A 115,343-nucleotide genomic window follows, 5' to 3' on the forward strand; every position below is an offset into this window, starting at 1 on the left:
CACATAGGTCAGACAAGCCGGAGTGTGGCCGGGCGTATGCAGAACATCACCGCGCAACTGGCCAACATGAAAGCTGTCGCCTTGGCGAAACAGGGCGTCGAACTGGCTGCCGTCGCGTTGAAACTCGGTGCCTTCGTTGAAGATTTTCCCGAAGGTCTCCTGAATGGTGACAATCTGATCACCAATCCCGATCTTGCCGCCCAGCTCTTGCTGCAAATAGGGGGCGGCGGACAGGTGGTCGGCGTGGACATGGCTTTCCAATATCCATTCGACCCGCAGGTTGTTTCTCCGCACATGCTCGACGATTTGATCGGCCGCGCGCGTTCCGGTCCGGCCTGAAGCGTGGTCAAAATCCAAAACGCTGTCGATGATCGCACATGCAAGCCCTTCAGGTTCCTGCGCCAGGTATGAAACCGTAAAAGTTTCGGGGTCGAAAAACGCTTTTACATTCGGTGTCATGTAGCCCTCCGCCGGTGTCTCTAAATCATATATTGATTGCGGAATGTATTACAATCAACACTGTGTGATTTGATGCGCGTCAAAGCAAAGTAGCTGCGTTTCGCGTAAAATATAATCAAATCGCCCCCAGTCGCCAAAACAGCCCGCCGAACAGGCGGTTTTCCGCGCGATTGGATGGCAATCTAAACGGGTCTTAAAACGGTTACATATATCGGACTAAATGAAGGCATTCGGGAGGATGAAAATGTCATCAGTCAATTTATACTCAGAAGCCGAAAAACTTGAAAAAAAGCTAACTGGAGCCTGCCTTGATACACGGCTGGCGTTGCAACCGAGCGTGGCAAAAGTGATTGAGAGGATGCGCCAACAGGGAATGCATGTCCCGTCGCGCCTGCGTCAGCTGGACGCAGCCCTGTGCGAAGATGCAATGGAAGCGCGCTTTGACAACCTGCCCGTTTGAACGCAGCGGTCAGCCGAAGGAAATTCCGACGATCACCACCATCAGGCCGAGCACTGACAAAAACAACGAAGCCAGGTTCCACGGCAGAACACCTTGAACAACGGCGCGCAATTCCTCGTCCGACAGCCCGGACTTGCGCGCCTTCATCACACGCAGGATACACCAGACCAGGCCTACGAGCCCGGCAAGCGACAGGGCGGCGCCGCCCCAGGTGATGAATTCGAACATGGTTCCCCACATTTGCTTGTCAATTCCACCTGCGCTTAGCGGATCGCCACTGGTCATACAAGCCCGGTGGGATTGGGCGCTTGCGGCCCGCGCGGCGGCAATGTATCCGGCGTAGTGCCCGCTACCAAAGCATCAGAAAACCACCTCTGGGAGAGACGTAAATGGATGACATGACCGAAGATCAGGCCACTGCGAACTATCGTGTTACTGCGGGTGAACTGCGCCAGTTCATCGAACGATTCGAACGCCTGGACGCAGAAAAGAAAGACCTAGCGGAACAGCAGAAAGAGGTGATGGCTGAAGCCAAAGCCCGCGGATACGACACCAAGGTCATGCGCAAGGTGATTGCGCTGCGCAAGCGCGACAAAGACGACATCGCCGAAGAAGAAGCCGTGCTTGAGATGTACAAAGAAGCTCTGGGTATGAGCTGAACCGAGGTCGAGCCCGTATGGCCACATTCCAAGCGGGCTCCCAATTGGGTGCACTCAGGGTCTTAAGATACGTACTCCGGAAATTGCGCCAAGGCGTTGAAGATCTTGCTCGTACAATTCGGAAAACGCGTCAACGATATCCGAACTCCAGCCGGGCAGGTCGAGCTCTTCTTCGATTTTATCGGGCTGCGCGTGCTCTTCAAAGATTTGCGCCAGATTTTCATGCCGAACTGTTTTGTCCTGAACTCCAACCCGTTGTGCCAGGGCGTCCACTTTGTTTCGCCCCGTTTCATCCAGTAAGGTTGCCAGCAAGTCATACTCGTCCACCAGGGCGGTATGTTCACCCAGACCTGTCAAAGCTCTCATGATATCCCCCCAGATAAACGGGGTGTCTTCATTGCTCCACAATGTAATCTTTACATTTGGTGCGAGGTCTTGAATGTCTTCGATCATGCCGATCCAGCTAAGGCAGCTCAGGTCGGTGTTTCGAACGATGTCTTCACGTTCGCCTTCCGGCAGCGACATCAAAAGTTTCGGAATAAAGCTGCCTGGGTTTCTGAGCCCCATAAACAGTTCGACCTGATGATCGTCAAAAATCTGCTCTAACAGGGCCATTCTGCGGCCAGCAAACGGATATAACTGCCCTTCACGCAGGGCCGCATTCGCGTCCCCTGCGAACCTTCCGCTGGAAAACACCACCCGCCGGGTGTCTGCTTCGCTAGGAAGAATTCCCTGAATGTTTTGATAGGAGGTTGAATCAAGCGTCTCGATCTCGGCTTGTTCAAAGACAGGTTTGAAGATCCGGTTGTAACGCCGTATGCCAAAAAACTTGACCCCGTTCCCTGTCAGAGTGCCTGAGTTATTCTTCAATGAGTTCAGCACACGACCTTCGTCGGTAAAAGCCGCGCCCGCGTGGATAGCAACCTGCATTTGGGTTCTTTTCCTTGCCTTCAACTCCGTCTGACGGGTTACAGTTTGCGTCTAGAACAGTCAAATCCGCGTCACCTCGCTGCGAGTCATCCAGGCATGACCAGGAAAACAGTCATTCATTATGTAAAGATGAAAAATATGGGCTTGCAGTCCTCAACAAGAGAAAGTAATCGAAGCCAAGTGCCCCTATAGCTCAGCTGGTAGAGCAACTGATTTGTAATCAGTAGGTCCGCGGTTCGAGTCCGTGTGGGGGCACCAGAAAACCCCTTAAAAACAGCGCCTTAACATCCGTCAGGGTGGTTTGACCCAGTACAGTAAGCCCATACTGGGTCGGAATTTGGGACGCTCCCGATTTTGCCTTAGGCTGCGTTTAGCACCTCGCGGGCTTTGTCTGCAGTGGGCAGATTCGCGAACTTGGCATATTTTTGTGTCTGAGTGACCGTCGAGTGACCTAAGAGATGAGACACTTCCTCAAGGCGCATAGCCATCCAACCGACAAGGCCGCGTAGCTCATCGCGCACAGTTGAGATTGGAGCGATGATAGGCAAACATCGCTCAAGTGTAAGTGCGTCGGTTGGATCGGTTATTCGCTTTGTAAGGTAGTCCGCTGCCGCGTATTCCGAGATAATCTTGTGAACTGGCTGATGGGTGTCGAGTGTCTCACCTCTGTTCTTTCAGCGTTTTAGTTTCTTAGTGGTTTTTGTGGAAAGGAAAAGTTGGCGGCCTTCCAAACTGAAGCCAATTTTCTGTCTGTGGGAGTGCAAAGGATAAGGACAGGATTTGCATTCGGTGGGAGAAGTAAATTTCGCCCCCGCTTTTGGCTGAGATCAAAGTTTCCTCTCATTGATCGAAATTTCTGCTCGCAGCTACGAGCCATATGACACTCAGTGCGTGCTGAAGTCGTTGTATGGCGTATCAAGTGCGACTGAACAGTATTTTTCGAGAAGAGCTTGACGCGTGGGATCAATTTCCTCGACGAAGCGATATTCCATTTTACGAACCCGACCCTTTGCTTTTGTGAAAGCGTCGATGAAGACTGGATTCTTCGAAAGACCCGATGGGCAAGCTGGTCGGGACAAGAGCTGACATGCTTCATCTTTTGTGCTGCCAATCACACCGCCCAGGCGTAGTGGGCATTTCGCGCCGTCTAGCGTCGCATCCTTGTCTGAATTCGGTGATCCGCTGGTAATTCTCGAACGTAGAAGTTGCACCCCAAACCTCTGCCCCGCGCTTACTACCCATCCCTTGTGGGCGCGGGATATTTTTGTGACTGCGGCGATCCGGCACGGTGCGGGATACCCATTCGCGCTATCTCTGACTGACTACCACCGACTGAGGCCCGCGCTGCTACTCCAGCACTGTTCCCCTGTCAGCAGCGCGGGTTCTTAATAAGCGATGCCCCACGGGACCACCGAGTTCCGGCTCAATCGGCAGGGCGTGTTCTGGCGGTTCTATTCCGTGTTTGTTCAACCATTCGAAAATCGCCGCCCACTCGTCTTGGACGGACGGCGGACTGCGGTAGGGTCTTATGCGAGCAACGGAGTATCAATTCGCTGCGCCAGCCCCAGCTTTCTGCACATTGCGTCTGCAACAAAAAAGCAAGGACGGAAAGCAGAAGTTCGCCGCAGCCGCGCGCAAGCCAAGTTTTCAGGCGAAAAGCAGACCTTAAATTCGAAATACGATGCTTGCTTCACATTGGAGAGAATGGTCGCATCAGCAAAGGGCAATCTAAACAATACGGCATCAAGAAAATATTCTCGATACTCCAATTTGGTGCTGAAATCTGGCTTGGCGATTCAAAACTCAACGGTGAAAGAAAAGAAGTACTCGTGGAATTTTCTTGCAGAACTAGCAGTACGGTGTTGAGATCGTTTCTGTCATTGGGAGGCTGGTTGGATATTGATCTGGCCAACGCAACAAGATCATCTAGGGACTTTGAGCGACCGCCTCTAACGACGAATTGACGAGTATCGCGCTGGGAATTTCGGCACGACACATAGGGGAGGAAAGAAATTGAAAAATCTGACGACAACGCTGGCGGGATCGCTGATTGCATTTGCGGCTTCGCTTAGTGCGGCACAAGCTGAGAAGCTGACGTTTTATTGCTCGGCACAGGAAGATTGGTGTCAACTCATGGCGCGCAGTTTCGAAGATGCCACCGGCATAGACGTCAATATGACCCGCAAGTCGTCGGGCGAGACGTTTGCACAAATTCGTGCGGAAAGTTCTAACCCTAAAGGCGATGTATGGTGGGGCGGTACCGGTGATCCCCATTTGCAAGCTGCCGAAGAAGGCCTGACGATGGAATACGTGTCGCCGATGCGTGACCAGCTTCACGACTGGGCGATCTCGCAGGCAGAAAGTGCAGGTAACAAAACCATCGGAATTTATTCAGGCGCACTCGGCTACGGTTACAACTCCGACCTTCTGGCCGCGAACAGCTTGCCCGAGCCCGCATGCTGGAAAGACCTGCTGAAGCCCGAATATAAAGGACACGTGCAAATGGCGAACCCGAATTCCTCGGGCACAGCTTATACGACGCTGGCCTCGATGGTTCAGATATTTGGCGAAGACGACGGCTTTAAGTTTATGAAGGGCCTGCACTCGAACATCAACCAATACACCAAGTCGGGTTCAGCCCCAATCAAGGCCGCCGGCCGGGGTGAGAACACCATCGGTATCGTCTTCATGCATGATGCGGTCAAGCAGGCCGTATCAGGTTTTCCAGTCAAGGTCGTGGCCCCATGCGAAGGCACAGGCTATGAGATCGGCTCAATGTCGATCATTGACGGCGCACGAAATGAAGAAGAAGCTAAAAAGTTTTATGACTGGGCGCTCAGCCCCGAGGCCCAGAACCTTGCTCTTGAGGTTAACGCCTTTCAGGTTCCGTCCAACAAAAATGCGGAAACCTCTGAAAGCGCGCCTGACATGAGCCAGATCAAGCTGATTGACTATGACTTCAAAAAGTACGGCTCGTCTGACGAACGCAAGCGACTTTTGCAGAAATGGGACGAAGAGGTCTCTGTGCTGCCTCAATAAGTGACTGACACCACAATAAAGGCGACCCATCCGGTACTGATCTTTTGGATCATTGCCGGGTGGGTCGGTTTCTGCCTGCTGCCATGGTTCATGGTAGAGGATGGCATTTGGTCGTTCGTATGGCTGGTGGACGGATATCCGTTCGACGAAGATCATGCGCCCGCCGCTTTCCTGATCGGACAGGGCGAAAAGCTGTGGCTTGCGCCACTTTTGGTACCGCTTGCCTTACCTTTGTTGATCCTCGGCAAACCGAAGTCTGACCCGCAATATGCGCGCATCCTGATTTTGGCCGGTGCCTTGGGTTTTGGCTGGCTGATTACGCAAGGGTTCTCAATTGGCATTCGCGGGTTCAATTTCGACTGGATGAAGGCGCTGTTCGGAGAACCGAAGATCCGCCAGTTCGGCATGGGATACGGCGCAATGATCTGCGCCACAGCGTTTCTGTTCCTTTTAACTCAGGGTATTGCGGCGCGCGGCTCCATCAACGGCGACGTTTTCGTCGTCAGCGCAATTGGCGGCGTAATCACCATTGTTACAGTTTTCGTCTTCTTTCCAATTGCGAAGATGTTGTTTGCTGCCTTCGTTACCGAAGATGGTGCCTATTCAGTTTCGGTTTTTGCCTCGAAATTCTTTGATGACCGACTTTGGGGCTTGGGTTGTTTTGCCGGTGCCAAATGTGGTGCCGCGTGGAACTCTCTGTTTCTTGCAGTTCTTGTGGGTTTCATCACGACCGTGCTTGGCCTTTGTTTTGCGCTTGTCGTTACACGGTCAGGTTTTCGCTTTAAACGCGGGATGCGCGCGCTGACGGTCTTGCCGATTATCACGCCCCCTTTTGTGATTGGTCTTGCACTGATCCTGTTGTTCGGGCTTTCTGGGTCGGTCACCAGATTTGTTGCCGAGATATTTGGTGTGCAGCCTACGCGCTGGTTATACGGCATGCCCGGGGTGCTGATCGCTCAGACGCTGGCATTTACGCCAATCGCCTTTCTGGTCTTGATCGGGGTGGTCGAAGGGGTGTCGCCTTCGATGGAGGAAGCCGCCCAAACCCTTCGGGCCAATCGTTGGCAAACCTTCAAAACTGTGTCTCTGCCATTGATGCGCCCCGGCCTGGCCAATGCTTTTTTGCTGGGGTTCATCGAATCGATGGCGGATTTTGGCAACCCACTTGTCTTGGGCGGGAATTTTGATGTGCTGTCGACCGAGATATTTTTTGCTATCGTCGGCGCGCAGTACGATCAGGGCCGGGCTGCTGTTCTGGCTATGGTGCTCTTGTTCTTCACACTTTCTGCGTTCTATGCGCAGCGCGCGTGGTTGGGAAAAAAGAGCTATACCACCGTTTCCGGCAAGGGCGACGCGGGTGTACATCCCTTGATGCCAAGGGGCCTTGCCATACCGGTTCTGGGCATTGCAGTTGCCTGGGCGGTTTTCACTGCTGTGGTTTACGGGATGATCATCTACGGAAGTATTGTAGAACTGTGGGGCGTCGATAACTCGCTGACGTTCAAGCACTACGTCACCGCCTTTTCGGTCCGCTTCGAGGAAGAGGGAATTCGCTGGACCGGAGCCGCCTGGGACAGTTTCTGGACCACAATCACCATCGCCGGCATTGCTGCGCCGCTGACGGCCGCCGTGGGGTTGGTCACTGCCTATCTGCTGACACGGCAAAGCTTTGCAGGAAAGAATGCGTTTGAGTTTGGCACGATGCTCTCTTTCGCTATACCCGGCACGGTTATTGGCGTCAGCTATATTCTGGCATTCAACGTGCCCCCGATCGAGATCACTGGCACGGGCGTTATTCTTGTCGTCAGCTTTATCTTCCGCAATATGCCGGTTGGGGTTCGCGCGGGCATTGCGTCTATGTCACAATTAGATAAATCCCTTGACGAGTCTTCGCTGACACTCGGTGCAAACTCCTGGCAGACCTTCAGGCGGGTTATTCTTCCGCTCTTGCGACCGGCTATCCTGGCCGCGTTGGTTTACAGCTTCGTCCGGGCAATGACGGCGATTTCGGCGGTGATATTCCTTGTTTCCGCCGAGTATGACATGGCCACCAGCTACATTATCGGTCGGGTCGAGAACAACGATTACGGTCTTGCAATCGCATACTCCACAACGCTGATCTTCGTGATGCTGGCGGCAGTCGGGATGTTACAAATCCTTGTGGGCCGGGTTCAGATCGGACGGCGCACACAACTCGGGGCTGAGAAAACGACATGACCGAAACGACAATTGCAAGCAAGGCCGCGCCGGTTCGTTTCGAAGGGGTTTCGAAAGTGTTCGGCAAGGATGTGGTGGCCGTCGACAACATCAACCTGCACGTCGAAGCGGGCAAACTGGTGACTCTGTTAGGCCCCTCAGGCTGCGGAAAAACGACGACGTTGCGCATGATCGCAGGCCTGGAAATGGCGACCTCGGGCCGAATTCTTATCGGTGACCGAGACGTGACCAAATTACCTGCCACCGACCGTGACGTGTCGATGGTATTCCAATCCTACGCGCTTTTTCCGCATATGAGCGTGCTAGAAAACGTCATGTATGGGTTGACCTTTTCCGGCTTCGACAAACACGAGTCCCGATCGCGCGCGGTGCATGGGTTAGACTTGGTTGGCCTGAAGGGCTTCGACAACCGTTTGCCAAGCGAACTATCCGGCGGGCAGCAACAGCGCGTAGCCGTCGCTCGTGCATTGGTTTTGGAACCGCAGGTTTTGCTCTTTGACGAGCCTCTCTCGAACCTCGATGCGAAACTGCGTCGCCAGGTGCGCGAAGATATCCGTGCCATTCAGCAAGATCTTGGTCTGACCGTCGTCTATGTGACACACGATCAGGAAGAAGCCCTTGCCGTTTCAGACGAGATTGTCGTCATGCGCAACGCTGCCATCGCTCAGATCGGCTCACCACGCAAACTCTATGATGCGCCGGTTGACCGGTTCGTGGCCGACTTCATTGGTGAGGCAAACCTGATCAATTGCACTATCCTTTCCGTCGAAGGCGGTTTAGCCAAGATCGAGATCGAAGGCTATCAACACTCGCTCCCGTCTCGTGACCTAACGCCTGGACCGGCAACTTTGGCCGTGCGTCCGTCACGGATATTGATTGGAACTGATGCGGGCATCCCGGCCAAAGTTGCCAAGGCCACCTATGTTGGCGTGCGGATGGAGTACACTCTGGCCGGTGCTTTCGGGCAAGTATTTGCTGTGCAGGACGACGTGGATGACCCGCTGGAAATTGGCTCGCAAGTCAAAATGGCTTTTGCTGAACGTGGCCCCGTTCTGTTGCCGGAAGGGTGACGTGGGTAAGCTTTTAGTCGTCTCTCACCCGGAGGTCGTCGTAGAACCTGAGACACCGATCGCCGAATGGGGTTTGAGTGAAATTGGCCGCGCCCGAGCCCACACATTTGCACAAAGTCAGACCATGTCGTGCGTGACAGATATATGGTCCAGCACCGAGCGAAAAGCGTCCGAGACAGCGGCTATCCTTGCAAAGCGTTTGGGGCTGGTCGCGAAATCCGAACCTGGACTGGGAGAGAACGACCGAAGCGCTACCGGGTTCCTTCCTCCCTCGATATTCGAGTCCGCCGCTGACACCTTTTTCGGGGCACCCAATTCCAGCTTTCGTGGCTGGGAAACAGCCCATGCTGCGCAATTGCGCATCGTTCAAACAGTCCTGTCAATCGGCAAAAACCACGACGGAAGAGACCTGGCCATTGTAACCCACGGCGCGGTCGGGACACTGCTTTGGTGCCATCTGGCAGGGAAAGAAATCGACCGGCGTTTTGATCAATCTGGGCAGGGCCACTTCTGGCGCGCGGATATTAAAACTCTTCAACCTGAATTCGGGTGGCGCCCGATTGCCTGAAAGGCGTCATTCGTTCCAAGCGTCGTCGCAGATCATTTTCAAGGTCTCGAACACAGCTGGCGTACCAGCGATCACGCGACCACCGTCCCGGATCATCCGGTCGGCGTCTTGATCCTCGATCTCGCCACCTGCTTCGGCGATCATCAACTGACCGGCAAGGCAATCCCAGGCGTTCATGTGCTCTTCAATGTACCCTAAAAGACGTCCCGCCGCGACATAGGCCAGCGAAAGCGCACCGCTTGCATTGCGATGATAGAGAGCGCCACGTTCGATAAGGGCCGTAATCACCGGAATGACTTTTGATGCTTCGACCCGGTTCGAATAGCCAATCGAGACGGTTCCACTTGCCAGTTCCACGCTTGAGGCAACCTGCATGGCGTGTCCATTCAAAGTGGCGCCTTCGCCTCGTACCGCCACGTAAGTTTCACCAACGTTTGGCTCGAATATCACACCGATCTGCGTCTGATTGTCCGAAACTCCCGCTAAGACAATCGTCCAAGCCGGAATGCCATTGACGAAGTTTGTTGTCCCATCAATCGGATCGATTACCCAATCAAAACCGCTGGAGCCAGCTTTTTCCGCGTGTTCTTCGCCATAAATTCCATCATCGGGAAAAGAGTTCACAATCTTTTGACGAATAAAGGTTTCGACGTTGCGATCCGCCTCGCTGACCCAGTCCTGCGCGCCTTTTTGATCAATGACCAAGGTATCTCTGGTTGCAAAGTACTCTAGTGCAAGCGAGCCCGCCTCTTTGGCTATCGCAACGGCAAAGTTTTTTCGTGCAGTGATGTTATGCATAGGAACGCTCATTTCTGTTAAATGCAACGCCACCTCTAAGGGATTGAATGTCGGAAGACAAAACAGAGTTTGTTAGGCCAAAACCAAATGTCTTCGAGTCCCCTGAGATTCGGCCAAAAGAATATGCCCGTTAAAGCACTCATTCACCTCCGCGCAGTGGAGCCGCACATTGCTCGTGACCAACGTCGACCTTAGGGAGCGCTGCATCGCAGCGATTGAAGTTGTGGCGACGGTCCACTTTGGGCCATCCACAGAGAATCTTGAGGCAAGTGCCGGGAAGATACCGCACCGCGTCTGATGGCGGCTGGAGCCCAGAAGCCGAAATTCGGACCCGGAAAGAATGAGAATGCGGCGTTCGCGAAGACAGTAGGGAATGAGCGCCCCTAAATGTTTGTCCTCACAATATGCATATGCGCCACAAACATTTTGCAGTAATAGTATCGCATGATTTCACCGGTTGGCTTGTATGGCTGAAGAGAGAATTGAGCGTCGACTTGCAGCGGTCTTCGCCGCCGACGTTGTAGGCTATTCTGGATTAATTGAGCGCGACGAAACCGGGACACGCGCGAAACTTAACATGGCATTTGACGAGATTATCGCCCCGGCGCTCGAACGTCATCGAGGGCGCCTCTTCAAGACGATGGGTGATGGGTTTCTTGCCGAGTTCGCCTCGGTAGTCGAGGCCGTCGATTGCGCTGGGGTGATCCAGAAATGCTTTTCGGATGAAAGTGACTTGGTTCTTCGGATCGGGATCAACCTGGGCGATGTGATCGTCGAGGGGGATGATCTGCATGGCGACGGGGTCAATGTCGCCGCGCGGATTGAGGCCTTGGCGGAGCCCGGAGGAATCGCAATCTCGCGCTCGGCCAGAGATCAGATCCGAGACAAGCTGAACGTGACGCTGCACGATCTGGGGGAGGTCGAAGTCAAGAACATCTCTCGCCCGGTTCGTGTGTTCAGTGTGGGCGAACAGGGCAGTGCGCCATCCGCTCAGACACTAACCGCGGCGCGGCGGTTACCGCGATGGCTTCTCGTCGCTGTTGCGGCGTTGGCTCTGCTGTTTGGCGGCGTGCTGGCTTATGATCGCACGCGGCCCGCAGATGTCGAGCCGGCGTCGCTGTCGCGGATGCAGCTGATGCTGCCTAACGAACCCTCGGTCGCGGTTCTGCCTTTCAGATCGCTATCCAGCTCAGAAGACGACGTGCTGCTCACGCGCGCCATGAGCGAAGACCTGACCCGCAGCCTTGCACGCGTCAGGGGCCTATTTGTGATCGCGAGTAGTTCTACCGAACGCTATCGCGATCAGACGACCAGCCCCGCGACAGTCGCTGAGGAGCTTGGCGTGGCGCAGGTCGTGCGTGGCACCTTGCGCCGCGCCGGTGATCGGGTGCGCATTGATGCTGAGTTGATCGACGCCTTGTCCGGGCGCATTGTGTGGAGCGACCGTATCGAACGGGCCTCCGAAGATGTGTTCGATTTGCAGGATGCACTTGTCACGCAGCTTGCCCAGCAATTGTCAGAAGATCTTGAGCGCGTACAAGACCCGCACCGCTTTACAGAAAATCCGGAAGCCTTTTTGCTTTGGGCGCGCGCAGATGAGGCAAGCTGGGTCAACACGCCGGTTTCCTACGAAAGCGCGCGGGCTTTGGCGCAACAGGCTTTGGCCCTGGATCCCGATTTCGTCAGGGCAAAGGCATTGCTCGGCTTTGTTGAAACACAAACCGGGTACTTCCGGCTTGCAGATGATCCGCAAGCCGCGCTGGAGAGGGCACTCGAAATTGGCCGTGAGGTTGTCCGGCTGGCTCCGGATGACTGGTATTCACACCAAGTACTCGCGCAAGCGCTTTTGAACCTGCGCGATTACGAAGGTGCGCTGGTGGAATTCAGGCGTGCGATGGAAATTGAACCGGCCCATCCGCATCTATTGACCCGATCTGCTTTGGCGTTGATTTTTCTTGGCCGCGGTGTGGAAGCAGAAGAGTTGCTGAACCTGTCGGTTCGTTTGAACCCCTATCACAGCTGGCTACCGGACCAGTTGCTAGGTCAGTCCATCTATCTGCAAGGTCGCTATGCAGAGGCGCTGGAACATCTTGAAGTCGCGCGCATCAAGAACCCAAAGTTTATCGGGAACCTGTGGTGGCGTGCTGCGGCTTACGGTCAGCTCGGACAGGACGAAAAGGCGCTTGAAACGGTCAATGCCATTCTGGCGCGCATGCCCGATGCCAGCATCTCGACAAGCTTCATCCAGATCAACGACCCTGTCGGACAGGAACGCTTCCAAAAAGGTCTTCGCGCGGCAGGGCTTCCGGAACAGTAATGCGTTGGTCCAGTCTGAAGTTCGGTTGTGGGGCTCTTCAAATTGGCGGGTCTACGCAGTATCTGCCCTCAGTAGCGTATCCGCCCGGCAGTCGCTGCTATGCCTACATTGCTGCGTCCTGCACGAACCTAAATGAACTCAGGACCCAGAAACTGTTGCCAGATTTGTTGGGTTCTTGCCAAACATGCGCGGGTTCGCTGAGTTTCTTGAGGATGTCGATCTGTTGGGTCAAAACGATCAGTTCCCCAAGGCATCACAAAGCATCTGAATACGCTGAAGCAGGCCGGTTTTGTCGCCACAGCATGGCAAGGGCGAAAAAATTTCACACCCTGGTTGCAGCGCTAATTGCCGATGCGATCAACCCGTGGGTCGAACTATTCTCAAGAGGAGATGCCAGATGAAAATGTACATGAAGAGTATAGCTGTTGACGATCAGTCTAAAGCTCTCGATTTTTACACGAGCAAACTCGGTTTTGTTGTGAAGCACGATATCCCTCTGGGTGAACATCGTTGGCTGACATTGGTTTCGAAGGAAGAATCCGAAGGTGTGGAATTGGGGTTAGAGCCAAACGCACATCCGGCAACACGCGACTATCAGGAAGCACTCAAGGCCGATGGCATTCCGGTTTCAGCATTCAGCGTTGATGATATTGAGGCAGAGGTTGCCAAACTTGAGGCAGCTGGCGTTGAGTTTACTCAACCTCCTGTGAAAGCAGGCGGCGCGACGATGGCCGTCTTTGACGATACCTGCGGAAATCTCATACAGCTCGTCCAATTGCATATTTGATCATCAAAACAGAAATTTTGCCAGATTCGTGAGACCTGACGTCGTCGAGGCTAATAATTGGCCGCTAACTCCGCAAAGCCCTATTGGCAAAGTTAAAGTATTGAATGTCCGGTTCGGACTGATTGCAGACACTTAACGTCGGATTGCTGAGCCGAGACTTCCGCTAGCACCGGTAACAATTGCAACAGGGGGACCATCTGAAGTGATCTCCGCAATTGTGCTCTAGGATTAACTGGAATGGGCGAATGCACTCTTCACCCAAAAAATTCCATTGGCTGTATTCGAAAAGTTAGAGTTTTTCTGGTCCAGCTTTCCGAAGCGACGATGTAAATTTTGCATGGCAATAGACCCTGCTGTTCATAGATGAGGATGCCGGTTCCGAGGCGAATAAGGAATTAGTTTCAAGGCGTGGGCTTTGAAGGCACACAAGTCAAATGGTGAAAAAGGCTGCAAAATAATGCGGAACTGGTATCTATATTCTGTTCGACAATACAGTATCCGTTCTGTGCTCGCAGGGCCGACATCTTTTTAGGAGCGTTCAATGTCCATGACTGCCCGCCGTGCAAACGCTGCTGCGCATTCCATCCAGAAAGTCGAAGCCTTCTTTACAACCTACAATGCAGCAGTGAAGGAAACGCCAGCAGTCGCAGATTTCACGTTTGGCAATCCGCATGAAATGCCTTTGCCCAGTGTAGTCAATGCGCTGAAGACGCACGCCGAACCTCAGAGCGTGGATTGGTTCGCGTATAAGACCAACGAAGCGGACCCGTGTGCGTTTCTGGCAGACGCCTTGTCCAAGGAGTTGGGGCTTCCGTTTGAGGCGGAAGACATCGCGCTGACCAAAGGTGCCTTTGGGGCCATCAAGATGTGTTTCACCATGCTTCTTGAACCCGGAGACGAATGCATCGTGCCGCTGCCGGGCTGGTTCTGCTATGGGCCGATGCTCGCCGCTGCCGACGCCAAAGAGGTGCAGGTGCCTCTGGGTCCAGACAGTTTTGACCTTGATCTGGAGGCTATAGCTAATGCCATTACCCCGCGTACCAAGATCGTGGTTGTTAATACGCCTCACAACCCGACAGGTCGCATTTACTCGCGTTCTGATCTGCAAAAGCTCTCCGATCTGCTCGAGGTTAAGTCAGCTGAGATCGGTCATCGAATTTGGATTTTGTCTGACGAACCCTACCGCCGCATTCGGTTTGACGGTATTGGATTTACGACACCGGCGGCTGTCTATCCACACACACTGATCGACTATTCCTATGGGAAAATTCTTCTCGCACCCGGTCTGCGTCTTGGTTATCTTGCGATCTCTCCAACCTTACCTGCTGCGGAACGAAAAGAGCTTCAAACTCTAAGGTTTGCAGTGCAAATGGCGGATGGTTGGAATGTCCCGGATGCTCCATTGATCTATGCGCTGCCAGATCTTGAAAACGTCTCAATCGACATTGCTGCCCTGGCTAACCGACGTGAACGTATGCTTAGTGCTCTTGGCCAATGGGGATACAGGATGACAAAGCCTGAAGGCACCTTTTATCTGTGGGGAAGAGCTCCGGGCGGTGACAGCGATGCCTTTGCTGAATGTCTTCAAAAGCGCGGCGTCTATGTGATGCCAGGAACAGTTTTCGACCGGCCAACGGATTTTCGTATTTGCCTTACTGCTACTGACGAAATGATAGAAAACGCAATGCCTGCATTTCAGGCTGCCGCGAACCTAATGCTGGAATGAGAGCTGACGTCCGAGCGAGTGATAGGCATATCGAAAAAATTACAGCTTAGTTCGTGATGTGTGAGTTCGCGCGACGCTAGATCATGCTAGCGCAGCGAATACCTCGTTTCGACGGGTCGCGACGCAGCATTTTGACTCAGCTGCGGAAGGCAGCTTTGGATCAGATTTTCCGTGATTGGAACAAGCCAAATGGCGACAAATTTGCGCATCACTTATTGAAATGACCTGACTTCTATTACGGCCGGAAATCTTTGGGCTCCTGACAAAAGCGGGTTCCGACGCAATCCTTTTTGTTGGCGGCGCCAACGAAAGTGGTGATTAGGTGAACGGCCCGCGACTTTGCTCTTGCAGGGAATAGCCGCAATGTAGGCTGCGACGCCGGAAATACGACGCTGTTCGAGCGGTCGCTTTGGGCCGAATATTTGCGCCAAATCACTATTCTTTGGATAATCCGCAGATATCTTCCAACAGGCTTATTGATAGGTGCCTGGGTGCTCAATTTCTCTTAGAAGGCTTGCGGAAAGGTCTAGCTTCTCCGCCTTTGCCGTTTTTGTTTTTTGAACGCGGCGCGTTTGAGGCTTTGTTGTTGGTCTTTTGAAGCGCCTTTCGTGCTCTCAGAGGTTTGGATGGGTCAGAAGCGTTCTTGTCTCGTTTTTGCTGCTTCTCATCCGCCGTGGCGGGTTGTGGTTTTGCCTTTGCCAGCTCGCTTGTCGGCTGTGCCTGCAGAGCCTTACCCTGTTTGGACTTGTCTTTGCTTGCTCGTTTTTTCGATGTGCTTTCAGCGGGTTTCCCTTTGCCCTTTGGGCGAGCGAATGCATTCTGGGTATCTTGGTCGGAATGTTCGGAGCCGCGCGCAGCTTTTGGCGGCTTGCCTGAACGAGGTCCTCGGTATTTGGCTGCGTCGCCTGACGAATAAGGTGCCGCCGGCGGCCCTTTAGGAGAGGCATCGAAATCTGGTGTGCCGGCCAGCTCAGTCAGTGTTGCACCTTGTTCTATGGTTAGTTCAGCCCCCAATTCCTGTTTCATCGCAGGCACAGCATCATTGGCAATCTCGACAAAGGTTTCTTGGTATTGAACGCGGATTGCGCCGATGGCGTCTTTGGATAAACCCGTGTTGCGGCACAGCATTGGCAACAACCAACGCGGCTCTGCACGTTGTTTGCGCCCCAAAGAAAGTGAGAACCACGTGCTTGGCCCAAATGCTGCGCGCCTATCAGTGTTGCGTTTTTCGGACTCTGGCATCGTGCTTAGGATTTCAGGTGCCGAGTGGCGCTCGCGGTAAAGGCGCAAATAGGCTGCGGCGACCTGCTCTGGAGTTCTTCCCTTGAGCAGCCGTTCAGCAAACGCTGTTTCCTCGGCACTTGGCAGCTCATCCAAGGCGGGATTGGAAATAATGCGTTCTTCTTCCCGTGCAAACACCTCATCCGCAGAGGGCGGGACGCCCCATACGGCCTCTAACTTGGCTGTCTTCAGCAAGCGCTGCGCCTTTGAGCGTTGCCGACCTGGCACGATCAAGATGGACGTTCCCTTGCGCCCGGCGCGGCCTGTGCGTCCAGAGCGATGCAGCAATGTTTCCGAATTTGAAGGAAGATCAGCATGGATCACCAACTCTAACCCAGGAAGATCAATGCCGCGGGCGGCTACGTCCGTCGCAACGCAGACCTGCGCGCGCCTGTCACGCAGGGCTTGCATCGCATTGGAGCGCTCTGCCTGGCTTAGCTCTCCCGACAGTGAGACGACAGAAAATCCCCGATTAGAGAATTTCGCGGTCAGACGCGCAACCATGGATCGGGTATTGGCGAACACAATTGCGGTCTGAACGTCGTGATAACACAGCAGATTGATGATCGCTTTTTCGACATCTGACGGGGCCACGTTCAGGGCACTATAGGTAATGTCCGAATGCTGCGCTTCTGCGCTTCCGACCTTGATCCGCTGCGCATCTTCTTTCTGGTAAGTCTGGGCGAGCTTGGCAATGCCTCGCGGAACAGTGGCCGAGAACATCAAGGTGCGCCGGTTCTTGGGTGTTTGATCAAGGATGTATTCAAGGTCTTCAGCGAACCCCATGTCCAACATTTCGTCGGCCTCGTCGAGGACAACTGTCCGCAAATCGCTAAGGTCGATCACCCCACGTGAGATGTGATCGCGCAGCCGCCCAGGCGTGCCGATAACGACATGTGCACCGCGCTCAAGCGTCCTGCGCTCAGTGCGCATATCCATACCACCTACTGCCGACGCAGTGACTATCCCGGCCTCAGCAAACAGCCAGTCGAACTCTCGCCGAACTTGCAAGGCCAGTTCGCGCGTGGGTGCGATGACCACAGCCAATGGCGCCGCTGGTCGGCCAAATCGACCGTCCTTATCAAGAAGTTCTTCCGCCATTGCCAGCCCGAAGCCCACGGTTTTGCCGGAACCGGTTTGCGCAGAGACAAGCAGATCTTTTCCTGCCAACGCTTCTTCTGACACAGCCTCTTGCACTGGCGTCAAGCCGCTATAGCCTTTTTGGGACAGCGCTGCGGCTAGGGTTTTCGGGAGGGCAGAGAAATCTTGCATAGGTCACCAAATGCGGGGAAAGACTAGCCGATAGTGGTATTTGGTTCAGATGTATAGCCCGTAATGTGCGCCCGAAAGAGATTGTATCAACTTAAGGAAACCAACTTTCGCACCGGCGCAGTCAATGGCCGCTGCGATTCCACCGTCAATGCGTGTCGTGATTTGCTGTATTGATCGCCAGCCCACAAAAGACCAGACCCGTGAAATATTGGTCAGCCCTTCTGGTTGTCGGAATCTGAGAAATTGTTTTTTTTGATTTTGCTATGACGACAATCACCCCACCGTAGATCAACAATGCCGAAAGGAGCAAAATCATTGCGAGTACCATGATTTGAAGCACCCCCGAGCCTTGGTGAGGGTCCGGAAGCTGAGGGAATAGGACCAATTAGAATAACGCGGCCTTTGGGTTTTGAAAAACCGTGAGCAGGCCCTGACGAAACATCAGCTAAGCGCTGATTCTGGAACCATCCTGAATTTGATCTTGACCTGCCGCTATCGCAGTGAAGGACTGCCGCACCCAAAATAGAAGGTAAATCACGACTACGATCATGACCGCATCATAGGCCATCGAAATAGCGAGGAAAATCTGTGACAACCCCAGAGCCAAGGCGGCAAGAAGATACCCCCAGTCAAATTCGCCGGGAGATGGGGTTTGTACAGTCAAGTGAAATGGATAGTTCGGTCGAAGAGCTCTTTTTGATTAACCGGCCTGGTTCAGGTCCCTTTGAATCAAGCGAGTTTCACCTGATGATCGTCTAGCTGAATTCGATGGAATTTCCGAACAAGTAGATGCTGGAAGGTTTCGTAATACCTTGAACGAATTCGACCCAATCGGGTCCGTAAATACGCTCGAAAGAGTCCGGATAGGCCCAAATTGCGTTGTGGTAAGTAAATGTTGTCAGCAAAACACCCAGCGTACAGGCGCTGGCGAATTCCTTTTGTTTGCCTTTGAAAAACATTGAAACAAATAAGCCCGCCATACTTGCCAGTACAATTCCGACGGCGTCTTACATGCCGGGTTGCCCAGTTCCGGGTACGTTGACCAGCTGCGACTGAAAATAGCGTGTCAAAAAAACCGCCAATACACCCAGAATGAATGCAACAATGAAAGAGCCGGGGTAGGACAACCGTTTCCAGATGCTATCGGTTCTTGGCGGAGTGGCTTTGCTGGCGGCGACTTCTGCGCGATGATTGATGCTTGTGATGCGGTCTTGAAATGACTTCTGCTCTTTGTGCATGGGGAAACCCGGAGAACTCAATATTTCGCCTTAATCAGATAAACCCGGAGTAGCCAAGCACTTCGATGCATGCAACCCTTGCGCGCGAATTCTGATTCTGCGGAGCAACCGCACAGCGTTTGGCAATCAGATGAACGCGCGACCAGAAGGTTGATCGTCAAAAATCGTTTGCGCGTTCATTTCATGGCCCACATGTGCAAACTAGGTTTAACCGGAATGTTGTCGGTTCTCTTGATGAGGCCAACTTAGCGGCTTTTCAATCTGTTTGGTTGGCAGTAAGAGTTTCAGACGTCACCCGCATTAAAGCTTAGGTGGCATGCGGATGTGGCGAAACTGGTAAACGCAAGGGACTTAAAATCCCTCGCCCTAGGGCTTGCGGGTTCGATCCCCGCCATCCGCACCAAACTTTCCCAATATGAATCCAAGTCTGGCCCCGTCTTCACCGGAAGGGCGCCAAAACAGATGAAAAACTATTCCAGTTTGATCGCTAGGGCATTTGATATTGGAAGGATGACGGGCGGTCAGACAGGAAAACCAAGTTGAGTGATCAGGCGCCAGATATCACGGTTTGCCGCCGACAATTGCGAAACGATATTCTCAATTTCCTGAATGGCCTGTTCATCAACGGTGTCTTCGCGCCCCAGTTTAATATCGGTCTTTCGATCAGCTATGCGCATCAGAATGGTCTTGGGGTTACCGCTGTCAGCATCGAACGAATAAATACAATGGTTGAACTTGTTCCGAATAGAAGACAGTTTGGTCAGCCGATGCGTATGCGCCAGGATCGGATCTCGGATCTCAGCAGGGCGGCCTTCCATCTTGGCAAGACGCTCAACCAGGTCGATCCGGGCACGTGTTGTGTTGAGCGTCAGGAAAATGATGACCGCCACATCCTTCTGCGTACCGCTTAGGCCCGCGATCATGTGGATCAACAGGCTTTCGGTGTTGGTCCACATGTAGTTCAGTTTTCCGACCAGCAGAATCAGACGGTCAAAACGGTTTTCCAGTGTTTCACTCAACGGTCTGGCCGTGCGCTTCATCATGGGCCACTTCAAAATAAAATTGAGCGGCCGCTGTTCTGTTACTAACACCGATCTTTCCCGCAACATTGTGCATGTGCAGTTTCACCGTGTGTTCGGTAATGCCCAGATTCAAGGCAATAATCTTGTTGCTCTGTCCTTTGGACACAAGATGCAGAACCTGTTTTTCCCGCCGTGTCAGTCGCGAATAAATCGGATTCAGTTTCTGTTTCGGCTCTGCAGGTTTTTCATGTACCACGCGAGGTTTGTTCCGGGGTCGCGAATTGGATACGCAATCGGCCAGAAAGCTGGGCAAATAGAGCTCTTCATGCATCAGCAGACGCAGAATCGAGCGCCATACATCCGGGGCGACATTCATGGGCAAATACCCTATATCCCCGAACTGTCCGCGGTCCCAGTTTTCAAACAAAGAGCGCGCGGTGTCTTCTTTGCGGTATGCAAAGGCAAGACAACCCGAGCCGTTCGCTTCGGTATAGACATCCGGGCGCGCCAGCAAATCGTCCAGCATGATCTGGTCGACGACAACGACGTTACTTGTGGCTGAATTTGAAAAATTGGCTGATTTCAGGTGGGCGATGTCATCGTACCTGTGCGCGGCCACACCGAATTCGGACTGAACACTCCGTAAAGTCTGGTTTGAGAAAAAGAGTTCCTTGCCGATGAAATTAATCGAGAAGTCTTCGGTGCAAACATCTATTTGGGCAACACTATCCTGTAACGGATTGCTCATTATTTCCCCCTATGAACCCTCGCCACAAAATCGGTGGCGAAATCGTAAACAACAATCGAAACACAAATTAACGGCAAATTAACCGAAAATCTCAAGAAACTATATAACTATACCTGAAAGACTAATTTTCTTCAATGATCCGTATTGTCCTGCCAATTAGGTCTAGAACTTTTGGTTAGGTTCACCAAGTGACCTCTCTTAAAAATAGTGGAAAATTATGGATTTAACCGATCGGTCGAATTTCCGCCTCATTTTTGTGGTTTTGCCTGTTAATTTTGGGTTAACTTAAAAATAACGCAAATAAATCAAATGGATAAGATAACTAATGCTTTAGGGCAGCTTTTCAGACAGTCCTCCTGCTGCGACCATGACTCTGCTTCAATTTGGGAAGCTTGGTTCCTGACGTGTCTGCGATTCGCGAATTTACGCGAATCTTGAATATCGCGGACAGCGCATCGGCTTAGCCGGGAAAGGGAGGTGGCAGAAGAACTCATATCTATAAGCCCGCTTCATGCGCGTTTAGCGCTTGAATGCTTCAAATTTGTTTTAACCGCGCTGTTTACCGTTTTGTAGATGAATGACGGTTGGGCGCTTAAAAAGTGGAATTTTGAAATGAGTAGACGCAACCATCAACAACCCGTAAATGATATCACTGCCATCGGCGAAGTAGAGGTCGAAGAGGCCTATGTTCATATCGATGCAGACGTGAATGTCGAAGATGCAGAAATTGATGCGAACCTGAATGAGCAAGAACAAAATGCTGATCAGGACCAGACCCAGGATCAGGACCAGACCCAAGATCAGGACCAGACCCAGGATCAGGAGCAAACTGCGGATCAGGACCAGACCCAGGATCAGGATCAGACCCAGGATCAGGACCAGCACCAGTACAATGGTGACAACGACAACAGCAATGACAACTCGAACTCTGTAAGCATCGACTTTGGCGAGGATGGTCTCCGTCCTGATGACACCGATCATGTCGATGTTGACGTGTACGATGGTGGCTCGGTCGAAGACGTTATCACGGTTGGAAACGACTTTGACTATGATCCGGGTGATGACATGAACCTGGATATCTCGTTAGATGGCGAAGGCAACGACATGCTGGCCATCAACAACCAGATTGCCGAACTGAATGATGATGACCATCTGGGCAATGCTAGTGTGTCGAACGTTGGCAACTTCGAACAGAATGGTGATGCTTGGGGTGGTGAAGCCAATGCTGCTGAAGGTATCGCATCGCACGCGGACGGTGGTGACTCCGGTGACGGCGGCACAACCTATGGCGGCGACGCCTCATCGCAAACCGAAGGTGCCCATGCCTATGCCAGTGGTGGCACCGCTGGTGACGCTAACGCTGACGCAGACGCTGGTGACGGCGGCGACACAGGTGACGCAGCGAACTTGGGCTTGAACGTCGGTAAAGGCTACGCGGACTCTGATGGCTCCGGTGACGGTGGCGACAGTGGCAGTGCGGATGCCGACTCGAGTGCCGACAATGACGGTTCTTCGGACGCGTCGGATTCTGACAGTGACGGTGGTGACGGTGGCAACGCCGGATCAATCGGTCTGGGCCTGGGTGTTGGTCTTTCGGGCGCTGGCAATGACGGTGATTCAACCGGCGGAAGCAACGACTCCGACGCTGATGCTGATCAGGACAGCGATGCCGACAATGACTCTTCGACCGGAAACGCAGACGGCGGCGACAGCGGCGCTGGCAACTTGGGTCTGGGTCTTGCAGGTAGCCTTGCAGGCGGCCTTGCTGGTAGCGATGCCAGCGGTGACGGCGGTAACGGTGATGGCGGCAATGCCAATGGCGGCGACGCTGACAACAACGACGCAACTGGCGGTGCTGGTAGCGGTGGAGCCGGTGGAGACGGTGGTCCTGAGTTCTTTGAAGGACCGCAAGGCGGCGGCGGCGACGGCGGCGCTGGCCCAGGCGGAAACGCTATGAATGACACCAGTACTGGTGGTGGAACCGGCGGCGAAGGTACCGGTGGTTCGGGTGACGGCGGTGACGCGGATGCGGATGCGGATGCGGACGCGGATGCTCAGGGTTTTGGCGATCAAACCGCAGACTCGGCAGCCGGAGCCGGTGGGACCAACGATACCGATGGTTCGGCTGATGCTGACGGATCTGCAGACGCTATGGCCGACGGTTTTGGCGGCGGCGGTGGCGCACTTGATCTGGATGCGACGTCGGATGGCAGTGGTACCGGTTCTGTCGATGCGGACAATGACGCTGGTGACGGCGCAGATTCCAACATCTTCGCGACCGCGGATACTGATGGTTCTGCTGACAGCCTTGCCGATGCAATCTCGGGCTATGGCGGTGCCGGAAGCTCGGACAATGATTCAACGGCTACCGGATATGGTACATCGGACGGTATGGCCAAGTCCGGCTTTGGTGGCGGCGGCGGTGCTGCACAAGCCACTGGTGGCGAAGGCGGCGATTCCAAAGTCAACCTCGATATCGGTGCCACTAAAGGCGGCACGCAAGAGGGTGGCGACGCATCAGGCGCGTATTCGGGTAACGGTGGCGCTGGCGGTAATGCCGGTGACTGGGGTTCGAACAATGGTGGCGATGGCATCGTGAACGGTGAATCCTATGCATCGGCTGCTGCGGTCGTCGATACATCGGCCTTCAACCAGTCGATCGTCATGGGTGCCAACGTTCTGGGCAACTCGGTCGATACGACCATGGTCGGCGGTAACATGTCGTCGAGCTATTCCAGCGACGACACCGACGTTTGATCATCAAAGGCAGAGCCCGCTCGGGTGGGCTCTGATCCCTTAAGAAAATCGCCGGGGGCGCAATTTGCGGCCTCGGCCCAACTTAACCTAAGCCGGAAATTTTATGCCGGTGCGGGGAAAGGAAACCAATATGGCACTCGACAGTATTACGGAACAAATTGCACATTTTGTTGGTACTTTTGAGCTTACGACCGAACAGGCCCGTTGGCGTGAATTTTATGAAGAATTTGTGGCTCAGCGCCGGAAGGCAGAGCTTGAGGAACTGGAAGATCCAACCCGCGTTAACATTAAAGCGCAGCTTGAGTTGGACCCGGGCGAATTTGGTCCAGCCCCATACACTTTTGTGTCTGCGCAGGCTGATACGCCCCTACCAACCACAGTATCCAACTTGAATGATGATACAGGTCAGGCACCCAGCACGTCGTTCGGTCCTGATTTCAGCCTGCCTGAAGATGCGCCAGGCTTTAGCTCTTTTACGCAGATCGTCATAAATAATGAAATTATCGTTCAGGAACCTGAATATATCAGTGATCTGATTGGATCGGCGGTCACCTACACGGTGCAGAAGATCCAGTTGAACGACAATGATGTCATAGGCGAGAGCGAATTCCGCGAAATCGAAACGCTGACGGAGCACGCCGAAGCATTGCAAGACATAGCAATGTCCCTGCATGCCGTATCGGCCCCGTCGATCCATATCGAGGATTACCAGTCCGGCGAGGCTGTTGAGCAACTCATTGAACAGATGCAGTCGCCCATAAATGTCGAAATCGAAGGTGCCACGATACATCAGTTTCATGGCGAGGACGCGACAGGCATGATCGTGAATGGCGAACATGTCGACGAACTGCCGGATTTTCTGGATCTCATACCAGAGCACCACAAAGAGGATCTGGTAGCGGAAGACACAGACGATGATGAAGTCGCCGAGGACGACTATGCCGAGGCATTGCCAGCCGAATGGAACCAATCCGAGGACCCTGAATTTGTGGATGGTCATACGGTAGTTGCTGGCGGCAACTTAGCCGTCAACGAAGTTGCAGTAACCGTCGGCTGGGTCGATGCGCCCAATATCGTGGTCGGTGGACAGGCCGTTAATCTGACCGTCGTCAGCCAGGTCGCTGTCGTCAGCGACGTCGACGAAGGTGCGGATGGTGTGCAAAGTGAAACGAATGTGGTCCAGTCTTCGCATATCACGACCGAAGCCAATGAAGCATCGTGGGTGGCAAACAATGTTGCCGAAGACCCCGGACAAGAACCGATTGTCGCCATCGACTGGATCTCCGGCGACCTACTGGTAACCAATTTCATTGAACAGACGATCGACGCGACGGATATCGACCACATCTCAACCGAGATCACCGCATCGTCTACGGCCTATACGTTGGGTGACAACACCATGACCAACGTGGCCAACGTTGTTGAGTTAGGCAGCTACTATGATGTGATCATTATCGGTGGCGACATGGTCTCGGTCGACGTTGTGACACAAACTATTGTTCTATTGGACAATGACGTGGTCCATGGTGCCAATCCGACCGAAGCAGAAGACAATCTGGTGATGAATCAGGTTTCGTTGACGACAGAAGGGGAAGATACCCACGAAGAGCTCAGCGAAAACCTGGCCAGCACGGTATCTCTGCAAGAGGTCGATACTGATGCGCTGGAGGACGCGCTACTGAACGATCCGTTGTTTGCCGGGACGGAACTGGTACGGGTTCTGAAGATCGAGGGCGACCTGCTGCAGGTCAACATCATTGATCAGGTCACCATGCTGCAGGATAGCGACGATATCTATGTCGAAAACCCTGGTGGGCAAGAAGTGTCCGGGTTGGGTGCCGGTAATGCGCTTTTGAACTCGGCCAATGTGACGAAAGTAGGTGTCGATTCCGTGGTGATGGCGCAAGAAGAAGCGTACTCGGATGTCATGTTGCATCAGGCAAGTCTGATCGACAGTCCGGAAGAGGAAAATGCCGAACTCGTCAATGAAGCGATCGCACTTCTGATGGAAGATGTCGATGGACCGGGCAACTCTGAAAATGCTCCGGGTCACAACAATCTTACGTCCTCTGAAGCGGCCACCATCGACGACGGCCTGCAATCTATGCTAGCGTAGTAACCCTGTTTGTTTGTTACGAGTGACTTGAAAGTTTTGACATGTCGATTGTATTTCCGTCGCGCCCGAGACGATACGCCAGTCCGTTGGATCGTAACGGTGGCGCCGTTTCCAAGCCGCCAAGTGCGAGCACATCTGATTTGAAACGGAAAAAAACCCCCGGATTGCGGCTAAGCGACGATTTTCGCGTTAGCAATTCGCAAAACGGTGAACGGGAGGCGGTCGTCAAAAGCGATGCGAGTGCCGACAAAACCGTGAAATCAGATTCTGAATATTACGAAGAAAAAGACGAACCGAACCTGCGTGCCGGACCTTCTGTTCGGCATAAGCAGCCGCAGCCTGCCGAAGACAGTGACCAACAGGGCAGCGGTGATGGGGTGGCCGACGTCGAGGGCCCCGATCCTGAAACCGTCAACAAGACGAGCGACCGTATACCCCCCGCGTCGCGCTCGGATGGCGGTGATCGCATGGGCACCACTATCGAGGCCAAAGCGAACGAGCCAATGCTGCGCAGCAATTCTGGTGGCGGCGATGGCAAAGGGCCACCCCAAACATTTCACAAGCGGACCCCGCCAGAGGATTTCCAAGAGACGCTGCGCACCTCGTTGCGGGCGATCTATCGCAATCTGGCCTTTGTATTGGTTCTGACGTGCGCGACGAACGTTCTGATCCTGGCGATCCCGATCTATCTGTTTCAGATCAGCGACCGCGTCCTGACCAGCCGGTCACTGGATACGCTGATCATGCTGACAGCCATTGTGGCCGGGGCAGTGATATTCCAGTCCGCCTTTGATGCGGTGCGGCGTTTCATGTTGATGCGCACCGCGGTTGAGGTGGCGGCCCGCCTGGGTGCCCCGGTTCTCAGTGCGGCGGCGCATGCTTCGTTGCATGGAACCGGGCGAGAGTATCAGACGCTGGGCGATTTGCAGCAGGTGCGGGGCTTTCTGGTTTCGGGCACGTTGATTTCCTTTCTGGATGTGCCATTCGCACCATTGTTCATCCTGATGATCTTCTTGGTTCACCCGCAACTTGGGATGATCGTGATGGTCACGGCGGTGTTGCTGATGACAATCGCATTCATCAACCAGCGGATGACGGCCAAACCCTTTGCTGAAGCAAACAAGGCGCAATCCATGGCCAACATGCATCTGGATTCGATGTCGCGAAACAGTCAGATCATCAATGCTATGGCCATGATCCCCGAAGCCGTACGCATTTGGGGCCGCGACACTGCGCAATCCCTAACATGGCAGGTTCGCGCACAGGACCGGAACGTGATCTTCGCTGCCATTTCGCGGGCAGTACGTTTGCTGACGCAGATTGGCATTCTGGGCTGGGGCGCATTTCTGGCGCTGCAGGGCGAGATTACCGGCGGTATGGTTATCGCGGCCTCGATCATCGCCGGTCGCGCATTTGCTCCGATAGAAGGGTCGATCGAGGGCTGGAACGGTTTCCTTCTGACCCGCGGGGCTTATGGCCGGATCAATCAATTGCTTTCTAACTCCGCCCTGCAATTCGAAAAACTGCGCCTGCCGCGCCCCGAAGGACGTCTGGACGTAGAACGCCTTCTTTATGTGCCGGGCGGAACCAAACGCGTTGTGCTGAACGGCATCAGTTTCTCGCTCAACCCGGGTGAGACACTGGCCATCATCGGCAACTCGGGCGCGGGTAAGACCACGCTGGGCAAAACGCTGGTTGGGTCAATCCTGCCCACATCCGGTAGTGTCCGGCTGGATTTGATGGATATCCGCAATTGGGACCCGCGCCAGTTTGGCGAAAGTATCGGGTATCTGCCGCAAGACGTGCAGCTGTTCCCCGGTACGATCAAGGACAATATCGGCCGGATGCGGGATGATGCGACTGATGAACAGATCCACGATGCCGCTGTACTGGCCGACGTCCACAACATGATCGCCACATTGCCGCAAGGCTATGAAACCGTGGTGGCTGCGGATGGCTCGCCCTTGTCCGGCGGGCAGAAACAGCGCATCGCGCTGGCGCGGGCGTTCTTTGGCAATCCGCGTATGGTGGTTTTGGATGAGCCGAACTCGAACCTGGACGTCGCCGGTGACCAGGCGCTGGCACGGGCTATCGCACAGGCCAGAGATAGCAAGATTACCGTGGTGGTAATCACGCAGAAGCCAACGCTGCTGAACGTGGTTGATAAGATTATGCTGCTTACAGATGGCCGTGTGGCTCTGTTCGGTCAGCGCGAACAAGTTCTGCAACAACTAAATGGGTCGCGCAGTAGTCAGCCCGGCATTCAAAAGAAGTAAGGGGGTGCGATATGAATGAACTGGTACCCGTGAACAATGATCCCAAAGACCCGGCCGTTTGGTATGCTGAGGTTCCGCGCTCGATCAATCGTTTGGTCGTCATTGGGCTGTTTTTGCTGATTGTCTGCTTTGGCGGTTTTGGCGTCTGGTCGTTCAGCGCGCCACTGGCCGCTGCTGTAATCGCGCAGGGCAGTTTTGTCGCTACCGGCCGCAACAAGATCGTGCAGCACCTGGAAGGAGGGATCATTCAAGAAATCCAGGTTGTCGAAGGTCAGGCCATCAAAGCCGGACAAGTTATGATGACGCTGGACCAGACTTCGGCCCAGGCCAATGATCGTGAGTTGTTCGTCCGAAAAATCCGCCTGCAGGCCATGTCCGAGCGCCTGAATGCTGAATACAATGAACTGCAGCGGTTGGAGTTTTCCCCTGAATTGACGGCCAGCGCGGACAATACAGAAGTACTGACCATTCTTGACGGGCAAAAGATCAGTTTTGATCTGTCCCGCAAGACGCTGTTGAACGACATCGCTCTGCTCGAACGCAACATGGAAGCCCTTAGAATTCGCTCCAGCGGGTTCAATGCACAGCTAGACAGCATGGTGCGGCGATCCGAAATCCTGCAGGAAGAACTCGAAACCAAGCAGGCGTTATTCGAAAAAGGTCTTGTGCGCAAAGGTGAGTTGAACACGATACGCCGGGTTCAGGCCGAGGCGGAAGGTCAACAGGCGCGTCTGCAGGCCGAAGCGGCCGAAATCAACCAGATGTTGCTGAAGTATGATGAACAGATTGATCGTACCCGTGCCGCGTATCGCGAGGCTGCGTTGGACGAGCTAGGCGTGATCGAAGCCGATCTGGAAAGTGTCCGTGAAAAAGCCCGTCAGGCCCGCAGCGTTCTGGACCGTGCAGTTGTGCGGGCTCCGGTGTCCGGGACGGTGGTGCGGCTGCACTATCATACTCCTGGTGGTGTGATTGAAACCGGTGAACCCATCGCCGAGATTCTGCCCGCAGACGCCCCACTGATCATCGAAGCACAAATTCCACGTACTGAGATCGACAGCGTTGTGACTGGGCAGTACGCGACTGTGCGCCTGGTGGGACTGAACCAGCGGACAACGCCGGTGCTGCAAGGTGAAGTGTTCTACCTGTCGGCGGACTCGGTGATCGAAGACGGCGCCGGTGCGCCGCAAGAGGTTTATCTGGCCCGCATCTCGCTTGAACCCGAAGAGATCGAGAGAGTGCGAGGCTTTATTCCAACCCCGGGTATGCCAGCCGAGATCATGATCCAGACCGAAGAGCGGACGTTTGCGGCCTATATCGCGAAACCTGTGACAGACAGCATGTCGCGCGCCTTTCGCGAACAATAAAGGGGCTGGCCTGACGGGTGGTCTACACCTTCCATTTTTTGCATGTTAACCTCTGGTAACTTTCACCGGAGGATTGCCGATGCCCTTGACCGTAAAAGACATGATGGAGGCTGCGAATGCGGTCGTCGAACGTGTGGATACCGCTTTTGCCCAGCAGATCTTGGGGCAGGGCGGATTGCTACTGGATGTACGTGATGCCGTTGAATTGCAGCAAAGCGGCCGGGCCAATGGCGCCCATCACGTCCCGCGCGGCATGTTGGAATTTCGCGCGGATGATACCTTGCAATCCCACGACCCCGAGCTTCGCAAAGATCGTCCGATCGTCCTTTATTGTGCTGCCGGTGGTCGCGCCGCGTTAGCTGGTAAGCTGCTGAAAGATATGGGGTATGAGCGAGTTTATAACCTTGGCGGATTGCCCGATTGGATTAATGGCGGAGGTGACGTCTCGGCCTAGCGGGTCACGCGTTCAGAAACGCCCGAACGGCGGCCTCGAATTCACGCGGTTTTTCGGCATGCAGCCAGTGGCCCGCGCCGGGGATTTTGGCAAATTTGGCCGCCGGGAACAAGGTGCGGATCAGCTCGCGATGTTCCGGTAGGACATAGTCGGAATCGCCACCTGACAGGAACAGGGTCGGACCATCCCAGCTAGCGTCCAGCTGTGGAAATCCCATGATCTTGGGCATCTCGGTCGCTAGAACATCCAGGTTCAGCAACCAACGTTGCCCTTGGACATCCAGCGACTGCGTGAAAAAGCTCTGCAGCGCTTTTTCGACACCCAGTTCGGCTAGTTGCTCTGACGCGTCCGAGCGCCGCTCGACCTTCGTCAGGTCGACAGCACGCATCGCCTCGATGAATTGAATCTGGCTGTGAGAGTAGGTGACAGGCGCAATATCAGCGACCACCAATTTGCGCAGCAGATCGCCGTGCTGCAACGCCAGCACCATCGCCGCCTTGCCGCCCATTGAATGGCCCACCACGTCGGCTTTACCGCCAAAACGTGCGATCACTTCGGCCAGATCATTGGCAAGGTCGCTATACTTGTGTTGATCGGTCCACATGCTATAAGCGTGGTTTCGCATATCGACGGCCACAACCTGCCGCTCATCAGCCAGGCGCCGGGCAATAACGCCCCAGTTCCGGGCCGAGCCATACAGCCCATGCGCAATAAGCAATGGGGGTTTTGCGGTCGGTTCACCATGTATGATCGTATTCAGCATAAAGGTGTGATACCCGCCGTAAATAGAAACGACCAGCCCCATTGTCGCCTTCGCAAGAGGCGGTTAAATTGCCGGGTTTGGAGGCCTCGTTATGTCGGACAACTCAGATATCCAAAGCCAGATTACCCAGACAGTTCAGTTGCTGCGTAAAAAGTTGGGTGTTCAGGACAAAACGCTGACGGCCTCGATCCGCAAGGCCAAGCGGCAGTTGCCTCGTCGGATTTACAAACAGGCGTTGCTGCTGGCCAATGCCGAACCGATGGCAGCCCATCCCAAGCTGCGGCAGGTGTTGGATACCCCGAAACTCGTGCGTGCATCAGAAGAGGTTCAGGCGCATCTCAGTGGCATCAACCTAGCTGATCGGCGTTTGGGTTGGTTTTTGGGAATGCTGGGCGGGCTAGCGTTCAACCTGATTGTCTTGTCGGTTCTATTGCTTATTTTCCTGTGGTGGCAGGGTTTTATTTAATCTATCGACACAAAAAAACGGCGCCCAAAGACGCCGTTTAGGCCTATGCTGCTCAACCTGATTACATGTTCGGGTAGAGAGGGAATTTGGCGCAGAGGTCAGCGACCTCGGCCTTGACTTTGGCTTCGGCGGCGCTGTTGCCGTCTTCGCCATTGGCGGCGAGACCGTCGACCACTTCGATGATCCAGTCGGCGATCTGGCGGAATTCGACCTCGCCAAAGCCACGGGTGGTGCCCGCGGGTGAGCCCAGACGGATGCCGCTGGTGATGGTCGGTTTTTCCGGATCAAACGGCACGCCGTTCTTGTTGCAGGTGATATGCGCGCGACCCAGAGCCTTCTCAGTCGCATTGCCCTTGACGCCTTTGGGGCGCAGGTCGACCAGCACCACGTGGGTGTCGGTGCCGTGGGTCACAGTGTCCAGACCACCCTTGATCAGCTGATCCGACAGCGCCTGTGAATTGACCACAACCTGCTTGATATAGTCCTTGAAGGTCGGCTGCAGCGCCTCGCCAAAGGCCACGGCCTTGGCCGCGATCACGTGCATCAGCGGGCCGCCCTGAATGCCGGGGAAGATCGCCGAATTCACTTTCTTAGCGATATCTTCATCATTGGTCAGGATCATGCCGCCACGTGGTCCGCGCAGGGTCTTGTGCGTGGTGGTGGTCGCCACATGCGCATGCGGGAAGGGGCTGGGGTGCTCACCTGCCGCCACCAGACCGGCGAAATGTGCCATGTCCACGTGCAGGTAGGCGCCGACCATGTCGGCGATCTCGCGCATGCGAGCAAAGTCGATTACGCGCGGGATGGCCGAGCCGCCGGCGATGATCAGCTTGGGCTGGTGTTCCTTCGCCAACGCCTCGACCTGATCATAGTCCAGCATGTTGTCTTCTTTGCGGACGCCGTATTGCACCGCGTGAAACCACTTGCCCGACTGGTTGGGGCGCGCGCCGTGGGTCAGGTGGCCGCCCGCATCCAGGCTCATGCCCAGAATGGTGTCGCCGGGTTGGATCAGCGCCTGGAACACGCCCTGGTTGGCCTGGCTGCCCGAGTTCGGCTGCACGTTGGCGAACTCGCAACCAAACAGCTCTTTGGCGCGGTCGATGGCGAGGTTTTCAGCGATATCAACGAATTGGCAACCGCCATAGTAGCGCCGTCCGGGGTAGCCTTCGGCGTATTTGTTGGTCATCACCGAGCCCTGCGCCTCCATCACGGCGGCAGAGACGATGTTCTCGGACGCGATCAACTCGATCTCATCGCGCTGGCGGCCCAGCTCAGATGTGATCGAGCCAAACAGCTCAGGGTCACGGTCGGATAGGGATTGGGTGAAAAAACCGGTATCACGAAGATTAGCGTTCATGGGGGCTCCACAGGGCTGGGTAAGAATCTTGCGGATTTCCTATCGGAAACGATTCATATGCAAAAGCTGTAAAGCGACGATTTGGCCCGCTGTGGCGTCAAGTCTGGCCTATTGGGGAAAGGTATGTTTGTTTCGGAACCAAATGCGTAACACCGGAAACCGGAAAAGATGACTAAGAGAATCGCCTTTCTTGCCAGCGACGTTAAAGTGGCACAAACCGCGCGGGAAAGCCTTGTGAAGCGGTATGGAAATGCAGCACCCCGGGATGCGGATGTGGTGGTCGCTTTGGGGGGGGACGGGTTCATGTTGCACACGCTGCACAATATGCAGCATCTGGATACCCCGGTTTATGGGATGAATCGCGGTACCATCGGCTTTTTGATGAATGAATTCCACGAAATCGACCTGTTAGAGCGTCTGGCCGCGGCTGAGGAAGAGGTAATCAATCCCTTGGCCATGCAGGCCATGGATCAGTCCGGCAAGTTGCGCGAGGCGCTGGCCATTAACGAAGTGTCGCTGCTGCGGGCCGGTCCGCAGGCTGCGCGATTGAAGATCAGTGTTGACGGCCGGGTGCGGATGGCCGAGTTGGTTTGCGATGGAGCCTTGCTGTCAACGCCTGCCGGATCGACTGCTTACAACTACTCGGCGCATGGGCCGATTCTACCGATCGGAGCGGATGTTCTGGCCCTGACGGCAATTGCTGCGTTCCGCCCGCGCCGGTGGCGCGGGGCGCTTTTGCCCAAGATCGCAAAAGTTCGTTTCGATGTGCTGGATGCGGATAAACGCCCGGTCATGGCCGACGCAGATTCTGTGTCTTTTCCGGATATCGACTGGGTTGAAATTCGTTCGGAACCGGCGATCCAGCACCGTATCCTCTTCGACCCTGGGCATGGATTGGAAGAGCGGCTGATCTCGGAGCAGTTCACCTGATGTCTCAAACGTGAACCTTTTTTCGACTTATGTGATCCAGTTCACAGGAGTTTGATTCATCGTTTGTTAATCTAGTCTTGCCCGGAGAACACGCCAAGGTGGGAGTGAGTGGCCACCAGACGGCGTTTTCGAATGATTGCGCAGTTTTCGCGCCGGCGAGGGTAGGTGGTGCTACGCTCGTTGTCAGATCTCCAGGTTTATTTAATCAAGCGGACCCCGGGCACAAAAACCCGGGGTCAATTTTTTGTAGTTACCCTGTTCAGGCGGATGTTCCCATTTTCTGCCAAAGCGGCTCGCACATCTGTCCCACACGCGATTCGATTGCGGCAGCGGCGTCGACGGCCATATCCTCGCGCCACTGCCGGGCGGCGATCTGAATGTTGATCGGTTGCGACCCCTGCGGAAGTTCGGCCAGACGTGCAGGTACACAGGCGGCGGGAAGTCCAAGAAAGTTCATCGCATAAGAATAAACGGCACAGCCCAGAACCTCGTGCACGCCTTCGGCCCCTTCGGTATCTCTGTCGGGTTTGAAGAAGGGCTGCGGCAGGAACGGTGACAGGACGAGTGGGTAATCCTGCATGAATAGCGACCATTCCCGGGCATAGTGGCTGCGCTTGGCCATCATCTGCAGCAATTCGGTGCCGGTAATGGGTGGGAACTCCTGAAAATAGACATCGAAAATACTGCGTATGGTTTGAGAACCTGCAGCCTCGATATCGTTTTTCAACAGGGTTAGGACCTCACCCATCAGTGCGCGGTATCCGGTGCGACCACATTCGAACACGTCGGGGGGCGAGACCTCTTGCACCTGATAGCCCGCGTCGATCAGCGTATCGCGTGCAGTGTCCAGCGCCTTATCGACTTCAGGGTGCAGCGCATAGCCAAAGGTGTCTTTGGTGAAGGCAACTTTGATCGGGCCATCACAGGGTGCACCATGCCAGGGCATCGGGACGTGAAACGGGTCGCGTGGGTCAGCTGCGATCAGGCTGGGCATCGACAGGTGAAGATCGGCAGCTGAGCGGGTGATTAAACCCTGCACCGACATGGATTGCGCCAGAAGTCCGCGCTCGACTTTTTGGCTTGGGTTCCAGGCCGGCACACGGCCAAGGCCGGGTTTTACGGTGACCGCGCCGTTGGCGGCGGCTGGAAACCGCAGGCTGCCGCCAATGTCATTGCCATGCGCAAGTGCTCCGATCCCTGCCATTACAGCAGACCCTGCACCACCCGAGGACCCTCCGGGCGAGATATGGCGTCCCCACGGATTGTGAGTGCGGCCGTGCAGCGGGTTGTCGGTATCGGCGCGGAACGAGAACTCGGGCGTATTGGTACGCCCGATCACTACGGCCCCCGCGTTTTGCAGATTACGGACGATCGGTGCGTCATCAGGTGCAATCACGTCTTTCAAAGCCACAACTCCGTTGGAAGTAGCGTGGCCTTTTAGATCGACGTTGATTTTGATTGTGACCGGTACTCCGTGCAGCGGACCAGTCGACGCGCCCTGAGCACGCGCCTTATCGAGGGCGCGCGCGCGCTCAAGCGCTTCGGAGCTCAGATCCTCGACCACTGCGTTCAGGTTGGGGTTGGCCTGATGCATCCTTTCTATGGAACTTTGCACCGCGTCCTCGGCGCTCAGTTTGCCACTGCGGGTCAGGGCGGTCAGGTCGGTGGCGGTCAGACGCCAGATGTCTGTGTGTGTCATGGGGCCTCACTGTCTTGAGCAGACAGTAGGGGCGTTGTGTCCGGTTGCAAGGGAAAGCCGAATGGCGGGCGACCAATGGCCGCCCGAAGCCTGACTATTGCGCGAACCCGATGGATTTCAGCGCCACAGTGATTTCGTCCAGAATGGCCGGATCATCAATGGTTGCTGGCATTTTGTAGTCTTTGCTGTCGGCTATCGACACCATTGTCCCGCGCAGGATTTTACCCGACCGGGTCTTGGGCAGGCGATCCACCACAACGGCCTGTTTGAACGCTGCCACCGGGCCGATCTTTTCGCGCACCAGCTTGACCACATCCTGCACGACCTCACCGTGGTCACGGTCGCAACCCGCGTTCAGGCACAGGAAGCCCACTGGCATTTGACCCTTGAGCTGATCCGACACGCCGATCACGGCGCATTCGGCAACGTCGGGGTGGGCGGCCAGAACTTCTTCCATCCCGCCAGTGGATAGACGGTGACCAGCCACGTTGATCACGTCATCGGTGCGCGCCATGATGTAGAGGTATCCGTCCTCATCAATCATGCCCGCATCGCCCGTCTCGTAGTAGCCGGGGAACTGATTGAGGTACGAGCTTTTGAACCGCTCTTCCGCATTCCACAGGGTCGGCAGCGTACCCGGAGGCAGCGGTAGCTTCACCGCAATTGCCCCCAGTTCGCCGGGCTTCATCGGATGGCCGCCTTCGTCCAGAATCTGCACGTCATAGCCCGGCATCGGCTTGGCAGGAGACCCTAGCTTGACCGGCAATTCCTCGATCCCCAGCGGGTTGCCTGCAATGGTCCAGCCGGTTTCAGTTTGCCACCAATGGTCGATCACCGGTACTTTCAGTGCGTCCTGCGCCCACACGATTGTATCAGGGTCGGCGCGTTCACCGGCCAAAAACAGGGCGCGCAGGTTTGACAGGTCGTATTTCGCCATCAACTCGCCCGAGGGATCCTCGCGTTTGACGGCGCGGATGGCGGTAGGGGCGGTGAAGAAACTTTTGACCTTATGTTCGGAAATTACTCGCCAGAACGTGCCTGCATCGGGGGTGCCAACTGGCTTGCCTTCGAACACAATCGTGGTGTTGCCGTGGATCAGCGGTGCATAGCAGATGTAGGAATGCCCCACGACCCAACCCACATCCGACGCCGCCCAGAAGACGTCACCGGGGTCGACATCATAGATGTTCTTCATTGTCCAGTTCAGCGCCACCAAATGACCGGCGGTGGGGCGTACCACGCCCTTGGGTGCACCGGTGGTACCGGAAGTATAGAGGATATAGGCCGGATCGTTGCCATCAACCGGCACACATTCCGCCGGTTCGACCCCGTATTGGAACCCATGCCAGTTAAAGTCGCGACCTTCGATAAGTTGGGCGACTTCCTGTTCGCGCTGGAAGATCACACAGAACTCGGGCTTGTGGCTGGCTAGGTCAATTGCACCGTCCAGCAAGGGTTTGTAGTGGACCACGCGGCCCGGCTCCATTCCACAGGACGCGGCGATGATTGCCTTGGGTTTGGCATCGTCGATCCGCACTGCCAGTTCGTTGCTGGCGAAGCCGCCGAATACCACGGAATGGACGGCCCCCAAACGGGCGCAGGCCAGCATAGCCTCAAGAGCTTCGGGAATCATCGGCATGTAGATGATGACCCGGTCACCCTTTTCGATACCCTTCGCCCGCAATGCCCCGGCCAAGGTGGCCACACGGTTGCGCAGCTCAACATAGGAAATCTCGCGCTTGGTGTGGGTGATCGGACTGTCATAGATAATGGCCGTTTGTTCTCCGCGGCCGTTTTCAACATGTCGGTCCACCGCATTCCAGCAGGTGTTGACCTTGGCGTCGCAGAACCATTCATAAAGCGGCGCGTTGTCGTCAAACAGAGCCTTGGTCGGAGCCTCTATCCAATCGATCCCCTTAGCGGCCTCCATCCAGAACCCTTCGGGATCGGTCTTCCAGCTTTCATACACATCCTGATAGGCCATGGCGTCCACTCCTCCATCACAGCTTTTGGAATGTGTTAGGCATCCCCAGCAAACCGGGCAAGCCATGCGGTTGACAGCGCGTCAGTTTATCGCAAAAAATTTGCAGAATTAGCTGAGATGAGCTGCAAATTTTTGCAAAGTAATTTCCTTGTATAAATTTACTGCCTTTCAGAGCACGGGTTTGCAAATCTGCAAATCCTGGCGTGCAAAGAATCATCAGAGACCGAAGCGACTCAGGCACCCTTGCGGGCGCCTGAGTTTCTTTCGGTTAGCCGTAATGGGCCACAGGTGTACCAGCAATGGCGGCCATGTTCAGCAATCCGCGGGCCGTAATGGACGGTGTTACGATATGCGCCTTGTTGCCCATCCCCATCAGGATCGGTCCAACCTCCAGCCCGTCAGCTTTCATCTTCAGAATATTGCGCACGCCGCTGGCCGCATCTGCATGGGCAAAGACCAAAACATTTGCCGGACCCTCCAGACGCGAATTCGGGAAAATCCGCGACCGCAGTTCCGGATCCAATGCCAAGTCGAGGTTCATCTCACCCTCATAGGTAAAGTCTCGCGGCTCGGCATCCAGGATTTCCATCGCGGCCCGCAAGCGTTTGCCTGAACCTTCGGCCTGATTGCCGAACTGCGATTGCGAACAGAATGCGATTTTGGGTTCGATCCCGAACCGGCGCACGTGGCGCGCGGCTCCGAGGGTGGATTCCGCCAACTCTTCGGGCGTTGGCAATTGCCGCACATGGGTATCGGTGATGAACAGGGGGCCGTCTTCAAGGATCATCAGTGATAGCGCGCCATGGGGGCGCAGATCACCATCAGCCAGAACCTGTTGCACATAGTTCAGATGCCAGCGGTACTCACCGAAGGTGCCGCAGATCATGCTTTCCGCCTCACCTCTGTGTACCATGATGGCGGCGATTGCGCTGTTGTTCGTGCGCATGATTGCCTTTGCCAGATCGGGCGTCACTCCGCGGCGTTGCATTATCTCATGATACGAATTCCAGTAGTCATAGTAACGAGGGTCGTCATGCGGGTTGACGATCTGGAAATCCTGACCCGGACGCACCGTCAGTCCCAGCCGTTCACAGCGCGTTTCGATCACTTCTGGGCGGCCGATCAGGATCGGAGTTTCGGTGGTCTCTTCCAAAATTGCCTGCGCGGCCCGTAGGACCCGCTCATCCTCACCCTCGGCAAAGACGATCCGGCGAGAGGCGACCGAGGCGGCCTCGAAAACCGGACGCATCAACAGGGCGGATTTGAACACGGTTTGGTTCAGGCGCTCTTTATACGCTTCCATGTCGGCGATCGGGCGTTTGGCCACGCCACTTTCCATCGCAGCTTTAGCAACGGCCGATGACACCACTCCCACTAGGCGGGGGTCAAATGGTTTTGGGATCAGGTAATCCGGCCCGAATGTCAGTTGCTCGCCCTTATAAGCCGCTGCAGCTTCGGCGCTGGTAGTGGCGCGGGCCATTTCGGCGATGCCCTCCACACAGGCAATTTGCATCTCATCATTGATCTCGGTCGCGCCTACATCCAAGGCACCGCGGAAAATGAATGGGAAACACAAAACGTTGTTGACCTGATTGGGAAAGTCGCTGCGCCCGGTGGCGATGATGGCATCCGGGGCCACCTCGCGCGCGGCTTGCGGCAGGATTTCCGGCGTTGGGTTCGCCAATGCAAAAATGATCGGGCTCTTGGTCATTTTTTCAACCATTTCCGGCTTTAGGACGTCGGGGCCGCTGAGGCCGAGGAACAAGTCGGCGTCACCAATCACATCATCCAGAGTGCGCAGGTCGGATTTCTGCGCGAATTGATCCTTATGAGGGTTCATGTCTTCGGCACGGCCTTCATAGACCAATCCGTGAATGTCACACAGCCAGATATTTTCGCGCTTTACACCCAGTTTCACCAACATGCTGAGGCAGGCGATCCCCGCCGCTCCACCTCCGGTCGAGACAACCTTGATATCCTCAAATTTCTTTCCTGCAACGTGCAAGGCGTTTCTGGCCGCGGCGCCTACAACGATGGCGGTGCCGTGTTGATCGTCGTGAAAGACCGGAATGTTCATCCGCTCACGGCACAGCTTCTCGACGGTAAAGCAATCGGGTGCCTTGATGTCTTCCAGATTGATGGCGCCAAAGGTCGGTTCCAGGGCGCAGACGATGTCTGCCAGCTTTTCTGGGTCGGGCTGATCGACCTCAATGTCAAAACAGTCGATCCCGGCGAATTTCTTGAACAGAACGGCCTTGCCTTCCATCACAGGCTTGGACGCCAGCGCGCCGATATTCCCCAACCCCAGAACCGCTGTCCCGTTTGAGACGACCGCCACCAGATTGCCCCGTGCCGTATAACGTTCTGCATCAGCTGCGTTAGCCTTGATTTCAAGACAAGCCTCGGCCACCCCCGGAGAATACGCACGGGCCAGATCGCGGCCGTTTGCCATGGGTTTTGTCGCCTTGATCTCCAGCTTTCCGGGCTTTGGATGTTCGTGATAATCAAGCGCGGCCTGCCGCAGGCTGGGTGTGTCGGACATGGCGTCTCAGCTCCATTTTCAAATTTGATTTAGCCTTAAACTATTTTTTTCTGCTTGGCTACGTTGCACGACTTAATTCGGAACGCGGGGCTGTTGTGTCGCTATGGTTGCTTTCCGTGGCAAAAGACTTACACTCCCGCGACTTTCGAACACACCCCCTTCTGGACCGAGAATAACAGCATGCGCTCTAAAGAAAACGGCGAGGTCGGAAAGACCATATCGCTGAATGCCGGCAAGTTTGGAACTGAACATTTCGCGTTTCGCGCGGCCCTTGTTCTGGCCGTGGCAATATTGTGTGCGATTTCGGTGTGGCCGATGCAGGCCGAGGCGTTCAATCAGGAAGGCGGTCTGATCGAAACGGGTTCGGCTGCGGCGTTGCTGGTGGCTGGTATCGCCGCATTGGTACGGTATCGTGGAATCAGCCGGTTATACATCGGCGTGGTTTTGCTGCTGTTGGCGGAACGAGAGCTTGAGGCTGACATTTATGCCGTAGACAGTGTTCCGTACCTCATTCTGCACGGTATGGATGTTCTTCTGGATATGACGATTGTGCGCGTAATCCTGGCGGTGATCGTGCTGGGGGGAGTCGCCTGGCATGGGGTGCCAAATGGGTGGCGGGCACTAAAAGTACGGGCACCATTTCTGCTGGTGTTCTTTCTGGCGGGTATGTGTGCGGTCGTGGCGCAGGGTCTGGAAGAGGTTAGCAGCGCCTTGGGTGACGAGATGACGACCATCATGGCGACCCGTCTGTTCGTGCTGGAAGAAACGCTCGAGATGTTCTTTTCGATTGGCATTTTGGCTGCCGTTCTGATCGGATGGCCAAAATCCAAGCCCGATGGAACATCAGATGAGCAAATCACAAACTCGGATATGCGCTGAAATCCGCCTGCCCACACAGGAACTGCGCAACGACATCCCGTTTTATACCAAGGTTCTGGGAATGCGGATGGACATGATCTATCCCGCCGATGATCCGCGTACCGCCGTGTTTTCAGGTCATGGTCTGCGCGTGCGGATTGAAAAGGACGCGCCCGAAACCCCCGGTACGTTACGCATCCTGACGGACAATCCGGATGAATTCGCAGGTGGCCAGCGCAATTTGGTGGCCCCCAATGGTACTCGGGTCGAAGTTGATGAGTTAAACCCGCCGATGGTCATGCCGGAAACAGTGCATTCCTTCGTGGTGCGCAGGCTCAAGGATCAGGCCCCGTGGATCATTGGGCGGGCCGGGATGCACTATCGTGATCTGGTGCCAGACCGGTTGGGCGGATCGATCATCGCCAGCCATATCCGCATCCCGGACGGTGGGCCAGTGCCGGACATGGTGCATTTTCACAAGGTCGGTTTCCAACTGATCTTCTGCATCCATGGCTGGGTCGACGTGGTTTATGAGGATCAGGGCGACAAGATGCGCCTGACCGCGGGTGATTGCTTTATCCAGCCACCTGAAATCCGCCACCGCGTGCTTGAAGCCTCGGACAATGTGCAGGTAATCGAGATTGGTGTTCCGGCCGAACACGTCACCGAGATTGATCATGACATGAACCTGCCCACACCCCACTACCGCCCTGAACGGGAATGGCAGGGCCAACGGTTCGTCTTCAATCAGGCCGAAGGTGCCGAGTGGGGCCCGTTCCGTCTGCCGGGTTACGTCTGCCGCGACACCACGATTGCCGAAAACACCAAAGGCGTGGCCGGGGTGCAGGTTGTGCGTAAGGGGCAGGGCGATCCGGTCTGGGCCACCCATGACACCGATATCCACTTTACCTTTGTCATGGCGGGGGAGGTCACGCTTGAGGGCGAAGGCCGTGATCCCTACCGTCTGGAACAAGGCGACGCGTTTGTGATCCCGCCTGGCATGCGTACCCGACTGTCGGATCCATCCGAGGACGTGGAGCTGCTCGAAGTCACCTTGCCGGGCACGTTCAACACAACGCTGGGCTAAGAGGATTTTGGCCCAGAAATTTGCTGTCCGGGGCTTCAACTCCCCGGTCGGTTTCATTTAGGGTATGACTTTCTGACCAGATGATCAAAAATTGGGGAATCGCTATGACTTTGAAAGACGCAGCTCTGTCTGTCCGGGAAAAAGCTTATGCGCCCTATTCCAATTTTAAGGTTGGCGCGGCGATCCGTTCAGCATCGGGCGAGGTATTTGCGGGCTGTAACGTCGAAAACGTAGCTTACCCCGAAGGTACCTGCGCGGAAGCTGGCGCAATTGCCGCCATGGTCGCCGCGGGCGAACAAAGCCTGGCAGAAGTCTATGTGGTTGCGTCATCACCGCAGCCGGTGCCGCCCTGCGGGGGATGTCGCCAAAAACTGGCCGAATTCGGCAAGCGCGACGTTAAAGTGACCTTGGCCTGTGTCGACGGTGCCGAACTGGAAACCACCATCGGTGACCTTCTGCCGGGGGCATTTGACGCCTCGCACATGGCGGATGTCTGAGCTTATGGACGCCCGTTCGATCATTGCCAAGCTGCGCCGGGCGCAAGTGCCAACCAGCGGCGAATTGACTTGGTTCGCGCAGGGCCTTGCCGATGGTAGTGTCAGCGACGCGCAGGCCGGGGCCTTTGCCATGGCCGTCTGCATGGGAGGGCTGGGTGCGCAGGGCCGCGCCGATCTGACCGTGGCGATGCGAGACAGCGGCGATGTTCTAAGTTGGGATTTTGATGGCCCGGTGATCGACAAACACTCGACCGGAGGGGTGGGCGACAGCGTCAGTTTGGTGCTGGCCCCGGCACTGGCCGAGCTGGGGGCTTATGTCCCGATGATCTCAGGCCGTGGGTTGGGCCACACCGGTGGCACGTTGGACAAGCTAGAGGCCATACCGGGTGTCAGTACCCAGATCGGGCAGGACCGTCTAACCCAGATCCTGCGCGATACAGGTGCGGCCATTGTCGGTGCGACAGGACAGATCGCGCCTGCAGACAAGCGGCTCTATGCGATCCGCGACGTGACGGCGACGGTGGAAAGCCTGGACCTGATCACCGCGTCGATCTTGTCCAAGAAACTGGCGGCCAGCCCCCAGGCCTTGGTGCTGGACGTCAAGGTCGGCAGCGGCGCGTTCATGAAAACGCTGGAAGACGCCCGCAAGCTGGCGCAAGCGCTGACGGAAACCGCGAATGCGGCAGGATGCCGAACTTCGGCTGTGATTACTGACATGCACCAACCTTTGGCTCCGGCGTTGGGCAATGCGTTGGAGGTGGCCGAGGTGATGAATGTCCTGACCAACGCCCCTTACGCTCCATTGGCTGAAATTTCGACGGAACTGGGCGGGGTTTTGCTGGCAGATGCAGGTATGTTCGCTACAGCGGATGAGGGGCGCGACAAGGTCATGGATGTGATCCGCGATGGCCGTGCGGCAGAACGGTTCGGCCGTATGATGGCCGCCGTGGGCGGGCCGCTACAGTTTGTAGACAACTGGTCGCGTTACTTGCCCGAAGCAAGTGTGATCCTCGAAGTTCCGGCACCTGACGAAGGCTACATCACCGCAATTGACGGTGAGGCACTGGGTCTTGCCGTGGTCGCGCTGGGCGGTGGGCGGCAGGTCGAAGACGACGTTATCGACCCCGCTGTTGGTTTGTCGGGCATTGTCCGTCTGGGGGATAAAGTCGACAAGGGCACGCCCTTGGCCGTAGTCCACGCCGCCCGCGAAGATGCCGCGCGACAGGCCGCCGACACCGTGCTGCGGGCCATCACGATCGGCGCAGATACTACTAATCCCTCCACGCTTGTACATGAAAGAATCAGGCCATGACCCGTGCCTTTCTTGTGGTGATGGATTCGGTGGGTATCGGCGGCGCGCCCGATGCGGATCGCTTTTTTAACGGGGAAACCCCCGATACTGGTGCCAACACGCTGGCCCATATAGCTCAGGCCTGCGCCGCAGGCCGGGCAGAAGAGGGGCGCACCGGGCCATTGCACCTGCCCAATCTGGATGCGCTGGGGTTGGGGGCCGCGACGCGTCTGGCCTCGGGTGCAGAAAGGCCCGGGCTTGAGGCTACGCCATCAGGGCTATGGGGCTGCGCGCGCGAACATTCGCAGGGCAAGGACACGCCTTCAGGACATTGGGAACTGGCCGGGCTGCCTGTGCCATGGGATTGGCACTATTTCCCGGATACAACGCCGTCATTCCCGTCTGATTTAGCGCGTGCCGCCGCCGAGGCCGCCGAAACCGAGGGCATTCTGGGTGATTGTCACGCATCGGGCACAGCGATTATCGCCGAACTGGGGGCCGAGCACATGCGGACCGGCTGGCCGATCTGCTACACCTCGGCCGACAGCGTGTTCCAAATTGCGGCGCAAGAGGAAAGCTTTGGCCTCGAACGTTTACACGAGATGTGCAAGGCGCTTGCTCCGCGTCTTCATGAGATGAAAGTGGGTCGGGTCATCGCGCGGCCCTTTGTCGGATCGCCTGTGCAGGGGTTCACTCGCACGGCTAACCGCAAGGATTTCGCCATCCTGCCACCCGCGCCGGTGCTGACCAACTGGGTGCAGGACGCTGGACGGCGCGTGCATGCGGTGGGCAAGATCGGTGACATCTTCTCGATGCAGGGGATCGACACGTTGCGTAAGGGCTCTGATGCCGAGTTGATGGGGCATTTGTACGATCTGGTTGACGATGCCGAAGAGGGCAGCCTGACCTTCGCCAATTTCGTCGAGTTCGACAGCCTTTATGGCCACCGCCGCGACATCGGCGGCTATGCCCGCGCGCTTGAATGGTTCGACCGTGAGATTGGTGTGATCCTGCAAAAGCTGCGCCCGGGCGACCTGATGCTGCTGACCGCCGATCATGGCAATGATCCCAGTTGGATCGGCACGGACCACACGCGCGAACAAGTGCCTGTTCTGATCGCAGGGCAAGGTGCAGGCCAGATTGGTGCGATCAATTTCGCCGACGTCGCCGCCAGCATCGCGCATCACCTGAATATTCCGGCACAGGGGCCGGGGAAGAGTTTCCTATGACCGTCGCAGACCTGCCAAAGATCGAACTCCACCTGCATCACGAAGGCGCGGCCCCACCTGCCTTTATCCGCCAGCTGGCCCATGAAAAGCGTATAGACTTGAGCGGGATTTTCAAACCCGACGGCAGTTATGATTTCCGCGATTTCACCCATTTCCTCAGCGTCTACGAGTCCGCTTGCAAAGTGTTGAAAACGCCCGAGGATTTTCACCGCCTGACGTTGGCAATCCTCGAAGAAAGCGCGGCCAATGGCGTGGTCTATTCCGAGACCTTCCTGAGCCCCGACTTCTGCGGTGGCGGGGATCTGGCCGCCTGGCGTGACTATCTGAACGCCATTCAGGACGCCGCCGACGAGGCCGAGCGCAAGTTCGGCATTACCCTGCGCGGTGTCGTCACCTGCGTCCGGCATTTCGGACCGGAACAGGCGAAGATCAGCGCCCATTGCGCGGCAGAGACTGCCGGAGATTGGATCACCGGGTTTGGTATGGGCGGCAACGAATCTGTCGGTGCTCAGAGCGACTACCAATGGGCCTTTGATTGCGCGCGCGAGGCTGGGTTGCGCCTGACCACCCATGCGGGAGAGTTTGGTGGCCCCGAAAGTGTACGCGATGCTATCCGCGATCTGGGGGTCGAGAGGGTTGGCCACGGTGTCCGTGCCATCGAAGACCCGGACCTGATCCGCGAGCTGGTGGACCGCGAAGTCACTCTCGAGGTCTGCCCCGGATCGAATGTGGTTCTGGGCTTGTTTCCCAATTTCGACGCCCATCCGATCGCGAAACTGCGCGATGCGGGCGTTAAAGTCACCGTTTCCACGGATGACCCGCCGTTTTTCCATACCACCATGCGGCGTGAATATGAGATGCTGAGCAAAGCCTTCGGCTGGGAAGCCGAAGATTTCGCCGCCCTGAATGACACGGCCCTTGCGGCCGCCTTTTGCGATGAAGACACCCGCGCGCGGGTCAAGAAAAGACTGGAGAGATCATGAGCGAACACCTGACCGTCGTTGAACATCCGCTGGTGCAGCACAAGCTGACGCTCATGCGGGACAAGGGCACATCCACCGCCGTCTTCCGCCAGTTGCTGCGCGAGATTACGTTGCTGCTGGCCTATGAAGTCACGCGCGAGTTGAAGCTGACCACCCGCCACATCGAAACCCCGATGGAGGAGATGGACGCCCCCATTCTGGCCGGCAAGAAATTGGCGCTGGTGTCCATCTTGCGTGCGGGTAACGGAATGCTGGACGGGGTTTTGGAACTGATCCCCTCGGCCCGCGTGGGCTTTGTCGGTCTCTACCGAGATGAGGAAACGCTGAAACCGGTACAGTATTACTTCAAGGCCCCCGAAGGGTTGAAGGATCGTCTGGTCATTGCCGTTGATCCGATGCTGGCCACAGGCAACAGCTCGGCCGCAGCGATTGATCTGCTAAAAGAGGCTGGGGCAACAGATATCCGTTTCCTCTGCCTGCTGGCCGCACCAGAGGGCGTGGAGCGTATGAGAGAGGCTCACCCGGACGTCAAAATCGTTACTGCCGCACTGGACCGCGAGTTGAACTCTAAAGGCTATATCATGCCCGGCCTCGGCGATGCGGGTGATCGGATGTTTGGCACCAAGTAAGCTATTCGCCGCAGATATTTTGCAGTCGGACCCAATCGCGGTCCGGCAAAACCTGTTGCATGGGGCGACCCGCCATAGGGTCAGCCTCGATCAGGCCCAGTACCGTCTCACCGGTGACATCCACGGCATAGGCGTATGGTGTTGACGGCAGGGCGGCCTGCGCGAACACCTCTAACAAATCATCCTCGGGCAGGTTGGGGCGCGGTTCGGACAGAACCTGTTCGGTATAGGCGTCGATATTCGCGGGCGTCAGCTCACCGGTCGTCAGTAGACGGAATGCGGTTGTGACACCAGTGCGGTCCAACAGATCATCTAGCGGATCCTGCGCCTGCGTTCGGGCGCGTTCAGCGATGATGTAGCCTGCAGCGACCGAGGGGTCCTCGTGATCTTCGACCAATGCCCGGTTCAGCATAACGATCCCGCCCGGCAGGCTAAGGCTGGTCTGTACCCCAGCGGGTAGAATGACGATTTTCCGCACGCCGGTGCGTGCAGCCAGTTGATCCAGCGCCGCCTGCGCATCCTCAGGCGTACAGGCTCGCCCCGAGACCCGCTCGATCCGTTGCAGGATCGTATTTCCGATATCTTCACGTTTAATGTCGGGCACGACTGAAACAACGTGGTTCTGCAAAGCTGACGGCATCCACAAAAGTAACAGCGCGGCAACGGCGGCGACTACTCCAGCAACACTGAACCAGCGCAACCGGCCAGGATGCGGCCGGGCCCGGTCAATCGCACGCTGCAGGCGGTCGATGGCCTCGATCATCGTGGTCTCGGTCTCTTCCAGCTCCAGCGTTTCGTCCGGATCGCCGTCCGGGTTGAACAAAGCTGGAAATACACCCGGATTCTGACGGACCAGCGCAGCCAGCGACCAATGGGTCAGCGCTTGTTCGTTGAAGTCCGAGATCGTCAGCGTGGCCTCACCAATCGATACCACCACCTCGCGCCGTTGCACATCGGGCGAGGGACGCCACAGACCGGTGGCTTCGATCCGCTGGTACTGTTTAAGTGCTGTCTTCAAAATGAGGTTTGCTCGTACTTATTTTGCCTCAGCTTAGCATGGTAAAATCCAAAGGCGCAAACCTGTTGCACGCCGATTTGTAAATGTGCTGTATATCGCGATGCGCGGCAAATCAGTGTGTCACGCACCACTTTGCAACCGGGGTGCAGAATGCAGGCAGATACTCAGACCTCACCGGTTTTGGCCGCGGTGCTGATGGTCAGCTCGATGGCGATCATCGGCGTGATCGACAATGTCGTGATCCTGTTATCCGACACGATAGGCCTGTGGCAGTTTCATCTGAGTCGCGCCCTGCTGATGCTTCCGCTGATCGCTGGCCTGTCGCTGTTGGGCATGGGCAGTTTGCGCCCGCAGCGATTGGGGCCGGTCATATTACGTAGTGTGCTGATCACGCTGGCAATGTTGTTCTATTTTGCTTCATTGGCGCTAATGCCGATCGCGCAAGCGCTGGCGGGTCTGTTTACGTCACCGATTTTCGTGCTGTTGATCTCGGCCCTGGCGATGGGGAAGAGGATTGGCCCGTGGCGCATTCTGGCAGTTGTGGTTGGGTTTTCAGGCGCTCTGTGCGTGCTACAGCTCAACCCTTATGACTTTGATGCCAAGACGCTGCTACCTGTCGCCGGAGGGCTTTTCTATGCCCTTAGCGCCGTTGTCACCCGTAGTCACTGCGCGCAGGAAAGCACTGTGGCGCTGTTGGCAGCTATGGTCACAACGCTTGGTTTGGCCGGGGCAATCGGGCTGGCCGTATTTTCTTTTGTGCCGCATTCCTTCCCCGACGGGTTCGTGACACGGGGCATGGTGTGGCAGATGCAACCCGCGCTGCTCTGGATTGTCATACAGGCGGTCGGCTCAACAATCGCGGTATTCATGTTGATCAAGTCCTATCAGATCGGTGAGCCTTCCTATGTGGCAGTGTTCGAGTACTCGGTGATGATCTTCGGCCCGCTATTTGCCTGGGTGGCGCTGGGCCAGACAATTGGCGTCATGCAGATCTCGGGGATCGGGCTGATCACGGCGGCGGGGGCGTTGCTGGGCTGGCGGTCAAAACGCGCCGCGGCACTGGGAGAGACCGTGTGATCATCTCGCCCGGACGCGGCTATGTGTTCGTTCACATCCCCAAAACGGGTGGCACATCCTTGGCGCAGGCGCTGGAAGAGCGGGCGATGAAGGATGACATCCTGATCGGAGATACGCCCAAAGCTGTACGGCGCCGCAAAAGGGTTAAGGCGCTGACGGGCAGGGGGCGCTTGTGGAAGCATTCGACCCTCGCCGATATCGACGGGGCGCTGTCGATTGAAGATTTGCGGTCGATGACCACTTTCACCCTGGTACGCAATCCGTGGGACCGGATCGTCAGCTATTATTGCTGGTTGCGTGTTCAGAGTTTTGAACATCCGGCAGTTTCACTGGCAAAGGCACTGACCTTTGATCAGTTCGTCTTGCACCCCGACACGGAGCGGTCATTCAGACGCTATCCGGCAGGGCGCTATATGACCCGCGCAGATGGGGTTGAACAATGTCAGTTCTATATCCGGCTGGAACAGTTCGATCAGGACGCGGCCCCTTTATTTGATCATCTGGGGTTTCACCTGACCTTATCCCGGCTCAATCGATCCCAGCGGTCGGGGGATTATCGCGGGTATTATTCGGACCGGACGGTCGAGGCAGTCGCCAAAGCTTGTGCCGAGGACATCACTAGATTCGGCTATGCATTTGATGCGATTGACAACTCATAGTTTCCAATTCGAGTCCAATTTAATTGATTTTATCCCTGTTGTTTGACTTTTGAGCGTTTGCTTACCCTGAAATGGCCCAAATTGGGCCGCAATGTGTCAAAAATAAGTCGCCTCGCTTAATCCTGTGTTAATCCTCGAACGTAGTTGTAGTGAGTAAAAAGTGGGTTCGGTTCTTGTTGAAAGTAGACAGTGTAATTGATTTCGCAGAACGTTCTGAGTACCAGGGCATCGCAGAACCGCAGGCCGCGTTGAACGCACGCCGGGGCGGTCTGGTACATGGAACCAAGGTTGCAACCAAAGGCGGATGGAAGCTGGTAGAAGAGCTTCAGGTGGGCGACCTCATTCGTACATTGGACAATGGTTTCAAAGCGGTAAGCCGTATCGCGACGGATTGTATCACAGTGCCGCCCGATGAGACCAAGGCTGAAAGTATGCCGATCCGCATACCTTCACACGCGGCCTATAACGGACGCCCGGTCTGGTTGATGCCGGAACAAGGCGTGGCATTGGACAATACCAAGCTAAGTCATGACCCCATCACGCTGCCGGTCAGTTTACCTGTTGTCTCGGCCAGGTTGTTGAGCGGCATGTTCCGCATCACTTCGAAAGTGCCTGCGTCCTATTTCGACATCAGCACCCTGTTCTTCGATCAGGATGAAGTGATTTATATCGAAGGCGGCTTCCGGGCCTTCTGCCCGTCTGGGCGCTTTGGGTCAGGCAGTGCCGCAAGTGGCGCAAAATACGAAGTTGTAGCAGCCGAGGCCGCTTCGGATCTGATCTATCTGACTGGAAAACGTCGCGATGTTGCGGTGCTGGCAAATTCGTTGGGTGCACTGCCGGCACCGGTCTTTGATCACCCGATTGTACCGACCAGACCAGCCAGAGGCGCACGTCGTCCGGGGCGTCCGGGGCGGCCCGCAATGATGATCTGATGGGGAAGCTGTATCTGAGACTGAAAGCTAACGCTGGCGCATGGGGGGCATGCGCCAGCGTTTTCCTTTAGGCGGCTTTTGCTACGGGATTGAAGCGACCGTAGAAGGATTGACCCTTCTCGGCCATCTCACGCAGCAGCGGCGGGCAGGTGAAACGATCGCCATAGGCCTCGGCCATTTGATCACAACGCTCGGCCGCATAAGGCGTGCCGATGATGTCCAGCCAGCTGAGTGGACCGCCCGACCAAGGCGCAAAACCCCAACCCAGGATCGCGCCCACATCGCCTTCGCGGATATCTTCCAGAACACCTTCTTCCAGTGCGCGAACAGCTTCCAGTACCTGAGCGAACATCAGACGTTCCTGCACTTCGATCAGGTCAGGCTGGTCTTCCGCATGCGGGTATTTCTCTTGCAGGCCTTTCCAGTATTCGACGCGCTTGCCTTTGTCGTCATAGTCGAAGAAGCCGGCATTTGCCTTGCGGCCTAGACGCCCCTGTTCTTCCATCCAGAAGATCAGATCATCCGAGGGGCTTTCCGGATAGGCGTCGCCCATCGCCGCCTTGGTGGCGCGGGCGATCTTGGCCCCCAGATCAATCGAGGTCTCATCGGTCAGCTGGATTGGCCCCACTGGGAAACCCAGCTGACGCGCGGCGTTGTCGATCAGTACGGGGTTCACACCCTCAGCGATCATCCGAACACCTTCGTTGATGTAAGGAATGATGCAGCGGTTGGCATAGAAGAAGCGTGCATCGTTGACCACAATGGGCGTCTTCCTGATCTGGCGTACATAATCCAGCGCCTTGGCGACCGCGCGATCCCCGGTTTCCTTGCCCTTGATGATTTCGACCAGGAACATCTTTTCAACCGGTGAGAAGAAGTGGATACCGATGAACTGTTCAGGCCGCGAGGATGCTTTGGCCAGATCGGTGATCGGAAGGGTCGATGTATTCGAGGCAAAGATGCAATCCTCGGGGATGATCGCCTCGACCTTTTGGGTCATTTCGGCTTTGACGCCGGGGTCTTCGAACACGGCTTCGATGATCAGATCGCAGCCCTTCAGGTGATCAAGATCCGGGGTCGCGGTGATACGGCTCAACATGGCCTCTTTCTTTTCAGCCGTGACCTTGCCGCGCTTAATACCCTTGTCCAGATAGCTCTCGGTATAGGCTTTGCCCTTGTCAGCGGCTTCCTGATCGCGGTCGACCAGAACAACTTCCATACCAGCCTGTGCCGAAACCAGAGCGATACCGGCCCCCATCATGCCCGCGCCCAGCACACCGACTTTGCTAACGCGCTGATCGGGCACATCCTTAGGACGCACCGCGCCTTTTTCCAGCGCTTCCTTGTTCAGGAACAGCGACCGGATCATCGCCGACGAAGATGGATTCATCAAGATCGAGGTGAACCACCGCGCCTCGATCCGCAGGGCGGTGTCAAAATCAACGAGCGCGCCTTCGTAGATCGAACTCAGCAGCGCTTTGGCTGCCGGGAAAGCACCCTGGGTCTTGCCGTTCACCATGGCGTTGGCACCGACGAAGGTCATGAACCCAGCAGGGTGGTAGGGCGCACCGCCGGGCATCTTGTAACCCTTGGCATCCCACGGCTTGACCAGATCGGCGTCTTTTGCGTTCAGAACCCACTCTTTTGCAGCAGCTACCGGATCGTCCGCCACGGCGTCGATCAACTGCGCGCTTTTGGCTTTGGCCGGGTCCATCATCTTGCCTTCCAGCAGGACAGGGGCCGACGCCATCGCGCCAACCATGCGGCTAAAGCGCGTGGTGCCGCCGCCGCCGGGGAAGATGCCCAGCAAAATCTCGGGCAAACCGATCTTGGCCTTCGGGTTGCTGGTCATAACGCGGTGGTGACAGGCCAGCGCGATCTCGGTCCCGATCCCGGCGCAGGTGCCGTTGATGGCGCAGACAACCGGCTTGCCTCCTTTTTTGGTCTTAGGGTCCATGCCCGCCAGTTCCAGTTTACGCAGGATGTGGTGGCCGCCCATGACGAAATCAAACAGGGCTTGTGCCGGTTCGTCGCCTGCCTCCTCACGGATGGTGGCCAGCGTGCCCAGGTCCATGCCACCGGCAAATGAGCCTTCCTTGCCGCTGGTGATGACGATACCTTTGACCTCATCATCTTCCAACGCTTGATCGACCAGTGCACTGACCAGTTCGAATGCCTCGCGGGTCATGACGTTCATGGATTTGCCCTGGGCGTCCCAGGTGATGAAGGCGACGCCGTCCGCGTCTTTGGTCAGAGTGAAATCAGTCATTGTCATCTCCAATCTGGTCAGCCGTCAGCGGGCTGCCATCCTTGCGGGTGAAGGCGAAGCCGTTTTCGTCATCCTTCACCATCATGTCTATGTCGCTGTAATAGCCGGTCTCGGTCGGGGTCCGTGTGCCCACGACCAAAAAGGTCATGGGCGCATCGGTTTTGTTCACGAGGTGATGGCCATTGGCCTCACCTGCAGGCCAAGTGGCGCAATCGCCGGGCTGCAAGTCATGCTCGCCATCGTCGTCGATCAGCGTGCAACTGCCGCTGAGGATGATGGCAAACTCGTCCTGCTCCATGTGGTAGTGGCGCAGCGAGGACATGCCCTGCGGTTCCAGCCGCACGATGTTGACCCCGTATTGGGTCAACCCGCCCGCATCACCCACGCGCTGCACGAAACGACCAGCAGTCGCCTCGGCCAGCTTGCCGGGGTAGGATGAGCCGCCCTTGAATGGGATCTGAGAAAGGTCCAGCTTGGGCATCAGACGCGCTCGATAACGGTTGCCGCACCCATGCCGGATGCGATGCAGAGCGTGGCCAGACCGGTTTCCTTGTCCTGACGCTCAAGCTCATCCAGCAGCGTGCCGATGATCATCGCACCGGTCGCGCCCAGAGGGTGCCCCATCGCGATTGAGCCGCCGTTGGGATTGACCAGCGCCGGGTCGACATCAAACGCCTGTTGGAACCGCAACACGACCGAGGCGAAGGCTTCGTTCACTTCGAACAGGTCCAGATCGCTGATCTTCATGCCATTGTCGGCGAGGATCTTCTCGGTCACCGGAACTGGACCGGTCAGCATGATCGTCGGATCAGTGCCAATTTTAGCGGTTGCCTTGATGCGGGCACGCGGCTTGAGGCCGTATTTCTCACCGAATTCCTTGTTACCAATCAGTACAGCAGCCGCACCGTCCACGATGCCCGAGCTGTTGCCAGCATGGTGGATGTGGTTGATCCGCTCAAGATGCGGGTATTTGATCATCGCGACCTTATCGAAGCCCGGCATCTGCTCACCCATCATCGCGAACGAGGGGTTCAGCGCGCCAAGGCTCTGCATGTCGGTGCCGGGGCGCATGTATTCGTCGCGGTCCAGAATGGTCAGGCCGTTTTGATCCTTGATAGTGATGACCGACTTTTCGAACCGGTTGTCTTCCCAAGCGGCGGCTGCACGTTTCTGCGATTCAACCGCCAGAGCATCCGCATCGTCACGGCTGAACCCATACTCAGTGGCGATAATGTCGGCCGAGATACCCTGCGGCACGAAATAGGTGTCCATGGCCAACGTCGGGTCAACGGCAATCGCCGCACCGTCGCTGCCCATGGCGACACGCCCCATCATTTCTACGCCACCAGCGATATAAGCTTCACCTGCGCCGCCTTTGACTTGGTTTGCTGCCAGATTCACAGCCTCCATCCCGGAGGCACAAAAGCGGTTGATCGCCAGACCGGGGATCGACTGATCCAGATCCGAGGCCAAGACCGCTGAGCGGGCGAGACAGCCGCCTTGCTCCATCACCTGCGTGACGTTGCCCCAGATCACGTCCTCAACGGCGTGGCCTTCCAGATTGTTGCGTTCTTTCATCGCGTTCAGGGTCAAGGCGGACAGGCGCACCGAGGTCACCTCGTGCAGGCTGCCATCTTTGCGGCCTTTGCCGCGCGGGGTGCGCAGGGCGTCATAAATATAAGCTTCGGTCATGGGTCTTCTCCTCAAGCTCGATCCGACGGTTTGCCGGGCATCAGGTCATAGGGGTGTTTCCAACCCGGCTGTTCGCTAAGGCGCGTCAGCCAGGCGTCGATTTGGGGCCAGTCGGCACGGTCAAAGCCGAATGGTTCGGGGTAATACAGGTAACCGCAACAGCTGATATCGGCGTTGGTCATGCCATCACCTACGATCCAGTCACGGCCACTTAAATGGTCGTTCAAAACTTGATAGGCCGCCTTCAAGCGCCCTTGGTTAAAGGCGATGACATCCGGGTTGCGGTGCTTTTCGGGCAGGAAGTTGATCAGGAATCGGGTCAACCCAGCCATTGAGCTGAGTTTGTGATTGTCCCACAGAACCCAGCGGAAAATCTCGTAATTCTCGTCACGGTCTTTGCCGCCGAACTTACCCGATTTCTCGGTCACATAGGCCTGAATGGCACCGGATTGCGTGGTACGGAAATCGCCATCGATCAGCACGGGTGCTTCGCCCATCTCGTTGACGTCGGCACGATATTCTGGCGTGCGGGTCTCACCGTTGAAGAAATCGACAAAGACAGGCTCCCAGTCCAGCCCTGACATCTCAAGCGCCAGTGCGGCCTTGTAGGAATTCCCGCTCTCTCCGAAACAGTGAAGTTTTATGATCATGCGATCGCCCCTCCCAAGGCGCATGGTGCAGTGCCGCAAGCTGCGTATTTCGAGAAAGCCGAACCGGCATAACCGATATGGGGTTCGTCTTGCTGAAAACACGCACACCATCGTGGGTGTGAATGAAACTGTCAGCGCTTGCGCGCCTCAAGCTCGGTGTTGAATTCGCGAAGTTTGCGGGTCAGCTTGTCCTCATTGATAACGCTGTTGAAATTCTCGAACAGAAAGGACAGCGCCTCACCTTCGTCCAATCCGGCCTCGCGCGCGAAGCCGCGCAGCTTACGATAGCTGTCTTCGGTCATTGCGACCGGAAAGCGGCGGGTCAGGCGAAAACGTTTTGGCATTGTCTCTCCTTCGAAAGTCCGGCCTCGGGGGTAGGGCCCCAAGGCCGGATTAGTTTCAGAAGTTGGCAGCCTCTAGCGCCATGACCGTATCCGCGCCGGTCTGGATGCGCGCCAGATGCATGCCCGTGGCAGGCAGGCGGCGGGCCATGTAGAAGCGGCCGGTGTTGATCTTGGTCTCGTAGAACTCTTTGTCCGACGCACCACCATCCAGCGCGTCTTGCGCCGCCTTGGCCATCTGCGCCCACATCAGGCCCAAGCAGACATGGCCGAACATGTGCATAAAGTCATACGAACCAGACAGCGCGTTGTTGGGGTTCTTCATCCCTTCCTGCATAAAATACATGCCGGCAGCCTGAAGATCCTTGGACGCGGCCTTCAGCGGTTCGATGAACGCCTTATCATAAGCCTCATCTTTGCCGCCGTTTTCCTTGCAGAAGGATTTGACCATCTCGAAAAACGCCATGACGTGCTTGCCGCCGTCCTGCGCCAGCTTACGACCGACCAGGTCCAGCGCCTGAACGCCATTGGCGCCTTCATAGATCATCGCGATGCGGGCGTCGCGGGTGTATTGCGACATGCCCCATTCTTCGATGTAACCGTGGCCGCCATAGACCTGCTGCGCCTGAACGGTCATGTCGTAGCCTTCATCCGTCAGGAAGCCCTTGATAACCGGCGTCAGCAGCGAGATCAGCCCGTCCGCGTCCTTGTCACCTGAACGGTGCGCCTTGTCGATCATCGTCGCGCCCCAAAGGATGAACGCGCGGGCCCCTTCGGTGAAGCTTTTCTGATCCATCAAATTGCGGCGGATATCGGGATGAACGATCAGCGGATCGGCGGGACCGTCCGGGTTCTTCACCCCGGTGACATCACGACCCTGCAGGCGGTCCTTGGCGTATTCCAAGGCGTTCTGGAACGCGGCTTCGGCCTGAGACAGCCCTTGCATGCCCACACCCAGACGCGCTTCGTTCATCATTGTGAACATGGCACGCATGCCCTTGTGTTCCTCGCCCAGCAGCCAGCCGGTGGCTTCGTCATAGTTCATCACACAGGTCGAGTTGCCGTGGATGCCCATTTTCTCTTCGATTTTGCCGACCGAGACGCCGTTGCGCTCACCCAGTGACCCGTCTTCGTTCACGATGAACTTGGGCACGATAAAGAGAGAAACACCCTTGATCCCCTCGGGGCTGCCGGGGATTTTCGCCAGCACAAGGTGGATGATGTTGTCGGCCATGTCGTGATCGCCGGCCGAGATAAAGATTTTCTGGCCGGAAATCTTATAGCTGCCATCGCCCTGGGGTTCCGCTTTGGTGCGCATCAGGCCCAGATCGGTGCCGCAATGCGGTTCGGTCAGGTTCATGGTGCCAGTCCATTCGCAGCTGACCATGTTGGGCAGGTACTTGTTCTTCTGCTCGTCCGAACCATGCGCCAGAATGGCCGAGGCCGCGCCATGGGTCAGGCCCTGATACATCGTAAAGGCTTGGTTCGCGCCCGAGAACATCTCGCCCACAGCCGTGCCGATAACGTAAGGCATATTCTGGCCGCCATACTCTTCGGGCATGTCGAGGCCAGTCCAACCGCCTTCTTTCATCTGCTCGAAAGCGTCCTTGAAGCCCGTGGGCGTGTACACGATGCCATTTTCCAACCGGCATCCTTCGGTGTCACCCACCACGTTCAACGGATGAAGTACATTGGCTGCGACCTTGCCAGCCTCTTCCAGAACCGCACCGGTGAATTCGGATTCCAGTTCGCTGTACCCCGGAATATCCGAGTCTGAGATTTTCAGAACATCGTGCAGAATGAACTGAGTGTCTTTTGTTGGCGCGTTGTAGACGGGCATTTGAAGCTCCCTTAAATTCAGATGTCCGGGGATTGGGCCGCCAGAGTTACTCGGCGGCTTTGTTCTCGTTCTTCATCGAGGCGATGACTTTTTCGCCCCAGCGCAACTGCTCTTTCAGATCGTCAATGGCTTGCGTCAGTTCTTCGCGGCGGGCTTCCATATCCGCCAGACGTTCCCGCGCGATTTCAAACGTACGGGTCATCTGGGTCATTTGCTGGTCGCCGACATGGTACAGGTCCAGCAGTTGCCGGATCTCCTCCAAGCTAAAGCCAAAGCGCTTGCCGCGCAGGATCAGTTTAAGGCGCGCCCGGTCACGTTTGGTGAACAGACGTTTCTGGCCCTCGCGGATCGGAAACAAAAGTTCCTTGGCCTCGTAAAATCGCAATGTGCGCGGCGTGACGTCGTAGGCCTCGCACATTTCACGGATGGTCATCAGATCTTCGGTCATGGTTTCAGCACTCTTGTCACTGGCGTCTATCAAAGTCAGGTGCGCAGTTGATGCGCACGTTACAACACGTAGATGACGTTCACGTAATGCAAACGCTACGTCACTATGAAAGTTGACGTGGCATCCTCTCGCGTCAAGGTGCGGATAACGCCCAATTGAAGACATTACGTAACGGAATTTCGCCGAGAGGAGCGGGCTGCCATCTAGCGCCCAACATCAGCTTCGGCGCAAGGCTGTGATGCCGGACTGTTCTGAAGGTAGGTGTGACCGTTCGATTCCGCCGGGGATCAGCCCAGAGATTTCACGGTCTGGTCGCGCAAGCGCTGAAGTTCTTCCATCGCCTCGTCAAGCTGTTGACGCTGCTTTATGAGCTCTGGCATCTGCCGATCCGCGAGTTTTATGAACTCGGCCATTTGCGCCTGATTTCCCTGATCTTCATAGATCAGCAGCCACTGGCGGATTTCTTCCAGAGAAAATCCAAACAGGCGCCCGCGCAGGATCAACTTCATGCGCGCGCATTCCCGCGGCCCGTAATAACGAGAGCGGCCTTCGCGTTCAGGCTGCAGCAGTTCGATGTATTCGTAATAACGCAAGGTGCGCTTGGTTACGTCGAACTCGTCGCACATCTCGTTTAATGACAAACGGTTGTCAGTCATTCGCGGCCTCCTCAGCAGCAAACTAGGGCGTCGTGGCGCCAAGCGCAACAGGCGGTCTTGCGCTTTTGCAGGGTGCAGGCTCATAAAGGGCGGAATTCAAAGGACATGCAAACATGGTCGACAAAGTAGAGATTGCACGCCAGTTCATTGAGGCGATTCCGCATGCAAAAGCGCTTGGTCTGAAGTTGACGACAATCGGTGATGGCGAAGCGGAAATCTCAATGCCCTATAATGCGGATCTGGTCGGAGACCCCAGAACAGGCGTTATCCACGGTGGTGCCGTGTTTGCCGCGCTGGACACGTGTTGTGGTGCGGCGGTCATGTCCCACCCGTCTGCCCCTGGCGGGACAGCCACAATTGACCTGAGAATTAACTATATGCGGGCTGCGACGCCGGGGCAGAGCATCATCGCGCATGCCACTTGCTATCACATCACCCGCAACGTCGCGTTTGTCCGGGCGACCGCGATGGATGAAGATCAAAAACTTCCGGTCGCAACAGCGGCGGGCGCCTTCACGGTGGAGGGATTGTGATGGCGCGTCCTCGTCCAGAACCCATGCAGGTGGTCAAGCAACGCCGCGATGCGGCGCTGAAGGCGATTGTCGACGGCGTACCGTATATCCGTTTTCTCAATATCACCTTCGACCGTCGAGGTGATGAACTGACCGGTGTGCTGAACTTTGACGATAAGCTGATCGGGAATCCTTTGCTCCCTGCACTGCATGGGGGGGTTACAGCAGCGTTTCTTGAGGTGACGGCGGTTATCACCCTCAGTTGGGAGCATTTCTTTCCCCGCATTGAAAGCGGTGAGATCGACCCGGAAGAACTGTTCAATGCTGACGCAGTGAGATTTCCAAAAACCGTTGATTTTACGGTTGATTACCTGCGCTCGGGTTTGCCCCGTGACGCTTATGCCCGCGCCTTCGTCAGTCGATCCGGTCGGCGCTATGCCTCGGTACGGGTCGAGGCCTGGCAAGACAATCATGCGCGCCCGATTGCGCAAGCTACGGGGCATTTCCTGATGCCGCAGCCGAAGGTGGAAAGTGAGTAACCCGTGACACAGCGCACCTCGGCGCCCCTTACGCATAAGCGGGTGCTGAAAATTGCCGTTCCGATCGTTCTGTCGAATGCCACGGTTCCCATTCTTGGAGCCGTTGATACCGGTGTGGTCGGGCAGATGGGGCTTGCCGCACCGATCGGTGCCGTGGGCATGGGCGCGGTGATCCTATCGGCGATCTATTGGATCTTCGGCTTTCTGCGCATGGGCACGACCGGTCTGGCGGCACAGGCGCGCGGGGCAGGGGATACGGCGGAAACCGGCGCGCTTTTGATGCGCGGGCTACTGTTGGGTTGTGCGGCTGGGCTTTTCTTTATTCTCACGCAAGTTGGGTTGTTCTGGGGGGCATTTGCACTTTCGCCTGCCAGTCCCGAGGTCGAAGCGCTGACGCGGGACTATCTGCAAATCCGCATTTGGGGTGCCCCGGCGACGATTGCACTTTTTGCCGTGACGGGCTGGCTGATCGCGATTGAGCAGACCCGTGGCGTGTTCATCCTGCAGGTCTGGATGAATGGGCTGAATATCCTGCTGGACCTGTGGTTCGTGCTTGGGCTGGGTTGGGGCGTCGAAGGTGTGGCCATTGCCACCCTGATCGCGGAATGGACCGGGTTGGCGCTCGGCCTGTGGCTGTGCCGCGAAGCGTTCAAAGGGAACCAGTGGCGCGATTGGCCTCGAATTTTCGATGCGGCACGGTTGCGCCGGATGATGCAGGTGAACGCTGACATCATGATCCGATCGGTTTTGCTGACGGGATCGTTCACGACGTTTCTGTTCGTGGGTTCCGATCTAGGCGATGTGAATCTGGCTGCCAATCAGGTCTTGCTGCAATTCCTTGAAATCACCGCGTTTGCCCTGGACGGCTTCGCCTTTTCCGCCGAGGCCCTGGTCGGCAGTGCCGTGGGCGCACGGAACCGGGTTCAGGTTCGGCGAGCGTCCATCATGGCTTCCCAATGGGGCGTTGGCGGAGCGTTCGTGCTGGCGGCCGTGTTCTGGCTAGCGGGGCCTGCGCTGATCGACCTGATGACCACCTCGGATGAGGTACGCACGGCAGCGCGGGACTATCTGATCTGGGCGGCATTGGCCCCGGCGATCGGGGTGGCCAGCTGGATGTTCGATGGCATCTATATCGGTGCCACCTGGACCCGCGCGATGCGCAACGCAATGGTCCAGTCGGTTGCAATCTATGTGGTTGCCCTTTTCATACTGGTGCCAGCCTTCGGTAACCATGGCCTGTGGGCCGCGCTGATGGTTCTGAACATCGCGCGCGGCGTCACCATGGGCTGGCGCTATCCCCAGCTTGAGGCGCAGGTGGCTTAAAACAGCGCCAGCAGGTTCTCGGGCGGGCGCCCGATGGCGGCCTTGTCACCTGCAATGGCCAGAGGACGCTCGATCAAAATCGGATTTTCGGCCATCGCAGTGATCAACTCGTCAGTAGAGGATGTTTTGGTCAGGCCCAGCTCTTTGAACTGCTTCTCACCTGTGCGCATCATGTCGATGGCGGTGACGCCCAGCTTACCCAGCACTGCGCGTAGCTCATCAGCCGAGGGCGCGTCTTCCAGATATTTCCGAACCTCGACCTGCGCGCCATTCTCTTCCAGCAACGCCAGCCCGACGCGGGACTTCGAACAGCGCGGGTTGTGCCAATATGCAATCACAACCAATCCTCTCGTTTACTTCCAACTGCTTGCGCGACGTTGTTGAACCCGTCTCGCGCCAGTAATTCATCCAATCCTTGCGCAATTTCGGCGGCCAGCGAAATGCCGCCATACACCAACGCGGTATAAAGCTGCACGGCGGATGCTCCGGCGCAAATCTTGGCATAGGCCTGTTCCGCGCTGCTGATACCACCCACGCCGATCAGCGGAATTTTCCCTTCGGTCAGATGGCTTAGCCGCGCCAGAACACGGGTTGATTTTTCGAACAGAGGCGCGCCGGACAGGCCGCCGGTTTCACCCTTGTACCCACTGCGCAGCCCATCACGCGACAGCGTGGTGTTGGTCGCGATCACCGCGTCAACGCCTGTTTCCTGCGCAACATCAGCGATGTCTTGCAATTCAGCCTCGGTCAGGTCAGGGGCAATTTTCAGGAAAATCGGCAAAGGCCGGGGCAAGCCGTTTCGAGTCTCGATTACCCCGCCCAGCAGCGCGCCAAGCGCGGCCTTACCCTGCAGGTCTCGCAGCTTTTCAGTGTTGGGGGACGAGACATTGACCGTAGCGAAATCCAGATGCGCGGCGCAATGGGCCAGCACCTTGGCAAAATCGCCTGGGCGGTCGTCACTGTCCTTGTTCGCACCAAGGTTCAACCCGATCACCGCATTCCTGGGGCGGTCGGCCAGACGGCGCGCCATGACATCCATGCCTTCGTTGTTGAAGCCAAAGCGGTTGATGGCCGCCTTATCCTCGGTCAGGCGGAACAAGCGAGGCTTGGGGTTGCCGGGTTGCGGGCGTGGAGTGATGGCACCCACCTCGATAAAGCCAAAGCCGGTGCGTGACAGAGGTGTCAGAACCTCTCCGTTCTTGTCAAAGCCGGCAGCCAGACCAACCGGATTGGGCAGATCCAACCCCGCCACTCGGGTCTTCAGGCGGGGCGATGTGACCGGCCCCGGCATTGGAGCCAGCCCTGCCTTCAGCGCCTTGATCGACATCCCATGGGCGGTTTCGGGGTCCATCTTATGCAGGACAGCCAGCCCCAGTTTCTCGGTCAGTTTCATCCGAAAGCCTCTCCACCTTTGGCCGGGGTACAACGGATCAGGCGCGAGGTCGCAACCGCCGCCTGCCGATGCACCACTGCGGCCTGATAATCCGGGTCCGTCACCATTTCCAGAAACGCATGCGCGGTTGGATAGCGGGCGATGAAAACCTCGTCCCAATCTTCATCCTGAGGGCCGATCAGAGTGGTTTGGTACGACCCGCGCCATAGGATCGACGCGCCCAGTCGCGCGATAATCGGGGCGGTTTCCCTGCCGTAGTTGCGATAGGCCTGCGCGCCGGCCAACCCGGCCTCGGCCAGATCGTGACCGACCGGATATGCGGCCGTGTCGCGAAACTTCACCAGGTTCAGCATCTCGATTGGATGATCTCGATCCAACGCCTTGAACGCCTCAAATTGGGCGCGATCAGGGTCGATGAAATGGATCATTCCATACCCTCGGGGAATAGGTGGGTTTGCCCGTCAAAGGGCAGGGGGCACGACCAGACGACATCCGTCATGCGGATCTGGCGATAAAGATGCGGGAACAGGGCATCACCGCGCGAAACCTCCCATTTCAGATCATCACCCATGGCATCCGCGTCGCAGGTCAGCAAGGTTAGGCCTTCGATCCCGGCAAAGTGTTTGGCCGCAGTCTCGGCCGCCTGTTCAGCGGTCGAAAAATGGACATAGCCATCTGATATATCAATCGGCGCGCCGTCCGACGCACCTTGATCCTGTAGTGTGGCCCACTCGTCGGCCTGAAAAATCTTGTAAATCAGCATAGGGTGGTGATGCCCCGCGTGACTGGCAGAATCAAGCCGGATTTCCCCCTTTGACTCTTGTTGCCGGCAGGCGCAACATCACGCCAATCAAAAACAAGGAGTATGAAGATGTACACTCGCTTTTTAGCGTCCGCTGCGGTTCTGGGCCTGACCGCAGGTATGGCCGTAGCCGATTATAAACTGACGATTCTGCACACCAACGATTTCCACGCGCGTTTTGAACCGATCAACAAATACGACAGCGCCTGTGACGAGGAAGATCAGGCAGAGGGCAAGTGTTTCGGCGGCTCGGCCCGGTTGGTTACGGCGGTGAACGACGCAAGGGCACAGGCCGAAAACTCGATCCTCGTGGATGGCGGCGATCAGTTTCAGGGCTCATTGTTCTACACCTATTACAAGGGCAAGGTTGCGGCCGAGTTCATGAACAAACTGGGCTATGATGCGATGACCGTGGGCAACCATGAATTCGACGACGGTCCCGAAGTGCTGCGCGGCTTTATCGACTCGGTTGATTTTCCGGTTTTGATGTCAAACGCGGATATTGCGGACGAAGAACTGCTGACCGACAAGATCAAAAAATCTACCATCATCGAAGTTGGCGGGGAAAAGATCGGCCTGATTGGCCTGACGCCCGAAGATACGCATGACCTTGCTTCGCCGGGCCCGAATATCACCTTCTCGGACCCGGCCCCAGCCGTGCAGGCAGAAGTGGACCGGTTGACCGGAGAGGGTGTGAACAAAATCATCGTTCTCAGTCATTCCGGTTATGGTGTGGATCAACGCGTCGCGCAGGAAACCAGCGGGGTAGACGTGATCGTGGGTGGCCATTCGAACACCTACCTGTCGAACGTGTCAGACAAGGCCGCAGGTCCTTATCCGACGGTGGTCAACGGCGTTCAAATCGTGCAGGCCTATGCCTATGGTAAGTTTCTGGGAGAGTTGAACGTAACCTTCGACGACGACGGTAACGTTATCGAGGCTGCGGGCGAACCGCTTATCATGGACAATACGGTGACTGAGGATCAGGCTGCGCTGGACCGTATTGCCGAGTTGGCAGTTCCGCTGGACGAAATCCGCAACAAAGTGGTGGCGAATGCCGCAGATAGCATCGAAGGGGACCGGTCGGTCTGTCGCGTGCAGGAATGCGAGATGGGCAATCTGGTCGCTGACGCCATGCTGGCACGTGTTGCCGATCAGGGCGTGCAAATCGCGATTGCCAACTCGGGCGGGCTGCGGGCCTCGATCGACCCGGGCGAAGTCACCATGGGTGAGGTGCTGACGGTGCTGCCCTTCCAGAACACGCTGTCGACCTTCGAAATCAGCGGTCAGGGTGTGATCGATGCGCTGGAAAACGGCGTAAGCCAGGTCGAAGATGTAAAAGGCCGCTTTCCGCAGGTGGCTGGACTGACATTTACCTGGGATCCGACGGTTGCACCGAACGAAGGGCGCGTGGCTGAGGTCATGGTCGCCGACGGTGACGGCTTCGTGCCAATTGACCCGGCAGCGACGTATCTGGTGGTCACCAACAATTACGTCCGAAACGGCGGCGACGGGTACAACATGTTCGAAGGCGACGACAAGAACGCCTATGACTTTGGCCCGGATCTGGCGGATGTTACGGCCGAATATCTGGCTGAAAATGCACCATATCAGCCGTATCTGGATGGCCGTATCAAGCAGAAGTAAATTTCTGTCGCAGAAAGGGAAAAGGCCGCATCCCCGATGCGGCCTTTCGTGATTCAGGCATATTTAGCCCAAGTCATATTCCGGCCATAGCGCCGGATCGAACCCGTCCAGCATGGGGCGCAGGTGTTCAGATACGCTCTGCCATCCACCAATGGACTTTGTCGAGATCTTGTTGCGGACCTGATCGATGCTGGCCGTTCTGACTTGCTTGGTGTTTTTCTCAGGATGCATCATGGTTTCATCCCACTCGATATCGCAGAACGCAGCAACTTGTTGGCTATAGGTTTTCGGGTCGGCCACCAGTTTTTCATAGGGAACGGTCAGAATTCGATCTCCGGCCACGGCTTCCCAATGGGCCATGTAACGGCGATACATATTCGCCGAATGAGCGATGGCCGCCAGGTTGGAAGCATAGCGCATACCGCCAGCCGGGAAACGCCTGATCCATTTCGACAATCCGACATCGCGAGGGTCACGCAACATGTTGATGACCTTTGCATTTGGGAAGGCAGACAATAGGAATCCAACCCGCTGGTAGTTGTGCGGCATCTTGTCGACAAAGGCGGTCGACCCTTCGGGGATTGGAGGCATCAAATTTCGAAATTGCTGTGCAAAGTCTTCAGCGCTTGCAGGGTCAAATTTTTGATCACCTGTCTGAATGTCATGCGACAGGTCTGCGCCTAGTGTCAGTTCACCACAGCCGGCAATGCCCGGGGCGGCACTAAGCATCATCTCCATCAAAGTCGTGCCCGATCGAGGTTGACCCAGAACGAATATCGGCACTGGAGTATCCGTTGATTCAGCTACTGGTAACCCAGCCTCTACCGGGAACAGGCCAGTAATCTGCTTCAGTTTGTTCTCTTCTGCCGCGGTATCATAGGGATTGCCGTCATGTTGTGTTTTGTTGGCCCGCGCAAACTGAGGCATAGCCGCGTCCAAATCGTCAATTTTTGAGATTAGAGTGGCCTTGGCGAACTCCAGCTCCTGATGGTCTTCGTAGCTGCCAGCGATGGCACTCTCGACGGCGTCCAAAATTTCTGGTGCGTCCTTTTTGGACACTATTGTTGACATCTGAAACAGGGCGAACCTGTGTTGGGGCTCTTCTTCTAGAATAGACTGCAGGAGACCCTTAGACCCATCCTTGTCACCGCTCTGGTGAAGGGTCACGGCCTTTTGGAAAGCAATCTTTAGGTTTTCCGGGTCCAGCTCATAGGCGCGGGTGACATCGCGCGTATGGTCGTCAACAAAACCGATCTTCGAATATGCACGAGCCCGCTTGGATAAAAGATTCACATCGTCTGGTTCACTTTCCAGCTTCCTGCTCGCATGTTCAACAATCATGCGCCAGTTGCTGCCCTTTAGATGGATTTCATCCAGGACGCGGTTCAGTTCCTTGTTGTTGGGGAACTGTTCCAGTTTTTGTTCGGTATATTCCAGCGCCTTAGGAATTTGCCCGGTCTGCATCAGGGCATTTGCCAGGTTTTCCACGAATTGCGCATCGTCCGGTTTCATTCGGGACGCTTCGATGAAATGCGGGATGGATTTCTTGTATTGCTTCATCTCAGTCAGCACAAAGCCCGAGATGGCGTGAAAATCTGTATCCTTGGGGAATTTCTTGACGCCCAACTGCGCTTTTTTTAACGCCTGTTGCAGTTTGCCTGCCTCCAGAGCTGCCACTGCCTTGCCTTTGAGGGTTTTCGCTGTTTGATTTTGCATGTGACCCCGTGACACCCTGTGCCTGCATGAAACGATTATTGATGGTTCATTACCCATGTGCGGACGGTTTGCAATAACCCTTCCCAATGACGCGATGGCGCAGCTGTTTTCTGCGCGGCCGGCAAATACTCTGCCTGCTGTGCCGAATTTCAATGTTTGCCCGACAAATCAAGTGCATGTGGTGCGCGCCGGTGAAGGGGGGCGCAGGCTGGACCCGTTGCGCTGGGGTTTTCTTCCACATTGGTACAAAACTGAAACCGCAGGGCCGTTGCTGATCAATGCGCGGGCCGAGACGCTGGCTGAAAAGCCTGCGTTCCGCGCCGCGTGCCGCGAACGGCGCTGTTTGATCGTAGCAACGGGGTTCTATGAATGGACCAAGACGGAACAGGGCACCCGCCTACCATGGTACATCCACCGCAACGATGGCGCGCCGATTGCGTTTGCCGGGGTCTGGCAGGATTGGGGGGGTGAGGGCACACGGCAAGGCACCTGCGCCATTGTGACAACCCCTGCCAATCGCCATCTCAGCTCCATTCATCATCGGATGCCGCTAATTCTTGAGTCTGACGATTGGTCACTGTGGCTGGGAGAGGCGGGAAAAGGTGCCGCGCGTCTGATGCAACCCGCGGCCGAGAGAGCCTTGGATTTTTATCGCGTTGATCCGGCAGTGAATTCAAATCGTGCCAGCGGGCCGGAGCTGATCGAACCTGTTCCGGCCTGATAGTGTGCCTTTCCATTCCACGTACTGCAGGATAGATCGTTGGCATGGCTTTGAAATTCTCTGATCTGCCCGGGCTTTATGCGCATGATTTCGACACTGTGATCGACGTGCGCAGTCCTGCGGAATATGCCGAGGATCACCTGCCTGGTGCCATCAACCTGCCGGTTCTGGACAATGAAGAGCGCGCACAGGTGGGTACGATCTATGTGCAGGAAAGCCCGTTTCTGGCGCGCAAACTGGGTGCAGCGCTGGTGTTCCGCAACGCGGCAAACCACATCGAACACACCCTGTCGCACCACGAGGGCGGCTGGAAACCTCTGGTCTATTGTTGGCGTGGTGGGCAGAGATCGGGGTCATTCACATGGATGCTGCAACAGATCGGTTGGCGGGCCGACGTGGTCGAAGGCGGATACCGTACTTATCGTCGTCTGGTGAACCGCTACCTTTATGACGATCCATTGCCGCATCGGATGGTGGCCTTAGACGGCTACACAGGTACGGCCAAGACCGACTTGCTGGCGCATTTGAAAGCGCGCGGTATTCAGGTTCTGGACCTCGAAGATCTAGCCAACCACCGCGGGTCTTTGTTGGGTGAAATGCCGGGCGGGCAGCCTAGTCAGAAAGCGTTCGAATCTGCTCTGGCCGCCGCATTGTGCGGTATGGACCCTGCACGCCCGGTGGTGGTCGAGGCAGAATCCTCCAAGATCGGGTCGCTGATCCTGCCGCCAAGCCTGTGGACCGCGTTGCGTGTGGCGCCGCGCATTCAGGTGTCAGCGCCCCTTGCGGCACGTACTGCATATCTGGTGAAGGCCTATGACGATATTCTTTCGGATTCCGAGCGGCTGCGCGACCGCTTGTCTCCGCTGCGATTTCACCGCGGACACGAAGTGGTGGATGGCTGGCTGGCGCTGATCGACGCGGGCGACAAACCGGCGCTGACGCGGGCCCTGATGGAACAACATTATGATCCGGCTTATGCCAAATCTACCCGAACGCGCACCGCCGATATTCTCGCGCGGATCGAAGTGGCGGTGCTGGATGATACAGGTCTGAACGCCGCAGCGGCGCAGGTAGAGAAACTTCTGAATCAGCTCTGAAGCCGCAACCCCGGAGTGTCGGTCAGATACCCGATGATGACCGCCGGATAGCCCGCGTGCCTCAACTGTTCGCACAACCCATGCACCTGGTCGGCAGCGACTGCGGCCAGTAACGCTCCGGCAGTTTGCGGATCGAACAGCAGATCGGATTTGGGATTGGACGGCAGATATGGGGCGATGGAACAATTTTCGTCGAAAATTGTCGACCGGACACCTTGCGCAGCCAGTTCCAGCGCGCCGGTCATCAGGGGGATTGAATCCAGATCCAAAACTGCGCCACAATCCGAGGCTTCGCACATGCCCATCAGATGCCCGGCCAACCCAAATCCGGTTACATCCGTCATCGCATGCGCCCCTGCCAGAATGCGCGATGCTGCGCCCTGCGGCTGAACCATTTGCGTAAAGGCATCAGCCACCCAACTGCCGTCGGCTAGCCCGGCCATTTCAGCGGCCATCAACACCCCGCTGCCTAAGGGTTTTGTCAGGATCAATGCATCCCCAGGACGTGCCCCCGACAAGGTGATCGGGTCTTTGTCGCACAGGCCGGTCAGAGTGAAGCCGATGGTCATCTCATCCCCCAGAGAGCTGTGACCTCCGACGATTTCTGCTCCGGCATCGCGGATGACCTCGGTGGCCGTCGCCATTATCTCGGACAAGGTGCGGTGCTGCAATTGTGGGGACATGCGCGGCAGGATGATCGTTGCCGTCGCCGCTTGTGGGTCTGCGCCCATGGCCCAAATATCCCCCAGCGCGTGAACTGCGGCGATGCGTGTCATCAGCACCGGGTCATCCGTGAAGCCGCGCAAGTGGTCCGAGGTCATCACTTGTCGCGCTCCACCGGTTATCAGCAGGGCGGCGTCGTCCCCGGGCAAGGGGGTGATATCGTCGCGGTTCGGCTTTGGCAGGTCACTCAGAACTGCTTGCAATGCGCCGCGTCCAACCTTGGCCCCACAGCCTCCGCACATGGGTTTTTCCCCTAGGGCTTCTTGCATACCCGCCGCATGGTGGCGCGGTAGGGCGGGGCGTTCCATTTGGGGCAGGTTGCGAAATTTATTCATGAAGCTCTGGTCGATATGGTTCTTCCATCGCCACATCACTGGCCCGCTGAACGACGTTCCAAGACGTTCGGCCAGTGCCGATTTACTGCCCAAAGAGATCAGTTTGAGGTAGTCTTTCTGCGGCTGATATCGCCGCATCTTCCCGGCCCCCAGAGCGGCCCGCAGATTGCTGAACAGGACCGGAGCCTCTCGGACCGCATAGACCCCGGCCTTGGGACGAGGGTTATCGGCAAGATGGGCGCAATCTCCGGCGGCAAAGATCGCCTGATCGCTGGATTGCAGATGGGCGTCCACGCGGATGTAGCCGTCATGCAGATCAAGGCCCGTCTGGGTGATCCAGTCATAGGGGCGGGCACCGGCAGCCCCGGTTATGAATGAGGCGGGAACCTTACGGCCATCCTCTAGCAGAACATGATCCTGTTCGATGCGTGAAATCGCGGCATGCTCAATCAGTTCAACGCCCAGATGGGCCATCGCCTTACGAATGTTTGCGCCCGCCTTGGTCCCCGTAGCCGACAGGACCCGGGCGTTGTCAATCAGCGTCACCTGCGCCGTGCGGGTTTTCGCGCGAAGGGCATGGGCCATGGCCATTACCAGTTCTACGCCCGCGACCCCGCCACCGATCACGGCGACTGAGGCGGGGTCGGTGCCATCCAGATATTCCGCCCATCGGGACGCAAACGGACTCAGCGGCTTCGCCGGGACCGCGTGGTCGGCAAATCCAGGCAGGGCCGGCATGTCCGAGGTGATCCCCACATTGACCGAGGCCACATCAAATGCCACGGGTGGTCGCCCCGGTACGTATACTTGACGCCCGTCAAGATCGATCCCCTCGACCGGCCCGAGGATTACCCGTGCACCGGCAAAACGGGCCAGACGCACCAGATCGATGTCCAGTTCCCACCGCTCATAATGCCCGGCAACAAAGCCCGGCAACATGCCGGAATAGGGGGCCGTGGCGCCAGGATTGATCACAGTCACCCGCGCGCCGGGCAAGGGGTTCATACCCCATTTCCGCAACACCAGCGCATGGGTATGCCCACCGCCTATCAGAACCAGATCACGGGTTAGGGGCAGCGGAGGGTGTTGCATGGAACTCAGGTCTTGCTGTGATCAGGGACGTCTTCGACCTGTTCGACCGCGTGGGTGGCCCAAAGCTCATCCTCGCCCGCGTCCGGCAGATCGCTGGGCTTTTCGTGGCGGTGAATATGCCATTTGGCAATGAACAGGGCTGTGATCGGAGCGGTCAGGAACAGGAACAGGGTGATCAGCAACTCATGCAGGGACAGTTTGTCCTCGATCAAAACCGAATGGCAGATCGAGGCCAGTAACACACCGCCCACGCCCAGTGTTGTGGCTTTGGTGGGCGCATGCAGACGCGACATCGGGTCTTTCAGCTTGATCATCCCAAAGGATCCGACAAAGCCAAATATGCCTGAAACGATCAGGAAGAAGGCGACAAGAAGCTCGATGATAAACATTGGGGCGCCCTCACTCGATGATATTGCCGCGTAGCATAAAGCGCGCATAGGCTACGGTTGAGACAAAACCCAGCATGGCGATGATCATCGCGGCCTCGAAAAATATCTCGGTCCCCAGAGCCAACCCATACAGGATCATCAGCGCGATTGTGTTGATCACCATCGTGTCCAGCGCCAGAACGCGGGTACCGACACCTTCGGCCGAGATGATCCGGTATAGGCACAGCATGATGGCCGCCCCGAAACAGGCGAAGGCAAACCAGATCGCAATCTCGATCATTCGAAAATCTCCTTCAGGCGGCGCTCATAGCGTTGTTTGATCTGGTCCCGCACCTCATCTGTGTCAGGCGCATCCAGGCAGTGAACCAGCAGGTTGTGACCTTGCGCTGACAGATCGCAGCTGACTGTGCCGGGGGTCATTGTGATGGTTCCGGCCAATACTGTGATCGCTTCGGGCGTGCGCAGTTCCAGCGGAATGCAGACCCAGTTTGGTTGCCTGTCGGCATCGCGCTTGAACAGAATGATCCGGGCCACGGTGATGTTGGCAATCACGATATCCCACAGCACTACCAGCATATATTCCACCACCATCGGCCAGTTGCGCAGTTTGGGGCGGTCGGGCCAATAGGGCTGAGTGATGAAGGGAATGATGATCCCGAGCAGTAGCCCGAACACCAGAGAATTCAGCGAAGGTGAGTTTGCCAAAAGCATCCAAACCAGCGTCAGCAGGATTGTCAGATGCGGGTGTGGGAATATCCGGTGCAGAAGTCTCATTACTCTTCTCCTCCCAGAACGGCCGAGATGTAGTTTTCAGGCGTAAACAACTGTTCGGCTGTTTTGCCAGCATAAGTGAGCGCGGGGCCTGCGAACAGGGTCAACATGACCAGCCCCAGAACCGTGCCGAAGATGGCGGTGAAGGCCAACCCGGGGTTCGGCTCGGGCGCGGGCAAGGCCGGGGTTTCTTCGTCGTCTTCCACCTCGGGCAACGGGTTGTGCTGGGCGTCATGGCTTTTCCAGAAGATCAGCGTGCCTGCGCGCGCCAACCCGACGATGGTGACGAAAGAACCGATCAGGATAACCGCCCAGATCGCGTTTGCATCCGGTGCGTCACGTGCGGCATCAAGCACCAACAGCTTGCCGATAAAGCCCGACAGGGGCGGCATACCGGCCAGAGCAATCGCACCAACAAAAAACAGAGCCGAGATCAGCCCGCTTTGCGCCATCGGAGCGGTTGGCGCAATGGCTCCGCCCCGGCGGGTCATCACCAGATCCGCCACAAGGAACAGCAGCGCCGTCGCCAGGGTCGAGTGGAAAATGTAGTACAGCGCAGCAGCCGTGGAGGTCTCGGTGAACAGCGAGATCGCGATCAGCAGGGTGCCCATCGAAGCGATAGCGCAAAAGGCAACCATCCGCGCAATATGTTGCGTGCCCAGAATACCGATGGCTCCTACGGCCAGCGTCAGCAGTGCGGCGGGTTGCAGCCAATCCCCCACAAGCCCGTGCGTGACCGCAACATCTGGGCCAAAGATCAGCGTATCAACGCGCAGGATCGAATAGGCGCCCACTTTGGTCATGATCGCAAACAGGGCCGCGACGGGCAAAGGCGCGTTGGCGTAGCTGGCAGGCAGCCAGAAATGCAGCGGCAAAACGGCGGCTTTGATACAGAAAACCAACAACAGCAGCACTGCGCCAACCCGCAGAAGGGCCGTATCCTCGGGCGGAATTTCGGCGACACGAACGGCCAGATCGGCCATGTTCAGCGTTCCGGTCACCGCATAAAGTGTGCCGAGCGCAAACAGGAACAGGGTCGAGCCCAGCAGGTTATAGGCCACATATTGCACACCGGCCTTGAGCCGCACCGAGCCACCGCCATGCGTCATCAGACCGTAAGACGCGATCAAAAGCACCTCGAAGAATACGAACAGGTTGAAGGCATCACCCGTCAGGAAGGCACCGCAGACGCCCATGAGCTGAAAGTGGAACAGCGCGTGAAAGTGTTTCCCCCGGTCGTCCCATCCGGACGCAATGGCGTATAGCACAATGGGCAAGGCAAGCAGGGCAGTCAGCAGGACCATCATTGCGGACAAGCGGTCCAGCACCAAGACGATGCCGAATGGCGCGGGCCAGTCGCCCAGTTCATAAACCAAAATATCGCCGCCTGCGGCCTGCGCGGTAATGGTCAGCGCAATGCCAAGCAGCGCCACCGCACCCGCGACCGAAAAGATGCGCTGCAGGTCCAGATGGTATCGCAGGACCATGATGATGAACGGGGCCAGGATCGCGGGCAGGACGATCGGCGCTACGATCCAGTGGTTCATGCGTCTTCTCCCGCGCCGTCGACGCAGTCTTGTGCGGTCATGTCGATATGGTCATCTTTCGAGGACAGGTAAGCGGAAAGGGCGATCATCACGATCACCGCCGTCATCCCGAAGGAAATCACGATGGCCGTCAGCACCAGCGCCTGCGGCAACGGGTCGGTATAGGGGACGTCTTCATATTTGTTGAGAACGGCAGGCGCATCCAGCGCCAGCCGTCCGGTGGCGAACAGAAATACGTTCACCGCATAGGTGATCAGCGACAACCCCAAAATAACGGGGAATGTGCGGCGACGCAGGATCAGGAAAATCCCGGCGGCGGTCATGATGCCTACGGCTGAGGCTACGAGCGCTTCCATCAGGCCTGCTCCTTCTCTTCATCGTCTTTCTGATCATCCCGCAGCGGATTGATATCCATCGGGAATTCCTGCGCCATGCCTGGTTGCCATGCAAAGCGTGACAAGCTGTCCAGCGCCAGCATCACAGCACCCAGCACCGCCAGGAACACGCCGGTGTCAAACAGGATGGCGGTGGCCCATTCGAACTCTTCCAGCGGCGGCCAATGGAGATAGCCGAAGTCGCTGGTCAGGAACGGGCGCTCGTTGAACCACGCCCCGATCCCGGTGGCGGCGGCGATCAGAACGCCCCAACCGATGGTGCCATGATAGTAGAATCGTTGCCGTTCGATGGCCCATGTGTAGCCACTGGCCATGTATTGCATCAGGAAGGCAATCGCGACGACCAGACCGGCAATGAACCCGCCCCCCGGCTGGTTGTGGCCGCGGACAAAGATGTAGGCACCAACCATCAGAGCGATAGGCATCATCACCCGGGTCGCCACAACCATCATCAGCGGGTGTGAATCCCCCGATTGCGGCCAGTGTGGTTTGCGGTTCAGAAGATAACCACGGACGTTGGTGCCCAGAACGGCCTCGGTCAGGGCAAAGATGATCAGGGCAGCGATTCCCAGAACGATGATTTCGCCAAAGGTATCAAAGCCCCGGAAATCCACCAGGATCACGTTGACCACGTTGGTGCCACCGCCGCCTTTATACGAATTAGCCAAATGGAACTCGGAAATGGTCGGAAACGCAAAGTCCCGCAGCATCAGCGCATAGATCAGCGCGCCGGTACCAAGTCCTGCCACCACCGAGATCGCCGCATCCCGCCACCGTCGTGCAGCGCTGCTGTCCCACGGCGTATCCGTGGGCAGGAAGTTCAGCGACAGCAGCAACAGGATCATCGTCACCACCTCGACCGAGATTTGCGTCAGCGCCAGATCCGGGGCCGAAAGATAGTTGAACGCCATCGACACGATCAGGCCAACAACGCCGATCAGTACCAGCGACAGCAGGCGGTTGCGGTGGAACCACATGATCGCCAGCGTAGCGCCCACCAGACAAATCCAGCCAATGAACGGTATAATCTGGATGGGCAGAGGCTCGCGCGTTTCCGGCCCAATCGTACCGGTTGTGTATGCGTAGTAACCAAGTCCGACGGTGAACGCGACCAGAATGATGGCGTAGCGGCTGATCACTCCGTTATGCAGCGTGTCGGTGATCCAATGGCTGAAGGTGGTAAACGCACCAATGACCCCTTCGAAGATGACCTTTGCCTCGGGACGGGGCAGGGCATTCCAAATTTGTTCGCCGCGATTGTGCAGCGCCAGCAGGAACAGACCGCCTAGCGTTGCCACGGCGGACATATACAGCGCAGGTGTGAAGCCATGCCACAGTTTCAGCGAGTAGTAGGGCAGCTTCTCACCACCAATCACGGCGCTGGAGACAACCGCGACCAAAGGCCCAACTATCGCCGCCGAATACAGTCCAATCAGTACCACCAACACCACAAGGAATGCTGGGGCCAGCCATAGGCCCACTGGAGGATCATGCGGATGGTGCGGATAGTCGTCGCGTTGCGGGCCAAGGAAGACATGCCCGACAAAACGGAAGGAATAGGCAGCCGAGAACACCGCTGCAAGCAGCGCCAGACCTGGCACCAGATAATGCGAGTGCAGCCAGGTGGTGTGGACCGTTTCTTCCAGCATCATTTCCTTGGACAGGAATCCGTTTAATGGCGGCAGACCGGCCATGGACAGGGCTGCAATGGTGCCGATGGTAAAAGTGATCGGCATCAGCTGGCGCAACCCGCCCAGACGTTTGATGTCTCGGGTTCCGGCCTCGTGATCCACGATCCCGGCCGTCATGAACAGTGCCGCCTTGAAAGTCGCGTGGTTGATGATGTGGAATATTGCCGCCACGGCGGCAATCTTGGTGCCAAAGCCCAGCAGCATCGTCACCAGACCCAGATGCGACACGGTCGAAAACGCCAATAGCGCCTTCAGATCGTCCTTGAACAGAGCAATGCAGGCGCCGATCAGCATCGTTACCAGGCCCGTGGTCGCGACGATATAGAACCAAGCATCCGTGCCCGCCAGAACCGGCCACATCCGCGCCATCAGGAACAACCCGGCTTTCACCATCGTGGCCGAGTGCAGATAGGCCGAAACCGGCGTCGGCGCGGCCATTGCATGCGGCAGCCAGAAATGGAACGGGAACTGCGCCGACTTGGTGAAAGCGCCTAGCAAAATCAGGATCAGTGCGGGCATGTAATAGGGTGAGGCCTGGATCAGATCTTTGTTCTGCAGGATGACACTCAGGTCGTATGAGCCCACGATATTGCCCAGAATCAGCATCCCCGCAATCATTGCCAATCCGCCACCGCCGGTCACGGCCAGCGCCATGCGTGCGCCTTGGCGACCCTCTGGCAGATGTTTCCAATACCCGATCAGAAGGAATGAACTTAGCGATGTAAGCTCCCAAAAAATAAGCAAAAGAAGGATGTTGTCTGATAGAACAATCCCGACCATCGCGCCCTGGAACAGCAGCAGATAGGTATAGAATTGCCCCATCGGGTCTTCGCGCGACAGGTAAAACCGCGCGTAAAGGATGATCAGCAACCCGATGCCCAGGATTAGCAGCGCAAACAGAAACCCAAGACCGTCCAGCATGAAGTTCGCGTTCAGACCCAGTGCCGGTATCCAGTCGAACCGGGCTGTGACGACATCTCCGCGCATGACCGATGGGATGTGGATCAACAGCCCCATAAGCGCCAGAAAGGTGGTCAGCCCGGCGGCTGATGCTGCTGCGTTTCGTCCCGCCCGGATCAGAAGGGCTGGAAAAACAGCTCCGAGGAAGGGAAGGGCCGCGATGAGGAATAGGGACAAGTGCGATACTCCGGTCTGGGCGGTCAAATGTAGTACTGGTTTTTAAGGATAATTTTCTAACTGTCCAGCTATTGCAAGTTTTACACGCAGTCCTAGCGTCGTAGATTGGGGTGCGAAACAATGACGCGATCTTGATCTGCCGGTTGAAATTCAACGCGGATTCGAAATTCGGGCTGTGATAAACACATCCCGTCGGATCAGGAGGGAACCGCGTGGCAGACAAAACAAACCGAACACGCCGATGGGTTCTGCTGGGCGGGGGCGCGGCCATTGTCGCGGGCTTTGCTGTTCGGGAATACCGTCTGATCCCTCCGGTTTATACTGGCGGGCAGTTGAGTGTTCAGGATGCACACCAACAAGCGGTGTCGGGGGAAATATTGCTGGTCGATATTCGCACCCCGCGGGAATGGCAGTCAACGGGTGTTGGTCAGGGGGCGCATCCGTTGGACATGCGCCGTGATGACTTCGAACAGGCGCTGGCAGACCTGACAGGCAAAAATCGCGATGCCCCCATTGCATTGATCTGTGCGCGCGGGGTCCGATCAGCCCGGCTGAGTAATCGGTTGACTCAAGCTGGATTCACAAATGTCGTCGACGTGCCCGAGGGAATGTTGGGCTCTGCCGCAGGGCCGGGATGGGTGCGTGCCGGATTGCCGGTTCAACACAATACGGGAGAGACGGAATGATCCGGGCATTTACCTTGGCAGCGGGTTTGACAGTTGCAGGGCAGGCCGGATGGGCCGCTTGCGCCGATCAGGAAGATATGTGCGAAACCGCCTCGGGCGGCTATCACATCGAACTGCCCGAAGCCGACAATCCGCCACTGGTCGTCTTCCTGCACGGCTATGGGGGCTCGGCAACCGGGACGTTGAAAAACCGCAATATGGTCGAGCCATTGCTAGCGCGCGGCTATGCGGTCATGGCGCCCGAGGGATCGGAACGCAACGGTCGCCAAAGCTGGAACTTCTTTCCCGGTTGGGAGGGGCGGGACGAAACCGCCTTTCTGACCGAGGCGGTGCAGGATGCCTCGACGCGGTTTGGCGTGGATGCGGATCGGGTGGTGCTGGGCGGATTTTCGGCCGGGGCGTTCATGGTGTATTATTTGGCCTGTGCGGCACCCGATACATTTTCGGCCTATGTGCCGGTGTCCGGTGGATTCTGGCGACCGCATCCCGAAGGCTGCGACGGCCCGGTGCGGATGTTACACACCCATGGCTGGACCGACAATGTGGTGCCGCTAGAGGGCCGCATTCTGGGCGGTGGCCGGTTCCATCAAGGCGATATCTTTGCCGGGTTGGAAATCTGGCGCGTTGCGAATGAATGCGTTGACACCAAGCCCAGCGGCTTCTCGACCACCGGTCAATTCATGCGCCGCAGATGGACCGGGTGTGCCGAAGGCGGCATGCTGGAATTCGCGCTGTTTCCTGGCGGTCACACAGTGCCCAAGGGCTGGGCAGACATGATGATGGATTGGTACGAAGGCCTGCCGGGCGGCTAATCACTCGGCAGGGGTCATGACCGTCTTACCTTCAATCAGGCGTTTCAGTTCGTTCCGGTGACGCCTGGCTGAACGTGTGATGGCGGGTTCGTGGAAATCCTCTTTCATGCCGACCATGCGCCGCGCTGCACCAGCCGATACACCGCTGAGCGCGGACAGAGGGATCGCCAGCGCAAGGCTGATGGCAATCGGAGCCAGCCAGATCGAAACAAGGCCGGACAGGATACCCACGCTCAGCGCGATGCCGCTGACAGTTTCCAGCATATGGCACAGGATCAGCGTGTGCAGGCTATAACTGCCGCCGTCCCGCGCCTGCGGCGACCAGCCTTTTTGCAACCCCAGTGCCGTACGGAACACCGCGATCATCTGCTGCACCATCAGGATTGGAGCATAGAGGATCGACAGGATAACCTCGGCCAGGAACGATGTCAGGAACTTCGAACCTCCGCCGAAATCCGCATAGCGCACACCGCTAAGGGGCAGGGCCAGAACGCCCAGCACCTTGGGGGCCAGCAACATCGCGTACATAACCAGAATGATCAGCACATGGCGGGTTTCCGACATCTCGGGCCATTGCGGGAACAGAGGATTATCCGGGCTGAAATAGTGCAGGACCGAGGCATCCTCGCCCTGACCAATCAGCGCCCACATCACCAGCAGCGCAAACCACAGTGGCGACATCAGATAACCCACCGCGCCGTGAAACATGTGGAACCGCGACACTGCGCGGAATCCGGCAGAGCCCAGCAGTTTCAGGTGCTGCAGGTTGCCCTGACACCAACGACGGTCACGCAGGGCATGATCGATCAATGTGGGCGGTGTTTCTTCGTACGAACCACGGATGCGCGGCAGGAACCGCACGCCCCAGCCAGCGCGGCGCATCAGACCGGCCTCGACAAAATCGTGGCTCATGATCAGCTTTTCCTGACCGTTGAACGCCCGCAATTTCGGAAGACCAGCGCAGTTGGCGAAAGCTTGTGTACGGATGATGGCGTTATGGCCCCAATAGTTGCCCTCTTGCCCGCACCAACGGGCCAGACCTTCGGCAAAGGCGATACCATAAACGCCGTTTGCAAACTGCTGCATCCGGGCAAAGACCGATTGCGCGCCGATCAGTTGCGGATAGCTTTGGATCAAGCCTGCACCAGAATCGCGCGCAAGCGAATCCGTCAGGCGCAGGATCGCACGGCCCGTCATCAGACTGTCGGCATCCAGCACCAGCATCGCATCCCAATCCGCGCCCCAGCGGCTGACCCAGTCGGCAATGTTGCCGACTTTGCGGTCAGTGTTTTCTTCGCGACGCCGGTAATACAGCTCCAGACCCGGGGCCAACGTCGTGCGCAAAGCCTCGATACTGGCCTGTTCTTGTGCTGCGATCTCGGGGTCGCGGGTGTCGGACAGGATGAACATGGCATAGTGGTGCTGACCACCCCGCGCCTGCAAATCCTCGAGCATCGTGCGGGCATTGCCCAGCACGTTCCACGGCACCTCGTTATAGACCGGCATCAGCAGCGCCACGCGCAGAGGTTGCGGGCGGCCTTCACGTTTGGGCTGTTCTTGCCGCGACAGGGACACCATGCCCAGAAGCACAGTACAGACTGTGAAAGAAATCCAGAAGAAGTTGAACGAGATCAGCGCCAGAAGGATCGCCTCGATCAAGTTGATCCCTTCGGCCCCGAACCAATCGGACATCACCCAAAGCAGACCCAAGGTCGCGACCATCGCAGGCGAAAACGCCAAGGCGCGCCAGAACCCGGCCGAGGGGCGCTGACCCTCGGGCACTTGCGCGTCACGGAAGCCCGCGCTGAAATCTTGCGCGGGCATGGCCAGCGGTGCCTCGGGCGGCATGATATGCAAGTTTTCGGTCATACGGTCCAACGGTAGAGCCAGACCTCAGAGGCCGGCTGTTTGTCTTTCAGCAACTGCGCGCGCAGTTCCACGTGGTTCCGATCGCCCGGCTGAAAGGAAAAGGCCAGACGCAGCCCGCCGGTGTCCGGGTTGCGCTGCAGCACGCCCTCAGACGTTTCGGCATGGGGTGAGTTGACGAAGATGGTCATGGCCTCGGGGTCGTCGAACAGCTCAGAGGGTTCAAAATCGATGACGGCCAAACGTCCATCGCCAAAAGTGTTTTCACCCATGGCTGTGTTGATTACCCGCGGCATCGGTGTACGCTGCGGCTCATCCCCCCAGATCAGACGGTAGGACAGGTCAACCTGGCTGCCTGCTGCGTATGGCTCCATCGGTCGCCAATAGGCAACGATGTTGTCATAGATTTCCTGATCTGCTGGAATCTCAACCAGCGTGACCGAACCTTTGCCCCAATCGGAGCCGGGCTCGACCCACAGGCCGGGGCGTTTGTGGTAGTTCGCCTCAAGATCCGCATAATCCGAGAAGTCGCGTTTCCGTTGCATCAGGCCGAACCCGCGCGGGTTCATGTCAACGAAGGACGAAATCTGCAGACGCGTCGGGTTTGCCAACGGTCGCCAAATTACTTCTCCGGCGCCGTTACGGATCAGCAGACCGTCGCTGTCGTGGACGGCGGGGCGGAAATCGTCGAACCGGCTGTGGTTGGTCTGATCAAACAAGAACATCGAGGTGCCCGGCGCGATACCTACATGGGCCAGCTCTTCGCGCGGGAACAGGGTGGACTCGATATCCATGACGCAATCCGCGCCTGCGGTGACATTGAACCGATAGGCACCGGTCACGCTGGGGCTGTCCATCAGTACGTGGACCACCATGTCGCGCTGACCGGGTTTGGGGCGCTCCAGCCAGAACCGAATAAATTCGGGGAACTCTTCGCCATCCGGATCGCCGGTTTTCAGGGCCAAACCACGGGCGGACAAACCGTAAACCTCGTGAAGGCCAATGGCGCGGAAATAGCTGGCACCCTGCCAGACGCAGAACTCGTCTGTCTTGCCGGGGCGGTGCATCTCGGTGCGCAGGCGCAGGCCAGAGAAACCCAGCGTGTCGTCAATCGGCAGTTCCGGCACATCTTCGGATTTGTCGAACATCGACAGATCGAAGGTGACCGGTTTGGTCATACCGTCCTCGACCGTCGACACTTTTACGGTGCGCGGGAAGTACAGTCCGGGCGTAAAGAAATCGACGTTAAAGGGTGTCTCGGTCTCATACCACAGCGCACGGTCCAGGCGGAACCGGATCGAGCGGTATTGCTGATAGGTCAGGTCCTGCCATTCCTGCGGCACCATCTCGCGTTCGGTATAGGGGCGGCTGGCCAGATCGCGGGCCATCGCGATGACATCATTGCGGTCAAAGGGGGTTTCCCCGCCGGTGGCAAATGTGGCCGGCGCAAAGGCAAGCGCCGAAGTCGAGGCCAGAAATGCGCGACGTGTAAAATTCATTTCTTTGACTTCCAAGGTTGTGATTTGAACCAAGCGGCCATGTATGCCACCCCGATGATCATCGCAAAGCCAATCATGTTAGCGATGAACACACTGGCAACATCCCGCCCACTCAGGTCCAGTCCGACACCGATAAGCCGTGCTGCTGCCATGGAAAATACGAACACTGCCAGTGATTGCTGCCCAACTTTGGTGATCACGGTCAGCAGGCATTGCCAGACTTTGGCAGCCGCGCCGTGGCCGGTGGCGATCAGTCGGTGACCGTGCTCACCAGCAGCAACCCAGCCCAGATAGGCCAGCGAAAGGAAGTGCAGATACCGGAACAGGCCAAAATCTGTCTTGTCGCGAAACTCTTTCGTAACCGGCCAGACCTTGCGGATTTCATCCGCCAGATCAGGGGCCGCTGCGTTGATCCAGGTGAACACTTTCCACGAGCCAAACGGCATCGAGAAGATCAGGAACAGCGCCGCCGCCCAGATCAGCGTTTTTGAAACCGGCGGTGCGGGAATCCAACCGCGCATGAAGGCAAAACCGGTAAAAAACAGCAATTGCCAGCCAAAGGGGTTGAAGAACCACTGGCGGTCTGACCACGGCTCGGCCGGCAGGTCCAGAACGTCGGTCTGCGCCACCAGCCAGAGTGTGACCGATGCCAAAGCAACCGCCCAGAACCCAATCCGTGACAGGCCCATAACCAGCGGCATCATCGCCAGAACCACCAGATACATCGGCAGAATGTCGAAATAGTTCGGCACATAAGTCAGTGTGAACAGGCCAACGATCTGCGGGGCGGGGTCGTTGAAGAAATGCTGCAGGTTCAGCGAGGAAATATAGTCTTTCTCGAACAACCCGCTTTCATTCAGCGCGGCCATGGACATGGCGACAAAGAAGAACAGCGCGACATGTGCCCAGTAAACCTGCCAGATGCGGAACGCCACGCGGGTGGTGCCCATCCACCATCCCTTGCGCAGAAAGGCCCCGCCAAAGGCGATGGCCGAGGCCATGCCGGAACAGAACACGAAGATCTCGGTCGCGTCGGAAAAGCCGAACCGCGCGGGAATCCACCGTGCCCAAGGGTCGTTCGGGATATGCGCGATCAGGATGATGAACATCGCGATGCCGCGATAGAAATCTAGACGCGGGTCGCGCACGCGGGCAGGGGTGGCCGCCGAAGCAGCCACAGGCGCAAAATCAGAAGCGGGCGATGCAGTCGCCATACGTTTTCTGTCCTTCTGGGTCTTTGTTTTTGTTATTCAGCCGGAACGCTTTGTGCGTCTCCGTCGTCGCGGGCCGCGTCGATCAATGCGCGGCGCGCCAGTGCGTAATTGTCCTCGCCTCCGGCCCGTTTGGCGCGGCGGTCGTCCAGGATGCGCTCGACAGCATCCAGACGGCCTGCACGCAGGCCCGAATCAATGGTGATGCGCTCGAATACATCACGTTGGGCGTGGCTGCCACCTACCAGTTGCATACCATTGCGGGCGCTCGATAAAAAGTCGAAGGCGGCGGCGTATTGGCCCTCGCCGAAAGCCTCAAGCCCTTTGGATGCCGCGATGCCCGGGTCGGACATTCGGACCGGGGTATCGCCCTGATTGCGCTGTGCGTCTTTCTGGATACGCTTCAGCATCTTGCTGGTCGCGTCGCTCCGGTTGTCACCGGTCAGGGCCAGCAGGTAGTGCAGGTCAGCGAAAATCACGCAGCCATCTTCGGTCCGGGCAGCGCTGAGATCGGCCAGCTCTTCCCAGCGGTTGCCCACGTCAACACCTTCCAGTTCCATGCGCGACAACAGCGAGGTCGCGTTCGAGATATCACGGTAATCGTCCGTTTTATCCTGACGAACATGGGTGTCATACAGTTCGATCACCTGATCGACCTGACCCAGATCCAGATGCATCAGTGCCTTGTGCCACCAAACGTGATAGCGGAAGTTGTTGCAATGGGTCCAGGCGATCTCGCGTCCGGCCAACCAGTCCAGACCCAGCTGCGCATTGCCCTGCATTTCGTGCACATGGGCCACCGCATGCAGACCCCAGGCATCATCAGAAACCATCCAAAGGGCTTGACGCCCGGCAATCTCGGCTTTTTGGTATTCGCCCGTTTCCTCCAACGCGAAGGCGTGACAGCCCAGAAGATAGCCACGCCCTGGGTGATCTGGTTCATAAGCGGGCAAAACCCGCTCGATTGACCGGCGCATACCGGTCGGGTCGCCCAGAACGAACCGGGTGGCGTGGCTGAGTTTCATCGCCAGGGTATCCTGCGGGTGGGTGCGCAGGATCTGCTCGAATTTCTGTATGGCGTGTGAGGGCAGATCGTCCAGATACAGCCCTAACGCCTCGACATACATACGCTCGCGTTCGGTAATCGGTTGCCGCTCCATGGCGGCTTTGGCGTCAGACAGGGCTTCGACCGCGACGACAGTCATCTCGCGCCGGCCCAGCAGAACCATGAACAGGCCTTTGATGGCGTGACCCAGCGCAAAGTCGGGCGCAAGCTCCAGCACCTTGCCCAGATGTTGCGGGGTGACGGCCGCATGTGCCATGAACCCAAGCAGAACACCGTTCCACGCCTCGACGCTTGCCGATTGGCTGAGGGTGTTCATCTGTCCGAAAACATCCTGTTTCATGCGATTGGTCCGATCCAGTTGCAAATTTCTACACTATTCGATGTAGCAGAGACTTTGACGGCGTCGTATCAGTATCGCCGCTGCTCTCGAATTGGTGAAAAGCTGTGTGTGTAAAACGTGAAAAAAACCGCCGATTCAACGGCATGTTTCAGCAACATGCCGCCGAAATAGGTATTGTGTTTCAATCTTCGAACGGATCCTCGGCGTTCAATACGGCCTGAGTGTCCGCCCCGAATTCGGGCGGGGCAGTGCGATAGGTGACCGGTGTGCGCGACATTTTCAGCGGATTTCCGATCAGCTGAACCTCACTCGGGGTGGCCTGCATGGCGATCTGCATTTGCCGTGCCGCGACCTGATCCGAGGCAAAAACCTGATCCAGCGTCCGCACCGGGCCAACCGGAACTTTTCGGGTCTCAAGCTCGGCGATGACGGTGGCTGTGTCATAGGTTTGAACCGCGGGGCGCAGCACATCATTCAGGGCATCGCGGTTTTCCAGCCGCGCCGGGTTGGTGGCAAAGCGCGGGTCATCCGCCAGCTCAGGCTGACCGAGGAAATCGCAGAAACGGCGGAACTGACCGTCATTACCCACGGCGAGGATCACGTGACCGTCCGAGGTTTCATATACGTCATAAGGCACGATGTTGGGATGCCCGTTGCCGCGACGCTTTGGGACATTGCCCGAGGTCAGGTAATTCACGCCCTCATTAATCAGCCACGCAACCTGTGTGTCGACCAATGCCAGGTCGATCTGCTGGCCTTCGCCGGTCTGATCCCGGTGGCGCAGGGCTGCGAGTATGCCAACGCAGGCATACATTCCACACATCACATCAGCGATGCCAACGCCCACTTTCATCGGCGCGCCTTCGGGGTCGCCGGTCAGCGACATGATCCCGCCATAGCCCTGCGCCATCAGGTCATAGCCGGGCTTGGACGCATTCGGTCCAGTCTGGCCGTAGCCAGAGATCGAGCAATAAACGAGGCTTGGGAAATCCTGCGACAGCGCGGCATAATCAAGGCCATATTTCGCCAGCCCGCCCGGCTTGAAATTCTCGATCAGGATGTCCGCATGTGATGCCAGCCGTTTGATTTGGGCCTGACCTTCGGGCGTAGTGATGTCGATGGCGACGGATTTCTTATTGCGGTTGGTCGACATGAAATACGCGCTCAGGTCCGAACGGTTGCCCTGAGCGTCTTCAACGTAAGGAGGCCCCCATTGCCGCGTATCATCGCCACCACTGGCCGGGTTTTCGATCTTGATGACATTGGCCCCCAAATCGCCCAGCAATTGCGTGCAGGTCGGTCCGGCCAGAATGCGGCTGAGGTCCAGTACTTTGACGCCTTTCAATGGTCCTTCAGATCCGGCCATCGTATCCTCCACGGTCAATTTCGGTGGCAATCACAGTGAATTTGTCAGCTTTGATGGCCTCGTTCAGCGCTGCGCGCAATTCGGCACGGTTCCGAACCGTGTGGCCGTTGCCCCCGAACGCACGACCCATGGCGGCAAAGTCGTGGCGGTCGAAGTCCACACCCACTTTACCCATTTGACGCTGACGCTGTTTCAGCTCGATCAGCGCAAGGCTGGCGTCAACAAAGACCAGAAAGATCGGGTTGCCGCCCATTTCGGCCGCGGTCGAAAGCTCTCCGACGACCATCAGGAACCCAGCGTCGCCCGAGAAGCTGATGACCGGGCGGTCAGGATCGGCCAGTTTCAGGCCAATGGCCATCGGCACGGCACAACCCATGGTACAAAGTGCCGAGGATTGGATCAGCCCGCGCTCTTCGTGGCAATTCCACATCTGGCTCAGCAGGATGCGGTGCGCGCCGCTGTCGGCGGTGGCCAGCGTGTCAGGGGGCAGAGCAGTGCGGGCTTCGGCGATCACGGCTGCCGGGCCCCAGTCGTCGTCGGTCGGAAAGGCCTGCGCCAATGCAGCTTTGACCTGCGCGGGCTCACCGCCGGGCCACGTCGCCCGAGAAGGGTTCCCCTTGGCGATGGCCTCCAGTGTGGCCCCAGTGTGAGCGACCAGATTCAACCCGGCCTGATGCATATAGTGATCGTTGACCACAGCCGAGATGTCGATGACGCGCTTGTCTTCGGGGTCCCAGATCTCGCGCCAGCCGGGGCGCATTTCGATGGGGTCATAGCCCAGACACAGAACCAGATCGGCCTGTTCTACCAAAGGCACCAGATGCTTGTCAGCCAACGGCGACAGCCCCGCGCCGCCAAGGCACAAAGGGTGATCCTCGGGCACAACGCCCTTGGCTTTGTAGGTGGTCACAAAGGGAATGCTGAAATGCTCCAGAAACGCCTGCACCACATTGCGCGAGTCGTCGTAGAGCACGTCCAGACCCACAATCGCGATGGGGCGTTCGGCCTCGGCCACCCAGCGGCGGGCTTTCTCAACGCAGTTTCCTTCGGGCGCTACGGCAGCGGGTTTGACCAGACGGCGGCGTTTAACTCCGGATACGCGCGTATCCGCGACCGAGATCGGTACGTCGATATGAACCGGGCCGGGGCGCGGCTGATTGGCCAGCGAAACCGCCTTGTCCGCCACAACGTCCGCGCCCTGTGCCGTTAGTGTGAACGTTCCCTTGGTGATCGAGCGGTAAACCTGCGCGTGGTCCATCACCTGATGGGTATAGGTCAGCGCCTCATCCTCATCGACGCAGCCGGTCAGAACGATCATCGGCACCCGGTCCTGCAGCGCGTTTGCGACGACGTTGATCCCGTTCATTGCACCGGGGCCTAGGGTGGCTACCAGAATGGCAGGCGCGCCGTCGCGGTGATGCACGGCCTCGGCCATGAAACCAGCGGCGTTTTCGTGTTTGGCCAGGTGAAAGGTGATCCCGGCCTGTTCCAGCGCGTCCACCAACGTCAGAACCTCGCCGCCCGGCATGCCAAACGCGTGGCGGCACCCGGCCTCGTAGAGTCGTTGGGCCAGTAGGTCAGCCGCGCGGGGAGAGAGGTCCTGCATTCGTTATGCTCCGAAATTTTCGCTGTTCAGCAGATTGCGGAGGACGCGCCCGGACGCAAGCAGGTTCACGCCAGTGTGACTATTTGACGGCGGATTCCGCCACTGCCTGAAACTTTGTGTCAAGTTCCTGGGCAATATCGCGCAAAGGCTCTCCGCCCTCATAAACATAAGGGGCAAAGACAAAGCTGGGCGTCTTGTAGGACAGGGTGGCAGTGCCGTCGTCGTTTTCGGTCACGTAAAAGCGGATCGGTGCCTCGATCATGGCACTGACCGAGGTTTCCAGAACGCGCACGGCAAAATCATTGTTGAACGCGCCGATCACCAGATTGCCGGGGATGATGATGCCGCGGGCAGCGGCGGCCTTGGTCGGACCAGCCTGCGTGACCACGATCAGCCCGTTGTCCTTCACAGCGGCCTTTGTATCTGCGACCAACTCGTCATAAGTTTTGACGGTTGGATAAACCGCCCAGCCTGACAGTGGTTCCTCGGCCCAGAGGGGCAGGGCGAGAAGACAGAGCAAACCCAAAAGCGCGCGCATGACGGTGCCTCATTCATTGTGACTGTCTGAGTGATGCCAGAAATCCGGGTGCGGCGCACGCACATTCCCGTATGCATTCGGGATTGCGCCGAACGCCGGAAAGCCGCAGAAACATGCAAACGACCAAACACGAGGCCACACGTGGACCCGATACGCCTTTTGATTTGCAGCAGCTGTGCCGGACCGCGTGACGCTGAGGCCGAGAAACAGGCTGTGGATACTGCGCTGACGCAGGCAGGATTGAATGACCGGGTCGAGGTCACGGACCACGCTTGTTTCAGTGGCTGCGCTAAACCGACTGCACTGGCGCTGCAGGCCGCAGGGCGGGCGTCTTACGTGTTTTCGGGGGTCAATGTCGTTTCCGATGCCGAAGACATCGCCGCGACCTGCAAAGCCTATCTGGACAGCCCCGCAGGTTGGATCGAAGACGCCCGACCCTGCGGGCGGCTTCGGATGTGTTTACGCGCACGTATTCCGGCGCTTTAATCGACCTGAACAGTCACGGCTGCGCTGACCGGTACATTGTTGACCGTCAGTGCGCTGTGGCTGTTTGCGTTCAGCGAAACCGAAACCTCGACCTCTCCCTTCGGCAGGTCCGGAATATGTATCCAGTTGCCATAGAGGCGGGCCAGTTTCTCGCCATTGATATACACATGTGCGTGGCCTTCACCTTCAACGTCGGCTGTTGACGCGTTTTCCGGAGCAAACCGAAAGTTCTGCGGCATAACGTGCAGGTTCCACCCGGCCATGGGGTCTTGGGTCAGCGCGATCGCGACGCTAGGCGCATCCGCGCCTGCGGGCAGGTTGACGGTGGTCGAGTGGTCATGGGCCATTGCTTCGGCATGCGTGCCGCCGTGATGAGACGGGTCGCCGTGATCGTGGCCGTCAAAAGTGACGCCATTGGCTGCCGCCAGTACAAAGCCAGCACCACCACCGAACACTAGGCCGATTGCAAAAAGGGCAAGTGAGCGTGCCATTTTTCTTTCCTTGAAGACAAAAATAAACACGCCGGGCAGAACCCGGCGCGTCAATATGTTTGAGGATTAGGCTGTCGCTTCGACGCGTTTGCCTTCGCTTTGCCAGAAATATCCGGCAAAGGTACCAACCAGAACCCAAGCCACCAGCCCGATGCCAAAGGCGCGGGCGGCGAACAAAGCGCCGATCTCGGTCGGGACGGGGCCCGTGAACACATCCGGCTCGGGCGCGCCGATCAGATGAGGTGCCATCAACAGAACCGCTGCGATCACATAGCTGATTAGGTTGCCGCCAAAGGCAATCAGCCACAGCGCTACAAGCGCGGCACCAACAGTGGCAAACCACCAAACCTGACGGGCATAGACGTCAGCCGCCGCAACACCCGGCACTTCGGGCGCCAAGGTAAAGCCGGGTGCCAGATGAAAGGCGATGAACCCTGCCAGGCCCCACAGAACGCCGGTACGGCCATCAATCGTGTGGCCTTGGCCTTCGGCCACGGACATCAGGGCAATCATCAGCAGCGCATATCCGGTATAGGTCAGCATGGTGAAGATGACGCTCAGCGCGTCACGAGTCAGCTCCGAGAACATGCCCGGCAGTTCCGGATGCGCCGAAACAGCCTCGGCCCCGAAATGCACCAGCTCTCCGGATTCGTACAGCTCTGCGTGCAGCAAAACAGGTTGCACAAAGACTAACTGCAGCAAGGCGGCTATCAGCCCCGCTGCAGCACCAGCGAACAACGCGCTGGTCAGTATACGACTGAACATGGTCTTAGTGGCAGGGGAAGCCGGTCGCGTGGCGCACGTCATGGGCTGCGTCGTGCAGCGCCGCGGCCTGTACGTGACCGGTCAGGGTGATGATGCCCAGACCCAGAACCACCGCGAACATGACCGGAAGGATACCAGCGCGCGAGGCGGATACTGTTTGCGTTTGTGTTGCCATTTTTTATTCTCCTTTGCCGCCGCACCCGACGGCCGGTGTTTCAATTGTCGCCTGGCAGGTCTCCTGGCTTGCGGGTCGATGCCTCTGTTCGCCTTCCCCCTGAGAACAGGAGTGGCTGGTTGAACAGGGGCTCTCCGCTTACAGTCGCGGGGGCGGCTGTGGAATTGGCTGCCATGGCAGTCGCACCACATTCCCTCTTAGCATCCGGATGTCTCCGGCAGGACCAGACGCTTTTATTTAGCCGCTAAGCTGCAAAGGGCGCAATCATCATTTGCGACCTTTTAGGTCAGATCTCACGCTTTTTTAGCAAATAGATATCCATGATCCAGCCATGCGCAGCCCGGCAGCGGGCACGATTGGCCAGAATTTCCTCGGACACTTCAGTCAGACGCCCTTTGATGAGAATCTGCTGCTTCATGCCGACATAGGCACCCCACCAGATATCGTAGCCTTCCATATCGAGAGATTGGAATGAACACTCTCCATCCAGCATTACCGCAACTTTTGAGGCATTTGCAGGCCAGCCTTCATCCCGGATGCGCCGTCCTGTGGTCACGACATACGGCGCGCCCAAATCATTGATCGGGATGGCATGGGCAGCCGTCAATGCTTGCAACGCGGTGATGCCGGGGATCACCCGTGTCTGCGGCTGAGGGTCCAACCGCGACGCGATTCGCAGTGAGCTGTCATAAAGCGATGGGTCGCCCCAGATCAGCAGCGCCACATGTCGCGCATTCGGGTGGGCGGCGATTGCCTCTTGCCAGCGAAGAGCAATGGCGTCGTGCCATTCGTCCACCCCACGCAAATAGCCATCTTCGGCCCGGCGCTTGGGTATGTCGAAGTAGGCGATCTGTGGCGGTGTGTCGGTCACAGCGGCGATGATCTCTTCGCGCAGGCCTGCCAGATCAGCCTTGTTCTCACCCTTGCGCGGGATCAGGATCAGGTCCGCATCGCGGATGGCATTCGCGCCCTGAAATGTCACGTGATCCGGATTGCCGGTGCCAATGCCGATCAATGTCAAGTCAAACATCGTCGAACTCTGCCAACGGGCCATACAGGATCAGAGCCGGGGCTGTGCCGATCTCAGCTTCCAGTTTTTCAGACAACGCGCCAATGGTCGCTCGGTGCAGGCTCTGGTCGGGCGTCGAAACGGATTCGGCCATCAAGGCAGGTGTCTCCAGCGGCAAGCCATGGTCGTGCAGCGCCTTCACCAGTAGGGGAAAGGTCCGTTTGCCCATGAACACAACGGTTGTCGCATCCGGATCGGCCAGCGCGGGCAGGTTCAGATCTTCGGGCAGTTTACCACTGACATCGTGGCCGGTGACAAACTGAACCCGCCGAGCGGTTAGGCGTCGTGTCAAGGGTATCCCTGCCGCTGCCGCAGCAGCCACGGCCGAAGGGATGCCCGGAATGATCTCATAGTCTATCCCCGCGGCGCGCAGGGCAACCAGCTCTTCTTCCAGCCTGCCGAACAACCCGCCATCACCAGATTTCAACCGCACCACGCGGGCACCGGTTTTGGCGTAATCAACCAACAGACGGCTGACGTGATCTTGCTTGGGCGAAGGCCGCCCGGCGCGTTTACCCACGCCCACCAAATCGGTGTCGTCGCGCGCATGGCTCAGGATGGGGCCGCTGCTGAGGTCATCGAACAGCACCGCATCTGCTTTTTGCATCCGGTCAACCGCTTTCAGGGTCAAAAGTTCGGGGTCACCAGGGCCGGAACCTATGAAGGATACAAAACCGCTCATGCCGTAGCCTCGGCAATCAGGTGAAAGAATGTGCCGGTGACGTTGCCGCGCACCGACCCTGTTTGTGGCCCTTCAGCACCTTCAGCATCAAACACCCGCGCCAATGGTGCGTTAGGCTGTTCTATGATCGAAGAATAATGGAACTCATGCCCCCGCAAAGCCGTGTCGGCTGCAAAACCGGGCATCGGAGCCAGCAATTCCGCGCGACGGTATCCCAGATTGAACTTGCGTTTTTCATACGAGGTCACCAGCCCCAGCAGGCCCGCCATCTGATGCTGAACACCTTCCTTGTCAATCAATGCCTGACCCAGCGCCATGTATCCTCCGCATTCCCCATGCACGGGTTTGGATTCAGCGTGTTTGCGTAATCCGGTCTGGAACGTATCGGCAGCAGCCAGCGTACCAGCATGCAGTTCCGGATAGCCACCGGGCAGCCAAACCAGATCGGCATCCGCGGCAGGTGCTTCATTGGCCAGAGGTGAAAACGGCAAAACCTCAGCCCCTGCCGCGCGCCAACCTTCCAGCAAATGCGGGTAGGTGAAGGAAAACGCAGCATCGCGGGCCAGTGCAATCCGTTGTGCCGGAGGGCGCGGCAGCGCGGCTGACGATGGCCCACTAGGGCCTGAGGAAGCCGCTACTTTGATCGCCTCAAGATCCACATGATCGCGCAGAAACGCGGCATAGCCAACAATCGCGCTTTCCAGATCGGGATGCTCAACCGCCTGGATCAGGCCCAGATGGCGTTCCGGCAGGGTCAGGTCTCCGCGCCGGGGCAAAACGCCCAGAACCGGCAGGCCGGCGCGCTCCATGCCCAGACGCGTCAGCCGCTCATGCCGGGGGCTGGCGCACCGGTTCAGGATCACACCGGCAAAGGGCAGGTCGGGATTGTACATCCGAAACCCCAGTGCCGTTGCTGCCGCCGATTGCGCCTGACCGCCCACATCCAGCACCAGCACAACAGGCCAGCCCATGCGCTGCGCGGTCTCGGCGCTAGACCCATGGCCCAGTTCACCCGGTTTGGCCACGCCATCAAACAACCCCATCGAGCCTTCGGCAACCACGATATCTGCACCCTCGGCCTGCGCTGAAATCGCGTTCAGCAATGGATCTCCCATCGCCCAACTGTCCAGATTGAACGAGGACCGCCCGGCCGCTGCCCGATGAAAGGCCGGGTCGATGTAGTCCGGGCCGCTTTTGAATGGTTGCACAGTCAGCCCATCCTCGGCCAAGGCACGCAACAGGCCCAACATGACCGTTGTTTTCCCAGTACCCGACGATGGGGCCGAAATCAGAAGCCCCGGAGGATTAGTCATCACCATGGCTCCAGCTTGACCACGGGCTATCGGCGCTTTGTGGGCGATAGCGACGGTCGTAATCCTTGGAATACAAGCAGCTTTCGTCAAACCCTTCACCTGCCAGCGCAGGGCCGACCATGATCAGTGCCGTACGCGAGATGCTGTTGTCCAGCGCGTCTTTCAGGGTATCCAATGTGGCGCGGATGATCCGCTCATCCGGCCAACTGGCGCGATACACCACGGCCACCGGGCAGTCTGCGCCATAGGCGGGGGTCAGATCGGCAATTACTGTGTCCAGATTACCGATCGACAGGTGAATGGCCAAAGTCGCCCCGGTGCGCGCGAAGTTCTCAAGCGTCTCTCCTTCGGGCATCGAGGACGCACGGCCCGGCGTCCGGGTCAGGACCACCGATTGCGCCAGACCGGGCAAGGTCAACTCGGTTCCTAGTGAAGCCGCCGCTGCAGCAAAGGACGGCACACCAGGGGTCACACTAACCGGAATGCCCATTGCCTTCAGCCGTCGGATTTGTTCACCCATCGCCGACCAGACCGACAAGTCCCCGGAATGCAGCCGCGCCACATCCTGACCGGTCTGATGCGCGGCCTCAATCTCGGCCATGATCTGATCCAGGTCCATCGACGCGGTGTTCACGATCCTTGCGCCCTCAGGGCAGTGGCCCAGAATTTCCTCGGGTACAAGCGACCCAGCAAAAAGACATACCGGGCAAGACGCGATGATATCACGTCCGCGCAGGGTCAGAAGGTCGGCAGCGCCCGGTCCGGCGCCAATGAAATGAACGGTCATGTTTGTCCTCCGATGGCTATGGCGCAGGTGGCCAGCCTGTCGTCTGAGATTTGTCTGGGTGAGGTCAGTCGCGCGCCAGAACCGGCAACGGCAAGAGCAGATGCTTCGGCCACGCTGCCGGTGCCATAATTGGCGCGGCTGCGGTTCGAGCAGGTGAGTGTGCGTTGCCCGGCCAGATCGGCAGGCGCAACGAAATGTAGGGGCAGGGCGATGGCCGAGGCAAACTCGACAAGTGCAGGATGGCCATCTTTATCCGCCACCGTGGCCAGCGCGTCCACGCGCTGCCCGTTGCGGGCCCTGTCAAAGGCCGCGCGCAGGCTGTCCAACTTGGCCGTGGACGAAAATCCCAATCCCGCGACGATCATAGGGTGACGCTCCATTGGACCACGGGAAAGGCGGATTTCCAGCCGCGCCGGGGGCCGAGCGCCGAGGCTTGCGCCAATTCGATACGTAATAGCTCTCCGCCCAGTTTGTTCTGCCATTGTGCCAGCAACGCTTCGCTTTCCAGCGTCACCGCGTTGGCAACCAGCCGTGTGACTTCGGGTAGGGCCGCATGCAGCCATTCCATCAGTTCGTTGCTGAGGCCGCCACCGATGAAAACCACGTCCGGCAGGGTTAGGCCCCCCAGCGAGCCAGGAGCGGTGCCATGCACAACGTTCAGCCGGTCCTGACCCAACGTATCTGCGTTGCGGCGAATGCGTTCGGCGCGATCTGCGCGGGGTTCGATTGTCGTCGCCGTCAGGGTCGGATCACACATCAGCCATTCGATGCTGATCGAACCCGTACCACCGCCGATATCCCACAGGTGCTCGCCCCGCTGAGGGGCCAGTGCCGACAAGGTCAGCGCCCGCACCGGGCGTTTGGTAATCTGGCCATCGGTTTCGAATATTTCGTCCGGTTTGCCCGACGCTTTTGGAAAGGCACGGCCTTCGCCTGCAACTTCGAGCCCGACGCAAACCGGGTGGTCGAAGCCACCCAGTAGAGCTTCGGTCAGCGACACGCTGCGCGACCGTTCGCGCGGACCACCCAAGGCTTCCATCACGTGCAGGCAGGTGTCGGCAAAACCGGTTTCGGTCAGGTAGGTGGCCAGTTCCGCCACCGCCTTGCCGTCCCGCAACAGCAGGATGGCGCGCACTCCGGGCGCCAGATCAGGCCGTAACCGGGTCAGTGGGGCCGCGTGCAGGCCAAAAGTCAGCGTGGATTCCAGAGGCCAGCCCAGCCGCGCGGCGGCAAGGGAAAAGGTCGACTGGCCGGGCAGGGCCGTCCACTCCCCGGCTTCAAAATTTCGGGCAATGACCGAGCCGGCGCCAAACCAAAATGGATCGCCCGAGGCCAGAACCACAGTCGGTCGGCCCCGAAAGCCGGTCAGTATCGGCAGGCCATCGGCGAAAGGCACCGGCCACTCAACCTTCTGCGCTGCGGTGTCGGGGGTCAGCGACAGGTGTCGCGGCGGTCCCATGATGATTTTGGCGCGTTCCAGCACTTGACGGCTTGCGGGGGGCAGGCCATCCAGTCCATCTTCGCCCAAGCCCAGAACGGTCAGCCACGGAGCTTCATGCATGACACATCTCCTGATCCTTGGCGGCACCACAGAGGCCAACGCGCTGGCTAAATCCGTGGCCAGTCAGGGCATCCCGGCAACCTATTCCTACGCCGGACGGGTTGATAACCCTCGTCCGCAACCCTTGCCAGTTCGTGTGGGTGGTTTTGGCGGCGTAGACGGGCTGTCGCGGTACCTTCGCGCCCATGCGATCACCCATGTGGTCGACGCCACCCATCCCTTTGCCGCGCAAATGAGCCGTAATGCCATTGCAGCCTGCCGCGACGCCGGAGTGCCACTGATGGCGCTGAACCGCCCGGCCTGGGTGGCGCAGGAAGGGGATCGCTGGCAGCATGTTCCTGATATCGACGGCGCAGTGGCTGCCCTGTCCGGCCCGGCGCAGCGTATCTTTCTGGCCGTTGGGCGCATGCACCTTGAGGATTTCGCCGCCCAGCCTCAGCATCGCTATCTGCTGCGGCTGGTGGATGAACCCGGCGCTTTGCCCATGCCGAATTGCGAGGTAGTTGTCTCGCGCGGGCCGTTTTCTGAATCGAATGACCGGGCGCTGATGCAGCGCCACGGAATTGAATTGGTTGTGTCCAAGAACGCAGGCGGCAGCGGAGCTCGTGCCAAGCTGGATGCCGCGCGGGCGCTGGGCGTGCCGGTACTGATGATCGATCGTCCAGCCCTGCCGCAGCGGCATGAGCTGACGAGCGTGACGCAGGTTCTGGACTGGCTGGCTCATTCCGGGGTGAACCTCGGGGTGTAGACGATTGGGTTGATGTCCCGCTCTATCACACGGGTGAGGGATGAGCCGACGATGACGACTGTCTGCATATCTGCCATATCCGGCGTGGCCTCGGCGAGTGTTGAAATCCGGATCGCTTCGTCCGCGCGGGATACGGCTCGGGCGAACAGGATCAGACGCTCAGGCTCACACTCCTCGCGCAGGATTTCCAGCGTCTTAACAAACCCTTCGGGGCGGGACTTTGAGCGCGGATTGTAAAACGCCATCGCGAAATCCCCTTGCGCGGCGAGACGCAGGCGTTTTTCGATTAGCGACCACGGTTTCAGATTGTCGCTGAGGTTGATGGTGCAGAAATCATGCCCCAAAGGCGCCCCAGCGCGGGCTGACGCCGCCAACATTGCGGTGATTCCCGGAAGCACATCTATGGGAATTTCGCGCCACTCGGCGGGACCATTCTCCAGCGCCTCAAAAACTGCAGCTGCCATGGCAAACACGCCCGGGTCGCCCGAGGATACAACGACCACCCGTTTCCCTTCGGCTGCCATTTGCAATGCGTGCTGCGACCGGTCAATCTCGACTCGGTTGTCGCTGGCGTGCAGCGTCAGGCCAGGGCGTTCGGCCACACGCGCGACATAAGGGATATAGCCGACGATATCCGTCGCTTCGACTAATGCGGCAGAAACCTCGGGCGTTACCAAATCCTCATTGCCAGGCCCAAGGCCCGCGATCTTGACCCAACCGCTCATGGTCGCCGACCCTGACCATGTACAATGATGATCGAGAAATAGGGGGTGATGCCTTCGCAATTCTCGGAAAGTCTGCAAACGCGCTGGTTTGGCATCTGTGCGAATTCGACGATCCAAGCGCGGTCATACAGGCCAGCAGTTTTCAGCGCCCGCTTCACCTTGTCGATATTGCGCCCGATCTTCATCACCACAAGAGCGTCAGTTTGCGCCATGCGTTCAGCTAGCGTTTTTTCGGGCAGAGTACCGACCAAAACGGTCAGCACATCGTCGCCCCATGTGATCGGGTCGCCAGTTGCTGTCCATGCGCCGGACATGCCAGTGATTGCGGGAACCACCTCGACTTCAGCTTTATCGCGCAAGCGGCTGTAAAGATGCATGAATGATCCATAAAAGAATGGGTCACCTTCACACAGGACCACCACGTCCTCACCTTGTTCCGACAGCGTTTTCAGATGCGCGGCACAATCCTTGTAGAAGGCCAACAGCAGTTCATTGTACCGTGGATCGTCCAGTGGGATTTCGGTGGTGACGGGGTATTCCATCGGGAATTCAACCGCACCATCAGGGATCATCCCGTTGACGATCTTCCGCGCTTGGCCGCTGCGGCCCGGTTTGCGGAAAAACGCCACGTGGCGCGCATTGCGCAGCAGTCGGTCGGCCCGAACGCTCATCAGGTCCGGGTCGCCGGGGCCAAGGCCAACGCCGTATATCTTTCCGGCGCTCATTCCGCGCGGCTCGCGATGGCGTTGACGGCGGCGACGGTGATGGCGCTGCCGCCCAGACGACCTTTGATGATGCAGGATGGCACCGGTTGCGCCGTCCACAGGGCGTCCTTAGACTCGACCGCACCGACGAACCCCACAGGGCAGCCAATGATGGCGGCGGGGCGTGGGCAGTTGGGGTCTTCCAGCATGTTCAACAGGTGAAAGAGTGCTGTCGGGGCGTTGCCGATGGCCACCACTGCACCTTCAAGATGCGGGCGCCACAACTCCAGCGCTGCGGCCGAGCGCGTGTTGCTCATCTCAGCGGCCAGCGGGCGCACACGCTCGTCATGCAGGGTGCAGATCACCTCATTGTCGGCGGGTAGGCGGAACCGGGTCACGCCTTCGCTGACCATGCGCGCGTCACACAGAATCGGCGCGCCGTTTTCCAAAGCGGTACGGGCTGCGGAGACGAAATCAGGCGAGAAATGAATGAACTCTTCCAGCCCGACCATACCAGCGGCATGGATCATGCGGACGGCAACCTGTTCCTCGTCAGCGTCGAACCGGGCCAGGTCGGCCTCGGACCGGATGGTAGCAAAGCTCTCCTCATAGATCGCCGCGCCATCGGTTTCATATTCATAGGGCATCAGGTCAGGTCCATGGTCATAAGTGTTTCGGGGGTCAGCCCGCTTTGGCAGGGCTCATCCCCTGCGCGGCCTTGTTTGACAAGGTCAAATCGTCCATCGCGACCGACCAAAGTAACATCCGCTAGCCCCATTCGGGCGCATCCTTTTGAGCAGCCCGAGACATGCAGGCTGCCATCGACGCGCGATGCCAGAGCATGGGCGACAGCACGGGTTTCTACCTGCGCCTGCGGGCAGAACGGGGCGCCGGGGCAGGCGTCGGTGGTCATGAGCGGATCGGTGCTATCTGTAACAAAGGCCAGGGCCGGGATCGCCGCCCCGCCTTCCAGAAGGAACAACCGCCACGGGGTCACTCGCAGAGCCGACGCGCCCGTATCTTCGATCAGACTGAACAGACGCCGCGCAGGCAGTTGCCCGAACGCTGCACCATACAGCGCGCCCAGTGCACAGGAGCCGGGTTGCAGCGACGCACCGGCAGCGCCGGGCAGGCTGCCTTGCCAGTCCTGTGGCAGGCTTTGGGCTTCGACCACACGCGCCATACGGCGATTGTCCGGGGTTTGGTTTTCGGCAAACCATTCGGCCAGCGCGATAAGTTGGTCGATGGCCTCGGCCTCTGACACGGCGCGCCCGGTCTCGCAACCGTCGGCGCGCAGGGTCAGGCCGTCCGGGCCGGTCTCCACTCTGATATCCGCCGAGTCCGCGGCCAAAAGACGGGCCGGGCCGGTGTCGATGGCAAAACCGAATTTCGCAGGTAGGGCAGGCAATTCCGCCAGCCGATGGATCAAGGATTGTGTCAGCCGTGCTGTCAGATCACCCGTTTCGTAAAGCGGTGAAACCAGAATGTTGCGCCGCACTTCTATGCCGGGTTCTGCGTCCAGAAGATCCAGCGTAGAAAGTTCAGCCAACAGCGTTTGATGATCGGCGTCTTTCACGCCGCGCAATTGCAGGTTGGCCCGGTTGGTCAGGTCAATGGTGCCATTGCCGAAACGCTCAGCCAGCTCACACAGCCCCAGCGCCTGTGCCGCATTTAGCCTCGCTAGCCGAGGGCGCACCCGCACCACCAACCCATCGCCCGACATCATCGGACGGTGCGCGCCGGGGCACCAGCCCTGAACGATGGGGGCGCTCATCTCAGTCCCTCCAATTCAGCGCGGATCGAGTTCCGGCGCGTGTTCCATAGACCGGCGTCAAGCAATGCGCGGAACCGGTCCTGCATGGCCTGATGCGCTTGCGGGTTGGTCTCTTGCAAGAACGCGTCAACCTCGGCGTCGCCCAGCGTGGCGTCGTGGTACAGATCAAACAGATGTGGTGCGACCGTACCGGACAGGTGGGCGAACGAAGCCATGTGATCCAGCGTTGCTGCGATCTCAGCCGCGCCTCGGAACCCATGGCGTTGCATCCCCGCGATCCAGCCGGGATTGGCAGCACGAGCATGGACCACGCGGCTGATTTCCTCGGGCAGGGTGCGGGCGCGGGGGTTGTCCGGGTTGGTACTGTCCAGATGGTACAGCTGGGCGCTGCCGCCAGTGATCTTCTTTGCGGCGGCAAACCCGGCCTCATGCGTAGCATAGTCATTGGCAAGCAGCAGGTCGGTCTCGGTCAAGTCTTGCAGGTGGACAAAACTGTCTGCGTTGGCGACGCGTTCGGTGATGCCGGTGACGTCCTGGGCAATATGCTCGCCTTCCAACGCAAAGGAGCTTGCCTGCAACCAGGCCTCACCCGCCTGTTCGCGAGCCTCATCCGTATAGATTTCAGACAGTTGTGTCATGTTCACGCCATAGCTGCCGGGGGCGGGGCCAAAGACCCGCGCGGCAGGCGCTTGCCCGGCATAAGGGTTCCAGTCCGCCGCTTCATCACGATCTGACAAGGCCCGGATGGCCTGACCAAACAGCGCCGAGAGTGTCGGAAACACATCCCGAAACAGGCCAGAGACGCGCAGGGTCACGTCCAGACGTGGACGGCTGAGATCGGTGATCGGCAACACTTCAATGCCCGAGACCCGTTCCGATCCTTTGTCCCAGACCGGTTTGACGCCCAACAGATGCAGCGCCATGGCAAACTCTTCTCCGGCGGTCCGCATGGTGGCTGAACCCCACAGATCGACGATCAGACCCTTGGGATAATCGCCCTCTTCCTGCAGATGCCGCCGCACCAGTTCTTCGGCCAGTTTCACGCCTTGTGTATAAGCCGCGCGGGTCGGCACAGAACGTGGATCGGTGGTATAGAGGTTCCGCCCCGTCGGCAGCACATCTGAACGGCCACGATAGGGAGAGCCGGACGGCCCAGCCTCGATCCGTTTGCCCGCCAGTGCGTCGATCAGGGCGCTACGCTCGGCCTGGGCAGAAGGGGCCGGGTCAAAATTGCCAGTGACTTCGGGCGTGCGGCCAAAAATGTGCAACCCGTCGCCGAACTGGCTTTCCTTGATGTCGCAGACAAAGCGGTCGATGCGGGTGATTGCCTCGGCGGTGCAGGTGGCCTGATCCAGACCCAGATCGCTTTCCAACCCGATGGCCTGCGCCTCATCCCGGATATCTTCTTGCAGGCGTTCCCGGCGCTTGGGGTCCAGCCCGTCAGCGTTGGAAAATTCGTCCAGCAGGGATTCCAGCCGCACCATACGGTCCGGTGTGCCGCTTTCCTTCATTGGGGGCGGGATGTGGCCCAGCGTGACGGCTCCGATCCGGCGCTTGGCCTGCGCGGCCTCGCCGGGGTCGTTGACGATGAAGGGATAGATCACCGGCAGATCACGGATCAGCGCCTCGGGCCAGCAAGTCGCCGACAGGGCGACCGATTTGCCCGGCAACCATTCCAGCGTGCCATGTGCGCCGATATGGATCAGCGCATCCGCACCCAGCCCTTTGCGCAGCCACAGATAGAACGCCGCATAGCAGTGGCGCGGGGTGCGCGAGAGGTCGTGGTAGTCGTCATCGCGCAGCTCGGGCGTGCCGCGTTCAGGTTGCAGCGCGACCAAGGCTTTGCCACGCCGCAGAGCGGTGAAATGGAATGCACCGTCCGTAAAGGCCGGGTCGTCCTCGGGCTGTCCCCAAACGGTTTCGAGGTCCGCGCACAGCTGGTCTGGCAGGTCCGACAGGGCCGCCAGATATGCTTCACGGGGCCACGAAATCCGTGCGTCCATCAGGGCGTCGGCAATGGGCTTAGCAGGGGCGGTGTCATATCCCTCGCCTTGCAGATCGGACAGCATCGCCTCGGCCGAGGCCAGCGCGTCCAGACCCACCGCATGGGCCATCTGCCAGTCCTTGCCGGGATAGGTGGACAGCACCAATGCCTGGATTTGATCTGCCTTTGGCTTTTCATGCAGGGCCAGCCATCCAGTCACCCGATCGATGATGGCCTCGATCCGTTCAGGCTCGGCCGTGTGGGCAAAGCGGGAAAACTCCAGATGAGGATCGCGCTTGCCCGGTTCCTTGAACGACGCAATGCCCCCAGTTATACGCCCGTCCACCTCGGGCAGCACCACATGCATGGCGAGGTCGGCGGGGGACAGCCCGCGTTCTGCCTCGGCCCATGCTTTTCGGCGTGACGTGGCGAGCGCAATCTGGAAAACGGGCACGTCCGCTGCGTCCAATGGGGACGTGCCAGACGCGCCTTTGCCCGAAAATGAGGTGGCGTTGATGATCGCTGATGGGCCTAGGGCCACGACCTGTTCGCGCAGCCAGTCGGCTGCTGCTGGGGCTTTCAGGGATGGCGCAAACAATCCAACCGCCTCAAGCCCGCGCGCACGCAGGCTGCGGATCAGCGCTGCGACCGGGGCAGTGTCGGCTGAAGTCAGGTAAGCGCGGTAGAACGTGACAATGATGCGTTTTGCGTCGCGGGTGAACGCCGTATCCGCTGGAATGACGCCGCGGTCCGGGCACCAGGCGCCGCATTCCGGCAGAGTCTTGGCCCCCATCACCGGCCCAGCATAAAGCCCTGCGGCCAGAGCCATCTGCGCCAAAGCGGCCTGTGCCGCAACTTCGCCGCCGGTGTCGCACAGATACGTCAAACGGCGCAGGGTCGAGGCGGGCAGGGTGGAGTAATCGTCCAGCCTTGTGTCTTCGCGCCCGTCGGCAGGTAGAACCGCCAGAGCGATGCCTTTGGCCTGCGCCAGCGCCAGAACCTGCTGCAACCCGTAGGGCCAATAGGGCACACCACCGATCAGACGGATCAGGATGCCCTTCGCGCCCTCAAGCGTCTGTTCCACATAAGTGTCGACGGATAGGGGATGTTTCAGCGCCGTTAGGTTTGCCAGCCGCATCGTGGGCATTCGCCCCTCAGCTCCGCCGCCGCGATGCCAGCCCGCCGCGAAAGCACCCAGGTCGCTGTCCGAAAAGGACAGCACCACCAGATCCGCCGGGCTCTGGCCCAAGTCGGTCGGGGTCTCGGTTTCCTCGAGCCCGTGGCTTTCGCGGAAGACGACGTGCATGGCTTACTCGGCGGCCTCGGTCACACCCACGAGGATATCGCGGATTTCAGCCTCTTTTATGTCGTCATGCTCGGCAATCACCACCAGACGCGAGCGGCGTTCCTCGCCGGGCTCCCACGGGCGGTCGTATTGATGACGCACGCGGGCACCGACGGCCTGCACCAACAGACGCATCGGTTTGCCCTGAACTGCGGCATAGCCTTTGACGCGCAGGATGTTCAGTTCATTGGCCAGACGTTCGATATTGGCAACCAGTTGCGCTGGGTCGGTCTGCTCCGGCAACTCGACGATGATGCTTTCGAAATCGTCATGTTCGTGGTCGTGGTGACCGTCGTGATGCGAGGGGCGGGCATCCATGTCATTTTCGGCGGCTGCCTCAAGGCCCAGAACAACGCGGACATCTACAGCCCCCTCGGCGACCTCAACGACGGGCAAGGGACGCGGAGCTTCGGCTGCGATGACCTCTTTGGCTTTGGCAACGCCTTCCGGGCCAGCCAGATCGGGCTTGGTCAGCAGGATGATGTCGGCGCAGGAGATTTGATCCTCGAACACTTCGGAGAGGGGCGTTTCATGGTCGATCGAGTCATCGGCGAGGCGCTGGGCGTCAACGGCTTCGACATTCGGGGCGAAACGCCCGGCGGCGACGGCTTCGGCATCGGCCAGCGCGATCACGCCATCCACGGTGATCTTCGAGCGGATATCGGGCCAGTCAAAGGCTTTCAGCAGCGGCTTAGGTAGGGCGAGGCCAGAGGTTTCGATCAGGATGTGATCGGGGCGCGGTTCCAGCGCCATCAGGGCTTCGATGGTCGGGATGAAATCATCGGCCACGGTGCAGCAGATGCAGCCATTGGCCAGTTCCATGATGTTTTCCGCCGGGCAATCCGGAATGGCGCAGGACTTCAGGATATCGCCATCCACACCAACATCGCCAAACTCGTTGACGACAACGGCCAAGCGTTTGCCCTGCGGGTTCTGCATCAGGTGCTTGACCAGCGTGGTCTTGCCCGAGCCCAGAAAGCCGGTGATCACAGTGACGGGAAGTTTCTCGAGGTTGCTCATTTCAGGGCTCCAATCGGGGGAATGCGGGCCGCACAGTTTTTGCGGAAATGTTCGGGACGTTCGCGCCATTTGACCAGACCGTCTTCGGCGGCGAGGTATTTAGTGACGCCTTCGACGATGGTGTCGACATGGTCGGTTTCGTTCAGGTTTTCGTACACAAAGGTCCAGCGGGTCGGACCACCGCGCAGCACGATGGAACACCCTTGATCGCAATTCGACAGGCATTCGACCGGTTTCAGCGCGATACCGTCGGGCAACCCGGCGTCTTCCAGCGCTTTGTGCAGCAAAGCACCCGGACGCTGTGCATCATCTTCAATTGGCAGGCCACGACGACAGGTGGTGCAGACCAGCAGCTCGACTGGTGCAGTCTCGGTCACGTCTCTCATCCCCCCAAATCCTCTTCGCAGGGGACGGGGTTTCATGCGGGCCACGTCTGCACATGGACCCGACACCGGATCACCCCGTCCGGTTTCAACTTCGGGCGCTGGCAGGTCTCCCGGCTTGCGGATGTCGAGGCGTTTGCCCCGGCAGATGTCCCGCCTTCCCGGCCTTTCGGGCCAGTGGCATTTGGGCACCCTCTCCGGTCACGGTCGCGGGGGCGGCTGCGTTTGACGGTCACCCGCTGACGCATTCCCTTTTCATCCATCCTAAGATGGACACCAACGCAAGCGACATGCGGCACGGGCAGGGGGCTTGTCAAGCACGAGGCGCATGGTGAAATCGCTCAAGCCAAAAAAGCGACCAGCCTATGTCAATCCGCGGCATCAGCGGCCAGCCTTTCCCGCAGCCAGGCGCAAAACAACCCTGCCGCAGCGGTCGGTTGGGCAGCGCCTTGCGTACTGATCAGGTAATGCGACTGGGCAAAAGGAATCGCAGGACCCGCAATCACAATCGGCGCAGCCTGCCGGATCGCATTTCGGGCGAACCGTTCCAGCACCGTCGCGTAGCCCGCGCCAGCCATCACAAGCTGCAGCGCTGCGACCGAGGTGTCGACCGAATGGCGCGGCGGTTGATCCGGAGGCGCGATATCGTTGGCCTGAAAGTACCGCGCCCAGTTGTCCTCATATCCAAGGATGTGAATGAGGGGGCCTTGTGCCAACGCGTTCAGTGTCAGGGGGCTGTCCCCGGTCCGGCACACCGGCACCAGCTTTTCATCGGTCAGCTTTTCGGACTGAACCCCGGGCCAGTCTCCATAACCCAAGCGGATTTCCACATCCACATCGCCGGGTGCCACACTGTCATTCCAGATATGTGAAACCAAACGCACGGGGATTTCCGGATGGCGCGCGGTAAAATCAGATAATTCCGCCGCGACCCAGTACGTGGCCGTCGAAATCGCCGCGCGGATTGTTAGTGTCTGGCGCGATGCGGGGCCGAACAGGCTGTTGGTGGATAGCGCAATATCACCAAGCGCGCGCCGAACCGTTAGGGAATAAGACTGTCCCAGCTCGGTCAGCTCTAACCGCCGGGCATTGCGGGTGAACAGCTTTTGGCCCAGTTCCGCCTCAAGCGAGCGGATATGCAAAGAAACCGCCGTCTGCGTCAGCCCCAACTCTTTCGCTGTCGTGGTAAAGTTCAGATGACGCGCGGCGGTTTCAAAGCTACGCAGCCAAGAGGGATTTGGCAGGCGGTCCATAAATCACCAAATAATTTTGACCATAACTGGCATTATTAATCATTTTCCTTTCCCACAGACAACACGGATACTCTGCCCGAATACGACCGTCAGGAGGGAAACATGAAAGTCGGATTTATCGGATTGGGAAATGTGGGCGGCAAACTGTCTGGCTCGCTTCTGCGCAATGGGATTGACCTGACGGTTCATGACCTCAACCCCGATTTGGTGGCCGAGTTTGTGGCTAAAGGAGCAAAAGCCGCTGAAAGCCCGGCGCAGATGATGCGGGATTGTGACGCCGTTATCACCTGCCTGCCGTCCCCGGCTGCCTCAGACGCGGTGATGCAGGGCATGCTGCCCGAGGTCGAGCAGGGTAAAATTTGGATGGAGATGTCGACCACCGACGAAGCTGAGGTCAAACGTCTGGCCGCCATGGTGATCGAGCGCGGCGGTGCCGCCGTGGACTGTCCGGTCTCGGGCGGGTGTCACAGGGCGGCTACGGGTAATATCTCGATTTTTGCCGGTTGCGACCGCGAAACATTTGAGCGCATTCTGCCGTTCTTGACCACGATGGGGCGGCGTGTTTTGCACACGGGGAAGCTTGGTTCGGCCTCGGTTCTGAAGGTTCTGACCAACTATCTGGCAACCGCGAACCTGATCACCTGCGCCGAAGCGCTGGTGACGGCCAAGGCAGCCGGGATGGACCTCAACACCACCTATGAGGCGATCAAGATTTCGTCGGGTACCTCATTTGTGCATGAAACCGAAAGCCAGGTCATCCTGAACGGGTCGCGCGACATTTCGTTCACCATGGATCTTGTCAAAAAGGATATCGGGTTGTTCCAGGACGTCGCTGACCGTGCTGGCGTGCCCTTGGAAATCAATCCGGTGATGATAAGCATCTTCGAGGACGGAATCGCACGCTATGGGGAACGCGAGCTGTCGCCGAACATCATCAAACGGTTAGAGGATGCGACCGGGCTGGATATCACCGCACCCGGTTTCCCGACCGAAATGCTGGATGATGAGCCGGAAGAGCCGGGTTATGAGGTCATCCCTCAGAGAAGCCCGGCACAATAACGCCCTGCGTCAATAGGTAGAAAATCTGTAGCTCCCGAATGGCACCATTCGGGAGTTTTTTTATTTATCTTGAGTGTGCATCTCGCGTTTTCGATTGCGGGTGCGCCAAGTCGCGTCCTCGGATCCGTCATGATAGGTGCCGAACCACTTGTCCCAAGGCATTTCCGCATTGCCGTAGTTGCACTCGTAATAGCGGTGATGAAGCCGGTGCAGGCAGACAAATCAATAGAACAATTGCTGCAAAAGCCACTCATCCATATCCTGGGTTTCCAGCATATGTAGCAAAGGTATTTTTCCGCATTCAAGGTTCAGTCACCCGAAAAACCGGCGCCCTTCGTCGTCGACACGACAAGTGCCGCAGTGGATATCGTTGCCGCAGTTAGTGGCAATGTCATAGTTGTCGAGAGGTTTGCCAGAACTGCCGTAGAATCAGGCCGGAATATTGTGATTGCAGGAGAGGCAGTCCCGATAGATCAGGACCATTTTCTGGTTTCAGGGGTGAATGCAACAGCTGATATCGCCGCCAAACAACGTTTCGAAGCATGGCTGGAAGAGGTTTTCGAGTAAGTTCAAGGCGTTGCTGCCCCACGACTGCCAGCCCCAATAAAATCGCAGGTCCACGGTAGAGTTACAGCGATAAACAGCTCGACGTCGGCAAATCTGTAAAGACTGTTACATTGCTCACGACAGATCAAAGATGGGAGGATGCCAAGCGCGTCAAAAGAAGTGGAGGCGAGTACCGGAATCGAACCGGTGTACACGGATTTGTAATCCGCGTACATCTCTGAAAGTTAAAGGAAATTTTGTAAACTGAAGGGCGGTTGGATCGCCAAATATCAATAGCTTACATGAAAATTGTAAACTACCAGTTTGCGTTGCAAGTGCATCCAGATGCTCACTGCATTGGTGATGTCATACTGACGAAAGTATCCAAAGTCGCCAATACAGCTTTGAGCTATTCCCGTCCATGGATTAGGTCGGACCCATGACTCGATCAACTTGACAGGAAACGTAGAAGCGCTCCGGAGCGCGACCGTGCGTTCGGAGCGCCAAAAGAATGTCAGATTCATCCGAGAACTGCTTCCATCCCTACCACGTGAGCTACTGTTTCCCGAGCAGGCCCAGCTCGTCCGCAGCATCTACCTTTGGCTTCGCTATGAGTGTGTGTTGCCGCTCATAGGTTAGAAGCTTCATAGACCGCGCGGCACTTGAAATTGATGCCAGTACTAAATGAGGTCCGCGACGAAGAACGGCAATGGGAGGGTTCTGGTGTCATGGGGCTCGATGCAAACTCGGAACCCCAAAAGTCGTTCAACAAATCTTTCCTCTACAAACAAGTCGCAGGCCTCAGCTGGGCTGTCGGACCTGAAGCAAGACAAGACCAACTAAACTCGTGGCTTAGGTTCAGCGAGGTCAGCTAAATCGAAATCAAGATTTCCTCTGGGTATTGGCCCGTTCTCGTTGAAACGGGAACAAATCACATGCAAATGAAATTTCGTTTATGAAATAAATTTCAAATATCAAAATTTATACCGAATGTATTTGACGCCTCCTTCGCGGCGACCTTAAAAGTGGAAGTGCAATAAACATCAATGAGTGAAATATCTTGCGATTCAGGTGAGGAGGAACAAGGCACCTAAACAGCAAGAGCTTTCTGCAGGGAGGAGATCTATGAAGCACAGTGGATTAAACACATTCTTCGCATCCGCCGCATTGGCAGTTGCCGGAATCACCGCCGAGTCGACGCAGGCCGAAGGCATCATGTGTGAACCCGGCGAGACTTATGTTATGAACGTCATGGTTTCGGGCCACCCCTATTGGGTTCCGGTCTATCAGGGCTTCAAACAGGCGGCTGAGGCGTTCGGATGTGAGACCGTGTTCTCGGGCACGCCGGACTATGACATCACCAAGCAGATCGCCTCGTTCGAGCAGGATCTGGTTAAATCGCCCGCCGGTGTTCTGCTGCACCCGATGCAGTCCGACCCGTTCATCGAGCCGATCAACCGCGCCATCGACAACGGTACCGATATCGTGACCTTTGCCGCTGACAGCCCGAATTCCAAGCGCACGGGCTATATCACATCGGACAACCATGCCGAGGCGAAGTTCGCAGCCGAAGAAATCGTCAAACAGGTGGGTGACAGCGCCGAATATGCGGTTCTGGAAAACCCGGGCCAGTCGAACCATGACCTGCGCGTGACCTCTCTGATCGCTTATATGGAGGCGAACTATCCGAACATGAAACTGGTCGGTCGTCAGGCCACAAACCAGGATAGCAACGCAGCTTACCGTGCGACGGCCTCGATCATTCAGGCCAACCCGAACGTGGCCGCGATCTGGATCCCCGAGGCGGGCTCGGCAGAGGGTGCCGTGGCCGCCAAGCTGGAAGCCAATTCGGACATCCTGATCATGCACGCTGACGTGACGCCCACCACTCTGGAGCATATCCGGGCAGGCAACATCCACATGTCGCTGAACCCCAACCAAGGCGTTCAGGGCTTCATGGGCTTCATGGCGGTGCATCTGGCAAACCGGGCGGACATCTTTGATCCGTTCAACGACTGGCAGACCAGCGGGTTCAACCCGGTTCAGATTCCGTTCATGGACAATGGCTTTGCGGTCATCACCAAGGACAATGCGGACAGCTTTGATCTGAACGTCTACATGGAAGGCCGCGATCCGGCCTGATCGGGAAAACTCCCCGGTAAACCGCCCGCGCAGTTCCGATTTTCGCGGGCGGTTCCAGCAACCAATAAGAAACACCCAAGAAGGTGCTGCCATGCAAGACGATGTGATCCTCCGGATATCGAACCTCAGCAGATCCTTTGGCCCGGTCAAAGCGCTGCGCGGGATCGACTTTGAACTCCGCAAGGGGGAAATCCACGCGATTGCAGGGGAAAACGGCGCAGGCAAGTCGACCTTGATGAACGTGATCGACGGGATTTTGCAACCAGACAGCGGCGAGATCGTTCTGGATGGCAAGCCGGTCAAAATCTCGTCGCCCACAATGGCGCAGAAACTGGGCATTGGCTTTGTGCATCAGGAAATCGCCTTGTGCCCGGATGTGTCGGTGGCCGAGAACATTTTCATGGCCAAGACCAATGTCAGCCGGTCGTGGCTGATGGACTACAAAAAACTTGAGCGCGAGGCCGTCGATGTGTTCCGGCAGCTCAGCGATATTGATCCGTCGGTTCTGGTAAAGAACCTTTCGATCTCGAACCAACAGCTGGTCGAGATCGCCAAAGCCCTGACGCTGGATTGCCGCATTCTGATCCTCGATGAGCCCACAGCCGCACTCACGGAAACCGAGGCTCAGACCCTGTTTGGGATCATGCGCAAACTGGCGGATCAAGGGATTTCGATCATCTATATCTCACACCGCATGGTCGAGATTTTCGACAATTGCGACCGGGTGTCGGTGTTCCGGGATGGGCAGCATATCGTCACCAATAACGTGGCCGATATCCTGCCCAGCGACGTGGTCAACGCGATGGTCGGGCGGGTGATCGACAATCTGTATCCTGAAAAGCAGGAGGCGCCGTCGGATGAGGTCACCCTCGATGTGCGCAACCTGACCGAGGCGACGCGGTTCCGCGATGTGAATTTCACGCTGAAAAAGGGTGAGATTCTCGGCATAGCGGGTCTGATCGGCGCGGGCCGCAGCGAGATCGTCAAAGGTATCTGCCAGTTGGAAGGTGACGTGACCGGACAGGTCTGGCTGAACGGCGAGGAACTCAAGCTGCGTAATTACCAGGACAGCATCGCCAAGGGGATGGTGTACTTGTCCGAGGACCGCAAAGGGGATGGCGTGTTCCTCGACTTGCCCATCGCCGCAAACGTCTCGGCCCTGAAGCTTGAACAGGTCGCGAACGGGATTGGTCTGATCCAGTCGGGTACGGAAGAAGCGCAGGCCGAGGCGTTGGGACGCAAGCTGAACCTCAAATGCGGGTCACTGAACGATCCGGTGTCGTCCCTGTCAGGGGGCAATCAGCAAAAGGTGGCGCTGGCCAAGATGCTTTCGGTCAATCCGCGCCTGATCTTTCTGGATGAACCAACCCGCGGTGTCGATGTGGGCGCGAAGTCCGAGATTCACCGCATTCTGCGCGAATTGGCGAATGACGGCGTGGGCATCGTGGTGATTTCCTCGGAGCTGCCCGAATTGATTGGTGTCTGCGACCGGGTGCTGGTGGTGCGCGAAGGGCGCATCAGCGGGCAGGTCACGGGCGATGAGATGACAGAAGAAAACATTATGCACCTGGCCTCGGTCATGGACGCGCAGGCCTCGGTCGCATGAGCGGAGAGACGAAAATGGACAACACCGTGAACCTGGCTCATGCGGGCGCGACCGACGGCACACCGTTCCTGAAACGCCTGCTGCGGATGCGCGAGACCGGGCTGATCGTGATCATTCTGATGCTGTTTCTGATCATGTCCCTTGCTTCGCCCTATTTTCTGACCTGGGCCAATATGCGCGCCATGTCGATGGCATTTGCCGTCGATGGCCTGCTGGTGATTGGGATGACGATCCTGCTGATTTCGGGCGGGATCGATCTGTCGGTGGGATCAGTGACGGCACTGGCGATGGTGATCGCGGGGTGGCTGTTCCTCAGCGGAATTGACCCTTGGGTCGCCTCGGCCATGGCGATTGCGCTGTGTACGGGGATTGGAGCTTTTATGGGGTTCTTCGTGACCAAGGTAGGGCTGCACCATTTCATCGTGTCGCTCGCGATCATGGTGATCGCGCGGGGCGCTTGCCTGCTATTCACCGGAGGTCGACCACTGGGACTTTATACCCTGCCGCCCGAGTTCAAATTCATCGGGCAGGGCACCATCGGGCCGATCCCGATCGTGATCGTCATCTTTGTGGTCTTCGTGATCGCCTTTGACTTCATGCTGCGGCGCACGACTATGTTCCGTAAAGTGTTCTATACCGGCAGCAACGAAAAAGCCGCCGCTTATTCCGGCATCCGTACCAAAAAGGTGTTCTTTCTGACCACCACGCTGTGTTCCACGCTCTGCGGTATCGCAGGTATTATCTACATGGCGCGCTTTGGTTCGGCCCAACCCACCTTTGGACTGGGGCTGGAGCTGACCATCATCGCCGCCGCGGTCATTGGTGGGGCCAGCCTGAATGGCGGCTCGGGGTCGATCCTTGGTGCGATCCTCGGCGTGATCCTGCTGTCATTGGTCTCCAGCTCCTTGGCGCTGCTGGATGTGTCGGTTTATTGGCAGGATATCATCCGCGGTTCGATCCTGTTGGCGGCGGTGACCATCGACCACTACCTGAACAAAAGGCGCGGGTGATGGTCGACAAGAAAAAAGACTTTGAATTGATCCGGCAGATCCACACCGTTCTGGTCCTGCATTACCTTGAGGGCAAGAAACAGGCCGAGATCGCGCGCGATCTGAACCTGTCGAATTCCAAGGTCAATCGCCTGATCACGCAGGGCCGCAAGATGGGCATGGTCAAGATCGATATCGAAAGCCCGTTCGAAACCTTGATGAATATCGAACACAGCCTGACCCGGTCGTCCAGCCTGTCCGAAGCTATCGTGACCCCCTCGGTCACGGGCAGTGCAGAAGCGACGCTGCAACAGGTCGGTCGCGCTGCTGCGAGCCACCTGCTTGAGACCCTGCGCGATGGCGATGTCATCGCGATCACTGGGGGCAAGGCGGTCAGTGCCACGGTCGAGGCGTTGGAGCCCGAGCGTGATTTTGACGTTACCGTGGTGCCGCTGACCGGCGGCATTCAGGGCAAGTACTATACGGACGTGAACCATCTTGCGACGCTGATGGCCGACCGATTGGGCGGCAAAACCATGTTGCTTCACGCGCCTCTGTTTGCCGAAAGCCGCGATCAGCGCGATATGCTGGAACAGGTGTCCACGATCCGCGAAGTGCTGGACCTCGCCCGTCGCGCCAATGTGGCGCTGGTGGGTGTCGGGTCCATCGAGCCCGAAGGTTCCAGCTACTACGACTTGCATCCGGTGCCCGAGGCCGACCGCAAGATGCTGATGGGCATGGGCGTGATCGGAGAGTTCCTTGCTCATCTGATCCATATCGACGGATCTGTGTCAAATTATGCGCTGAATTCGCGGTTGGTCTCGGTTGCGCCGACCGATCTGAGCCCATGCACACGAGTGATCGGTGTTAGTGCGGGGGCGCAAAAAGTATTTCCGATTAAGGCGGTGCTGAACGGAAAGTTTCTCAATTCGCTGATCCTGGACGAAGATACAGCGACCGCAGTCATACAGGAAATGGAAGGAACACGAGATGTCGCATGAGATGCTGACTCGCGAAATCGGAGCATCCGGGATCGAAGCCTCGGTCATCGGGCTGGGCACATGGGCCATCGGTGGCTGGATGTGGGGCGGCACGGATGAGGCCAAATCCATCGCCGCCATTCAGGCCTCGGTCGATGCGGGAGTGACACTGATCGACACGGCGCCTGCCTATGGGCAGGGCGTGGCCGAGGATATTGTGGGCAAAGCGCTGAAAGGCCGCCGCGACAAGGTGGTGCTGGCCACCAAATGCGGGCTGGTTTGGCACACGCAAAAGGGCGACCATTTCTTCGACTATGACGGCAAACCGGTGCATCGCTATCTGGGCAAGGACGCGATTATCTATGAGGTCGAACAAAGCCTGACCCGTCTGGGCACCGACTATATCGACCACTACATCACCCACTGGCAGGACCCGACCACCCCCATCGCTGAGACGATGGAGGCACTGGAGACCCTGAAACAGCAGGGCAAGATCCGGTCCATAGGGGCCAGCAACACATCGGCAGACGAGGTCAAAGCCTATGTGGCCGCCGGTCAGCTGGATGCGATTCAGGAAGAATATTCGATGGTCAAACGCGACATCGAAGGCACGCTGCTGCCCGTATGCCGTGAGAATGGCGTGTCGGTTCTCAGCTACTCCTCGCTGGCCTTGGGCCTGCTCAGCGGCAAGATCGGGCCGGATCGAGAGTTCACGGGCGACGATCAGCGTAAGGACAATCCACGTTTCTCCATGTCGAACCGGCAGAAAGTGGCGGATCTGATGCAGACCATCGCACCCATTGCCGAAGCGCATGGCGCGACGCTGGCGCAGACGGTCATCGCGTGGACGGTGCAGCAACCGGGGATCACCTTCTCGCTATGCGGCGCGCGCGATGCGGCGCAGGCGGTCGAGAATGCAAAGGCCGGTCAGTTGCGTCTGACCGAGGCCGAGATTGCCGAAATCGACACCCAGGCCCGCGCGCATCTGAGCGATCTGGACAGCTAAGCCCTGAACCCCGTGAGAAACAGGACCACCATGTCAGAACAACGACAACAAAACCTGGCAATTCTGCGCAAAAACGCCGCGTTTGAGGTGGTGGTTGTCGGCGGGGGCGTCAACGGCATTGGGGTCTACCGCGAGCTGGCCCTGCAGGGCCTTCGGGTGCTTCTGGTTGAACGGAATGACTTTGCTTCGGGCTGCAGTGCTGCGCCCTCGCGGATGATCCATGGAGGGCTTCGTTATCTGGAGAATGGTGAGTTCGATCTGGTGCGGGAATCCCTGCAGGAACGCGATGCCCTACTTCTGAACGCACCGCATATGGTGCGGCCCTTGCCGACGGTCATTCCAATCACCTCGGTGTTTTCGGGTATGTTCAACGCAGCGGCCAGCTTTGTTGGCTGGCAGGGCAAGCCTTCGAGCCGGGGCGCAGTGCCGATCAAACTGGGCCTGTCGCTTTATGATTGGGTAACGCGCAAGCGGCGCATCCTGCCCAGGCATCATTTCAACAGCGCCGGCCAGACCCGCAAGGACTGGCCCGCTTTGACCCCAAAGGCCACACGCTCGGCGGTGTATTATGATGCCCAGATCACCCATCCTGAGCGGCTGTGCGTTGAGATGATCCGCGATGTCGCGGCCGAGGCCTCGGACTGCGTCGCGCTGAACTATGCGGAAATGACGCGGGATGGCGACAGCTATTCCGTCACCGACCGGCGCAGCGGCGCCACTGTGCCAGTGATGCCGAAAGTGATCGTCAACGCCACCGGAGCGTGGCTTGATGACACGGTCAATGGGCTGGGTGGCCGGGTCAATGAACGGATGGTCTCGGGCACCAAGGGATCGCACCTGATCATCGACAATCCAGCGCTGCACCAAGCGCTTGGCGGTCATATGGTCTATTTTGAAAACACCGACGGGCGCGTCTGCATCGTCTTTCCCTATCAGGGCAAGGTCCTTGCCGGATCAACCGATATCCGCGTCGACAAAGCCGCGCGGGTGCGGTGTGAGCCTGAGGAGTTCGACTATATCCTCGGTTCGCTGCGCCTGGTGTTTCCGGGGGTCGAGATTTCCCCGGATCAGGTGGTGTTTAGCTATAGCGGCATCCGCCCGCTGCCGCGCAGTGATCAGGATTTCACCGGGCGCATCTCGCGCGGGCATGATACGCGGCGGCTGGACGGGGATGTGCCGCAATTCTGCATGGTCGGCGGCAAATGGACCACGTTCCGCGCCTTTGGTGAACAAACCGCAGATGAGGTGATGGCTGAGTTGGAGCACGCACGCCGGGCCTCGACCCTTGGGCTGCCCATTGGCGGCGGTGCGCAATTCCCTAATGCTCGTGAGAGCTTGAAATCCCGTCTGGTTGCGGATTTTCGGATCGCACCCGAGCGCGCACATCACCTGATGGAGCACTATGGGACACAGGCGGATGACGTGGCGCAGTTCTGCCAGTCGGTTCAGGACGCACCGCTTACGCAAGGATGCCTCTATACACGCGCCGAAATCATCTGGCTGACGCGCACCGAATATGTCGAGACCCTGTCCGACATCGTACTGCGCCGGACCGCGTTGGCTATCACGGGGCAAATCTCGAACGCGCTGCTGGCACAGCTTGCCGATGTCTTTGCCCATGAGCGCGGCCTTGGCCCGCAAGAGACCAACGATCAAAAACAAGCACTTATTCACGAATTGTCCGAGTTCTATGGCGTCACCGCCGAGGCTCTGGCCGCACGAAACAAGAAACGGAGAACAGAATGCGTGTAAGCACCAAGGCCCGGATGAACCGGATGTTTACCAATGGGGGCTGTCTGGACGTGGCGATTGACCACGGTGTCTGCAACGAGCCCAGCTTCATGGTTGGGCTTGAGGATATGGCCAGTGTCATGGACACGCTGATAGGGGCCAAGCCGGACGCGATCCAGTGCGCCCATGGTCAGGCGGATCTGCTGCAATCGCGGCCCGAAAAGGACAAGCCCGCGCTGGTTATGCGGATCGACATGGGCAACCCCTATAACGATCAGCGCCACCGGGTCATGTGGTCGATGCTGCAAAACGCCGACGAGCCGATCATCGGTGCGCTGGAGATGGACGCGGCTGCCGTTGTGGTCAACCTTTTCATGCTGCCCGATGAGCCCGAGTTGTTCCGCCAATGCGTCGAAAACATCAGCAAGGTGCGCGCAGCCTGCCACAAATATGGCATGCCGCTGATGATCGAACCTCTGGTCATGCTGCCCAATGATGTGCGTGGCGGTTATCAGGTGGATGGCAATGCCGAAAAGATCGTGACGCTGGTGCGACTGGCCTCGGAAATGGGGGCGGACATCATAAAGGCCGACCCCACGGAAAACCCCGAGGACTTTCATCGCGTGATCGAGGCCGCGCGCGTGCCGGTTCTGGTCCGTGGCGGTGGCAAGGAAAATCTCAAGAACGTGCTAATGAAGTCCGCGGCCCTGATGGCACAAGGCGCACAAGGTATGGTCTATGGCCGCAACATCTATCAGCATGACAACCCCAAGGCCGTTGTGGCGGCGCTGATGGCGATGATCCACAATAAGGCCAGCGGCGAAGAAGCGTGGGACATCTATAACCGTGGCTAAGGACGGATATATTCTGGGGCTGGATGCGGGTAATACGGTCATCAAGGCAGTGCTCTTCGATTTGCACGGGCAGCCTGTTGCGACGCAGGCGCTGGACGGTCAATCCTCGACCCCACAGCCTGGGCATGTGGAACGCGACCTGAATGAGCTATGGTCCAATGCCCGGCAAGTGATCGCCGGATGCATCGAAAAGGCCGGGATTGCGCCCGATCAAATCATCGGTGTGGGCTGCGCGGGCCATGGCAACGGGCTTTATCTGCTGGACAAGGCAGGCAAACCTTTGGTGGGCATCCAGTCTCTGGATACCCGCGCCGCCGGATTGGCCGAGGAACTATCCGAAGCCGCAGGCGACGCGCTGCATGCGCTGTGCCTGCAGAAACCGTGGCCGTCCCAGACTCCAGTCTTACTGGCCTGGATCAAACGCCACCGGCCCGATGTCTATGCGCAAACCGGCACGGTCATGCTGTGCAAGGATTTCATCACCTACAAACTGACGGGCGAACGGGTCAGTGAGGTCTCGGATATGTCCGGTTGTGGCCTGACGCAAATGCCGGATTGTACCTATGATGACGGGTTGCTGGCGCTCTACGGCCTTGGCGATGCGCGCGATATGCTGCCGCGCCTGATCGACCCGGCGGAGATTGCCGGAACCGTCAGCGCCGAGGCCGCGAACGCAACCGGTCTGACCGCAGGTACGCCTGTGATCGGCGGCTATTTCGACGTAGTTTCCAGCGCGATGGGGTCAGGCGTTGTCCGCGCCGGAGAGGCCTCGATCATCGCAGGGACGTGGAGCATCAATCAGGTTTTCTCGGATACGCCGGCGGTTAATGACGATCTGTTCATGGTCTCGGGCTTCGGACCAGACCGCTTCGTGAATATCGAGGCCAGCG

At 57.8% G+C, this 115,343-nt stretch carries 104 protein-coding genes, 2 tRNA genes, 1 pseudogene and 2 riboswitches (2 of these 109 only partly in view); of the genes and pseudogenes, 49 read left to right on the forward strand and 58 right to left on the reverse strand.

Annotation, left to right across the window (positions count from 1 at the left end; genetic code table 11):
- Positions 1-459, reverse strand: the 5' portion of a protein-coding gene (locus RUE5091_RS13390; RefSeq protein WP_058282430.1) for an MBL fold metallo-hydrolase. 405 nt of this gene lie to the left of the window's left edge; the window shows 459 of its 864 coding nt (coding positions 1-459); it begins with the start codon at positions 457-459; the stop codon falls past the left edge of the window.
- 244 nt (positions 460-703) lie between these two features.
- On the opposite strand from RUE5091_RS13390, the gene RUE5091_RS13395 reads away from it, so the two are divergent.
- Positions 704-919 carry a hypothetical protein gene (locus RUE5091_RS13395; protein ID WP_058282562.1) on the forward strand — a complete coding sequence of 72 codons (216 nt, stop codon included), beginning with the start codon at positions 704-706 and terminating at the stop codon, positions 917-919.
- A 9-nt stretch (positions 920-928) separates the two neighbouring features.
- Here RUE5091_RS13395 and RUE5091_RS13400 read toward each other — a convergent pair whose 3' ends face one another.
- The gene (locus RUE5091_RS13400; protein ID WP_058282563.1) at positions 929-1,147 is read right to left on the reverse strand and encodes a hypothetical protein; all 219 of its coding nucleotides are present in this window, start codon (positions 1,145-1,147) and stop codon (positions 929-931) included.
- A 161-nt stretch (positions 1,148-1,308) separates the two neighbouring features.
- Here RUE5091_RS13400 and RUE5091_RS13405 point away from each other — a divergent pair, with 161 nt between their 5' ends.
- Positions 1,309-1,578, forward strand: coding sequence for a DUF2312 domain-containing protein (locus RUE5091_RS13405; RefSeq protein ID WP_058282431.1), 270 nt, complete (start codon positions 1,309-1,311; stop codon positions 1,576-1,578).
- Between the two features lie 54 nt (positions 1,579-1,632).
- On the opposite strand, the gene RUE5091_RS13410 is transcribed toward RUE5091_RS13405, so the two are convergent.
- A complete protein-coding gene (locus RUE5091_RS13410) occupies positions 1,633-2,532 on the reverse strand; it encodes a hypothetical protein (RefSeq protein ID WP_243470783.1) in 900 nt (299 codons plus the stop codon).
- 158 nt (positions 2,533-2,690) lie between these two features.
- Here RUE5091_RS13410 and RUE5091_RS13415 point away from each other — a divergent pair.
- The 6 genes from RUE5091_RS13415 to RUE5091_RS13435 all read left to right on the forward strand — a co-directional run bounded on the left by RUE5091_RS13415 (position 2,691) and on the right by RUE5091_RS13435 (position 9,402).
- A tRNA-Thr gene (locus tag RUE5091_RS13415) sits at positions 2,691-2,766 on the forward strand.
- Between the two features lie 1,137 nt (positions 2,767-3,903).
- Positions 3,904-4,374, forward strand: coding sequence for a hypothetical protein (locus tag RUE5091_RS23095; RefSeq protein WP_131726315.1), 471 nt, complete (start codon positions 3,904-3,906; stop codon positions 4,372-4,374).
- 147 nt (positions 4,375-4,521) lie between these two features.
- Positions 4,522-5,547 (forward strand): ABC transporter substrate-binding protein, encoded by a 1,026-nt coding sequence (locus tag RUE5091_RS13420; RefSeq protein WP_058282433.1) that lies wholly within the window; start codon positions 4,522-4,524, stop codon positions 5,545-5,547.
- Positions 5,548-7,764: an ABC transporter permease gene (locus RUE5091_RS13425; protein WP_058282434.1), complete on the forward strand. Its 2,217-nt coding sequence runs from the start codon at positions 5,548-5,550 to the stop codon at positions 7,762-7,764. It begins immediately after the preceding gene.
- Entirely contained in the window at positions 7,761-8,834 is a 1,074-nt protein-coding gene (locus RUE5091_RS13430; protein ID WP_058282435.1) for an ABC transporter ATP-binding protein, read from the forward strand. Before RUE5091_RS13425 ends, RUE5091_RS13430 begins: the two co-directional genes overlap by 4 nt.
- A 1-nt stretch (position 8,835) precedes the next feature.
- Positions 8,836-9,402, forward strand: coding sequence for a histidine phosphatase family protein (locus tag RUE5091_RS13435; RefSeq protein ID WP_058282436.1), 567 nt, complete (start codon positions 8,836-8,838; stop codon positions 9,400-9,402).
- A 6-nt stretch (positions 9,403-9,408) separates the two neighbouring features.
- Here the strand turns inward: RUE5091_RS13435 and RUE5091_RS13440 are convergent, their stop codons facing one another.
- Positions 9,409-10,200 carry an inositol monophosphatase family protein gene (locus RUE5091_RS13440; RefSeq protein ID WP_058282437.1) on the reverse strand — a complete coding sequence of 264 codons (792 nt, stop codon included), beginning with the start codon at positions 10,198-10,200 and terminating at the stop codon, positions 9,409-9,411.
- Between the two features lie 466 nt (positions 10,201-10,666).
- On the opposite strand from RUE5091_RS13440, the gene RUE5091_RS13445 reads away from it, so the two are divergent.
- The 3 genes from RUE5091_RS13445 (at position 10,667) to RUE5091_RS13455 (ending at position 15,030) form a co-directional block, all read left to right on the forward strand.
- Positions 10,667-12,517, forward strand: coding sequence for an adenylate/guanylate cyclase domain-containing protein (locus tag RUE5091_RS13445; RefSeq protein ID WP_058282438.1), 1,851 nt, complete (start codon positions 10,667-10,669; stop codon positions 12,515-12,517).
- A 397-nt stretch (positions 12,518-12,914) separates the two neighbouring features.
- Complete coding sequence (locus RUE5091_RS13450; RefSeq protein ID WP_058282439.1) at positions 12,915-13,304, forward strand: VOC family protein; 390 nt, start codon at positions 12,915-12,917, stop codon at positions 13,302-13,304.
- A 541-nt stretch (positions 13,305-13,845) separates the two neighbouring features.
- Positions 13,846-15,030, forward strand: coding sequence for an aminotransferase class I/II-fold pyridoxal phosphate-dependent enzyme (locus RUE5091_RS13455; protein WP_058282440.1), 1,185 nt, complete (start codon positions 13,846-13,848; stop codon positions 15,028-15,030).
- A 495-nt stretch (positions 15,031-15,525) separates the two neighbouring features.
- On the opposite strand, the gene RUE5091_RS13460 is transcribed toward RUE5091_RS13455, so the two are convergent.
- Positions 15,526-17,583 (reverse strand): DEAD/DEAH box helicase, encoded by a 2,058-nt coding sequence (locus RUE5091_RS13460; RefSeq protein ID WP_058282441.1) that lies wholly within the window; start codon positions 17,581-17,583, stop codon positions 15,526-15,528.
- Positions 17,584-19,139: 1,556 nt separating this feature from the next.
- Between RUE5091_RS13460 and RUE5091_RS13480 the strand changes: the two genes are divergently transcribed.
- Positions 19,140-19,224: transfer RNA gene (locus tag RUE5091_RS13480), tRNA-Leu, on the forward strand.
- A 118-nt stretch (positions 19,225-19,342) separates the two neighbouring features.
- Here the strand turns inward: RUE5091_RS13480 and RUE5091_RS13485 are convergent.
- Together RUE5091_RS13485 and RUE5091_RS13490 are read right to left on the reverse strand one after the other, a co-directional pair.
- A complete protein-coding gene (locus RUE5091_RS13485) occupies positions 19,343-19,864 on the reverse strand; it encodes a hypothetical protein (RefSeq protein WP_243470784.1) in 522 nt (173 codons plus the stop codon).
- Entirely contained in the window at positions 19,833-20,591 is a 759-nt protein-coding gene (locus tag RUE5091_RS13490; RefSeq protein ID WP_058282446.1) for a helix-turn-helix transcriptional regulator, read from the reverse strand. Before RUE5091_RS13490 ends, RUE5091_RS13485 begins: the two co-directional genes overlap by 32 nt.
- 612 nt (positions 20,592-21,203) lie before the next feature.
- Between RUE5091_RS13490 and RUE5091_RS13495 the strand changes: the two genes are divergently transcribed.
- The 5 genes from RUE5091_RS13495 (at position 21,204) to RUE5091_RS13515 (ending at position 29,558) form a co-directional block, all read left to right on the forward strand.
- A complete protein-coding gene (locus tag RUE5091_RS13495) occupies positions 21,204-23,348 on the forward strand; it encodes a hypothetical protein (RefSeq protein ID WP_058282564.1) in 2,145 nt (714 codons plus the stop codon).
- 130 nt (positions 23,349-23,478) lie between these two features.
- Entirely contained in the window at positions 23,479-25,464 is a 1,986-nt protein-coding gene (locus tag RUE5091_RS13500; RefSeq protein ID WP_058282565.1) for a hypothetical protein, read from the forward strand.
- 140 nt (positions 25,465-25,604) lie between these two features.
- A complete protein-coding gene (locus RUE5091_RS13505) occupies positions 25,605-27,740 on the forward strand; it encodes a type I secretion system permease/ATPase (protein WP_370732280.1) in 2,136 nt (711 codons plus the stop codon).
- A gap of 11 nt (positions 27,741-27,751) precedes the next feature.
- On the forward strand, positions 27,752-29,104 hold the full coding sequence (locus tag RUE5091_RS13510) for an HlyD family type I secretion periplasmic adaptor subunit (protein ID WP_058282447.1): 1,353 nt from the start codon (positions 27,752-27,754) through the stop codon (positions 29,102-29,104).
- A 79-nt stretch (positions 29,105-29,183) separates the two neighbouring features.
- Complete coding sequence (locus RUE5091_RS13515; RefSeq protein WP_058282448.1) at positions 29,184-29,558, forward strand: rhodanese-like domain-containing protein; 375 nt, start codon at positions 29,184-29,186, stop codon at positions 29,556-29,558.
- Positions 29,559-29,562: 4 nt separating this feature from the next.
- Here RUE5091_RS13515 and RUE5091_RS13520 read toward each other — a convergent pair whose 3' ends face one another.
- Positions 29,563-30,363, reverse strand: coding sequence for an alpha/beta fold hydrolase (locus RUE5091_RS13520; RefSeq protein WP_058282449.1), 801 nt, complete (start codon positions 30,361-30,363; stop codon positions 29,563-29,565).
- Between the two features lie 49 nt (positions 30,364-30,412).
- Between RUE5091_RS13520 and RUE5091_RS13525 the strand changes: the two genes are divergently transcribed.
- Positions 30,413-30,787 carry a hypothetical protein gene (locus tag RUE5091_RS13525; protein WP_058282450.1) on the forward strand — a complete coding sequence of 125 codons (375 nt, stop codon included), beginning with the start codon at positions 30,413-30,415 and terminating at the stop codon, positions 30,785-30,787.
- A 61-nt stretch (positions 30,788-30,848) separates the two neighbouring features.
- Here RUE5091_RS13525 and glyA read toward each other — a convergent pair whose 3' ends face one another.
- On the reverse strand, positions 30,849-32,144 hold the full coding sequence (gene glyA / locus RUE5091_RS13530; protein WP_058282451.1) for a serine hydroxymethyltransferase: 1,296 nt from the start codon (positions 32,142-32,144) through the stop codon (positions 30,849-30,851).
- A 168-nt stretch (positions 32,145-32,312) separates the two neighbouring features.
- On the opposite strand from glyA, the gene RUE5091_RS13535 reads away from it, so the two are divergent.
- The gene (locus RUE5091_RS13535; protein ID WP_058282452.1) at positions 32,313-33,074 is read left to right on the forward strand and encodes an NAD kinase; all 762 of its coding nucleotides are present in this window, start codon (positions 32,313-32,315) and stop codon (positions 33,072-33,074) included.
- A gap of 259 nt (positions 33,075-33,333) precedes the next feature.
- On the opposite strand, the gene RUE5091_RS13540 is transcribed toward RUE5091_RS13535, so the two are convergent.
- The 3 genes from RUE5091_RS13540 to RUE5091_RS13550 all read right to left on the reverse strand — a co-directional run bounded on the left by RUE5091_RS13540 (position 33,334) and on the right by RUE5091_RS13550 (position 39,299).
- Positions 33,334-34,773, reverse strand: coding sequence for an amidase family protein (locus RUE5091_RS13540; RefSeq protein ID WP_058282453.1), 1,440 nt, complete (start codon positions 34,771-34,773; stop codon positions 33,334-33,336).
- 94 nt (positions 34,774-34,867) lie between these two features.
- Positions 34,868-36,757 carry a propionate-CoA ligase PrpE gene (gene prpE / locus RUE5091_RS13545; RefSeq protein ID WP_058282454.1) on the reverse strand — a complete coding sequence of 630 codons (1,890 nt, stop codon included), beginning with the start codon at positions 36,755-36,757 and terminating at the stop codon, positions 34,868-34,870.
- Between the two features lie 268 nt (positions 36,758-37,025).
- Positions 37,026-39,299 carry an NADP-dependent malic enzyme gene (locus RUE5091_RS13550; RefSeq protein WP_058282455.1) on the reverse strand — a complete coding sequence of 758 codons (2,274 nt, stop codon included), beginning with the start codon at positions 39,297-39,299 and terminating at the stop codon, positions 37,026-37,028.
- Between the two features lie 180 nt (positions 39,300-39,479).
- On the opposite strand from RUE5091_RS13550, the gene RUE5091_RS13555 reads away from it, so the two are divergent.
- The 7 genes from RUE5091_RS13555 (at position 39,480) to upp (ending at position 45,873) form a co-directional block, all read left to right on the forward strand.
- A complete protein-coding gene (locus tag RUE5091_RS13555) occupies positions 39,480-40,178 on the forward strand; it encodes a hypothetical protein (protein WP_058282456.1) in 699 nt (232 codons plus the stop codon).
- Positions 40,147-41,244 carry a cupin domain-containing protein gene (locus RUE5091_RS13560; protein ID WP_058282457.1) on the forward strand — a complete coding sequence of 366 codons (1,098 nt, stop codon included), beginning with the start codon at positions 40,147-40,149 and terminating at the stop codon, positions 41,242-41,244. Before RUE5091_RS13555 ends, RUE5091_RS13560 begins: the two co-directional genes overlap by 32 nt.
- A gap of 104 nt (positions 41,245-41,348) precedes the next feature.
- Positions 41,349-41,741 carry a cytidine deaminase gene (locus RUE5091_RS13565; protein WP_058282567.1) on the forward strand — a complete coding sequence of 131 codons (393 nt, stop codon included), beginning with the start codon at positions 41,349-41,351 and terminating at the stop codon, positions 41,739-41,741.
- Between the two features lie 4 nt (positions 41,742-41,745).
- Positions 41,746-43,053: a thymidine phosphorylase gene (locus RUE5091_RS13570; protein WP_058282458.1), complete on the forward strand. Its 1,308-nt coding sequence runs from the start codon at positions 41,746-41,748 to the stop codon at positions 43,051-43,053.
- The gene (locus RUE5091_RS13575) at positions 43,050-44,261 is read left to right on the forward strand and encodes a phosphopentomutase (RefSeq protein WP_058282459.1); all 1,212 of its coding nucleotides are present in this window, start codon (positions 43,050-43,052) and stop codon (positions 44,259-44,261) included. Before RUE5091_RS13570 ends, RUE5091_RS13575 begins: the two co-directional genes overlap by 4 nt.
- Entirely contained in the window at positions 44,258-45,244 is a 987-nt protein-coding gene (locus tag RUE5091_RS13580) for an adenosine deaminase (protein WP_058282460.1), read from the forward strand. Before RUE5091_RS13575 ends, RUE5091_RS13580 begins: the two co-directional genes overlap by 4 nt.
- Positions 45,241-45,873 (forward strand): uracil phosphoribosyltransferase, encoded by a 633-nt coding sequence (gene upp, locus RUE5091_RS13585; RefSeq protein ID WP_058282461.1) that lies wholly within the window; start codon positions 45,241-45,243, stop codon positions 45,871-45,873. The genes RUE5091_RS13580 and upp overlap by 4 nt, the downstream gene beginning before the upstream one ends.
- Before the next feature lies 1 nt (position 45,874).
- Here the strand turns inward: upp and RUE5091_RS13590 are convergent, their stop codons facing one another.
- The gene (locus tag RUE5091_RS13590; RefSeq protein WP_058282462.1) at positions 45,875-46,891 is read right to left on the reverse strand and encodes a hypothetical protein; all 1,017 of its coding nucleotides are present in this window, start codon (positions 46,889-46,891) and stop codon (positions 45,875-45,877) included.
- Between the two features lie 150 nt (positions 46,892-47,041).
- Here RUE5091_RS13590 and RUE5091_RS13595 point away from each other — a divergent pair, with 150 nt between their 5' ends.
- The 3 genes from RUE5091_RS13595 to RUE5091_RS13605 all read left to right on the forward strand — a co-directional run bounded on the left by RUE5091_RS13595 (position 47,042) and on the right by RUE5091_RS13605 (position 49,559).
- On the forward strand, positions 47,042-47,968 hold the full coding sequence (locus RUE5091_RS13595) for a DMT family transporter (RefSeq protein WP_058282463.1): 927 nt from the start codon (positions 47,042-47,044) through the stop codon (positions 47,966-47,968).
- Positions 47,965-48,627: a sulfotransferase family 2 domain-containing protein gene (locus tag RUE5091_RS13600; RefSeq protein WP_058282464.1), complete on the forward strand. Its 663-nt coding sequence runs from the start codon at positions 47,965-47,967 to the stop codon at positions 48,625-48,627. The genes RUE5091_RS13595 and RUE5091_RS13600 overlap by 4 nt, the downstream gene beginning before the upstream one ends.
- 149 nt (positions 48,628-48,776) lie before the next feature.
- Entirely contained in the window at positions 48,777-49,559 is a 783-nt protein-coding gene (locus RUE5091_RS13605) for a Hint domain-containing protein (protein WP_243470785.1), read from the forward strand.
- Between the two features lie 67 nt (positions 49,560-49,626).
- On the opposite strand, the gene RUE5091_RS13610 is transcribed toward RUE5091_RS13605, so the two are convergent.
- The 8 genes from RUE5091_RS13610 to RUE5091_RS13645 all read right to left on the reverse strand — a co-directional run bounded on the left by RUE5091_RS13610 (position 49,627) and on the right by RUE5091_RS13645 (position 57,455).
- Positions 49,627-51,828 (reverse strand): 3-hydroxyacyl-CoA dehydrogenase NAD-binding domain-containing protein, encoded by a 2,202-nt coding sequence (locus tag RUE5091_RS13610; RefSeq protein WP_058282465.1) that lies wholly within the window; start codon positions 51,826-51,828, stop codon positions 49,627-49,629.
- Positions 51,821-52,309: a cupin domain-containing protein gene (locus RUE5091_RS13615; protein ID WP_058282466.1), complete on the reverse strand. Its 489-nt coding sequence runs from the start codon at positions 52,307-52,309 to the stop codon at positions 51,821-51,823. Before RUE5091_RS13615 ends, RUE5091_RS13610 begins: the two co-directional genes overlap by 8 nt.
- Complete coding sequence (locus RUE5091_RS13620; RefSeq protein WP_058282467.1) at positions 52,309-53,520, reverse strand: acetyl-CoA C-acetyltransferase; 1,212 nt, start codon at positions 53,518-53,520, stop codon at positions 52,309-52,311. The genes RUE5091_RS13615 and RUE5091_RS13620 overlap by 1 nt, the downstream gene beginning before the upstream one ends.
- Positions 53,521-53,531: 11 nt before the next feature.
- Positions 53,532-54,170 (reverse strand): glutathione S-transferase family protein, encoded by a 639-nt coding sequence (locus tag RUE5091_RS13625; RefSeq protein ID WP_058282569.1) that lies wholly within the window; start codon positions 54,168-54,170, stop codon positions 53,532-53,534.
- A 131-nt stretch (positions 54,171-54,301) separates the two neighbouring features.
- The gene (locus RUE5091_RS13630; RefSeq protein ID WP_058282468.1) at positions 54,302-54,514 is read right to left on the reverse strand and encodes a hypothetical protein; all 213 of its coding nucleotides are present in this window, start codon (positions 54,512-54,514) and stop codon (positions 54,302-54,304) included.
- A gap of 55 nt (positions 54,515-54,569) precedes the next feature.
- Entirely contained in the window at positions 54,570-56,351 is a 1,782-nt protein-coding gene (locus tag RUE5091_RS13635; RefSeq protein ID WP_058282469.1) for an acyl-CoA dehydrogenase C-terminal domain-containing protein, read from the reverse strand.
- Positions 56,352-56,397: 46 nt separating this feature from the next.
- A complete protein-coding gene (locus tag RUE5091_RS13640; protein WP_058282470.1) occupies positions 56,398-56,799 on the reverse strand; it encodes a MerR family transcriptional regulator in 402 nt (133 codons plus the stop codon).
- 287 nt (positions 56,800-57,086) lie between these two features.
- Positions 57,087-57,455 carry a MerR family transcriptional regulator gene (locus tag RUE5091_RS13645; protein WP_058282471.1) on the reverse strand — a complete coding sequence of 123 codons (369 nt, stop codon included), beginning with the start codon at positions 57,453-57,455 and terminating at the stop codon, positions 57,087-57,089.
- 113 nt (positions 57,456-57,568) lie between these two features.
- Between RUE5091_RS13645 and RUE5091_RS13650 the strand changes: the two genes are divergently transcribed.
- From RUE5091_RS13650 to RUE5091_RS13660, 3 genes are read left to right on the forward strand one after another with little or no spacing between them, the layout of a single operon-like run.
- The gene (locus RUE5091_RS13650; protein WP_058282472.1) at positions 57,569-57,988 is read left to right on the forward strand and encodes a PaaI family thioesterase; all 420 of its coding nucleotides are present in this window, start codon (positions 57,569-57,571) and stop codon (positions 57,986-57,988) included.
- A complete protein-coding gene (locus RUE5091_RS13655; RefSeq protein WP_058282473.1) occupies positions 57,988-58,506 on the forward strand; it encodes a PaaI family thioesterase in 519 nt (172 codons plus the stop codon). Before RUE5091_RS13650 ends, RUE5091_RS13655 begins: the two co-directional genes overlap by 1 nt.
- A 3-nt stretch (positions 58,507-58,509) precedes the next feature.
- Complete coding sequence (locus RUE5091_RS13660) at positions 58,510-59,829, forward strand: MATE family efflux transporter (RefSeq protein WP_058282474.1); 1,320 nt, start codon at positions 58,510-58,512, stop codon at positions 59,827-59,829.
- Here RUE5091_RS13660 and arsC read toward each other — a convergent pair.
- Genes arsC through RUE5091_RS13680 form a run of 4 tightly spaced genes read right to left on the reverse strand, consistent with a single transcriptional unit; the run spans position 59,826 to position 61,985 of the window.
- Entirely contained in the window at positions 59,826-60,167 is a 342-nt protein-coding gene (gene arsC, locus RUE5091_RS13665) for an arsenate reductase (glutaredoxin) (RefSeq protein WP_058282475.1), read from the reverse strand. The two genes, RUE5091_RS13660 and arsC, sit on opposite strands and share 4 nt — an antisense overlap.
- Positions 60,164-61,222, reverse strand: a complete 1,059-nt coding sequence (locus tag RUE5091_RS13670; RefSeq protein WP_058282476.1) for a quinone-dependent dihydroorotate dehydrogenase — start codon at positions 61,220-61,222, stop codon at positions 60,164-60,166. The genes arsC and RUE5091_RS13670 overlap by 4 nt, the downstream gene beginning before the upstream one ends.
- Complete coding sequence (locus tag RUE5091_RS13675; RefSeq protein ID WP_058282477.1) at positions 61,219-61,650, reverse strand: DUF1330 domain-containing protein; 432 nt, start codon at positions 61,648-61,650, stop codon at positions 61,219-61,221. The genes RUE5091_RS13670 and RUE5091_RS13675 overlap by 4 nt, the downstream gene beginning before the upstream one ends.
- On the reverse strand, positions 61,647-61,985 hold the full coding sequence (locus tag RUE5091_RS13680; protein ID WP_058282478.1) for a DUF952 domain-containing protein: 339 nt from the start codon (positions 61,983-61,985) through the stop codon (positions 61,647-61,649). The genes RUE5091_RS13675 and RUE5091_RS13680 overlap by 4 nt, the downstream gene beginning before the upstream one ends.
- A gap of 108 nt (positions 61,986-62,093) precedes the next feature.
- Between RUE5091_RS13680 and RUE5091_RS13685 the strand changes: the two genes are divergently transcribed.
- Complete coding sequence (locus RUE5091_RS13685; RefSeq protein WP_058282479.1) at positions 62,094-63,671, forward strand: bifunctional metallophosphatase/5'-nucleotidase; 1,578 nt, start codon at positions 62,094-62,096, stop codon at positions 63,669-63,671.
- A 63-nt stretch (positions 63,672-63,734) separates the two neighbouring features.
- On the opposite strand, the gene RUE5091_RS13690 is transcribed toward RUE5091_RS13685, so the two are convergent.
- Positions 63,735-65,387 carry a tetratricopeptide repeat-containing sulfotransferase family protein gene (locus RUE5091_RS13690; RefSeq protein WP_058282480.1) on the reverse strand — a complete coding sequence of 551 codons (1,653 nt, stop codon included), beginning with the start codon at positions 65,385-65,387 and terminating at the stop codon, positions 63,735-63,737.
- Positions 65,388-65,442: 55 nt separating this feature from the next.
- Between RUE5091_RS13690 and RUE5091_RS13695 the strand changes: the two genes are divergently transcribed.
- Together RUE5091_RS13695 and mnmH are read left to right on the forward strand one after the other, a co-directional pair.
- Positions 65,443-66,108: an SOS response-associated peptidase gene (locus tag RUE5091_RS13695; protein ID WP_058282481.1), complete on the forward strand. Its 666-nt coding sequence runs from the start codon at positions 65,443-65,445 to the stop codon at positions 66,106-66,108.
- 44 nt (positions 66,109-66,152) lie between these two features.
- Positions 66,153-67,205 carry a tRNA 2-selenouridine(34) synthase MnmH gene (mnmH, locus tag RUE5091_RS13700; RefSeq protein ID WP_058282482.1) on the forward strand — a complete coding sequence of 351 codons (1,053 nt, stop codon included), beginning with the start codon at positions 66,153-66,155 and terminating at the stop codon, positions 67,203-67,205.
- Here the strand turns inward: mnmH and selD are convergent.
- From selD to RUE5091_RS13735, 7 genes are read right to left on the reverse strand one after another with little or no spacing between them, the layout of a single operon-like run.
- Entirely contained in the window at positions 67,196-69,355 is a 2,160-nt protein-coding gene (gene selD, locus RUE5091_RS13705; RefSeq protein WP_058282483.1) for a selenide, water dikinase SelD, read from the reverse strand. The genes mnmH and selD overlap by 10 nt on opposite strands.
- Positions 69,356-69,360: 5 nt before the next feature.
- The gene (locus tag RUE5091_RS13710) at positions 69,361-69,744 is read right to left on the reverse strand and encodes a Na+/H+ antiporter subunit G (RefSeq protein ID WP_058282484.1); all 384 of its coding nucleotides are present in this window, start codon (positions 69,742-69,744) and stop codon (positions 69,361-69,363) included.
- Positions 69,745-69,754: 10 nt separating this feature from the next.
- A complete protein-coding gene (locus tag RUE5091_RS13715; RefSeq protein ID WP_058282485.1) occupies positions 69,755-70,024 on the reverse strand; it encodes a K+/H+ antiporter subunit F in 270 nt (89 codons plus the stop codon).
- Entirely contained in the window at positions 70,021-70,518 is a 498-nt protein-coding gene (locus RUE5091_RS13720) for a Na+/H+ antiporter subunit E (protein WP_058282486.1), read from the reverse strand. Before RUE5091_RS13720 ends, RUE5091_RS13715 begins: the two co-directional genes overlap by 4 nt.
- Positions 70,518-72,062 (reverse strand): monovalent cation/H+ antiporter subunit D, encoded by a 1,545-nt coding sequence (locus RUE5091_RS13725; protein WP_058282487.1) that lies wholly within the window; start codon positions 72,060-72,062, stop codon positions 70,518-70,520. The genes RUE5091_RS13720 and RUE5091_RS13725 overlap by 1 nt, the downstream gene beginning before the upstream one ends.
- Positions 72,059-72,418 carry a Na+/H+ antiporter subunit C gene (locus RUE5091_RS13730; protein WP_058282488.1) on the reverse strand — a complete coding sequence of 120 codons (360 nt, stop codon included), beginning with the start codon at positions 72,416-72,418 and terminating at the stop codon, positions 72,059-72,061. The genes RUE5091_RS13725 and RUE5091_RS13730 overlap by 4 nt, the downstream gene beginning before the upstream one ends.
- Positions 72,418-75,285 carry a monovalent cation/H+ antiporter subunit A gene (locus tag RUE5091_RS13735; RefSeq protein WP_058282489.1) on the reverse strand — a complete coding sequence of 956 codons (2,868 nt, stop codon included), beginning with the start codon at positions 75,283-75,285 and terminating at the stop codon, positions 72,418-72,420. The genes RUE5091_RS13730 and RUE5091_RS13735 overlap by 1 nt, the downstream gene beginning before the upstream one ends.
- A 212-nt stretch (positions 75,286-75,497) precedes the next feature.
- Here RUE5091_RS13735 and RUE5091_RS13740 point away from each other — a divergent pair, with 212 nt between their 5' ends.
- Both RUE5091_RS13740 and RUE5091_RS13745 read left to right on the forward strand, forming a co-directional pair.
- A complete protein-coding gene (locus RUE5091_RS13740) occupies positions 75,498-75,971 on the forward strand; it encodes a rhodanese-like domain-containing protein (RefSeq protein WP_058282490.1) in 474 nt (157 codons plus the stop codon).
- The gene (locus tag RUE5091_RS13745; protein ID WP_058282491.1) at positions 75,968-76,783 is read left to right on the forward strand and encodes a CE1 family esterase; all 816 of its coding nucleotides are present in this window, start codon (positions 75,968-75,970) and stop codon (positions 76,781-76,783) included. The genes RUE5091_RS13740 and RUE5091_RS13745 overlap by 4 nt, the downstream gene beginning before the upstream one ends.
- On the opposite strand, the gene mdoH is transcribed toward RUE5091_RS13745, so the two are convergent.
- The 7 genes from mdoH to RUE5091_RS13780 form a co-directional block, all read right to left on the reverse strand.
- The gene (gene mdoH, locus RUE5091_RS13750) at positions 76,784-78,652 is read right to left on the reverse strand and encodes a glucans biosynthesis glucosyltransferase MdoH (protein ID WP_058282492.1); all 1,869 of its coding nucleotides are present in this window, start codon (positions 78,650-78,652) and stop codon (positions 76,784-76,786) included.
- Positions 78,649-80,148, reverse strand: a complete 1,500-nt coding sequence (locus RUE5091_RS13755; RefSeq protein ID WP_058282493.1) for an OpgD/OpgG family glucan biosynthesis protein — start codon at positions 80,146-80,148, stop codon at positions 78,649-78,651. Before RUE5091_RS13755 ends, mdoH begins: the two co-directional genes overlap by 4 nt.
- Positions 80,145-81,362, reverse strand: coding sequence for an OpgC family protein (locus RUE5091_RS13760; RefSeq protein WP_058282494.1), 1,218 nt, complete (start codon positions 81,360-81,362; stop codon positions 80,145-80,147). The genes RUE5091_RS13755 and RUE5091_RS13760 overlap by 4 nt, the downstream gene beginning before the upstream one ends.
- A gap of 32 nt (positions 81,363-81,394) precedes the next feature.
- A complete protein-coding gene (locus RUE5091_RS13765; RefSeq protein ID WP_058282495.1) occupies positions 81,395-82,765 on the reverse strand; it encodes a tetratricopeptide repeat protein in 1,371 nt (456 codons plus the stop codon).
- A gap of 181 nt (positions 82,766-82,946) precedes the next feature.
- Positions 82,947-84,131, reverse strand: coding sequence for a CaiB/BaiF CoA transferase family protein (locus RUE5091_RS13770; RefSeq protein ID WP_058282496.1), 1,185 nt, complete (start codon positions 84,129-84,131; stop codon positions 82,947-82,949).
- Positions 84,118-85,737, reverse strand: a complete 1,620-nt coding sequence (locus tag RUE5091_RS13775) for a thiamine pyrophosphate-binding protein (RefSeq protein ID WP_058282497.1) — start codon at positions 85,735-85,737, stop codon at positions 84,118-84,120. Before RUE5091_RS13775 ends, RUE5091_RS13770 begins: the two co-directional genes overlap by 14 nt.
- Before the next feature lie 79 nt (positions 85,738-85,816).
- A complete protein-coding gene (locus RUE5091_RS13780) occupies positions 85,817-86,275 on the reverse strand; it encodes a DUF302 domain-containing protein (RefSeq protein WP_058282498.1) in 459 nt (152 codons plus the stop codon).
- A gap of 141 nt (positions 86,276-86,416) precedes the next feature.
- Between RUE5091_RS13780 and RUE5091_RS13785 the strand changes: the two genes are divergently transcribed.
- Complete coding sequence (locus tag RUE5091_RS13785; protein WP_058282499.1) at positions 86,417-86,761, forward strand: DUF1636 domain-containing protein; 345 nt, start codon at positions 86,417-86,419, stop codon at positions 86,759-86,761.
- Here the strand turns inward: RUE5091_RS13785 and RUE5091_RS13790 are convergent.
- The 9 genes from RUE5091_RS13790 to RUE5091_RS13825 all read right to left on the reverse strand — a co-directional run bounded on the left by RUE5091_RS13790 (position 86,758) and on the right by RUE5091_RS13825 (position 93,604).
- The gene (locus tag RUE5091_RS13790) at positions 86,758-87,252 is read right to left on the reverse strand and encodes a hypothetical protein (protein WP_058282570.1); all 495 of its coding nucleotides are present in this window, start codon (positions 87,250-87,252) and stop codon (positions 86,758-86,760) included. The genes RUE5091_RS13785 and RUE5091_RS13790 overlap by 4 nt on opposite strands.
- Before the next feature lie 66 nt (positions 87,253-87,318).
- Positions 87,319-88,017 (reverse strand): CbtA family protein, encoded by a 699-nt coding sequence (locus RUE5091_RS13795; RefSeq protein WP_058282500.1) that lies wholly within the window; start codon positions 88,015-88,017, stop codon positions 87,319-87,321.
- Between the two features lie 4 nt (positions 88,018-88,021).
- Positions 88,022-88,192 carry a CbtB domain-containing protein gene (locus RUE5091_RS22675; RefSeq protein ID WP_082643659.1) on the reverse strand — a complete coding sequence of 57 codons (171 nt, stop codon included), beginning with the start codon at positions 88,190-88,192 and terminating at the stop codon, positions 88,022-88,024.
- Between the two features lie 36 nt (positions 88,193-88,228).
- A riboswitch (cobalamin riboswitch) is annotated at positions 88,229-88,435 on the reverse strand.
- Positions 88,436-88,478: 43 nt separating this feature from the next.
- Positions 88,479-89,222 (reverse strand): precorrin-6A synthase (deacetylating), encoded by a 744-nt coding sequence (gene cobF, locus RUE5091_RS13800; RefSeq protein ID WP_058282501.1) that lies wholly within the window; start codon positions 89,220-89,222, stop codon positions 88,479-88,481.
- On the reverse strand, positions 89,215-89,943 hold the full coding sequence (cobA, locus tag RUE5091_RS13805; RefSeq protein WP_058282502.1) for a uroporphyrinogen-III C-methyltransferase: 729 nt from the start codon (positions 89,941-89,943) through the stop codon (positions 89,215-89,217). Before cobA ends, cobF begins: the two co-directional genes overlap by 8 nt.
- Positions 89,940-91,262 carry a cobyrinic acid a,c-diamide synthase CobB gene (locus RUE5091_RS13810; protein ID WP_058282503.1) on the reverse strand — a complete coding sequence of 441 codons (1,323 nt, stop codon included), beginning with the start codon at positions 91,260-91,262 and terminating at the stop codon, positions 89,940-89,942. Before RUE5091_RS13810 ends, cobA begins: the two co-directional genes overlap by 4 nt.
- Positions 91,249-92,043 carry a precorrin-4 C(11)-methyltransferase gene (gene cobM, locus RUE5091_RS13815; RefSeq protein ID WP_058282504.1) on the reverse strand — a complete coding sequence of 265 codons (795 nt, stop codon included), beginning with the start codon at positions 92,041-92,043 and terminating at the stop codon, positions 91,249-91,251. The genes RUE5091_RS13810 and cobM overlap by 14 nt, the downstream gene beginning before the upstream one ends.
- Positions 92,040-92,408 (reverse strand): cobalamin biosynthesis protein, encoded by a 369-nt coding sequence (locus tag RUE5091_RS13820; RefSeq protein WP_058282505.1) that lies wholly within the window; start codon positions 92,406-92,408, stop codon positions 92,040-92,042. The genes cobM and RUE5091_RS13820 overlap by 4 nt, the downstream gene beginning before the upstream one ends.
- Positions 92,405-93,604 (reverse strand): bifunctional cobalt-precorrin-7 (C(5))-methyltransferase/cobalt-precorrin-6B (C(15))-methyltransferase, encoded by a 1,200-nt coding sequence (locus RUE5091_RS13825; RefSeq protein ID WP_058282506.1) that lies wholly within the window; start codon positions 93,602-93,604, stop codon positions 92,405-92,407. The genes RUE5091_RS13820 and RUE5091_RS13825 overlap by 4 nt, the downstream gene beginning before the upstream one ends.
- Here RUE5091_RS13825 and RUE5091_RS13830 point away from each other — a divergent pair.
- Positions 93,603-94,352, forward strand: a complete 750-nt coding sequence (locus tag RUE5091_RS13830) for a cobalt-precorrin-6A reductase (protein WP_058282507.1) — start codon at positions 93,603-93,605, stop codon at positions 94,350-94,352. The genes RUE5091_RS13825 and RUE5091_RS13830 overlap by 2 nt on opposite strands.
- On the opposite strand, the gene cobJ is transcribed toward RUE5091_RS13830, so the two are convergent.
- The 8 genes from cobJ to RUE5091_RS13870 all read right to left on the reverse strand — a co-directional run bounded on the left by cobJ (position 94,325) and on the right by RUE5091_RS13870 (position 103,540).
- Positions 94,325-95,077 carry a precorrin-3B C(17)-methyltransferase gene (gene cobJ / locus RUE5091_RS13835; protein WP_058282508.1) on the reverse strand — a complete coding sequence of 251 codons (753 nt, stop codon included), beginning with the start codon at positions 95,075-95,077 and terminating at the stop codon, positions 94,325-94,327. The two genes, RUE5091_RS13830 and cobJ, sit on opposite strands and share 28 nt — an antisense overlap.
- On the reverse strand, positions 95,074-95,802 hold the full coding sequence (locus RUE5091_RS13840) for a precorrin-2 C(20)-methyltransferase (RefSeq protein ID WP_058282509.1): 729 nt from the start codon (positions 95,800-95,802) through the stop codon (positions 95,074-95,076). The genes cobJ and RUE5091_RS13840 overlap by 4 nt, the downstream gene beginning before the upstream one ends.
- Positions 95,799-96,428 carry a precorrin-8X methylmutase gene (locus tag RUE5091_RS13845; protein WP_058282510.1) on the reverse strand — a complete coding sequence of 210 codons (630 nt, stop codon included), beginning with the start codon at positions 96,426-96,428 and terminating at the stop codon, positions 95,799-95,801. The genes RUE5091_RS13840 and RUE5091_RS13845 overlap by 4 nt, the downstream gene beginning before the upstream one ends.
- Positions 96,428-97,555 carry a precorrin-3B synthase gene (gene cobG / locus RUE5091_RS13850; protein ID WP_058282511.1) on the reverse strand — a complete coding sequence of 376 codons (1,128 nt, stop codon included), beginning with the start codon at positions 97,553-97,555 and terminating at the stop codon, positions 96,428-96,430. Before cobG ends, RUE5091_RS13845 begins: the two co-directional genes overlap by 1 nt.
- Positions 97,552-100,845, reverse strand: a complete 3,294-nt coding sequence (cobN, locus tag RUE5091_RS13855; RefSeq protein WP_058282512.1) for a cobaltochelatase subunit CobN — start codon at positions 100,843-100,845, stop codon at positions 97,552-97,554. Before cobN ends, cobG begins: the two co-directional genes overlap by 4 nt.
- Positions 100,846-100,848: 3 nt before the next feature.
- Positions 100,849-101,904: a cobalamin biosynthesis protein CobW gene (gene cobW / locus RUE5091_RS13860; protein WP_058282513.1), complete on the reverse strand. Its 1,056-nt coding sequence runs from the start codon at positions 101,902-101,904 to the stop codon at positions 100,849-100,851.
- Positions 101,901-102,290: a DUF1636 family protein gene (locus RUE5091_RS13865; protein ID WP_058282514.1), complete on the reverse strand. Its 390-nt coding sequence runs from the start codon at positions 102,288-102,290 to the stop codon at positions 101,901-101,903. Before RUE5091_RS13865 ends, cobW begins: the two co-directional genes overlap by 4 nt.
- A gap of 83 nt (positions 102,291-102,373) precedes the next feature.
- A riboswitch (cobalamin riboswitch) is annotated at positions 102,374-102,583 on the reverse strand.
- A 72-nt stretch (positions 102,584-102,655) separates the two neighbouring features.
- A complete protein-coding gene (locus tag RUE5091_RS13870) occupies positions 102,656-103,540 on the reverse strand; it encodes a LysR substrate-binding domain-containing protein (protein WP_058282515.1) in 885 nt (294 codons plus the stop codon).
- Between the two features lie 102 nt (positions 103,541-103,642).
- Here RUE5091_RS13870 and RUE5091_RS13875 point away from each other — a divergent pair, with 102 nt between their 5' ends.
- A complete protein-coding gene (locus RUE5091_RS13875; RefSeq protein ID WP_058282516.1) occupies positions 103,643-104,599 on the forward strand; it encodes an NAD(P)-dependent oxidoreductase in 957 nt (318 codons plus the stop codon).
- Between the two features lie 60 nt (positions 104,600-104,659).
- Here the strand turns inward: RUE5091_RS13875 and RUE5091_RS23605 are convergent.
- Positions 104,660-104,809, reverse strand: a pseudogene (locus RUE5091_RS23605) (sterol desaturase family protein); the annotation flags it as partial.
- A gap of 150 nt (positions 104,810-104,959) precedes the next feature.
- Here RUE5091_RS23605 and RUE5091_RS23100 point away from each other — a divergent pair.
- The 9 genes from RUE5091_RS23100 to RUE5091_RS13925 all read left to right on the forward strand — a co-directional run.
- Complete coding sequence (locus RUE5091_RS23100) at positions 104,960-105,166, forward strand: hypothetical protein (RefSeq protein WP_131726316.1); 207 nt, start codon at positions 104,960-104,962, stop codon at positions 105,164-105,166.
- 1,104 nt (positions 105,167-106,270) lie between these two features.
- Positions 106,271-107,287 (forward strand): substrate-binding domain-containing protein, encoded by a 1,017-nt coding sequence (locus RUE5091_RS13890; RefSeq protein WP_058282519.1) that lies wholly within the window; start codon positions 106,271-106,273, stop codon positions 107,285-107,287.
- A gap of 91 nt (positions 107,288-107,378) precedes the next feature.
- Entirely contained in the window at positions 107,379-108,893 is a 1,515-nt protein-coding gene (locus RUE5091_RS13895) for a sugar ABC transporter ATP-binding protein (protein WP_058282520.1), read from the forward strand.
- A gap of 14 nt (positions 108,894-108,907) precedes the next feature.
- Entirely contained in the window at positions 108,908-109,903 is a 996-nt protein-coding gene (locus RUE5091_RS13900; protein ID WP_058282571.1) for an ABC transporter permease, read from the forward strand.
- Positions 109,903-110,883, forward strand: a complete 981-nt coding sequence (locus RUE5091_RS13905) for a sugar-binding transcriptional regulator (RefSeq protein ID WP_058282521.1) — start codon at positions 109,903-109,905, stop codon at positions 110,881-110,883. The genes RUE5091_RS13900 and RUE5091_RS13905 overlap by 1 nt, the downstream gene beginning before the upstream one ends.
- Positions 110,873-111,868, forward strand: coding sequence for an aldo/keto reductase (locus RUE5091_RS13910; RefSeq protein WP_058282522.1), 996 nt, complete (start codon positions 110,873-110,875; stop codon positions 111,866-111,868). The genes RUE5091_RS13905 and RUE5091_RS13910 overlap by 11 nt, the downstream gene beginning before the upstream one ends.
- 30 nt (positions 111,869-111,898) lie before the next feature.
- Positions 111,899-113,620: a glycerol-3-phosphate dehydrogenase/oxidase gene (locus RUE5091_RS13915; protein ID WP_058282523.1), complete on the forward strand. Its 1,722-nt coding sequence runs from the start codon at positions 111,899-111,901 to the stop codon at positions 113,618-113,620.
- Complete coding sequence (locus RUE5091_RS13920) at positions 113,611-114,453, forward strand: class I fructose-bisphosphate aldolase (RefSeq protein ID WP_058282524.1); 843 nt, start codon at positions 113,611-113,613, stop codon at positions 114,451-114,453. Before RUE5091_RS13915 ends, RUE5091_RS13920 begins: the two co-directional genes overlap by 10 nt.
- Positions 114,446-115,343: the 5' portion of an FGGY-family carbohydrate kinase gene (locus RUE5091_RS13925; RefSeq protein ID WP_058282525.1), read on the forward strand. The gene runs 614 nt beyond the window's last position; the window shows 898 of its 1,512 coding nt (coding positions 1-898); its start codon is at positions 114,446-114,448; the stop codon falls past the right edge of the window. Before RUE5091_RS13920 ends, RUE5091_RS13925 begins: the two co-directional genes overlap by 8 nt.

The sequence above is a fragment of the Ruegeria denitrificans genome (assembly GCF_001458295.1).
Classification (GTDB): Bacteria; Pseudomonadota; Alphaproteobacteria; order Rhodobacterales; family Rhodobacteraceae; genus Ruegeria; species Ruegeria denitrificans.

Coding starts and splice junctions, on each gene's coding strand:
- RUE5091_RS13395 (WP_058282562.1), top strand. CDS start 704: ATGTCATCAGTCAATTTATACTCAGAAGCCGAAAAACTTGAAAAAAAG.
- RUE5091_RS13400 (WP_058282563.1), bottom strand. CDS start 1,147: ATGTTCGAATTCATCACCTGGGGCGGCGCCGCCCTGTCGCTTGCCGGG.
- RUE5091_RS13405 (WP_058282431.1), top strand. CDS start 1,309: ATGGATGACATGACCGAAGATCAGGCCACTGCGAACTATCGTGTTACT.
- RUE5091_RS23095 (WP_131726315.1), top strand. CDS start 3,904: ATGCCCCACGGGACCACCGAGTTCCGGCTCAATCGGCAGGGCGTGTTC.
- RUE5091_RS13430 (WP_058282435.1), top strand. CDS start 7,761: ATGACCGAAACGACAATTGCAAGCAAGGCCGCGCCGGTTCGTTTCGAA.
- RUE5091_RS13440 (WP_058282437.1), bottom strand. CDS start 10,200: ATGCATAACATCACTGCACGAAAAAACTTTGCCGTTGCGATAGCCAAA.
- RUE5091_RS13445 (WP_058282438.1), top strand. CDS start 10,667: ATGGCTGAAGAGAGAATTGAGCGTCGACTTGCAGCGGTCTTCGCCGCC.
- RUE5091_RS13450 (WP_058282439.1), top strand. CDS start 12,915: ATGAAAATGTACATGAAGAGTATAGCTGTTGACGATCAGTCTAAAGCT.
- RUE5091_RS13455 (WP_058282440.1), top strand. CDS start 13,846: ATGTCCATGACTGCCCGCCGTGCAAACGCTGCTGCGCATTCCATCCAG.
- RUE5091_RS13460 (WP_058282441.1), bottom strand. CDS start 17,583: ATGCAAGATTTCTCTGCCCTCCCGAAAACCCTAGCCGCAGCGCTGTCC.
- RUE5091_RS13485 (WP_243470784.1), bottom strand. CDS start 19,864: ATGATGAAGCGCACGGCCAGACCGTTGAGTGAAACACTGGAAAACCGT.
- RUE5091_RS13490 (WP_058282446.1), bottom strand. CDS start 20,591: ATGAGCAATCCGTTACAGGATAGTGTTGCCCAAATAGATGTTTGCACC.
- RUE5091_RS13495 (WP_058282564.1), top strand. CDS start 21,204: ATGAGTAGACGCAACCATCAACAACCCGTAAATGATATCACTGCCATC.
- RUE5091_RS13500 (WP_058282565.1), top strand. CDS start 23,479: ATGGCACTCGACAGTATTACGGAACAAATTGCACATTTTGTTGGTACT.
- RUE5091_RS13510 (WP_058282447.1), top strand. CDS start 27,752: ATGAATGAACTGGTACCCGTGAACAATGATCCCAAAGACCCGGCCGTT.
- RUE5091_RS13515 (WP_058282448.1), top strand. CDS start 29,184: ATGCCCTTGACCGTAAAAGACATGATGGAGGCTGCGAATGCGGTCGTC.
- RUE5091_RS13520 (WP_058282449.1), bottom strand. CDS start 30,363: ATGGGGCTGGTCGTTTCTATTTACGGCGGGTATCACACCTTTATGCTG.
- RUE5091_RS13525 (WP_058282450.1), top strand. CDS start 30,413: ATGTCGGACAACTCAGATATCCAAAGCCAGATTACCCAGACAGTTCAG.
- glyA (WP_058282451.1), bottom strand. CDS start 32,144: ATGAACGCTAATCTTCGTGATACCGGTTTTTTCACCCAATCCCTATCC.
- RUE5091_RS13535 (WP_058282452.1), top strand. CDS start 32,313: ATGACTAAGAGAATCGCCTTTCTTGCCAGCGACGTTAAAGTGGCACAA.
- RUE5091_RS13540 (WP_058282453.1), bottom strand. CDS start 34,773: ATGACACACACAGACATCTGGCGTCTGACCGCCACCGACCTGACCGCC.
- prpE (WP_058282454.1), bottom strand. CDS start 36,757: ATGGCCTATCAGGATGTGTATGAAAGCTGGAAGACCGATCCCGAAGGG.
- RUE5091_RS13550 (WP_058282455.1), bottom strand. CDS start 39,299: ATGTCCGACACACCCAGCCTGCGGCAGGCCGCGCTTGATTATCACGAA.
- RUE5091_RS13555 (WP_058282456.1), top strand. CDS start 39,480: ATGCGCTCTAAAGAAAACGGCGAGGTCGGAAAGACCATATCGCTGAAT.
- RUE5091_RS13560 (WP_058282457.1), top strand. CDS start 40,147: ATGAGCAAATCACAAACTCGGATATGCGCTGAAATCCGCCTGCCCACA.
- RUE5091_RS13565 (WP_058282567.1), top strand. CDS start 41,349: ATGACTTTGAAAGACGCAGCTCTGTCTGTCCGGGAAAAAGCTTATGCG.
- RUE5091_RS13570 (WP_058282458.1), top strand. CDS start 41,746: ATGGACGCCCGTTCGATCATTGCCAAGCTGCGCCGGGCGCAAGTGCCA.
- RUE5091_RS13575 (WP_058282459.1), top strand. CDS start 43,050: ATGACCCGTGCCTTTCTTGTGGTGATGGATTCGGTGGGTATCGGCGGC.
- RUE5091_RS13580 (WP_058282460.1), top strand. CDS start 44,258: ATGACCGTCGCAGACCTGCCAAAGATCGAACTCCACCTGCATCACGAA.
- upp (WP_058282461.1), top strand. CDS start 45,241: ATGAGCGAACACCTGACCGTCGTTGAACATCCGCTGGTGCAGCACAAG.
- RUE5091_RS13595 (WP_058282463.1), top strand. CDS start 47,042: ATGCAGGCAGATACTCAGACCTCACCGGTTTTGGCCGCGGTGCTGATG.
- RUE5091_RS13610 (WP_058282465.1), bottom strand. CDS start 51,828: ATGACTGATTTCACTCTGACCAAAGACGCGGACGGCGTCGCCTTCATC.
- RUE5091_RS13615 (WP_058282466.1), bottom strand. CDS start 52,309: ATGCCCAAGCTGGACCTTTCTCAGATCCCATTCAAGGGCGGCTCATCC.
- RUE5091_RS13620 (WP_058282467.1), bottom strand. CDS start 53,520: ATGACCGAAGCTTATATTTATGACGCCCTGCGCACCCCGCGCGGCAAA.
- RUE5091_RS13625 (WP_058282569.1), bottom strand. CDS start 54,170: ATGATCATAAAACTTCACTGTTTCGGAGAGAGCGGGAATTCCTACAAG.
- RUE5091_RS13630 (WP_058282468.1), bottom strand. CDS start 54,514: ATGCCAAAACGTTTTCGCCTGACCCGCCGCTTTCCGGTCGCAATGACC.
- RUE5091_RS13635 (WP_058282469.1), bottom strand. CDS start 56,351: ATGCCCGTCTACAACGCGCCAACAAAAGACACTCAGTTCATTCTGCAC.
- RUE5091_RS13640 (WP_058282470.1), bottom strand. CDS start 56,799: ATGACCGAAGATCTGATGACCATCCGTGAAATGTGCGAGGCCTACGAC.
- RUE5091_RS13645 (WP_058282471.1), bottom strand. CDS start 57,455: ATGACTGACAACCGTTTGTCATTAAACGAGATGTGCGACGAGTTCGAC.
- RUE5091_RS13650 (WP_058282472.1), top strand. CDS start 57,569: ATGGTCGACAAAGTAGAGATTGCACGCCAGTTCATTGAGGCGATTCCG.
- RUE5091_RS13655 (WP_058282473.1), top strand. CDS start 57,988: ATGGCGCGTCCTCGTCCAGAACCCATGCAGGTGGTCAAGCAACGCCGC.
- RUE5091_RS13670 (WP_058282476.1), bottom strand. CDS start 61,222: ATGAAACTGACCGAGAAACTGGGGCTGGCTGTCCTGCATAAGATGGAC.
- RUE5091_RS13675 (WP_058282477.1), bottom strand. CDS start 61,650: ATGATCCATTTCATCGACCCTGATCGCGCCCAATTTGAGGCGTTCAAG.
- RUE5091_RS13680 (WP_058282478.1), bottom strand. CDS start 61,985: ATGCTGATTTACAAGATTTTTCAGGCCGACGAGTGGGCCACACTACAG.
- RUE5091_RS13685 (WP_058282479.1), top strand. CDS start 62,094: ATGTACACTCGCTTTTTAGCGTCCGCTGCGGTTCTGGGCCTGACCGCA.
- RUE5091_RS13690 (WP_058282480.1), bottom strand. CDS start 65,387: ATGCAAAATCAAACAGCGAAAACCCTCAAAGGCAAGGCAGTGGCAGCT.
- RUE5091_RS13695 (WP_058282481.1), top strand. CDS start 65,443: ATGTGCGGACGGTTTGCAATAACCCTTCCCAATGACGCGATGGCGCAG.
- mnmH (WP_058282482.1), top strand. CDS start 66,153: ATGGCTTTGAAATTCTCTGATCTGCCCGGGCTTTATGCGCATGATTTC.
- selD (WP_058282483.1), bottom strand. CDS start 69,355: ATGCAACACCCTCCGCTGCCCCTAACCCGTGATCTGGTTCTGATAGGC.
- RUE5091_RS13710 (WP_058282484.1), bottom strand. CDS start 69,744: ATGTTTATCATCGAGCTTCTTGTCGCCTTCTTCCTGATCGTTTCAGGC.
- RUE5091_RS13715 (WP_058282485.1), bottom strand. CDS start 70,024: ATGATCGAGATTGCGATCTGGTTTGCCTTCGCCTGTTTCGGGGCGGCC.
- RUE5091_RS13720 (WP_058282486.1), bottom strand. CDS start 70,518: ATGAGACTTCTGCACCGGATATTCCCACACCCGCATCTGACAATCCTG.
- RUE5091_RS13725 (WP_058282487.1), bottom strand. CDS start 72,062: ATGAACCACTGGATCGTAGCGCCGATCGTCCTGCCCGCGATCCTGGCC.
- RUE5091_RS13730 (WP_058282488.1), bottom strand. CDS start 72,418: ATGGAAGCGCTCGTAGCCTCAGCCGTAGGCATCATGACCGCCGCCGGG.
- RUE5091_RS13745 (WP_058282491.1), top strand. CDS start 75,968: ATGATCCGGGCATTTACCTTGGCAGCGGGTTTGACAGTTGCAGGGCAG.
- mdoH (WP_058282492.1), bottom strand. CDS start 78,652: ATGACCGAAAACTTGCATATCATGCCGCCCGAGGCACCGCTGGCCATG.
- RUE5091_RS13755 (WP_058282493.1), bottom strand. CDS start 80,148: ATGAATTTTACACGTCGCGCATTTCTGGCCTCGACTTCGGCGCTTGCC.
- RUE5091_RS13760 (WP_058282494.1), bottom strand. CDS start 81,362: ATGGCGACTGCATCGCCCGCTTCTGATTTTGCGCCTGTGGCTGCTTCG.
- RUE5091_RS13765 (WP_058282495.1), bottom strand. CDS start 82,765: ATGAAACAGGATGTTTTCGGACAGATGAACACCCTCAGCCAATCGGCA.
- RUE5091_RS13770 (WP_058282496.1), bottom strand. CDS start 84,131: ATGGCCGGATCTGAAGGACCATTGAAAGGCGTCAAAGTACTGGACCTC.
- RUE5091_RS13775 (WP_058282497.1), bottom strand. CDS start 85,737: ATGCAGGACCTCTCTCCCCGCGCGGCTGACCTACTGGCCCAACGACTC.
- RUE5091_RS13780 (WP_058282498.1), bottom strand. CDS start 86,275: ATGCGCGCGCTTTTGGGTTTGCTCTGTCTTCTCGCCCTGCCCCTCTGG.
- RUE5091_RS13790 (WP_058282570.1), bottom strand. CDS start 87,252: ATGGCACGCTCACTTGCCCTTTTTGCAATCGGCCTAGTGTTCGGTGGT.
- RUE5091_RS13795 (WP_058282500.1), bottom strand. CDS start 88,017: ATGTTCAGTCGTATACTGACCAGCGCGTTGTTCGCTGGTGCTGCAGCG.
- RUE5091_RS22675 (WP_082643659.1), bottom strand. CDS start 88,192: ATGGCAACACAAACGCAAACAGTATCCGCCTCGCGCGCTGGTATCCTT.
- cobF (WP_058282501.1), bottom strand. CDS start 89,222: ATGTTTGACTTGACATTGATCGGCATTGGCACCGGCAATCCGGATCAC.
- cobA (WP_058282502.1), bottom strand. CDS start 89,943: ATGAGCGGTTTTGTATCCTTCATAGGTTCCGGCCCTGGTGACCCCGAA.
- RUE5091_RS13810 (WP_058282503.1), bottom strand. CDS start 91,262: ATGGTGATGACTAATCCTCCGGGGCTTCTGATTTCGGCCCCATCGTCG.
- cobM (WP_058282504.1), bottom strand. CDS start 92,043: ATGACCGTTCATTTCATTGGCGCCGGACCGGGCGCTGCCGACCTTCTG.
- RUE5091_RS13820 (WP_058282505.1), bottom strand. CDS start 92,408: ATGATCGTCGCGGGATTGGGATTTTCGTCCACGGCCAAGTTGGACAGC.
- RUE5091_RS13830 (WP_058282507.1), top strand. CDS start 93,603: ATGACACATCTCCTGATCCTTGGCGGCACCACAGAGGCCAACGCGCTG.
- RUE5091_RS13825 (WP_058282506.1), bottom strand. CDS start 93,604: ATGCATGAAGCTCCGTGGCTGACCGTTCTGGGCTTGGGCGAAGATGGA.
- cobJ (WP_058282508.1), bottom strand. CDS start 95,077: ATGAGCGGTTGGGTCAAGATCGCGGGCCTTGGGCCTGGCAATGAGGAT.
- RUE5091_RS13840 (WP_058282509.1), bottom strand. CDS start 95,802: ATGAGCGCCGGAAAGATATACGGCGTTGGCCTTGGCCCCGGCGACCCG.
- RUE5091_RS13845 (WP_058282510.1), bottom strand. CDS start 96,428: ATGCCCTATGAATATGAAACCGATGGCGCGGCGATCTATGAGGAGAGC.
- cobG (WP_058282511.1), bottom strand. CDS start 97,555: ATGAGCGCCCCCATCGTTCAGGGCTGGTGCCCCGGCGCGCACCGTCCG.
- cobN (WP_058282512.1), bottom strand. CDS start 100,845: ATGCACGTCGTCTTCCGCGAAAGCCACGGGCTCGAGGAAACCGAGACC.
- cobW (WP_058282513.1), bottom strand. CDS start 101,904: ATGAGCAACCTCGAGAAACTTCCCGTCACTGTGATCACCGGCTTTCTG.
- RUE5091_RS13865 (WP_058282514.1), bottom strand. CDS start 102,290: ATGAGAGACGTGACCGAGACTGCACCAGTCGAGCTGCTGGTCTGCACC.
- RUE5091_RS13870 (WP_058282515.1), bottom strand. CDS start 103,540: ATGGACCGCCTGCCAAATCCCTCTTGGCTGCGTAGCTTTGAAACCGCC.
- RUE5091_RS13875 (WP_058282516.1), top strand. CDS start 103,643: ATGAAAGTCGGATTTATCGGATTGGGAAATGTGGGCGGCAAACTGTCT.
- RUE5091_RS13890 (WP_058282519.1), top strand. CDS start 106,271: ATGAAGCACAGTGGATTAAACACATTCTTCGCATCCGCCGCATTGGCA.
- RUE5091_RS13895 (WP_058282520.1), top strand. CDS start 107,379: ATGCAAGACGATGTGATCCTCCGGATATCGAACCTCAGCAGATCCTTT.
- RUE5091_RS13900 (WP_058282571.1), top strand. CDS start 108,908: ATGGACAACACCGTGAACCTGGCTCATGCGGGCGCGACCGACGGCACA.
- RUE5091_RS13905 (WP_058282521.1), top strand. CDS start 109,903: ATGGTCGACAAGAAAAAAGACTTTGAATTGATCCGGCAGATCCACACC.
- RUE5091_RS13910 (WP_058282522.1), top strand. CDS start 110,873: ATGTCGCATGAGATGCTGACTCGCGAAATCGGAGCATCCGGGATCGAA.
- RUE5091_RS13915 (WP_058282523.1), top strand. CDS start 111,899: ATGTCAGAACAACGACAACAAAACCTGGCAATTCTGCGCAAAAACGCC.
- RUE5091_RS13920 (WP_058282524.1), top strand. CDS start 113,611: ATGCGTGTAAGCACCAAGGCCCGGATGAACCGGATGTTTACCAATGGG.